Source organism: Streptomyces sp. CB00455, assembly GCF_001905445.1.
In the GTDB taxonomy this organism is placed as follows: Bacteria; Actinomycetota; Actinomycetes; order Streptomycetales; family Streptomycetaceae; genus Streptomyces.
The window spans coordinates 452,290-565,165 of sequence record NZ_LIVQ01000005.1 but is presented as its reverse complement, the minus strand read 5'-3'; the positions used below and the strand labels follow the sequence as shown (position 1 = coordinate 565,165).

The 112,876-nt window shown below is 74.0% G+C and carries 98 protein-coding genes and 2 pseudogenes (2 of these 100 running past the window's edge); 49 read left to right on the top strand and 51 right to left on the bottom strand.

Annotated elements, in window-relative coordinates; genetic code table 11:
* On the top strand, nt 1-676 hold part of the coding region annotated (locus AMK16_RS22795) for a RecQ family ATP-dependent DNA helicase (protein WP_242438844.1) (this coding region is incomplete at its 5' end). 881 nt of the annotated region lie to the left of the window's left edge; 676 of 1,557 annotated nt are visible.
* Between the two features lie 354 nt (nt 677-1,030).
* Nucleotides 1,031-1,213 carry a hypothetical protein gene (locus tag AMK16_RS22790; protein WP_073918546.1) on the top strand — a complete coding sequence of 61 codons (183 nt, stop codon included), beginning with the start codon at nt 1,031-1,033 and terminating at the stop codon, nt 1,211-1,213.
* A 58-nt stretch (nt 1,214-1,271) separates the two neighbouring features.
* Here the strand turns inward: AMK16_RS22790 and AMK16_RS22785 are convergent, their stop codons facing one another.
* Together AMK16_RS22785 and AMK16_RS22780 are read right to left on the bottom strand one after the other, a co-directional pair.
* Entirely contained in the window at nt 1,272-2,330 is a 1,059-nt protein-coding gene (locus tag AMK16_RS22785; protein ID WP_073918545.1) for a polyprenyl synthetase family protein, read from the bottom strand.
* 133 nt (nt 2,331-2,463) lie between these two features.
* Nucleotides 2,464-3,243, bottom strand: coding sequence for a hypothetical protein (locus tag AMK16_RS22780; protein ID WP_073918543.1), 780 nt, complete (start codon nt 3,241-3,243; stop codon nt 2,464-2,466).
* A 135-nt stretch (nt 3,244-3,378) separates the two neighbouring features.
* On the opposite strand from AMK16_RS22780, the gene AMK16_RS22775 reads away from it, so the two are divergent.
* Entirely contained in the window at nt 3,379-4,293 is a 915-nt protein-coding gene (locus AMK16_RS22775) for an oxygenase MpaB family protein (RefSeq protein ID WP_073918541.1), read from the top strand.
* Nucleotides 4,294-4,347: 54 nt separating this feature from the next.
* On the opposite strand, the gene AMK16_RS22770 is transcribed toward AMK16_RS22775, so the two are convergent.
* Complete coding sequence (locus AMK16_RS22770) at nt 4,348-4,947, bottom strand: class I SAM-dependent methyltransferase (RefSeq protein WP_073918540.1); 600 nt, start codon at nt 4,945-4,947, stop codon at nt 4,348-4,350.
* Nucleotides 4,948-5,212: 265 nt separating this feature from the next.
* Between AMK16_RS22770 and AMK16_RS22765 the strand changes: the two genes are divergently transcribed.
* Nucleotides 5,213-5,878 (top strand): GTP-binding protein, encoded by a 666-nt coding sequence (locus AMK16_RS22765; protein WP_073918538.1) that lies wholly within the window; start codon nt 5,213-5,215, stop codon nt 5,876-5,878.
* A 69-nt stretch (nt 5,879-5,947) separates the two neighbouring features.
* Here AMK16_RS22765 and AMK16_RS22760 read toward each other — a convergent pair whose 3' ends face one another.
* The gene (locus tag AMK16_RS22760; protein WP_073918537.1) at nt 5,948-6,376 is read right to left on the bottom strand and encodes a PPOX class F420-dependent oxidoreductase; all 429 of its coding nucleotides are present in this window, start codon (nt 6,374-6,376) and stop codon (nt 5,948-5,950) included.
* Between the two features lie 105 nt (nt 6,377-6,481).
* Here AMK16_RS22760 and AMK16_RS22755 point away from each other — a divergent pair, with 105 nt between their 5' ends.
* Both AMK16_RS22755 and AMK16_RS22750 read left to right on the top strand, forming a co-directional pair.
* A complete protein-coding gene (locus AMK16_RS22755) occupies nt 6,482-6,880 on the top strand; it encodes a roadblock/LC7 domain-containing protein (protein ID WP_073918921.1) in 399 nt (132 codons plus the stop codon).
* An 81-nt stretch (nt 6,881-6,961) separates the two neighbouring features.
* Nucleotides 6,962-7,882 carry a DUF6397 family protein gene (locus AMK16_RS22750; protein ID WP_143196853.1) on the top strand — a complete coding sequence of 307 codons (921 nt, stop codon included), beginning with the start codon at nt 6,962-6,964 and terminating at the stop codon, nt 7,880-7,882.
* On the opposite strand, the gene AMK16_RS22745 is transcribed toward AMK16_RS22750, so the two are convergent.
* The 3 genes from AMK16_RS22745 to AMK16_RS22735 all read right to left on the bottom strand — a co-directional run bounded on the left by AMK16_RS22745 (nt 7,846) and on the right by AMK16_RS22735 (nt 11,820).
* On the bottom strand, nt 7,846-8,247 hold the full coding sequence (locus AMK16_RS22745; protein ID WP_073918534.1) for a YchJ family protein: 402 nt from the start codon (nt 8,245-8,247) through the stop codon (nt 7,846-7,848). The genes AMK16_RS22750 and AMK16_RS22745 overlap by 37 nt on opposite strands.
* A gap of 71 nt (nt 8,248-8,318) precedes the next feature.
* Complete coding sequence (locus tag AMK16_RS22740; RefSeq protein ID WP_073918533.1) at nt 8,319-9,218, bottom strand: acyl-CoA thioesterase; 900 nt, start codon at nt 9,216-9,218, stop codon at nt 8,319-8,321.
* 79 nt (nt 9,219-9,297) lie between these two features.
* Complete coding sequence (locus AMK16_RS22735; protein WP_073918919.1) at nt 9,298-11,820, bottom strand: DEAD/DEAH box helicase; 2,523 nt, start codon at nt 11,818-11,820, stop codon at nt 9,298-9,300.
* A gap of 158 nt (nt 11,821-11,978) precedes the next feature.
* Here AMK16_RS22735 and AMK16_RS22730 point away from each other — a divergent pair, with 158 nt between their 5' ends.
* Nucleotides 11,979-12,770 (top strand): metal-dependent hydrolase, encoded by a 792-nt coding sequence (locus AMK16_RS22730; protein ID WP_073918532.1) that lies wholly within the window; start codon nt 11,979-11,981, stop codon nt 12,768-12,770.
* A 221-nt stretch (nt 12,771-12,991) separates the two neighbouring features.
* Here the strand turns inward: AMK16_RS22730 and AMK16_RS22725 are convergent, their stop codons facing one another.
* From AMK16_RS22725 to AMK16_RS22715, 3 genes are all read right to left on the bottom strand, one after another.
* On the bottom strand, nt 12,992-14,773 hold the full coding sequence (locus AMK16_RS22725; protein ID WP_073918531.1) for an ABC transporter ATP-binding protein: 1,782 nt from the start codon (nt 14,771-14,773) through the stop codon (nt 12,992-12,994).
* Complete coding sequence (locus AMK16_RS22720) at nt 14,770-16,599, bottom strand: ABC transporter transmembrane domain-containing protein (protein ID WP_073918530.1); 1,830 nt, start codon at nt 16,597-16,599, stop codon at nt 14,770-14,772. Before AMK16_RS22720 ends, AMK16_RS22725 begins: the two co-directional genes overlap by 4 nt.
* Nucleotides 16,600-16,935: 336 nt before the next feature.
* Nucleotides 16,936-17,397 carry a MarR family winged helix-turn-helix transcriptional regulator gene (locus tag AMK16_RS22715; protein WP_073918529.1) on the bottom strand — a complete coding sequence of 154 codons (462 nt, stop codon included), beginning with the start codon at nt 17,395-17,397 and terminating at the stop codon, nt 16,936-16,938.
* Nucleotides 17,398-17,482: 85 nt separating this feature from the next.
* On the opposite strand from AMK16_RS22715, the gene AMK16_RS22710 reads away from it, so the two are divergent.
* The gene (locus tag AMK16_RS22710; protein ID WP_073918528.1) at nt 17,483-19,357 is read left to right on the top strand and encodes an ABC transporter ATP-binding protein; all 1,875 of its coding nucleotides are present in this window, start codon (nt 17,483-17,485) and stop codon (nt 19,355-19,357) included.
* An 89-nt stretch (nt 19,358-19,446) separates the two neighbouring features.
* On the opposite strand, the gene AMK16_RS22705 is transcribed toward AMK16_RS22710, so the two are convergent.
* The 3 genes and pseudogenes from AMK16_RS22705 to AMK16_RS22695 form a co-directional block, all read right to left on the bottom strand.
* Nucleotides 19,447-20,499 carry an FAD-dependent oxidoreductase gene (locus AMK16_RS22705; protein ID WP_073918527.1) on the bottom strand — a complete coding sequence of 351 codons (1,053 nt, stop codon included), beginning with the start codon at nt 20,497-20,499 and terminating at the stop codon, nt 19,447-19,449.
* Between the two features lie 151 nt (nt 20,500-20,650).
* Nucleotides 20,651-21,115 (bottom strand): annotated as a pseudogene (locus tag AMK16_RS22700) (LLM class flavin-dependent oxidoreductase); the annotation flags it as partial.
* Nucleotides 21,116-21,181: 66 nt separating this feature from the next.
* Complete coding sequence (locus AMK16_RS22695) at nt 21,182-21,661, bottom strand: Lrp/AsnC family transcriptional regulator (RefSeq protein WP_073918526.1); 480 nt, start codon at nt 21,659-21,661, stop codon at nt 21,182-21,184.
* A gap of 434 nt (nt 21,662-22,095) precedes the next feature.
* On the opposite strand from AMK16_RS22695, the gene AMK16_RS22690 reads away from it, so the two are divergent.
* From AMK16_RS22690 to AMK16_RS22680, 3 genes are all read left to right on the top strand, one after another.
* Nucleotides 22,096-23,640, top strand: a complete 1,545-nt coding sequence (locus tag AMK16_RS22690) for an SDR family oxidoreductase (RefSeq protein WP_073918525.1) — start codon at nt 22,096-22,098, stop codon at nt 23,638-23,640.
* 15 nt (nt 23,641-23,655) lie between these two features.
* Nucleotides 23,656-25,029: a cryptochrome/photolyase family protein gene (locus AMK16_RS22685; RefSeq protein ID WP_073918524.1), complete on the top strand. Its 1,374-nt coding sequence runs from the start codon at nt 23,656-23,658 to the stop codon at nt 25,027-25,029.
* Between the two features lie 133 nt (nt 25,030-25,162).
* Complete coding sequence (locus tag AMK16_RS22680) at nt 25,163-26,203, top strand: MerR family transcriptional regulator (RefSeq protein WP_079191661.1); 1,041 nt, start codon at nt 25,163-25,165, stop codon at nt 26,201-26,203.
* Here AMK16_RS22680 and AMK16_RS22675 read toward each other — a convergent pair.
* Nucleotides 26,158-26,835 (bottom strand): YoaK family protein, encoded by a 678-nt coding sequence (locus tag AMK16_RS22675; protein WP_073918917.1) that lies wholly within the window; start codon nt 26,833-26,835, stop codon nt 26,158-26,160. The two genes, AMK16_RS22680 and AMK16_RS22675, sit on opposite strands and share 46 nt — an antisense overlap.
* Before the next feature lie 133 nt (nt 26,836-26,968).
* Here AMK16_RS22675 and AMK16_RS22670 point away from each other — a divergent pair, with 133 nt between their 5' ends.
* The 4 genes from AMK16_RS22670 to AMK16_RS22655 all read left to right on the top strand — a co-directional run bounded on the left by AMK16_RS22670 (nt 26,969) and on the right by AMK16_RS22655 (nt 31,651).
* Nucleotides 26,969-27,562: a histidine phosphatase family protein gene (locus AMK16_RS22670; RefSeq protein ID WP_073918523.1), complete on the top strand. Its 594-nt coding sequence runs from the start codon at nt 26,969-26,971 to the stop codon at nt 27,560-27,562.
* Nucleotides 27,563-27,715: 153 nt separating this feature from the next.
* Complete coding sequence (locus tag AMK16_RS22665; protein ID WP_242438843.1) at nt 27,716-29,407, top strand: APC family permease; 1,692 nt, start codon at nt 27,716-27,718, stop codon at nt 29,405-29,407.
* A gap of 12 nt (nt 29,408-29,419) precedes the next feature.
* On the top strand, nt 29,420-29,848 hold the full coding sequence (locus AMK16_RS22660) for a universal stress protein (RefSeq protein WP_073918522.1): 429 nt from the start codon (nt 29,420-29,422) through the stop codon (nt 29,846-29,848).
* Between the two features lie 312 nt (nt 29,849-30,160).
* On the top strand, nt 30,161-31,651 hold the full coding sequence (locus tag AMK16_RS22655; RefSeq protein ID WP_073918913.1) for an FUSC family protein: 1,491 nt from the start codon (nt 30,161-30,163) through the stop codon (nt 31,649-31,651).
* Here AMK16_RS22655 and AMK16_RS22650 read toward each other — a convergent pair.
* Nucleotides 31,641-33,941 carry a HelD family protein gene (locus AMK16_RS22650; RefSeq protein ID WP_073918521.1) on the bottom strand — a complete coding sequence of 767 codons (2,301 nt, stop codon included), beginning with the start codon at nt 33,939-33,941 and terminating at the stop codon, nt 31,641-31,643. The genes AMK16_RS22655 and AMK16_RS22650 overlap by 11 nt on opposite strands.
* A gap of 354 nt (nt 33,942-34,295) precedes the next feature.
* Here AMK16_RS22650 and AMK16_RS22645 point away from each other — a divergent pair, with 354 nt between their 5' ends.
* Entirely contained in the window at nt 34,296-35,432 is a 1,137-nt protein-coding gene (locus tag AMK16_RS22645) for a nitric oxide synthase oxygenase (RefSeq protein WP_073918520.1), read from the top strand.
* Between the two features lie 55 nt (nt 35,433-35,487).
* Nucleotides 35,488-36,567 carry a lactonase family protein gene (locus AMK16_RS22640; protein ID WP_073918519.1) on the top strand — a complete coding sequence of 360 codons (1,080 nt, stop codon included), beginning with the start codon at nt 35,488-35,490 and terminating at the stop codon, nt 36,565-36,567.
* Between the two features lie 75 nt (nt 36,568-36,642).
* On the opposite strand, the gene AMK16_RS22635 is transcribed toward AMK16_RS22640, so the two are convergent.
* The 3 genes from AMK16_RS22635 to AMK16_RS22625 all read right to left on the bottom strand — a co-directional run bounded on the left by AMK16_RS22635 (nt 36,643) and on the right by AMK16_RS22625 (nt 39,443).
* Nucleotides 36,643-37,557 (bottom strand): sirohydrochlorin chelatase, encoded by a 915-nt coding sequence (locus AMK16_RS22635; RefSeq protein WP_073918518.1) that lies wholly within the window; start codon nt 37,555-37,557, stop codon nt 36,643-36,645.
* A 96-nt stretch (nt 37,558-37,653) separates the two neighbouring features.
* Nucleotides 37,654-38,340: a uracil-DNA glycosylase gene (locus AMK16_RS22630; RefSeq protein ID WP_073918517.1), complete on the bottom strand. Its 687-nt coding sequence runs from the start codon at nt 38,338-38,340 to the stop codon at nt 37,654-37,656.
* 11 nt (nt 38,341-38,351) lie between these two features.
* Entirely contained in the window at nt 38,352-39,443 is a 1,092-nt protein-coding gene (locus AMK16_RS22625) for a WD40/YVTN/BNR-like repeat-containing protein (protein WP_073918516.1), read from the bottom strand.
* Between the two features lie 225 nt (nt 39,444-39,668).
* Between AMK16_RS22625 and AMK16_RS22620 the strand changes: the two genes are divergently transcribed.
* The 3 genes from AMK16_RS22620 to AMK16_RS22610 all read left to right on the top strand — a co-directional run bounded on the left by AMK16_RS22620 (nt 39,669) and on the right by AMK16_RS22610 (nt 42,667).
* Nucleotides 39,669-41,006, top strand: a complete 1,338-nt coding sequence (locus AMK16_RS22620; RefSeq protein ID WP_073918515.1) for a wax ester/triacylglycerol synthase family O-acyltransferase — start codon at nt 39,669-39,671, stop codon at nt 41,004-41,006.
* An 80-nt stretch (nt 41,007-41,086) separates the two neighbouring features.
* Nucleotides 41,087-42,187, top strand: a complete 1,101-nt coding sequence (locus tag AMK16_RS22615; RefSeq protein ID WP_073918514.1) for an NADH:flavin oxidoreductase/NADH oxidase — start codon at nt 41,087-41,089, stop codon at nt 42,185-42,187.
* Between the two features lie 117 nt (nt 42,188-42,304).
* On the top strand, nt 42,305-42,667 hold the full coding sequence (locus AMK16_RS22610; protein WP_073918513.1) for an ArsR/SmtB family transcription factor: 363 nt from the start codon (nt 42,305-42,307) through the stop codon (nt 42,665-42,667).
* A gap of 45 nt (nt 42,668-42,712) precedes the next feature.
* On the opposite strand, the gene AMK16_RS22605 is transcribed toward AMK16_RS22610, so the two are convergent.
* Entirely contained in the window at nt 42,713-44,077 is a 1,365-nt protein-coding gene (locus AMK16_RS22605; protein WP_073918512.1) for an FAD-dependent oxidoreductase, read from the bottom strand.
* A 52-nt stretch (nt 44,078-44,129) separates the two neighbouring features.
* Nucleotides 44,130-44,795, bottom strand: a complete 666-nt coding sequence (locus AMK16_RS22600) for a DUF305 domain-containing protein (RefSeq protein ID WP_073918511.1) — start codon at nt 44,793-44,795, stop codon at nt 44,130-44,132.
* Nucleotides 44,796-44,883: 88 nt separating this feature from the next.
* Here AMK16_RS22600 and AMK16_RS22595 point away from each other — a divergent pair, with 88 nt between their 5' ends.
* Nucleotides 44,884-46,368 (top strand): LVIVD repeat-containing protein, encoded by a 1,485-nt coding sequence (locus AMK16_RS22595; RefSeq protein WP_242438842.1) that lies wholly within the window; start codon nt 44,884-44,886, stop codon nt 46,366-46,368.
* On the opposite strand, the gene AMK16_RS22590 is transcribed toward AMK16_RS22595, so the two are convergent.
* The 4 genes from AMK16_RS22590 to AMK16_RS22575 form a co-directional block, all read right to left on the bottom strand.
* Nucleotides 46,365-47,003, bottom strand: coding sequence for a TetR/AcrR family transcriptional regulator (locus tag AMK16_RS22590; protein WP_073918509.1), 639 nt, complete (start codon nt 47,001-47,003; stop codon nt 46,365-46,367). The genes AMK16_RS22595 and AMK16_RS22590 overlap by 4 nt on opposite strands.
* Before the next feature lie 153 nt (nt 47,004-47,156).
* A complete protein-coding gene (locus tag AMK16_RS22585) occupies nt 47,157-47,810 on the bottom strand; it encodes a phosphatase PAP2 family protein (protein ID WP_073918508.1) in 654 nt (217 codons plus the stop codon).
* A gap of 194 nt (nt 47,811-48,004) precedes the next feature.
* Nucleotides 48,005-48,943, bottom strand: a complete 939-nt coding sequence (locus AMK16_RS22580; protein WP_073918506.1) for a M56 family metallopeptidase — start codon at nt 48,941-48,943, stop codon at nt 48,005-48,007.
* An 81-nt stretch (nt 48,944-49,024) separates the two neighbouring features.
* Entirely contained in the window at nt 49,025-49,576 is a 552-nt protein-coding gene (locus AMK16_RS22575) for a DUF5134 domain-containing protein (RefSeq protein ID WP_242438841.1), read from the bottom strand.
* Between the two features lie 127 nt (nt 49,577-49,703).
* On the opposite strand from AMK16_RS22575, the gene AMK16_RS22570 reads away from it, so the two are divergent.
* Nucleotides 49,704-50,243 (top strand): GNAT family N-acetyltransferase, encoded by a 540-nt coding sequence (locus tag AMK16_RS22570; protein ID WP_073918505.1) that lies wholly within the window; start codon nt 49,704-49,706, stop codon nt 50,241-50,243.
* Between the two features lie 28 nt (nt 50,244-50,271).
* On the opposite strand, the gene AMK16_RS22565 is transcribed toward AMK16_RS22570, so the two are convergent.
* Nucleotides 50,272-50,964 (bottom strand): glycerophosphodiester phosphodiesterase, encoded by a 693-nt coding sequence (locus tag AMK16_RS22565; RefSeq protein WP_073918503.1) that lies wholly within the window; start codon nt 50,962-50,964, stop codon nt 50,272-50,274.
* A gap of 503 nt (nt 50,965-51,467) precedes the next feature.
* Here AMK16_RS22565 and AMK16_RS22560 point away from each other — a divergent pair.
* The 4 genes from AMK16_RS22560 to AMK16_RS22545 are packed head-to-tail and all read left to right on the top strand — an operon-like array spanning nt 51,468 to nt 55,402.
* Nucleotides 51,468-52,883: a DUF6421 family protein gene (locus AMK16_RS22560; protein ID WP_073918502.1), complete on the top strand. Its 1,416-nt coding sequence runs from the start codon at nt 51,468-51,470 to the stop codon at nt 52,881-52,883.
* A gap of 26 nt (nt 52,884-52,909) precedes the next feature.
* A complete protein-coding gene (locus AMK16_RS22555; RefSeq protein WP_073918500.1) occupies nt 52,910-53,671 on the top strand; it encodes an SDR family NAD(P)-dependent oxidoreductase in 762 nt (253 codons plus the stop codon).
* Nucleotides 53,650-54,744 carry a threonine aldolase family protein gene (locus AMK16_RS22550; protein ID WP_443333595.1) on the top strand — a complete coding sequence of 365 codons (1,095 nt, stop codon included), beginning with the start codon at nt 53,650-53,652 and terminating at the stop codon, nt 54,742-54,744. Before AMK16_RS22555 ends, AMK16_RS22550 begins: the two co-directional genes overlap by 22 nt.
* A gap of 55 nt (nt 54,745-54,799) precedes the next feature.
* On the top strand, nt 54,800-55,402 hold the full coding sequence (locus tag AMK16_RS22545; protein ID WP_073918497.1) for a transglutaminase-like domain-containing protein: 603 nt from the start codon (nt 54,800-54,802) through the stop codon (nt 55,400-55,402).
* On the opposite strand, the gene AMK16_RS22540 is transcribed toward AMK16_RS22545, so the two are convergent.
* A complete protein-coding gene (locus AMK16_RS22540; protein WP_073918496.1) occupies nt 55,338-56,576 on the bottom strand; it encodes a hypothetical protein in 1,239 nt (412 codons plus the stop codon). The genes AMK16_RS22545 and AMK16_RS22540 overlap by 65 nt on opposite strands.
* Before the next feature lie 237 nt (nt 56,577-56,813).
* Nucleotides 56,814-57,536 (bottom strand): lysophospholipid acyltransferase family protein, encoded by a 723-nt coding sequence (locus AMK16_RS22535; RefSeq protein WP_073918494.1) that lies wholly within the window; start codon nt 57,534-57,536, stop codon nt 56,814-56,816.
* A gap of 239 nt (nt 57,537-57,775) precedes the next feature.
* Here AMK16_RS22535 and AMK16_RS22530 point away from each other — a divergent pair, with 239 nt between their 5' ends.
* The 5 genes from AMK16_RS22530 to AMK16_RS22510 all read left to right on the top strand — a co-directional run bounded on the left by AMK16_RS22530 (nt 57,776) and on the right by AMK16_RS22510 (nt 62,396).
* Nucleotides 57,776-58,129 (top strand): TlpA family protein disulfide reductase, encoded by a 354-nt coding sequence (locus AMK16_RS22530; RefSeq protein WP_242438840.1) that lies wholly within the window; start codon nt 57,776-57,778, stop codon nt 58,127-58,129.
* A gap of 252 nt (nt 58,130-58,381) precedes the next feature.
* The gene (locus AMK16_RS22525) at nt 58,382-58,924 is read left to right on the top strand and encodes a flavin reductase family protein (protein ID WP_079191658.1); all 543 of its coding nucleotides are present in this window, start codon (nt 58,382-58,384) and stop codon (nt 58,922-58,924) included.
* A 201-nt stretch (nt 58,925-59,125) separates the two neighbouring features.
* The gene (locus tag AMK16_RS22520; protein WP_073918493.1) at nt 59,126-59,911 is read left to right on the top strand and encodes an electron transfer flavoprotein subunit beta/FixA family protein; all 786 of its coding nucleotides are present in this window, start codon (nt 59,126-59,128) and stop codon (nt 59,909-59,911) included.
* A gap of 60 nt (nt 59,912-59,971) precedes the next feature.
* On the top strand, nt 59,972-60,934 hold the full coding sequence (locus AMK16_RS22515; RefSeq protein ID WP_073918491.1) for an electron transfer flavoprotein subunit alpha/FixB family protein: 963 nt from the start codon (nt 59,972-59,974) through the stop codon (nt 60,932-60,934).
* A 163-nt stretch (nt 60,935-61,097) separates the two neighbouring features.
* Nucleotides 61,098-62,396: a DUF6986 family protein gene (locus AMK16_RS22510; RefSeq protein WP_073918489.1), complete on the top strand. Its 1,299-nt coding sequence runs from the start codon at nt 61,098-61,100 to the stop codon at nt 62,394-62,396.
* Nucleotides 62,397-62,579: 183 nt separating this feature from the next.
* Here the strand turns inward: AMK16_RS22510 and AMK16_RS22505 are convergent, their stop codons facing one another.
* Nucleotides 62,580-62,942 carry a WD40 repeat domain-containing protein gene (locus tag AMK16_RS22505; RefSeq protein WP_073918488.1) on the bottom strand — a complete coding sequence of 121 codons (363 nt, stop codon included), beginning with the start codon at nt 62,940-62,942 and terminating at the stop codon, nt 62,580-62,582.
* A 19-nt stretch (nt 62,943-62,961) separates the two neighbouring features.
* Nucleotides 62,962-63,948, bottom strand: a complete 987-nt coding sequence (locus tag AMK16_RS22500; protein ID WP_107417222.1) for a LacI family DNA-binding transcriptional regulator — start codon at nt 63,946-63,948, stop codon at nt 62,962-62,964.
* 189 nt (nt 63,949-64,137) lie between these two features.
* Between AMK16_RS22500 and AMK16_RS22495 the strand changes: the two genes are divergently transcribed.
* Nucleotides 64,138-65,175 carry an NUDIX hydrolase gene (locus tag AMK16_RS22495; protein WP_242438839.1) on the top strand — a complete coding sequence of 346 codons (1,038 nt, stop codon included), beginning with the start codon at nt 64,138-64,140 and terminating at the stop codon, nt 65,173-65,175.
* Nucleotides 65,176-65,268: 93 nt separating this feature from the next.
* Here the strand turns inward: AMK16_RS22495 and AMK16_RS22490 are convergent, their stop codons facing one another.
* The gene (locus AMK16_RS22490; RefSeq protein WP_073918485.1) at nt 65,269-65,964 is read right to left on the bottom strand and encodes an MBL fold metallo-hydrolase; all 696 of its coding nucleotides are present in this window, start codon (nt 65,962-65,964) and stop codon (nt 65,269-65,271) included.
* Nucleotides 65,965-66,164: 200 nt separating this feature from the next.
* Complete coding sequence (locus AMK16_RS22485) at nt 66,165-67,529, bottom strand: dipeptidase (protein WP_073918483.1); 1,365 nt, start codon at nt 67,527-67,529, stop codon at nt 66,165-66,167.
* Nucleotides 67,530-67,881: 352 nt separating this feature from the next.
* Between AMK16_RS22485 and AMK16_RS22480 the strand changes: the two genes are divergently transcribed.
* On the top strand, nt 67,882-69,132 hold the full coding sequence (locus AMK16_RS22480) for a geranylgeranyl reductase family protein (RefSeq protein ID WP_073918903.1): 1,251 nt from the start codon (nt 67,882-67,884) through the stop codon (nt 69,130-69,132).
* Between the two features lie 1,097 nt (nt 69,133-70,229).
* On the opposite strand, the gene AMK16_RS22475 is transcribed toward AMK16_RS22480, so the two are convergent.
* Entirely contained in the window at nt 70,230-70,688 is a 459-nt protein-coding gene (locus AMK16_RS22475) for a nitroreductase/quinone reductase family protein (protein ID WP_073918482.1), read from the bottom strand.
* A 144-nt stretch (nt 70,689-70,832) separates the two neighbouring features.
* Between AMK16_RS22475 and AMK16_RS22470 the strand changes: the two genes are divergently transcribed.
* Nucleotides 70,833-71,567 (top strand): TetR/AcrR family transcriptional regulator, encoded by a 735-nt coding sequence (locus AMK16_RS22470; RefSeq protein ID WP_073918901.1) that lies wholly within the window; start codon nt 70,833-70,835, stop codon nt 71,565-71,567.
* A gap of 229 nt (nt 71,568-71,796) precedes the next feature.
* A complete protein-coding gene (locus tag AMK16_RS22465) occupies nt 71,797-72,792 on the top strand; it encodes a spherulation-specific family 4 protein (protein ID WP_242438838.1) in 996 nt (331 codons plus the stop codon).
* 908 nt (nt 72,793-73,700) lie between these two features.
* Here the strand turns inward: AMK16_RS22465 and AMK16_RS22460 are convergent.
* The 3 genes and pseudogenes from AMK16_RS22460 to AMK16_RS22450 all read right to left on the bottom strand — a co-directional run bounded on the left by AMK16_RS22460 (nt 73,701) and on the right by AMK16_RS22450 (nt 76,655).
* Complete coding sequence (locus AMK16_RS22460; RefSeq protein ID WP_242438837.1) at nt 73,701-75,410, bottom strand: LPXTG cell wall anchor domain-containing protein; 1,710 nt, start codon at nt 75,408-75,410, stop codon at nt 73,701-73,703.
* A 514-nt stretch (nt 75,411-75,924) separates the two neighbouring features.
* Nucleotides 75,925-76,107 (bottom strand): annotated as a pseudogene (locus tag AMK16_RS22455) (DUF4158 domain-containing protein); the annotation flags it as partial.
* A 158-nt stretch (nt 76,108-76,265) separates the two neighbouring features.
* Complete coding sequence (locus tag AMK16_RS22450; RefSeq protein ID WP_073918478.1) at nt 76,266-76,655, bottom strand: hypothetical protein; 390 nt, start codon at nt 76,653-76,655, stop codon at nt 76,266-76,268.
* A 101-nt stretch (nt 76,656-76,756) separates the two neighbouring features.
* On the opposite strand from AMK16_RS22450, the gene AMK16_RS36705 reads away from it, so the two are divergent.
* Complete coding sequence (locus AMK16_RS36705) at nt 76,757-77,035, top strand: Tn3 family transposase (RefSeq protein ID WP_199885523.1); 279 nt, start codon at nt 76,757-76,759, stop codon at nt 77,033-77,035.
* On the top strand, nt 77,032-77,748 hold the full coding sequence (locus AMK16_RS34330; protein WP_199885520.1) for an NAD(P)H-dependent oxidoreductase: 717 nt from the start codon (nt 77,032-77,034) through the stop codon (nt 77,746-77,748). The genes AMK16_RS36705 and AMK16_RS34330 overlap by 4 nt, the downstream gene beginning before the upstream one ends.
* A gap of 625 nt (nt 77,749-78,373) precedes the next feature.
* On the opposite strand, the gene AMK16_RS22435 is transcribed toward AMK16_RS34330, so the two are convergent.
* Nucleotides 78,374-79,117 (bottom strand): maleylpyruvate isomerase family mycothiol-dependent enzyme, encoded by a 744-nt coding sequence (locus AMK16_RS22435; protein ID WP_073918477.1) that lies wholly within the window; start codon nt 79,115-79,117, stop codon nt 78,374-78,376.
* Nucleotides 79,118-79,155: 38 nt separating this feature from the next.
* On the opposite strand from AMK16_RS22435, the gene AMK16_RS22430 reads away from it, so the two are divergent.
* Nucleotides 79,156-79,836 (top strand): alpha-ketoglutarate-dependent dioxygenase AlkB family protein, encoded by a 681-nt coding sequence (locus tag AMK16_RS22430; RefSeq protein WP_073918475.1) that lies wholly within the window; start codon nt 79,156-79,158, stop codon nt 79,834-79,836.
* A 43-nt stretch (nt 79,837-79,879) separates the two neighbouring features.
* Nucleotides 79,880-81,124 (top strand): ROK family protein, encoded by a 1,245-nt coding sequence (locus AMK16_RS22425; protein ID WP_073918473.1) that lies wholly within the window; start codon nt 79,880-79,882, stop codon nt 81,122-81,124.
* A 657-nt stretch (nt 81,125-81,781) separates the two neighbouring features.
* Here AMK16_RS22425 and AMK16_RS22420 read toward each other — a convergent pair.
* Nucleotides 81,782-82,336, bottom strand: a complete 555-nt coding sequence (locus AMK16_RS22420; protein WP_073918472.1) for an ATP-binding protein — start codon at nt 82,334-82,336, stop codon at nt 81,782-81,784.
* A gap of 198 nt (nt 82,337-82,534) precedes the next feature.
* Between AMK16_RS22420 and AMK16_RS22415 the strand changes: the two genes are divergently transcribed.
* Nucleotides 82,535-83,674: a PLP-dependent cysteine synthase family protein gene (locus AMK16_RS22415; RefSeq protein WP_073918470.1), complete on the top strand. Its 1,140-nt coding sequence runs from the start codon at nt 82,535-82,537 to the stop codon at nt 83,672-83,674.
* Between the two features lie 43 nt (nt 83,675-83,717).
* Here the strand turns inward: AMK16_RS22415 and AMK16_RS22410 are convergent, their stop codons facing one another.
* Nucleotides 83,718-84,212 carry an SRPBCC family protein gene (locus tag AMK16_RS22410; RefSeq protein WP_073918469.1) on the bottom strand — a complete coding sequence of 165 codons (495 nt, stop codon included), beginning with the start codon at nt 84,210-84,212 and terminating at the stop codon, nt 83,718-83,720.
* 193 nt (nt 84,213-84,405) lie between these two features.
* Between AMK16_RS22410 and AMK16_RS22405 the strand changes: the two genes are divergently transcribed.
* Nucleotides 84,406-86,835, top strand: a complete 2,430-nt coding sequence (locus tag AMK16_RS22405; protein ID WP_073918467.1) for a hypothetical protein — start codon at nt 84,406-84,408, stop codon at nt 86,833-86,835.
* Here AMK16_RS22405 and AMK16_RS22400 read toward each other — a convergent pair.
* From AMK16_RS22400 to AMK16_RS22380, 5 genes are all read right to left on the bottom strand, one after another.
* Nucleotides 86,786-89,233, bottom strand: a complete 2,448-nt coding sequence (locus AMK16_RS22400) for a right-handed parallel beta-helix repeat-containing protein (protein WP_073918465.1) — start codon at nt 89,231-89,233, stop codon at nt 86,786-86,788. The two genes, AMK16_RS22405 and AMK16_RS22400, sit on opposite strands and share 50 nt — an antisense overlap.
* A gap of 85 nt (nt 89,234-89,318) precedes the next feature.
* Nucleotides 89,319-89,930, bottom strand: a complete 612-nt coding sequence (locus AMK16_RS22395; RefSeq protein ID WP_199885519.1) for an Rv1733c family protein — start codon at nt 89,928-89,930, stop codon at nt 89,319-89,321.
* Nucleotides 89,931-90,136: 206 nt separating this feature from the next.
* Nucleotides 90,137-90,961, bottom strand: a complete 825-nt coding sequence (locus AMK16_RS22390) for an MOSC domain-containing protein (RefSeq protein WP_073918462.1) — start codon at nt 90,959-90,961, stop codon at nt 90,137-90,139.
* A gap of 56 nt (nt 90,962-91,017) precedes the next feature.
* On the bottom strand, nt 91,018-91,524 hold the full coding sequence (locus AMK16_RS22385; protein WP_073918460.1) for a DUF6643 family protein: 507 nt from the start codon (nt 91,522-91,524) through the stop codon (nt 91,018-91,020).
* Nucleotides 91,525-91,769: 245 nt separating this feature from the next.
* Complete coding sequence (locus tag AMK16_RS22380; protein ID WP_073918897.1) at nt 91,770-92,948, bottom strand: glycosyltransferase; 1,179 nt, start codon at nt 92,946-92,948, stop codon at nt 91,770-91,772.
* A gap of 178 nt (nt 92,949-93,126) precedes the next feature.
* Between AMK16_RS22380 and AMK16_RS22375 the strand changes: the two genes are divergently transcribed.
* Nucleotides 93,127-93,918 carry a glutamate racemase gene (locus AMK16_RS22375; protein WP_073918459.1) on the top strand — a complete coding sequence of 264 codons (792 nt, stop codon included), beginning with the start codon at nt 93,127-93,129 and terminating at the stop codon, nt 93,916-93,918.
* A 297-nt stretch (nt 93,919-94,215) separates the two neighbouring features.
* Here AMK16_RS22375 and AMK16_RS22370 read toward each other — a convergent pair whose 3' ends face one another.
* Complete coding sequence (locus tag AMK16_RS22370; RefSeq protein ID WP_073918457.1) at nt 94,216-94,683, bottom strand: VOC family protein; 468 nt, start codon at nt 94,681-94,683, stop codon at nt 94,216-94,218.
* A 121-nt stretch (nt 94,684-94,804) separates the two neighbouring features.
* On the opposite strand from AMK16_RS22370, the gene AMK16_RS22365 reads away from it, so the two are divergent.
* The 3 genes from AMK16_RS22365 (at nt 94,805) to AMK16_RS22355 (ending at nt 97,706) form a co-directional block, all read left to right on the top strand.
* Entirely contained in the window at nt 94,805-95,320 is a 516-nt protein-coding gene (locus AMK16_RS22365; protein WP_073918456.1) for a hypothetical protein, read from the top strand.
* A 217-nt stretch (nt 95,321-95,537) separates the two neighbouring features.
* Nucleotides 95,538-97,178 (top strand): apolipoprotein N-acyltransferase, encoded by a 1,641-nt coding sequence (gene lnt / locus AMK16_RS22360; RefSeq protein WP_073918454.1) that lies wholly within the window; start codon nt 95,538-95,540, stop codon nt 97,176-97,178.
* A 9-nt stretch (nt 97,179-97,187) separates the two neighbouring features.
* Entirely contained in the window at nt 97,188-97,706 is a 519-nt protein-coding gene (locus AMK16_RS22355) for an NUDIX hydrolase (RefSeq protein ID WP_073918453.1), read from the top strand.
* Between the two features lie 12 nt (nt 97,707-97,718).
* On the opposite strand, the gene AMK16_RS22350 is transcribed toward AMK16_RS22355, so the two are convergent.
* The 5 genes from AMK16_RS22350 to AMK16_RS22330 all read right to left on the bottom strand — a co-directional run bounded on the left by AMK16_RS22350 (nt 97,719) and on the right by AMK16_RS22330 (nt 103,291).
* Nucleotides 97,719-98,507, bottom strand: coding sequence for a trypsin-like serine peptidase (locus AMK16_RS22350; protein WP_073918451.1), 789 nt, complete (start codon nt 98,505-98,507; stop codon nt 97,719-97,721).
* 298 nt (nt 98,508-98,805) lie between these two features.
* Complete coding sequence (locus AMK16_RS22345) at nt 98,806-100,266, bottom strand: glycosyltransferase family 39 protein (RefSeq protein WP_073918450.1); 1,461 nt, start codon at nt 100,264-100,266, stop codon at nt 98,806-98,808.
* Between the two features lie 187 nt (nt 100,267-100,453).
* Nucleotides 100,454-101,710: a Tm-1-like ATP-binding domain-containing protein gene (locus AMK16_RS22340; RefSeq protein ID WP_073918448.1), complete on the bottom strand. Its 1,257-nt coding sequence runs from the start codon at nt 101,708-101,710 to the stop codon at nt 100,454-100,456.
* Nucleotides 101,711-101,758: 48 nt separating this feature from the next.
* Entirely contained in the window at nt 101,759-102,238 is a 480-nt protein-coding gene (locus AMK16_RS22335; protein ID WP_073918447.1) for an NUDIX domain-containing protein, read from the bottom strand.
* Between the two features lie 36 nt (nt 102,239-102,274).
* Entirely contained in the window at nt 102,275-103,291 is a 1,017-nt protein-coding gene (locus AMK16_RS22330; RefSeq protein WP_073918446.1) for a cation diffusion facilitator family transporter, read from the bottom strand.
* A 178-nt stretch (nt 103,292-103,469) separates the two neighbouring features.
* On the opposite strand from AMK16_RS22330, the gene AMK16_RS22325 reads away from it, so the two are divergent.
* Entirely contained in the window at nt 103,470-105,905 is a 2,436-nt protein-coding gene (locus tag AMK16_RS22325; RefSeq protein ID WP_073918895.1) for an ABC transporter ATP-binding protein/permease, read from the top strand.
* 10 nt (nt 105,906-105,915) lie between these two features.
* Nucleotides 105,916-106,584: a hypothetical protein gene (locus AMK16_RS22320; RefSeq protein WP_073918444.1), complete on the top strand. Its 669-nt coding sequence runs from the start codon at nt 105,916-105,918 to the stop codon at nt 106,582-106,584.
* A gap of 154 nt (nt 106,585-106,738) precedes the next feature.
* Here the strand turns inward: AMK16_RS22320 and AMK16_RS22315 are convergent, their stop codons facing one another.
* Nucleotides 106,739-108,040 (bottom strand): streptophobe family protein, encoded by a 1,302-nt coding sequence (locus AMK16_RS22315; protein WP_073918443.1) that lies wholly within the window; start codon nt 108,038-108,040, stop codon nt 106,739-106,741.
* 92 nt (nt 108,041-108,132) lie between these two features.
* On the opposite strand from AMK16_RS22315, the gene AMK16_RS22310 reads away from it, so the two are divergent.
* Together AMK16_RS22310 and AMK16_RS22305 are read left to right on the top strand one after the other, a co-directional pair.
* Entirely contained in the window at nt 108,133-109,611 is a 1,479-nt protein-coding gene (locus AMK16_RS22310) for a DUF6777 domain-containing protein (RefSeq protein WP_073918441.1), read from the top strand.
* 55 nt (nt 109,612-109,666) lie between these two features.
* A complete protein-coding gene (locus tag AMK16_RS22305; protein ID WP_073918440.1) occupies nt 109,667-111,739 on the top strand; it encodes a SpoIIE family protein phosphatase in 2,073 nt (690 codons plus the stop codon).
* 264 nt (nt 111,740-112,003) lie between these two features.
* Here the strand turns inward: AMK16_RS22305 and AMK16_RS22300 are convergent, their stop codons facing one another.
* On the bottom strand, nt 112,004-112,876 hold the final stretch of the coding sequence (locus AMK16_RS22300; protein WP_073918438.1) for an ABC transporter permease. It continues 1,113 nt past the right edge of the window; only the last 873 of its 1,986 coding nucleotides appear in the window; its start codon lies off the right edge, out of view; it ends in the stop codon at nt 112,004-112,006.

Sequence of the window (112,876 nt, the reverse complement as noted above, 5' to 3'; positions counted from 1 at the left end):
CGCCGGGCAGGTCATCGACATCCTGCAGGGCAAGAAGACCGCCAAGGTCATCCAGTTCGACCACGACGCCCTCTCCGTCTTCGGCGTCGGGTCGGACCTGGGCACCGCGGAGTGGCGGGGAGTCGTGCGCCAGCTGCTGGCGCAGGGGCTGCTGGCGGTGGAGGGCGACTACGGGACCCTCGTGCTGACGCAGGAGAGCGGCGAGGTCCTGGGAGGCCGCCGCAGCGTCTCGATGCGCAAGGAGAAGGTGCCCGTCGGCCCGCCCCGCAAGGAGTCCGGTTCGCGCTCCGGCAAGGGCGCCCGCGTCCCGGTCGACCTGCCGGCCGCGGCCGAACCCCTCTTCCTGGCCCTGCGGGCCTGGCGCGCCGAGACCGCGCGCGAGCAGGGGGTCCCGGCGTATGTCGTCTTCCACGACGCGACGCTGCGGGAGATCGCGACGCGGCTCCCGGGCACGGTCGAGGAGCTGGCGGCCATCGGCGGGGTCGGCGAGGCCAAGCTCACCAAGTACGCCGAGGGCGTCCTCGCCACCCTGGCGCAGCACGGCGCTCCCGAGGCCGCCCCGGCGGCCGCCCCGGACCCCGCCCCTGCGACGACGCCGGGGCCGGCGGCGCCGCACTCCGACGGGGAGCCCTTCGGCCTGGATGAGACGGAACCGCCCTGGGACGACTGGGAGTAGCCGCGCCCGACGGCGGGAGCGCGGCCGGGGACGCCCGGTCCGCCCGGCACGGGCTGACGCGGTGCGAACGGACCAGCCGCCGGCCGGACGCGGACGCGAGCGGTGGCCGGCGGACATCTTCGGCACGCAGGACCGGCTGTGCGACACCCGTCCCCGACGGGTCACTGGCGTTCCGCATCGGCATCGCCGCGCCCCCCCGCACGGGCCGGCGCCCCGGCCGCGTCGACCGGCGTCGTCGACCGGCGTCCTGGTGGAGGACCACGGGACCGGTGCGGGCCGCGGGCAGCCGGGAACGCGCGGTCGCGGTGCCGCGTTGAGAGGGTAGTGGTCGACGACAGGAGGAGGTGTCCGCAGATGTCCACGAGCGGAAAAGTCGCGGTTGCCGGAGTCGTGGCAGCCATCGTGTTGTTCTGGACGGTCGGGTTCTGGGCCGGGCTTCTGGTCCTCATCGGCGTGCCCGCTGCCGCCTACCTCCTGCTGGACTCCTCCCAGCGGCGCCGCCTGCGGGGACTGTCCAGGAAGCAGATCGGCCGCTGACGGCCGCCGGGGCGTGCGGGCTCCGGCTCGAGCGTGCAGCCCGCACGGACCCGCGCCCTCAGACGACGCCGGCCGCTCCGGAGCGCGCGGCGGCCCCGCGGGACCGGGCCCCTGCCGGAGTCGTGATCAGGCCCGCGCCGATGTCCGCGGTGAGCAGCATCCCCGCCGAGTGGTCCACGAGCTGTCGCAGCGCTGGCAAGTAGTCCCCGCGGGCGCCGAGGTCGTCCAGGATGCGGTGCGCCTCGTCACGGCGGGCGCCGAGGTCCGCGCGGTACCGCTCCAGCAGGACGGGCTCCCGCAGGGCGTGCGCGAGTTCCGCCCGCGCGTGACGCGAGGCGCGCGCGGCGGCGCACAGGTCCAGCAGGCGCGCGCGGGCGCCCGGCGCCGCGTCCTCCAGCGCGCCGGCCAGGAGGTAGGTCACCGTGCCGTTGCGCAGGTCTTCGTCACGGCCCGAGAGGATGTCCTCCTGGTCGTTGAACAGCTGCCACAGGATCCCGAAGACATGGCCGAACTCCCGCCACAGCCGGACCTTCCCGCCCGGCGCCCCCGCGAAGACGGCCGCCATGGCCGTGATCATCCCGAAGGGCGCACCCGACTTCCCGCGGTAGGTCTCGATGACCGAGCCCCGCGTGGCGCTGCCGGCGTCACCGCGCATGTCGCCGATCTGGCCTTCGATGCCGAGGACCCAGCCGTTCACGAGCTCGGTCAGCAGCGCGCCGCGTGCCTGCTCGGGGAGCGGTTGGGCCTGGATGATCTGGAGGGGCAGCGCGGTCCCGGTGAGGACGGAGGCCAGCAGTGCCTCGTCCCCGGTGAGCCCCGCGGGCCCGGACGCGCCCTTCCCGTCGGCGAGGTCGTCGAGGTAGCACGCCGAAGTCCACCACAGCAGGTGCACGGCCGAGATCGGAACGGCCGGAGCCGCTTCGCCGGTCTCCGTACCGTGCACGAGCAGCGGCAGTACCGACAGCGGATGTCTGAACGTGCGGTGTTCCAGGAGCGCCGCGACCGCTCTTCTGACGGCGCTCGACGCAGGCCCGAGGCGGACGAGCGCGGCCGTGAGCTCCGCGTCGATGTCCTCGGACAGCGTCCGGTGCAGGTCCAGGTACGCCGGTGCATTCACGAGCGGCCTCCGTCGTCGGAACGAATCGAAAGGGGCGAAGACACGCCCCTTGTGTCGGGTTACGTCACTGATTCGATCATTCTGTACGCGGGGTAACCAGAGCGATTTCCAGCCTCCGACGGCCCCCGTGCCCTCAGGCGGGGCGAACCGCGACCCCGTCCAGCGCCGTCAGCAGCCGCGACAGATCCGGATCTCCCTCCCGGGGGACCGACAGCACCTCGCCCGGCTCCTCGTCCAGCAGCACGAAGGCGGCGTCACCGGTCCGGGCCACCAGCGACCATCCGGGACCGTCCGCCCGCAGCGTCCGCGCCCCCTCGCCCGCGAAGGAGGAGCGCACCCGCCCGGGCGGCGGCGGGCTGAGCGTGTAGGCACGGGCCTGCTCCAGCGCCCGGGCCAGCCCGGGGTGCGCGGCGGCCGCGGCCCCTCCGTCCGTGGCCACGCGCTCGCGCCAGTCGGCCCACTCCCGCGCGATCTGGTCGGCGCCCATCCGCCGCTGCACCGGACCCCACGCCTCGGCCGAGGGAGGCGCCAGCGGTACCCGTCCCGTGCCGTCCGCTCCCTGCTGCGGGTCGTGCGGCTCGGGGATCCCGCTCGCGGCCACCGACAGCTCCAGGGGCCAGCCCGCCAGCGAGACCACGATCGACCGCTCGTCGGGGGACAGGTCGTACTCCATCCCGCAGTCCCACGAGGCGATGGCCGTGGCCACGAGCGAGACGTCGTCCACGACGACGGTCCAGCGCGCCCCCTCCTCGTCCTGGCCCAGCACCAGCCCGTACCCCTCCCCGCCCGGCTCCACGCCCAGCTGGGAGCAGGCCTCGGGGAAGTCGTCGCCGAGGACGCCGGGAAACTGCGCGGGGGTCAGCAGCACGGCGGTCAGCACGTACAGCGAGCCGCCATCCTCGTCGTCGGACACCTGGCCTCCCGGAAGCTCTCTCGTCGGCGCACCTTAACCAGCGGGTAACCCGCCCGTCGAGAGCTGGCGGGCGACGATTTCCAAGGTCGCTGCCTGCACGTAGAGTTGGCGACCCGCCACAGAAAGGGACACCCGGTGCAGCGTTACGACCGGCTGAGGGAGATCCTCCGTCTGGACCCCGACAAGGATTTCCTCGCCATCTACCGGCTCACCGCCACCTACGAGTTTCCCTGGGACTTCACCCGCGCCCTGGAGCTCGCCCTGTTCCGCACGTACGCCGTGCCCTCCATCGGCAGCCTGCTCGCCGAGACCGCAGAATTCACGGACCGCACCCAAAAACGCTACGACGACACGGCGCTGCTCCTCGACGCCGTGGTGGAGCACGGCTTCGACAGCGACACCGCGCGCACCGCGATCCGCCGCGTCAACCAGATGCACCGCAGCTACGACATCTCGAACGACGATATGCGCTACGTCCTGTGCACGTTCGTGGTGATCCCGGCCCGCTGGCTGGACGCCTACGGCTGGCGTCCGCTCACCCACCACGAGCGCCGGGCCTGCGCGAACTACTACGCCACCCTCGGCCGGCACATGGGCATCACGGACATCCCTGGCTCCTACGAGGAGTTCGAGACCACCCTGGACGCCTACGAGGAGGCCCACTTCGGCTGGGACGAGGGAGGCCGCGAGGTCGCGGACTCCACCCTCGGCCTGATGGCCTCCTGGTACCCGGCGCCGCTCGCCCCCGCCCTGCGCGGCGCGAGCCTCGCCCTCCTCGACGAACCGCTGCTGAACGCCTTCCGGTACCACTCGCCGCGCCCCGGGGTCCGGCGGCTGGTCCGGGGCGCCCTGCGGCTGCGCGGGCGCGCGGTGCGGCTGCTGCCCCCGCGCACGGCCCCGCACTACGCCCGCCAGAACCCGGAGATCAAGAGCTACCCCGGTGGCTACGACGTGGGCGAGCTCGGCACGTTCCCCGTGCCCGGATCGGGCGGCTGCCCCGTGCCGCATCCCCGCCGGCCGGCCGGAGCCGAGGCCCAGCCTCCGGCGTGACCCGGGGCCCCTGCGCGCATCCCGGGCAAGGGGCCGGCGTACGGAAAGGGTCCCTCACGGATGACGCACGGACAGGGCCAGGAAGCGACGGTCCTCATCGGTGTAGGAGGTCATCCGCCAGCCCGAACGGGCCAGCAGCGGGCGGAGGTTGTGTTCGGCGCGCACGTCCTCGGAAGTGAGCTGCCGGCCGTGGCGGGCGGCGAGGGCCGCCCGCCCGATCGGGTGAAACAGTGCGAGCAGGCCGCCCGGGCGGACCACCCGGGCCAGCTCGCACAGGTTGGCGCCCGGATCGGGCAGATGGGCGATGAGCCCGGCGGCGAAGACCGCGTCCAGGACCGCGTCGCGCAGCGGCAGCCGGGCCACGTCCGCGAGCAGCAGCGCGCCCGGCCCGCCCCGCCCGGCCAGGCGTGCGGCCGACAGCATCTGCGGGCTGAGGTCGGCGCCGAGCACGGTGCCGTCCGGCCCCACGGCGGTGCGCAGCGGGACCAGGGCGCGCCCGGTGCCGCAGCCCGCGTCGAGGACACGGTCCCCGGCGCGCAGTCCGCAGGCGGCCACGGCGTCGGCGAAGGCGGGCCCGTCCTCGGGGAACTTGCGGTCCCAGTCGGCGGCGCGCGTTCCGAAGAACTCCTGGACGTGGCGGTGGTCTTCGCTCATGCGCCCATGATCCCCCACAGTGACCCCGCGGTGGAGGTGCGGTACGCGGGTGATGTGCGGTGGCCAGGCGGCGCGTGAGCGCAACGTGTGCAAGCCGGCACGTCGTGTGATCGTAGGCGACCTCTTCTCTGTCATATTCCAGCAGTTCCAGATGCTTTCGAAATGCTCCCCTTGTTCGCGCCATCACCCGGACTAGCGTCCGGTGGCGATGGGACACCTGGACCGTGCCGCCTACAGCTGGCTGACAGGGATTGAGAGCGCTGTGATGGGACGACACGACGACGAAGGCTTCGGCCCCGGCCGGGGCGCGGGCCCGGACGGGGAGCGGGGGGACGGCGGCGACCCGACCGCGCTCGCCCTCAAGATCCTCGTGGCGGGTGGCTTCGGCGTCGGCAAGACCACGCTGGTGGGCGCGTTGAGCGAGATCCGACCGCTGCGCACGGAGGAGTTGCTGAGCGAGGCGGGCGAACTGGTCGACGACACGGGCGGGGTGGAGCAGAAGACGACCACCACCGTCGCCATGGACTTCGGGCGAATCACCATCCGGTCCGGGCTGTCGCTCTATCTGTTCGGCACACCGGGCCAGGACCGGTTCTGGTTCCTGTGGGACGAGCTGTCGCGGGGTGCGCTCGGGGCGGTGGTGCTCGCGGACACGCGGCGGCTGGAGGACTGCTTCCCGGCGGTGGACTACTTCGAACACCGGCGCATCCCCTTCGTCGTGGCCGTCAACTGCTTCACGGGCGCCCGGCGGCACGGGGCGCACGACGTGTCGCGGGCGCTGGAACTGGAGCAGGGGACGCCGGTGGTGCTGTGCGACGCGCGGGACAAGGACTCGGGGAAGGAAGTACTGGTCAGGCTGGTCGAGTACGCGGGGCGCTTCCACACGGCGCGGCTGCTGGAATCGGTCGGGTCGCAGGACGGTCCGGCGTGATCCGGTCCGGCCGCGCGGGCGCGGAGCGGACCACGCCGGACCCTGGGACGGCCCGTTCGCCGGCCGGTGTCAATCCGCCACCGACGCGACGGCGATCACTTTGTCGATCGGGACCCTGACGAGCAGTTCGCCGGGCACGGCGTTGCGGCGGCCGAAGGCTTCCGCCCGTTCCTCACCCATGTAGCGGCCGCCGATCCTGGACGCCCAGGTGCGCATCTCCTCCATGTCCTCGCTGATCTCGGCGCGGCCCTGGAGGACGACGTAGGAGAACGGCGGCCGCTCGTCGTCCACGCACAGCGCGACCCGGCCGTCCCGGGCGAGGTTGCGCCCCTTGACCGTGTCCTTGCCCGTGTTGAACACGAAGGAATCGCCGTCGAGGACGAACCAGATCGGCGCGACGTGGGGGCTGCCGTCCTCGCGGACGGTGGAGAGCTTGCCGGTGCGTGTGGAGTGCGAGACGAAAGCCCGCCATTCCTCTTGAGTCATCTTCTTCGCCATGGGGACATCCTCCTTGCCGGAAAGGCACTGGTGGGGAAGGCTTGCGGGACGACCATGCGGGGCGGGGCGCGGCCGGCCGGCCGCGTCGACGGGGAGGGGCTCGAAATGGCACTGGACAAGCAGCTCGACTGGCTGCTGGACGATCTGACGCGCAGGGTCCAGCAGGTGCGCCATGCGGTGGTGCTGTCCAACGACGGCCTGGTCACGGGTGCGAGCGCGGGGCTGGCGCGGGAGGACGCGGAACACCTGGCGGCCGTGGCCGCAGGGCTGCAGAGCCTGGCGAAGGGGTCCGGGCGCCACTTCAGGGCCGGGGAGGTCCGGCAGACGATGGTGGAGTACGACGAGGGGGTCCTCTTCGTCATGGCGGCGGGGGCGGGCAGCTGCCTGTGCGTGCTGAGTGCTTCGGAGTCGGACATCGGACAGGTCGCCTACGAGATGACGCTGCTGGTCAACAGGGTGGGTGAACACCTCGGCGTCGCAGAGCGGCGCATCACCGGCGGCTGAGTTTTCCACAGGGCGCGCGGGGTGTCGTCGCACCGAGTTACGGTCTTCACGCTGAGTAATCGAAGCGTGGGGGAGGCCGTGATGAGGAAGCAGACGGGAAGCGTGCTCGGAGAGCCCATGACCGTGGACGTCTTCGGGGAAGTCGGGGCGCAGGCACAGCCTGATGTGCGCGCGCAGGCGCGTGCGCGGACCGAGTCGCGCCCGGAGGATGCGGGCCCGGGGGCCGGCGCGTTGGTGAGTGGGGTGCAGGCCGCGGGGGAACTGGGCCTGAGCCGGACCGAGTTCGCCAGGGCGCTGCAGCTGGGGATCGTGCGCCCCGGACCGCCGGCGCCCGGCGGGGCCGCGCGCTACGCACGGGCCGAGCTGGAGCGCGTCAGGGCGGCCGAGGCCCTGGCGGGCGGCGGCTGGCAGGAGGCGCTGCGCGAGCGCGTGGCGACCGTGGCCGGCGCGGAAGCCGCCGCCGTGGTGCTGGGCGTGGGACCGAGCCGGTTCACCCGGCTGGCGCGCTGCGGCCACCTCGTCCCGGTGGGCTACCGGATCAACCGCTACCGGGCGGTGGTCTGGCTCTACCTCACCGCGGAACTGCGGGAGTTCGCCGCGCGGGAGCCCGCGATGCTGCGCGGGACCGCGCCACCGGCCGACCGGGCGCTGATGGCGGCCAAGGCGGATCTGCGCCCGCGCATGTGGCGCGGGCGGCATGTCGGGCTGTTGCTGAGACGAGCCGCCGATCCCTGGGAGCGGGCCGCCGTGCTGGCGTCCGTGCTCCCGGAGGAGGAGGTGCGGCAGGCCGTGCCCGATCCCGGGGAGCGAATCGTGCTGGCCGCGCTCGCACCGCCCCCGCCGTACGGGCACCCACAGGTGCCGGCGGCCGCAGCCGTGGCGCTGCCGCTGCTCAAGGCGGGCCCGCCGGAGGAGGTCCACTGGTACCGCACCAGCCTGGACTTCGCCCTGAGCGGGGCGCGCGGTCAGTCGAAGTCGACGGGGGAGAGGGGGCCGATATAGACCCAGGCCCCGCCCTCACGGGAGAAGGCGCTGTGCTCGTGCAGGGAACCGGTGTGCCCGCCCTCGCGGTAGTGCGCCCGGAACTCCACCAACCCCTGCGTCTCGAACACCCCGCCGCGCTCGGTGGAGAGGATCTCCAGCCGCTCCCAGCGCTGCTCCGGATCCAGGTCGAGCCGGCCCGGGCGGGTGGAGGGGTGCCAGGAGCGCAGCAGGTAGGCCGTGTCGCCGACGGCGAAGGCGCTGAAGCGGGAGCGCATCAGCCGCTCGGCGGTGGGTGCCTGTCCGGCGCCGGAGTGGAAGCGGCCGCAGCACTGCGGGTAGGCGGCGGGCAGCCCGCAGGGGCAGGGGAGGGCCGGGGTGGGCATCGGGATGCTCTGTTCCTCGTCGAGGGGATGGCGGACGGTTGCCGGGGCGGTCCCGGGCGGCGTTCTGCCGGTCAGGCCGACGTGGCGGACCGGTGCGGCTCGGCCGGGTAGGGGCGGAAGAGGCCCTCCTGGACCACCGACACCAGCAGCCTGCCCTCCAGGTCGTAGATGCGGCCCCGCGCCAGACCCCGGCCGCCGTGCGCGATGGGGGACTCCTGGTCGTACAGGAACCACTCGTCGGCCCGGAAGGGCCGGTGGAACCACATGGCGTGGTCCAGGCTCGCCATGTCGAAACCGCGCATCCCCCACAGGGGTTCCACGGGGATGCGCACGGCATCGAGGAGGGTCATGTCACTGGCGTAGGTGAGGGCGCAGGTGTGCACGAGCGGGTCGTCGCCCAGCGGGCCGACCGCCCGCATCCACACGGCGCTGCGGGGATCCGCGTCCTTGAGGTCCTCGGGAGTCCAGCGGAGCCGGTCCACGTACCGGATGTCGAAGGGCTGGCGGCGGGCCATCCGCTCCAACGCGTCGGGCAGGGCGCCCAGGTGTTCGCGGATCTCGTCCACGACCTTCGGGAGCGTGTCCGGGTGGGGGAAGTCGAGTCGGGGAGGCAGCTGGTGCTCGATGCCGCCCTCCTCCGGATGATGGAAGGAGGCGGTGAGATTGAAGATCGTCTTGCCTTGCTGGACGGCGGTGACCCGGCGCGTCGTGAAGGACCGCCCGTCGCGCACGCGCTCCACCTGGTACACGATCGGCACCCCGGGGATGCCGGGGCGCAGGAAGTACGCGTGCAGCGAGTGGACGGGGCGGTCGCTCTCGGTGGTGCGTCCGGCGGCCACCAGCGCCTGCCCGGCGACCTGGCCGCCGAAGACGCGCTGGAGGGACTCCTGGGGGCTGGCGCCGCGGAAGATGTTGACCTCGATCTGCTCCAGATCGAGCAGGTCGACGAGTCTCTCGGCGGGGTTCGTCATCAGAGTTTCTCCACTGTCGGGTCCGGGCGGGGCCGGCGGGAAGCGGGAGCCGGCGAGGCCGGTGGCCTGCCGGGGGCGGTCAGAGCGCGCCGAGTTCACCGACCGAGGTGACCCGGATGACGGCTCGGCCCTCCTCGTCGGAGGCCGCGAGGTCGACCTCGGCGCTGATGCCCCAGCCATGGTCCCCGTTGGGGTCGGCGAAGGTCTGGCGGACGCGCCACAGACCGTGCGCCGCGTCCTCTTCGATCTGCAGCAGTTTGGGGCCGCGTGCGTCGGGGCCCGTGCCAAGGTCGTCGTACTCGTCCCAGTAGCCGTCCATCGCCTCGCCCCAGGCGTCGGCGTCCCAGCCGGACTCCGCGTCCAGCTCCCCGAGGACGTTGACGTGGTCGAGGGCCGCCAGCTCCACCCGGCGGAACATCGCGTTGCGGACCAGGACGCGGAAGGCGCGCGCGTTCGCGGTGACCGGCTTGACCTGGTCGGCCTTCTCCTGGGCCTGCTCCGCCGTCTCCACCTCCGGGTTCGCCAGCTGCTCCCACTCGTCCAGCAGGCTGGAGTCCACCTGGCGGACCAGTTCCCCGAGCCATTCGATCAGGTCCTGGAGGTCCTCGGACTTGAGGTCGTCGGGGATGGTGTGGTCCAGCGCCTTGAAGGCGCTCGCCAGGTACCGCAGCACGATGCCCTCGGTGCGGGCCAGCTCGTAGAAGGAGGTGAACTCGGTGAAGGTCATCGCGCGTTCGTACATGTCGCGGATGATCGACTTGGGGGAGACGGGGTGGTCGCGCACCCAGGGGTGGCTCTTGGAGTACACGTCATAGGCGTGCAGCAGCAGCTCTTCGAGGGGCTTGGGATAGGTGATGTCCTGGAGCCGTTCCATCCGCTCCTCGTACTCGATCCCGTCGGCCTTCATCGCGCCGACCGCGATGCCCCGCTCCTTGTTCTGCTGGGCGGCCAGGATCTGGCGCGGGTCGTCCAGCGTGGACTCCACGACGGAGACCATGTCCAGCGCGTAGGAGGGGGACTCCGGGTCGAGGAGGTCGAAGGAGGCGAGAGCGAAGGTGGACAGCGGCTGGTTGAGCGCGAAGTCCTGCTGGAGGTCGACGGTGAGCCGGATGGTGCGGCCCTCCGCGTCCGGGGTGTCGAGCTTCTCGACCACACCCCCGTCCAGCAGCGAGCGGTAGATGGCGATGGCCCGGCGGATGTGCCGCAGCTGCGCCTTGCGCGGCTCGTGGTTGTCCTCCAGGAGGTGGCGCATCGCCCGGAAGGCGTCGCCCGGGCGGGCGATGACCGACAGCAGCATGATGTTGGTGACCTTGAAGCGCGAGGTGAGCGCCTCCGGATCGGCGGCGATGAGCTTTTCGAAGGTGGTGTCCGACCAGGCCACGAAGCCCTCGGGGGCCTTCTTGCGGACCACCTTGCGGCGCTTCTTGGGATCGTCGCCGGCCTTCGCCAGGGCCTTCTCGTTCTCGATGACGTGCTCGGGGGCCTGGGCGACCACGTAGCCCGCCGTGTCGAAGCCCGCGCGGCCCGCCCGGCCGGCGATCTGGTGGAACTCGCGGGCGCGCAGCGTGCGGACCCGGTTGCCGTCGTACTTGGTCAGCGCCGTGAACAGCACCGTGCGGATCGGGACGTTGACGCCGACCCCCAGGGTGTCGGTGCCGCAGATGACCTTCAGCAGACCGGCCTGGGCGAGCTTCTCCACCAGGCGGCGGTACTTGGGCAGCATGCCCGCGTGGTGCACGCCGATGCCGTGGCGGACGTAGCGGGAGAGGTTCTGGCCGAACTTGGTGGTGAAGCGGAAGTTCCCGATCAGCTCGGCGATCTTGTCCTTCTCCTCGCGGGTGCACATGTTGATGCTCATCAGCGACTGCGCCCGCTCCACCGCCTGCGCCTGGGTGAAGTGCACGATGTACACCGGGGCCTGCCGGGTCTCCAGCAGCTCGGTGATCGTGTCGGTGATCGGGGTGGTGACGTACTCATACGACAGCGGGACGGGCCGGGTCGCGGAGCGGACCATCGTCGTGGGCCGGCCCGTGCGCCGGGTCAGGTCCTCCTCGAACCGCTTCATGTCGCCGAGGGTCGCCGACATCAGGATGAACTGCGCGTGCGGCAGCTCCAGCAGCGGGATCTGCCAGGCCCAGCCGCGGTCCGGCTCGGCATAGAAATGGAACTCGTCCATCACGACCTGGCCGATGTCGGCGTGCTTGCCGTCACGCAGGGCGATGGAGGCCAGCACCTCGGCGGTGCAGCAGATCACCGGCGCGTCCGCGTTCACCGAGGCGTCGCCGGTCAGCATGCCGACGTTCTCGGTGCCGAAGAGCTTGCACAAGTCGAAGAACTTCTCCGACACCAGTGCCTTGATCGGGGCGGTGTAGAAGGTGACCTTGTCCTGGGCGAGGGCGGTGAAGTGCGCGCCCGCGGCGACCAGGCTCTTGCCGGAGCCGGTCGGGGTGGAAAGGATCACGTTCGCCCCGGAGACGACCTCGATCAGCGCCTCCTCCTGAGCCGGGTACAGGGTGATGCCCTGGTCCTCGGCCCACGAGGAGAAAGCCTCGAAGAGGGCGTCGGGGTCGGCGTTCGGCGGGAGCTGATCAATGAGGGTCACGCCCCCCATCTTGCCTGGCTTCCCCCCGGATGAGGGAACCGGCGGAAGCAGGAAAGATCATCGACGGTACCCTGTGCCGTCGGCACCCCCCTGCACGCGAACGTCAACAGGGCCCGACGGCACACCACATCACCACACCACGGGGGCGGGGAACGACCATGATGGGTCCGGCGCATTCACTCTCGGGGGCAGCGGCCTGGCTGGGGGTGGGCGCGGCGACCGCGGCCACCGGGCACCCCATGCCGTGGCCCGTCCTCGTCGTCGGCGCGCTGATCTGCGCCGGAGCCGCCCTGGCCCCCGACCTCGACCACAAGTCGGCGACGATCTCGCGCGCCTTCGGCCCGCTCTCCCGCGGTGTGTGCGAGGTCGTCGACAAGATCTCCTACGCCGTCTACAAGGCCACCCGCACGCGGAAGGACGCCCGCCGCACCGGGGGACACCGCACCCTGACGCACACCTGGCCGTGGGCCGTCGCGATCGGCGGCGGCGCCTCCGCACTCGCGGTCACCACCGACCGCTGGGGCGTGCTCGCACTCCTCTTCGTCCACCTGGTGCTGGCCGTCGAGGGCCTGCTGTGGCGGGCCGCCCGGATGTCCAGCGACATCCTCGTCTGGCTGCTCGGCGCGACCAGTGCGTGGATCCTGGCGGGCGTCCTCGACCAGCCCGGCAACGGCGCGGGCTGGCTGTTCCCCGAGCCCGGGCAGGAATACCTCTGGCTGGGCCTGCCGATCCTGCTCGGCGCCCTGGTGCACGACATCGGCGACGCCCTGACCGTCTCCGGCTGCCCGGTCCTGTGGCCGATCCCGATCGCCGGCAAGCGCTGGTACCCGCTCGGGCCGCCGAAGATGATGCGCTTCCGGGCCGGCAGCTGGGTCGAGCTCAAAGTCCTCATGCCGGTGTTCATGCTCCTGGGCGGCTTCGGCGGTGCGTCCGCCCTCGGATACCTCTAGTGCTGTGGCCGGAAAGGTTCACCGGGTCGCGGCGCCCGGCACGGCACCTCGCGGTGTTGTCGGACCACGCAAGTACGTCCAGTACGAGACGTGGCCCTCCGCCTTGCGATGCACCGCACCGGACACCGCGACCCGGCAAACTCTTCCGGTCACAGCACTAGCGGTCGTCCCCGGCCTGCCGTGCGTGCGCGGCCGGGGTCGGCCCAGGCCGCGCCCCCGGCTCAGCCGTGCCAGGACCGCCACAGCGCCGCGTAGGCGCCGTCGGCGGCGACCAGCTCGTCGTGCGAGCCGAGTTCGCTGATCCGCCCGCCCTCCACCACCGCGATCACATCCGCGTCGTGCGCGGTGTGCAGCCGGTGGGCGATGGCGATGACCGTACGCCCGTCCAACACCCGGGCCAGCGAACGCTCCAGGTGCCGTGCGGCCCGCGGATCCAGCAGCGAGGTCGCCTCGTCCAGCACCAGCGTGTGCGGGTCGGCCAGCACCAGCCGGGCCAGCGCGATCTGCTGCGCCTGCGCGGGAGTCAGCGCCGAGCCCCCCGAACCGACCTCCGTGTCCAGGCCGGACTCCAGGGCACGCGCCCAGCCGTCCGCGTCCACCGCGCCCAGCGCCGACCACAGCTCCGCGTCGTCCGCGCCCGTCCTGGCGAGCCGCAGGTTGTCCCGCAGCGAGCCCACGAAGACGTGGTGTTCCTGGTTGACCAGCGCCACGTGCTCGCGCACCCGCTCCGCCGGCATCTGCGACAGCCGCGCCCCACCGAGCGTGACCTCGCCCGTCCGCGGCGCGTAGATGCCCGCGAGCAGCCGCCCCAGCGTGGACTTCCCCGCGCCCGAGGGGCCGACGAGCGCCATGCGGGTGCCCGGAGGCACCGACAGCGACACCTGGTGCAGGACGTCCACGCCCTCCCGGTAGCCGAAGCGCACCTCCCGCGCCCGGACGTCCCGCCCCTCGGGCCCGACCTCCGCGTCCCCCGCGTCCGGTTCGATCTCCCGTACGCCCACCAGCCGGGCCAGCGAGACCTGGGCGACCTGCAGCTCGTCGTACCAGCGCAGGATCAGACCGATCGGATCGACCATCATCTGCGCCAGCAGCGCACCCGTGGTCAGCTGCCCCACCGACATCCAGTCCCGCATCACGCAGTAGCCGCCGATCATCAGCACCGAGCCGAGGATCGTCACGTAGGTGACGTTGACGACGGGGAACAGGACCGTCCGCAGGAAGAGCGTGTACCGCTCCCACGCCGTCCACTGCCTGATCCGGACGTCCGACAGCGCGATCCGGTCCTGCCCGAGGCGGTGCGCCTCGACGGTGCGGCCCGCGTCCACCGTCTCGGTGAGCGCGGAAGCGACGGCCGCGTAGCCGGCCGACTCCGAGCGGTACGCCGACGGTGCACGCCGGAAGTACCAGCGGCAGCCGATCACCAGCACCGGCAGCGCCACCAGCGAGGCCAGGGCCAGCGGCGGCGCGGTCACGGCGAGCGCCCCGAACAGCAGCCCCGCCCACACCACGCCGATGGCCAGCTGCGGCACGGCCTCGCGCATGGCGTTGGCCAGCCGGTCGATGTCGGTGGTGATGCGCGACAGCAGGTCACCGGTACCGGCGCGCTCCAGCACACCCGGCGGCAGTCCTACGGACCGCACCAGGAAGTCCTCGCGCAGGTCGGCCAGCATCTCCTCGCCGAGCGTCGCCCCGCGCAGCCGGACCAGCCGGACGAAGAGGGCCTGGACGACGAGCGCCAGCGCGAACAGCAGCGCCATCCGCTCCAGGCCCGGATCGCGGTCTCCCGCCGCGAGATCGTCCACGATCCGGCCCAGCAGGTACGGGCCGGCCATGGAGGCGATCACCGCCACGGAGTTGACGGTCACCAGGAGCGCGAACGCCCGCCGGTGGCGCCGGAACAGGCCGCCCACATAGCCCCGTACGGTCGCCGACGTCCCCACGGGCAGGGTTGCGGCCGACTGGGGGGCCGCCGGGTCGTACTCCGGCGGCGCCACGCCGATCATGCGGATTCCTCGATCTCTGTGAGTGCCTCGTCCAGCTCCGTCAGTTCCAGCGCCCCGAGCCGCTCCTCCTCATGCGTCTCACGGGTGACCACCGCCCGGTAGAGCGGCTCGCCGCCCAACAGCTCGCGGTGCGTGCCGACCGCCGCCACCGCGCCCCCGTGGACGAGGACGACCCGGTCGGCGCGGTCCAGCAGCAGCGGCGAGGAGGCCAGGACCACCGTGGTGCGCCCGGCCCGCAGGGCCGCGATCCCCTCCGCAATGCGCGCCTCGGTGTGCGAATCGACCGCCGAGGTCGGCTCGTCCAGTACCAGCACCTCCGGGTCGGTGACCAGGGACCGCGCCAGCGCGAGCCGCTGGCGCTGACCGCCGGACAGCGACCGGCCGCGTTCGGTGATCCGCCCGTCCATCGGGTCGCCGACGCCGTCCGGCGCCGACTGCAGCAGGGCGTCCAGGACGTCGGCGCACTGGGCCGCCGCCAGCGCCGCGCCGGCGGCGACCGCGCCCGAGGACGGCACGGCCAGCAGCTCGCGCAGGGTCCCGGACAGCAGCACCGGGTCCTTGTCCTGTACGAGGACCAGCGTGCGCGCGGTGTCCAGGTCGAGCTCGTCCAGCGCGACCGCGCCCAGGAGCACTGAAGGACCGCCGGCGGCCTCGTCGGTGGGATGGCCGCCCAGGCGCTCGGCGAGCCGGCCCGCCAGGTCCGGGTCCCCGCACACCACGGCGGTGAGCCGGCCGGCGGGAGCCAGCAGCCCGGTCTCCGGGTCGTACAGGTCCCCGCCCGCGGCCGGAGACTGCGCGGCGGCTGCCCCCGCGGGCCGCTCGGGGGCGCCGGTCCGCGTCAGCGACAGCACCCGGGCGGCCCGCTTGGCGGAGGGCCGGGAGAAGGAGTACGCCATGGCGATCTCCTCGAAGTGCCGCAGGGGGTAGAGCAGGGTGGCCACCGCGCTGAAGGCCGCGACGAGTTCACCCACCGCGATCCGCCCGTCCACGACGAGCGAGGCGCCGTACCAGACCACCGTGATCAGCAGCGCACCCGGCAGGAGCACCTGGATCGCCGCGATCAGCGCCCACATCCGGGCACTGCGCACGGCCGCCCTGCGAACCTCCTGCGAAGCCTCCCGGTAGCGGCCGAGGAACAGCTCCTCGCCGCCGATCCCGCGCAGCACCCGCAGGCCCGCGACGGTGTCGGAGGCCAGCTCGGTGGCTTTTCCGGCCTTCTCCCGCTGGAAGTCGGCGCGCCGGGTGGCGCGGGGCAGCAGCGGCAGCGCGGCCAGCGCGACCAGCGGCACGCCGACCGCCACGACGGCGCCCAGCTCGGGGGCGTAGAAGAGCAGCCCGACGCAGACGAGGACGACGGCGAAGGCCGCCGCGAGGAAGCGGGACACCGCCTCGACGAACCAGCCGATCTTCTCCACGTCACCGGTCGACACGGCGACCACCTCACCCGCGGCGACCCGGCGGGTCAGAGCGGAGCCCAGCTCGGCCGTCTTGCGTGCCAGCAGCTGCTGCACGCGCGCCGCGGCGGTGATCCAGTTGGTGACGGCGGTCCGGTGAAGCATGGCGTCGCCCAGCGAGACGGCGACGCCCAGCAGCGCCAGCATCCCGCCGGCGAGCAGCAGGCGGGTGGAGTCGTGGTCGACGACCGCCTCCACGCCCGTCCCCACCGCGTACGGCAGCCCCGCGATGCCGGAGAAGTGCAGCAACCCCCAGGCCAGGCTCTTGAGCTGGCCGCCGAGCTGTCCACGGCCCAGCCACAGCAGGAACCGGGGTCCGGAACGGGCGTCTGGTACCCCGGGGTCCGGATACGGAAGATCGCTGATCTGCATGACGCCCCATGACTGGTCGAGTGGTCCAAACCGTGCAAGGTTCGCCTTCCGGTCGAGGCCCGGGCAATCGGTTTTCCGCCCCCCGGGGCCCGCCACGGCACGGTTTGCGGCCCCCCGCGATGGCTTGGCGCCAGGTCAGAACGACGCGTCGGGGGCGGGGGCGTGCTCCAGTTCGAGCAGGACCGAGCAGGAGGACCGCCCGGTCGCGCGGTCCATGCCCGCCTCATGCCCGCCTCGCACGTGCGGTTCGCCGACAGAGGCGCATGGACGGTCCGGGCCCTCACCTCCGGTGCGCGCGGTACGTGCCCGCGGTGCATCGCGGGCCCGCGCGGGGCCTCAGCAGTGGCGCTCCGCCGGCGCGTCCGAGAGGGTGTTGAGCAGTCCGCCGAGCACCTCGCGCTGTCCGGCGGTCAGCGGAGCCAGGATCTCCTCCGCGGCGTCGGTCCGCGCGTTGCGCAGACGGCGCAGCGTGGCGCGGCCGGTTTCGGTGAGTTCGATCCTTATGGCGCGCCGGTTCGCGGGGTCGGGGACGCGGCGCACGCAGTCGGCCGCCTCCAGGCCGTCCACCAGGGTGGTCACGGCACGCGGCACGACCTCCAGCCGGGCGGCCAGATCCGCCATCCGGGGCGGTAGGCCGGCTTCGTCATGCGCGACCAGCCGCAGCAGCCGGGACTGCGCCGGGGTGATTCCGAGGGGCTCCAGATGGCGCTTCTGGATGCGGTGGAGCCGACGGGTCAGTCGCAGCAGCTGCTCGGCGAGCACGCCGTCTGTGGTGTCGGTCTCGGAAGGGGTCCTCATACTGGGAACAATATCAGGACCAGATTCATTGTGAGCATAGGTAACAATGAGCTATGCTCATTCGAGTCTCGTCAGAAGGAGGCCCATGCGCCCCGAAGAACCGAAGTGGACCCCATCGAAAGAAGCCCTCGACCCCAGCCGTCCCGCCCCGGCAGAGCAGCCGCGCGAGCTGCGCCGCATCGTCGGCTTGTTCCGGCCCTACCGGGGTCGGCTCGCGGTCGTCGGCCTGCTGGTCGGAGCCTCCTCGCTGGTCGGTGTCGCCTCGCCGTTCCTGCTCAAGGAGATACTGGACGTCGCGATCCCGCAGGGGCGTACGGGGCTGCTCAGCCTGCTCGCCCTCGGCATGATCCTGACCGCCGTGGTCACCAGCGTGTTCGGCGTGCTCCAGACCCTGATCTCCACCACGGTGGGCCAGCGCGTCATGCACGACCTGCGGACCGCGGTCTACGCACAGCTCCAGCGGATGCCGCTGGCCTTCTTCACCCGGACCCGCACCGGAGAGGTGCAGTCCCGCATAGCCAATGACATCGGCGGCATGCAGGCCACGGTCACTTCGACCGCGACCTCCCTCGTGTCCAACCTGACGGCCGTCATCGCCTCCGTCGTCGCCATGCTCGCGCTCGACTGGCGTCTGACACTCGTCTCCCTGTTCCTGCTGCCGGTCTTCGTGTGGATCAGCCGGCGGGTCGGCCGCGAGCGCAAGAAGATCACCACCCAGCGGCAGAAGCAGATGGCCGCCATGGCCGCGACCGTCACCGAGTCGCTGTCGGTCAGCGGCATCCTGCTGGGCCGCACCATGGGCCGCTCCGAGTCCCTCACGGCCGCCTTCTCCGAGGAGTCCGAGAAGCTCGTCGGGCTCGAAGTGCGCTCCAGCATGGCCGGGCGCTGGCGGATGTCCACGATCGGCATCGTCATGGCCGCCATGCCCGCGCTCATCTACTGGGCCGCGGGAATGGCCCTGCAGACGGGCTCCCCCTCGCTCTCCGTCGGCACCCTCGTCGCCTTCGTCACGCTCCAGCAGGGCCTCTTCCGGCCCGCCGTGAGCCTGCTGTCGACCGGTGTGCAGATCCAGACCTCGCTCGCGCTCTTCGCCCGCATCTTCGAGTACCTCGACCTGCCGGTGGACATCACCGAACGCGAGGACCCGGTGCGCCTGGACCGCGCCAAGGGGGAGGTGCAGCTGGAGGGCGTCGACTTCGCCTACGACGCGAAGAGCGGCCCGACCCTCACCGGCATCGACCTCACCGTCCCGGCCGGCGGCTCCCTCGCCGTGGTCGGCGCGACCGGCTCCGGCAAGAGCACCCTCAGCTACCTCGTGCCCCGGCTCTACGACGTCACCGGCGGGCGGGTCGCCCTGGACGGGGTGGACGTGCGCGATCTCGACTTCGACTCCCTGGCCCGTTCGATAGGCGTGGTCTCCCAGGAGACCTACCTCTTCCACGCCTCCGTCGCGGACAACCTGCGCTTCGCCAAACCCGACGCGACGGACGAGGAGATCACCGAAGCGGCCCGCGCCGCCCAGATCCACGACCACATCGAATCCCTGCCCGACGGGTACGACACCCTGGTCGGCGAGCGCGGCTACCGCTTCTCCGGCGGCGAGAAGCAGCGGCTGGCGATAGCCCGCACCATCCTGCGCGACCCGCCGGTGCTGATCCTCGACGAAGCCACCAGTGCCCTGGACACGCGCACCGAGCACGCCGTCCAGCAGGCCATCGACAACCTCTCCCAGGGCCGCACCACCATCACCATCGCTCACCGCCTGTCCACCGTCCGCGACGCCGACCAGATCGTGGTCCTGGACGCCGGCCGCATAGCCGAGCGCGGTACGCACGAGGAACTCCTGCGAGCGGACGGCCGGTACGCGGCCCTGGTCCGCCGGGACCGGGATGCTGCGTCGGCGCCGGAGCCGGCGGCGAAGCCGGCCCCGGAGGCGGAGCTCGCTCCGGCGCACATGTGACCGGAGCACAAGACGGGCGCATGTGGCGGCCACACGGGCCGGACGCCGGAAGGGGGCGGCAGAGCAGCCGGAGACGGCGCGGCAGCCGGTCAGGCCGCCGGCCCACCCACCCGCTCGCGGGCGAGCAGCCGCCGGATCTCACGGACCGCGGCGCCGCCCGCCCGGTTGGCCCCGATGGTCGAAGCCGACGGACCGTAACCGACCAGGTGGACCCGCTCGTCGCGGACGGCCCTGGTCCCCTCGACCCGGATGCCGCCGCCCGGCTCGCGCAGATGGAGCGGGGACAGGTGGTCGACGGCCGCGCGAAAGCCGGTGGCCCACAGGATGACGTCGGCGTCCACCCGGCTCCCGTCCGCCCAGACGGCCCCCGTGGGCGTGATGCGGGCGAACACGGGGCGGCGCTCCAGTACTCCCGACTCCAGTCCGGCCCGGACGGCCTCGTTCAGGGGCAGCCCCGTCACGCTGACCACGCTCTGCGGCGCCAGCCCCCGGCGCACCCGCTCGTCCACCAGAGCCACCGCGGCCCGGCCCTCGGCCTCGCCGAAGCCGTCGCGAAAGACCGGCGGGCGCCGCGTCACCCAGGTGGTCTCGGCCGCTACCCGGGAGATCTCCAGCAGGTGTTGTACCGCGGAGGTGCCGCCGCCCACCACGATCACCCGGGCCCCGGCGAACTCCTGCGGCCCCGGGTAGTCCGCGGTGTGCAGCTGGCGGCCGCGGAAGGTCTCCTGGCCGGCGTAACGCGGCCAGAAGGGCCGGTCCCAGGTGCCGGTGGCGTTGATGAGGGCCCGCGCCGACCAGGTCCCGGCGGAGGACTCGGCCAGCAGCCTTCCGTCCGCTCCCTCGCGGACGGCCGACACGTCCACCGGCCGTCGCACGCGCAGGCCGAAGCGTCCCTCGTAGGCGCCGAAGTACTCGCCGATCACCTCGGAGGAGGGCCGCAGCGGGTCCGCACCGGCCAGCTCCATGCCGGGCAGCGAGTGCATGCCGTGGACCTTGCCGTAGGTGAGCGAGGGCCAGCGGAACTGCCAGGCCCCGCCGGGGCGCGGCGCATGGTCGAGGACCACGTGGCCGATCCCCGCCCGGGCGAGGTGGTAGGCGCTGGACAGGCCCGCCTGCCCGGCGCCGATGACCACCACGTCCACGTCCGTGCCCGCCGCCGCGCCCGGGCCCGTGTCGACGCCGGCCGCTGTACCTGCACCTGTACTTGTATCTGTGCCCGTGCCCGTGTTCCACGCCATCTCGTTCACGGCTCTACCAACCGGCGGGGACGGTGGGATCTTCCCCGCCGTCCGGTCACGGCGCGAGCAGGCCGCGCGCCGCCGGCTCCGGCGTCACCCCCTCGCCGAACCAGTACGCCCCAGCCAGGTGCGGGTAGCCCGACAGGACGAAATTGTCGATCCCGAGCGCGTGGTACCCCTCGATCCGGTCCGCCACGTCACCGTGGCTGCCGACCAGCGCGGTCCCCGCTCCACCACGCACCAGGCCCGCCCCCGCCCATAGGTTCGGCGAGATCTCCAGCCCGTCCCGCGATCCGCCGTGCAGGGCCGGCATCCGCTGCTGCCCCACCGACTCGCTCGCGCCCAGCAGCGCCTGCGCCCGGGCGATGTCCGCGTCGCCCAGATCGGCCAGCAGCCGGTCCGCCGCGCCCCACGCCGCCTTGGCCGAATCCCGGGAGATCGTGTGCAGCCGGATGCCGAACGGCAGCGCCACGCGGGCCATGCCCGCCGCCCGCGCGCCCGGCAACCGCGTCCTCGACCACCACGCAGTCCACGGGGGCCCGTGCCCAGCCGGCGGGCCCGTCCTGCTCCCGTCCACGCCCTCGCGTCAGGCTTTGCGGGCGGCCCGTCCGACCGATTCCACCAGGGGCAGCAGCCGGTGCGCCACCCGCTCCCTCAACGCCACCTCGGTGCGGGTGCGGACCACTCCCGGCAGCTGGATCAGCCGCTGGATCACGTCCTCCAGGTGCGCGTTGTCCCGGGCGGCGACCCGGGTCAGCAGGTCGCCGCCGCCGGTGATGGAGAAGGCCTCGATGATCTCCGGTACGGCCGCGAGGGCGTCCCCCACGTCGTCCAGGTGCCCCTGCGTGACCTCGATGTGCACGAACGCCAGCACCGGATGCCCCAGCGCCGCCGGCGAGAGCACGGGCCCCGTCCCGGTGATCACCCCGGTGCGCTCCAGCCGGTCCAGTCGGGCCTGGAGCGTGCCGCGGGCGACGCCGAGCAGCCGGGCGTACTCGCGGACACTGGTGCGCGGCTGCTCGATCAGCAGGCGCAGGATTCTGGTGTCGAGCTCGTCCACCGCCATGCCGTGACTGTACCAATGGCCCAGTTCATCCGGATCCCGCCCGATCGCGCGGCGGCAGTGTTCCCGGCGCGCGGCTGCTGCCGCTGGGCTTCAGCCGTCCCGCTCCTTCTGCCCGCCGGGCTTTCCGGCGGCGCAGGGACCCAGGAGTGCGCCCGCGGCCGGGCGGCCTCGGGCAGGAGGACGGATCACCGGGAGGGTGGCTCGCGGGGGCGGCTGCGTGGCACTCCCGGGTGCGAGGTGTGACTGTGTTCTGGCGGGGTCCGACGTGTTCCGGCCGGCTTCGTCCGGAAGACGTCGTCCGGCCGGCTTCGTCCGGAAGACGTCGTCCGGACGCGCCGGACCGGCCGACGGCGCGCATCCGATCCGAGCGGCCGCGCGGAAGTCCGTAGGGGACGGCGCGCGACCCCTACGGCCCACAAGGAGCGGAGACAGCCATGACAGGCCTGAACTGCCTGGTCACAGGTGCCACCGGCTACATCGGCGGGCGCCTGGTGCCCGAACTGCTCGACGCCGGTCACCACGTCCGCTGCCTGGCCCGCTCACCGGAGAAACTGCGCGACCACCCGTGGGCCGGGCAGGCCGAGACCGTGCGCGGCGACGCCACCGACCCGCGGTCCGTGGCCGCGGCCATGCAGGGCATCGACGTCGCCTACTACCTCGTGCACGCCCTCGGCGGGGGCTCCGGATTCGAGCAGCGCGACCGCGACGCCGCACGGATCTTCGCCGAGCAGGCCCACGCGGCCGGAGTCCGCCGCATCGTCTACCTCGGCGGACTCACCCCCGTCGGCATCCCCGTCCACGAACTCTCCCCGCACCTGCGCTCCCGCGCCGAGGTCGGCGACATCCTCCTCGCCGGTCCCGTCCCGGCCACCGTCCTGCGCGCCGCCGTCATCATCGGCTCCGGCTCGGCCTCCTTCGAGATGCTGCGCTACCTCACCGAACGCCTGCCCGTCATGGTGACCCCGAGCTGGGTCGGCACCCGCTGCCAGCCCATCGCCGTCCGCGACGTCCTGCGCTACCTCGTCGGAAGCGCCACCATGCCGCCCGAGGTCGACCGCGCCTTCGACATCGGCGGCCCGGACATCCTCACCTACGAGGAGATGATGCGCCGCTACGCGGTCGTCGCCCAACTGCGCAAACGGCTCATCCTGCGCGTCCCGATGCTCACCCCCCGGCTGTCCAGCCACTGGATCGGCCTGGTCACCCCCGTCCCGCGCGCACTGGCCCGCCCGCTCGCGGAGTCCCTGCGCCACGAAGTGGTCTGCGCCGAGCACGACATCGCGCGCCACGTCCCCGATCCGCCCGGCGCACCGATCCGCTTCGACGAGGCCCTGACCCTGGCCCTGCGGCGGGTACGTGAGGCCGAGGTGACCACACGGTGGTCCAACGCCTCCGTGCCGGGCGCCCCCAGCGACCCGCTGCCCACCGACCCCGACTGGGCCGGCGGCAGCCTCTACCAGGACCGGCGGGCCCGCGACGTCGGAGCCTCGCCCGCCGCGCTGTGGCGCGTGGTGGAGGGCATCGGCGGCGAGAACGGCTGGTACTCCTTCCCCCTGGCCTGGTCGGTGCGCGGCTGGCTCGACCGGCTCGTCGGCGGAGTCGGCATCCGCCGCGGCCGCCGGGACGCGGCCCGCCTGTGGGTGGGCGACTCCCTCGACTTCTGGCGGGTGGAGGAGATCGAACCGGGCCGCCTGCTGCGCCTGCGAGCCGAAATGCGGCTGCCGGGCCTGGCGTGGCTGGAGATGTACGCGGACCCCGGCCCGGGCCCGGGGCGGGCGCGCTACCGCCAGCGGGCGCTCTTCCACCCGCGCGGACTGCTCGGCCACCTCTACTGGTGGAGCGTGTCCCCCTTCCACGCCGTGGTCTTCGGCGGGATGGCCCGCAACATCGCCCGGGCCGCCGAACGCCTGGAGCACCCCGCATCCGCATCCGCCCCCGCCGCCGAAGTACCCCACGAGAGCCGCCCTGCCCAGCCCTGACGGGGAGCGAAAGACATGAACGTCGCGGTCGTCCTGTACACCTCCGACCTGCGCCTGCACGACCACCCGCCGCTGGGCGCGGCCCTCGCCTCCCGCGAGCGGGTGGTCCCGCTCTTCGTCCGCGACCGCGCCGTCGCGGCCGCCGGTTTCGCCCCGCCCAACCGGCAGGCCTTCCTCGCCGACTGCCTCGCCGACCTCGACGAGGGGCTGCGCGCACGCGGCGGCCGCCTCGTGGTGCGCTCCGGTGACGTCGTCGCCGAGGTGTGCGCCCTCGCCCGGGAGGCCGACGCGGACGAGGTCCACATGGCCGCCGACGTCAGCGCCTACGCCCACTCCCGCGAGGAACGGCTGCGCGCCGCCCTGGAGGCCGAGGGCCGGCGGCTGCACGTCCACGACACGGTCGTCACCGTCGTCGCCCCCGGGGCCCTCCTGCCCGCCGGCTCCGACCACTTCGCCGTCTTCACCCCCTTCTTCCGCCGCTGGGCCGACCTGCACCCGCGGGACGTGGCGCCCGCCCCCCGCGCCGTCCCGGTCCCCGACGGCATCGGCTCCGAACCCCTGCCCGGGCGCGGCTCCCTCAGCGGCGTCTCCCCGGCCCTCGCCCGGGGCGGCGAGCGCGAGGCCCGCGCCCTCCTGGCGAACTGGCTGCGCTCCGGCATCACCCGCTACGAGGACACCCACGACGACCTGGCCGGCGACGCCACCTCCCGGCTCTCCCCGCACCTGCACTTCGGCACCCTCTCGCCCACCGAGGCCGTCCTGCGCGCCCGCGCCGCCGGTGGCCCCGGCGCCGAGGCCTTCGTCCGCCAGCTGTGCTGGCGCGACTTCCACCGCCAGGTGCTCGCCGCCCGCCCCCAGGCGGCCGCCCGCGACTACCGCGACCGCCAGGACCACTGGCGCACCGGCGCCGACGCCGAAGAGGAGACGCAGGCATGGAAGGAGGGCCGCACCGGCTACCCCGTCGTCGACGCCGCCATGCGCCAGCTGCGCCACGAGGGATGGATGCACAACCGGGGCCGGCTGCTGGCTGCCAGTTTCCTGACCAAGACCCTCTACGTCGACTGGCGCACCGGGGCCCGCCACTTCCTGGACCTCCTCGTCGACGGCGACGTCGCCAACAACCAGCTCAACTGGCAGTGGGTCGCGGGTACCGGCACCGACACCCGCCCCAACCGCGTGCTCAACCCCGTCCGGCAGGGCCTGCGCTACGACCCCGAAGGCCGCTACGTCCACCGCTGGGTCCCGGAACTCGCCGGGCTGGCCGCCCCGCGCGTGCACGAGCCGTGGCGGCTGCCGGCGGCGGAGCGCGCACGGTACGACTACCCGGACCCGGTGGTGGAACTGTCGGAGGGACTCGACCGCTTCCGGCGGGGACGGGGGAGCGCCTGACCGCCCCCGACGGGGGAGCGGCTCGGCTGCGGGCGCCGCCGGCCCGGCGACCGCAGGGGCGACCCCCGTCGGGCTGCCCGGGCCCCCGACCGGGCCGCCGCTCCCCGCGGGCGGCCCGTCGTATCGTGAGCACGTGCAGCCCCAGCCGCGACCCGAACCGCCCCCGGACCTCCCCGCCGCCGCGCTGAGCACCGGCTCCGTCGCCCGGCGCCTCGGGGTCTCGCCGACCACGCTGCGCTCCTGGGAGCGCCGGTACGCGATCGGCCCCGCCCGCCGCGAGGACGGCCGGCACCGCCGCTGGACCCCCCAGGACATCGCCCTCCTGGAACTCATGTGCCGGCTGACCGGGCAGGGCGTACCCCCGGCCGACGCGGCGCGGGCCGCGCGGGACGCGGCTCCGGCCGCCCGCCCCGTCACCCCGGTGGGCGCCGGGGCCCCGGGCGGGCGCAACTCCCTTCCCCTCGGGGAGGCCCGCCCGGAGTGCCGGGGGCTGGCACGGGCCGCCGTACGACTGGACGCGCCGTCCGTGGAGGAACTGCTGGACGCAGCCCTCGCCGAACACGGCCTGGTGACCGCCTGGGAGGAGGTCATCGCGCCGACCCTGCACGCCGTGGGCCGCAAATGGGCCTCGTCGGGGGAGCGCTACGTCGAGGTGGAGCACCTGCTCTCCTGGCACGTCTCCTCGGCCCTGCGCCGCATCCGCCCCGCGCCCGGGCCGGGCGGCCCCACCGTCGCCCCGCTGCTCCTCGCGTGCGTGCCCGGCGAGCAGCACAGCCTGCCCGTCGAGGCGCTCGCCGCGGCCCTCGGCGAACGGGGCCTGGCGGTGAGGATGTTCGGCGCCGCCCTGCCCGCCGACGCCCTGCGCGACGCCGTACGGCGCACCGGCCCGCGGGCCGTCGTGCTGTGGGCGCAGTCCCGCACGACCGCGGACCCGGCCCTCGCCCGGTCGGTGGCCGGCATCGAGTGGGGCGTGCGCGGGGCCCGCGGGCACTCGGCGCTGCTGCTCGCGGGACCGGGCTGGGGCCCCGGTACCCCGGAGCCGCGCACACAACGGCTGTTCGGCCTGCGCTCGGGCCTGGAGCTCATCGAGGCGCTGGCGGCGAGCCCGGCCCGACCGGCGGACACCCCCTACGGGACTCCCTCCCGCGTGCCGGGCAGCGGCAGGCGCCGGTAGCCCAGGCCGACCGCGAGGACCAGCACGGCGGCGGGCAGCAACAGCTCGCCCACCGTCCACCCGGCCCGTACCAGCAGGGCGCCCGACAGACCGCCCGTGAACATCATCAGAACGGCCACGGCCCGGCGCGCCCACGCCGCCGTGCCGTAGCCGAAGGCGTGGTCCTGGCCGAGCACCGAACCGCCCATCAGAGCGGTCACGGACCGCGTGACCAGGGTGGTCGGCACCCCCGGCACGTTCACCCGCATGCTCGTGACGTTCCGGATGCCCATCGCCACCGCCAGCAGCGCGGCCACCACGAGGTGTCCGTCGGAGCGGCCGCCGTACCGCGGGGGCAGTCCCCACCCGGTGGCGGCGGCGGTGAGGATCAGCGCGGCCTCGGCGTACAGGCCGACCCCCACCCAGCGCAGGCCCCGGGCCTGCGCCGCGGATTCCGCCCGCGCTCCGCACACCGCACCGGCGGCGAAGGCGGCGAGGGAGACCGCGGACGGCAGGGTGGGCAGGCTCCCCTGGCGGGCGGCTCCGAAGGACAGGAACAGCACGTTTCCCGTCTGCATCGCCGTGAACACCGGCCCGAGCGCCAGCAGGCTCACCGCCTCGACGAGGCCGGTGACCGCGGTCAGGAGGAGCATGAGCCCGGTCGGCGACACCCGGGGCCGCCACGTACCCGTACCTGTACCCGTACCCCGCTTCATGAGGCCCGACAGTGACACGCCCGCCGGGCCCCTTCGACGCCGACATGCCGCAGGGCATAGGGTCCGTGGGATGAGCGACCTGCTGCTGGTGAGACACGGCGAGACGGCGTGGAGCGCCAACGGGCGGCACACCGGGCGCACCGACGTGCCGCTGACCCCGCGCGGCGTCGAGGAGGCGATCTCGCTGGCGCCGTTCTTCCGGGACCGCCGTCCGGCGCTGGTGCTGACCAGCCCGCTGCGCCGGGCCGTCGCGACGGCCGAACTCGCCGGGCTCACCGGCGGGGTCACCGACCCCGACCTGTACGAGTGGGACTACGGCGGCTACGAAGGCATCACCACCGCCGAGATCCGCCGCACGACCCCGGAGTGGTCCCTGTGGACCGACGGGGTACCGCCCGGCGACGCGGAGCACCCCGGGGAGAGCGCGGCCCAGGTGGGGGCCCGCGCGGACCGGGTCCTCGCCCGGCTCGCCCCCGTGCTGCGCGGGGACTCGGGCGACGCGGTGGTCGTCGCGCACGGCCACTTCCTGCGCGTGCTCACCGCCCGCTACCTGGGACTGGAGCCTTCCGACGGCCGGCTGTTCCTGCTGCTGACGGGCACGGTCAGCAGGCTCTCCACGGAGCACGGGCTCCCGGTCGTCGCGGGCTGGAACACCCGCCCCTAGAACCAGACCCCGGACCATCGGACGGGCCCGGCCGTCCCTTTCGGATCTTGCCGATCCGGCCGGCCCGCGCCCGCCCGGTCGTGCCCCGTCGGCGGGACACCCCTTGAGGTCTTCCGCCTCGCGCGGCGGCACGGGGCGGGTGACGATGCGTACATGGCGGACGAGCGTGAGGGCGGGACGGGCGGCGCGGACGCCGGCGACGGCCCGGTCGCCGGTACGAACGGTGCCGACGGCGCGAGCGGCGCGAGCGGTGTGAACGGCACGGACCGGGCGGGCAGCGGTGGACGCGGTGACCTGCTCGGCGGCGGCGGCACACGCGGCGGCGGAGCGCCGGCCGCGGGCCCGGCCGCGAACTCCGGCGCGGTCTGCGGCCCGCAGTCCGGCGTGGGCCTGCAAGCCGACGCGATCGGCTTCCTCGACGCGCTCGTCATCGGCCTGAACTCGACGTCCCCCGCCTACTCCCTGGCCGCTGTCCTCGGCCCGATCGTGGCCCTGGCCGGCGTCTACGCACCGGGCGTGATGCTGGCCTCCTTCGTACCGATGCTGCTGATCGCCGCCGCGTTCTACTACCTCAACAAGGTCGACCAGGACTGCGGCACGACCTTCTCCTGGGTCACGCGGGCCATGGGCCCCTGGGCGGGCTGGCTCGGCGGCTGGGCGATCACGATGACCGGCGTCCTCGTCATCGGCTCGCTGGCGGACGTCGCGGTCCACTTCGGCCTGCTCGCCGCCGGGCTCGACGGCTGGGCCACCAACGACGTCATCCGCCAGTCCCTCGCCGTCGCCGTCATCCTCGCCATGACCGCTGTCTGCGTCATCGGCACCGAGCTGTCGGCCCACCTCCAGGACATCCTCATCCTCGCCCAGGTCTTCTTCCTCCTGACCTTCGCGGTCGTCGCCCTCTACCGCGTCTACGCCGGTACCAGCACGCTCGACGCGATCGAGCCGTCCGTCGGCTGGCTCAACCCCTTCGGCGCCGGCGGGGCGGCCCTCACCGGCGGGCTGCTGCTCGGCGTGTTCATCTACTGGGGCTGGGAGTCCGCGGTCAACCTCACCGAGGAGGTCGAGAACTCCGCCACGGCGCCCGGCAAGGCCGGCATCTGGTCGACCGTGGTGCTGCTGGTGACCTACCTGTCCGTCGGTTTCGCCGTCGTCGCGTACGCGGGCACCGCCTTCCTCGCCGAGAACGCGAACCAGGAGGAGGCCGTCTTCGCCGTCCTCGCCCACGAGGTGATGGGCGGCTGGGACTGGGTGGTGCTGCTGGCGGTCTGCACCTCCGCCCTCGCCTCCACCCAGACCACGATCATCCCCGCCTCCCGCACGGCCCTGTCGATGGCCCGCCGCCACGCGCTGCCGCCCACCCTCGCGCACATCCACCCGCGGTTCCGGACCCCCGACGTGAGCACCTGGTGGGTGGCCGGCATTGCGATCGGCTGGTACCTCGTCGTCAACCAGATCAGCGAGAACGCGCTGCTCGACTCGCTGACCGCGCTCTCCCTGCTCATCGCCTTCTACTACGCGCTCACCGGACTGGCCTGCGCCGTCTACTACCGCCGCCACCTGCTGGAGAGCCTGCACAACTTCCTGCTCATCGGCCTCGGCCCGGTGCTCGGCGCCGGGCTGCTGACCTGGCTGCTGGTGGAGTCGGTCGGCGACATGGCGGATCCGGCGAACTCGGCCGGCGGCATCTCCTGGTTCGGACTGGGCCCGCCGCTGGTCATCGGCATCGCCATCGCCGTCGCCGGCGTCCTGGTCATGTCCTACTGGCGGCTGCGGGACGGCACGTTCTGGCAGGAGCGGCGCACAGTGGCCGACCCCGGCCTCGTCCACGGCGGGAAGAGCTGAGGAGGCTTGCGGATGTCAGTGGTCCTCGGCTACGACGAGTCGCCCGGCGCCGAACGGGCCCTGCGGGTGGCGCTGGAGGTCGCCGCCGCCTTCGGCGAACCCCTCGTCCTCGTCTACGGCGCGGCGGCCCCCGGCCCCGCCGGAGAGGAGTACCGGGCCCACCGCCAGGCCGTCCTCCAGGCGGGCCGCAGCGCCCTCGCCCGCGCCGTCGAGGCCGCCGACGAAGCCGGCGTGCCCTCGACCGTCGAGGTGGTCGACGAGAAACCCCCGCAGGCCCTGCTCGACGCCGCCCACCGCCACCGGGCACGCGTGATCATCGTCGGCACCTGGGGCGACAGCCCGATCCGCGGCGCCCTGCTCGGCTCCACCCCGCACAAGCTGCTGCATCTCTCGCGGATCCCGGTGCTGTGCGTCCCGACCGAGAGCGGCACGGCGTCGTAGCGGCGACCGGAGCGGCGCCCTGGGCGGCGACCGTGGCGGGGGTGGTCCGATGGCCTCCCGGTGGCCGAAGATCCGGATACATCACTGTGCCAATGGACCAGTACTCCGGACGCCAGTTGAGCCAGTGGGTCCCCGGATGCTTATCTGTGGCACATCCATGTACTTACGGCGCCGCGCAGCGCCGGCCGGCGACGGAGCCGGAACCGGACCCCGCGGCGCCTTCGCCGTGCCCGCCTGCCACCCACCACCCCCGGGCGGCCGCCGGGCCGGCGCGCACCACTGCAAGGGGGGCGGCACACCGCCGTGAAGAAGATGTTCGTAGCTCCGGACCCTGGGCGCATGAGACTGAGGAACTCGGCCCGTGCCGTCGTCGGCGTCGCCGCCGCCGTGGCCCTCGCCGAGCTGTGCGGGCTCTCCCGGACCGCATCGATCACCGGGGGACTGGCGGCCCTGCTCGCCCTGTTCACCGTGCTGGACGCGAGCCTGCCCGCCCAGCGCGTCACCACCGCCCTGCTGCCCGTCGCCGGCTTCCCGGTACTGGCCCTGGCCACCACCCTGCACGGGGTCCCGCTCGCGCGGGACGCCGCCTTCCTCGCCGTCGTGTTCGCCGGGGTCCACGCCCGCCGCTGGGGACCCCGCGGGCACGCCCTCGGGGTCTTCGGCTTCATGATGTTCTTCGTCACGCAGTTCCTGCACGCCGTGCCCGGACAACTGCCCGGGCTCTACGCCGCCGTCGCACTGGCGCTCCTCGCCGCCGGGGCCGTCCGGTTCGCCCTGTGGCCCATCGAGCGGCGCACCCCGCCCGCCGCCGCCCCGCCCGGGCTGCCCGGCACCGGCCTCGCCAGGCCCACCACCCGCCAGGCCTTCCAGGCCACCGCGGCCTGCGCCTTCGCCCTCGCCATCGGCCAGGCCCTGTCCGAGGACCGCTGGTACTGGGCCGTCGGCACCGCCTGGTGGATCTTCGTCAACACCACCTCCCGCGGCGAGACCCTCGTACGGGGCTTCCGCCGGGTCGTGGGCACCGTCACGGGCATCGCCGCCGGACTGCTGATCGCCGTACCGCTGCACGGCGCGCCCCTCCCCACCGCCGCACTCGTCGCCGTCTGCGTCTTCGGGATCTTCTACACCGCCGCCCCCTCGTACTCCTGGATGATGTTCTTCGTCACCGTCATGGCCGGACTGCTCTACGGGCTCCTCGGCGTCCTGCACCCCGGACTGCTGCTCCTGCGCTTCCAGGAGACCGCCATCGGCGCGCTCGGCGCCGCCCTCGCCGTCGTGACCGTCCTCCCGGTGACCACCCACGCCGCCAACGAAGCCTGGATCCAGCGCGCCCTGACGTGCGTCCGCGCCGCCACCGCGGCCTCCCGGGACCGCCTCGCCGGGGACCCCGACGCCGACCCCGCCCCGCACGCCGCCGAGCTCGAACTGCTGCTCGCCCGCGTACGGACGGCCCTGGCGCCCCTCGTGCACCCGCTGAGCCCGCTGCGCGCCCGCAAGGCCCGCGCCCGTCAGGTCCTCGCGCTCCTCGACGACTGCGCGCGGCAGGTGCGCGGTCTGGTCGCCGTCGCCGCCGACCCCCAGGCCTCCCACGACGCACGGCTCGCCGCCGCCTGCCGACGCGTCGAGGTGGCGGTGGAAGCCCTCACCACCCCCAGGAGCACGCCGCAGCCCTTCGTGCCGGCGCCGGCCCCCGCCCCCGCGGAACCGGCCCTGGCCCACCTGCACGACCTGGAACACGCGCTCGTCGCCCTCGCGGCCCCCCTGCACAGCGACCCGCGGGCGCCCCTCGTCATCACCGCCTGAGCAGCAGCCCGTCCGCCGCCCGCCCCAGCCCCGCCGGAAGCCGCCCGGCGCTGTGCACCACCCCGAGCCTCTGGGTGGCCCGCGTCAGCGCCACGTACAGGTCGCTGGGCTGGAGGCCGGCCGGCTCCGCCACGATCACCGTGTCGAACTCCAGCCCCTTGGCCTGGCGCGGATCGAGCAGGACGACCTCCCGGCCCAGGTCCGGCTCCGCACCGGCCCGCACGCCGGGCAGCACGGCCGCCAGCGCGGGGTGCAGCTCCCGCGGCGCGATGACCGCGAGCCGCCCCTCGGCCGGCACCTCCCGCGCGACGGCCTCCCCGACCGCCCGCGCCACGTCCCCGGCCGCCAGCACCCACGGCCGCACGCCCGTGCTCCGCACCGAGCTGGGCGGTTCGAAGCCGGGGTCGCGGGAGCGCAGCACGGCCGCCGCCACCTCCATGATCTCCGCGGGCGTACGGTAGTTGACCCCCAGCCGGACCAGCTCCCAGCGGCCGCCCACATACGGCTCCAGGATCCGCTCCCACGATCCGCAGCCCGCCTCGTCGGCGGTCTGGGCGGGATCGCCGACCAGGGTCATGGACCGGGTCGGGCAGCGGCGCATCAACAGGCGCCATGCCATCTCCGACAGCTCCTGCGCCTCGTCCACGATCACGTGGCCGAAGGCCCAGGTGCGGTCGGCCGCGGCCCGCTCGGCGGCGCTGCGGTGGTCGGCCTCCTCCTGGCGCTCGGCCATCCGCTCGGCGTCGATGAGGTCGTGCGCCGCCAGGAACTCGCTCTCCTCGTCCTCGAACTCGTAGGACTGCGAACCCTGTGACAGGTCCAGCACCCCCTGCGCGTACGCCACGCGCCGCCGGCGCTCCCGCTCCTCGACGGCGCGCCGCACGCTGTCGTCCTCGCCGAGCAGCTCCGCCGCCTCGTCCAGCAGCGGCACGTCGGCCGGGGTCCAGTCGGGGCGCGCCGAAGGCCCGCGCCGGATCAGCTCCGCCTCGTGCGGGGGCAGGTGCGAGGGCTCCGCCAGGAAGTCGGCGACGAGCCGCTCGGCGGTGAGCACGGGCCACAGCGAGTCGATCGCCTCGTGCACGGCCGGGCTCGTCGCGATCTCCTTGCCGAGCTGGGCGACGTCGTCCGGGCCGAGGAGGTTCGGCCCGCCGTACGGGTCGGCCCCCAGCCGGTCGGCGAGCTGCGCCGTCAGCCCGTCGATGATCCGGAAGGCGAAGGAGGGCCGTGCCTGGTTGTGCGGCAGTCCGGTGGCCCGGGCCCGGTCGCGCGCCTCGTACGCCAGCGTGCGGTCCAGCAGCAGCGTGCCGTAGTCGTCGTGGTCGATCTCCAGCGCGGCCTCGGGGAGCGTGTCGTACTCCTCGCCGGTGCCCGGCGGCACGGTCTGCGGCAGGCGCTGCCGGTCGGCGACGACCTTCGCCAGCACGTGCGCCATCGAGGCCCGGCCCTTGACCGCGGCCGCCCCGGGGCGGTCGGTCCCGGTCGCGTGGACACCGGGGAACAGCTCGCCCGGGGTGGCGAGCAGGACGCCCGTCTCGCCCAGCGCCGGGAGCACCTCGCCGATGTAGCCGAGGAAGGCCGGACCCGGCCCGACGATCAGTACGCCGCGCCGGGCGAGCTGCTCGCGGTGGGCGTAGAGCAGGTAGGCCGCGCGGTGCAGGGCGACCGCGGTCTTGCCGGTGCCGGGGCCGCCCTCGACGACGAGCACCCCCCGGTGCGGGGAGCGGATCACCCGGTCCTGTTCGGCCTGGATGGTGCGCACGATGTCGTGCATCCGGCCCGTCCGGGCAGCGTCCAGCGCGGCGAGCAGCACGGCGTCCGCGTCGGCCCCCTCGTGCCCGGTCCGCTCCGCGTCACTCAGGTCGAGGATCTCGTCGTGCAGCGCGGTGACCAGGCGGCCCCGGCTGCTGATGTGCCGACGGCGCCGCAATCCCATGGGAGTGTGGCCGGTCGCGAGGTAGAAGGGGCGGGCCACGTCCGCGCGCCAGTCCACGACCAGAGGGGTGCGCTCGGCGTCGGCCGCGCGGATGCCGATGCGGCCGATGTGGTGGTCGCGGCCGTCGGAGAACTCCAGGCGGCCGAAGCACAGGCCGTTCTCGCCCGTATTCAGCGCGGAGAGAAGATTGGACTGTTCGGCGACGACGACGTCGCGCTCCAGCCGTGCCTGAAAGCCGGTCCCGACCTCGCGCAGGGCTTCCTTCACTGCACGTTCGGCCTGGTCGCGCAGGTGGTCGAGGCGCACATAGAGGTCCGTGACGAATTGCTGCTCATTCCGGAATTCCTCGGTTGACAATTGCACTCCAGCCGCTGTACTATGTCGTCATAAGCTTCTTCACGAGTTCGGTTGAAAATGAAGTCGTGAACTGTTGAATATACGCTCTCCTCTCCCTCGGCAGCTAATTCCGCCGGGGGATTTTTGCGTCCCCGCGGAGCCCGCGACCACCACGCGCGCCTCCAGTCGGCCGCGGATGATACGCCTGTGCCGGGGCTGTTCGCGGCCATATCGGTGAAGACCACTCGGAAGGGTGTTCGGCAGTTGCCGGCCGCACGGTATGGGCCTGCGGCATGTACAACGGGTGATTGTCCCCTGTGCGTGCCGTCGGCACGTACAGGGTGCGTCTGCCCGGACAGGGGGTAATCGCCCGGAATGGAAATCCTTCGACAGCGCTCGACCTCCGCTCAAGTGTGGGAAGCGGCCGAGGAGTTCGTCCGGCTCTTCCACAGGGAGAACCAGGACGCGGGTGATCCCCGCCCCCGGCTCGCCGCCGTACGGGCCGAGCTGGCGGAGACCGGCACCTACCGGCACACTCCCGCCGAGCTGGTCCACGGAGCGCGCGTGGCCTGGCGCAACAGCAACCGCTGTATAGGCAGGCTCTACTGGAACTCCCTGCGCGTGCGCGACCGGCGCCAGCTCACCGAGGCCGACGCGATAGCCGCCGAGTGTTTCGACCACCTGCGCGAGGCGACGGGCGGCGGCCGGGTCCGGCCCACCATCACGGTGTTCGCGCCGGACGCCCCGGGCCGCCCCGGACCGCTGATCTGGAGCGAGCAGCTCGTCCGCTACGCCGGCTACGGGGACCACCACTCCGTCACGGTCGGCGACGCCCGCAACGCGCCCCTCACCGAGGCCCTGCTCCGGCTCGGCTGGCCCGGCGGTGCGGGCACCCCCTTCGACCTCCTGCCGCTCGTGGTCCAGGGTGTCGACGACAAACCCCGCTGGTTCGACACCCCCGCCGACGCCGTCATGGAAGTCCCGATCCGCCACCCCGACGACCCCGGCTGGGAGCAGTGGGGCCTGCGCTGGCACGCCGTGCCCGCCATCTCCAACATGTGCCTGGAGATCGGCGGCATCCACTACCCCGCCGCCCCCTTCAACGGCTGGTACATGGGCACCGAGATAGGTGCCCGCAACCTCGCCGACACCGACCGGTACAACCTGCTGCCCGCTGTCGCCCGCCGCCTCGGGCTGGACACCTCCAGCGACCGCTCGCTCTGGAAGGACCGGGCACTGGTCGAACTCAACCGGGCGGTCCTGCACTCCTTCGACCGCGCCGGCGTCACCATCGCCGACCACCACACCGAATCCCGGCGCTTCCTCTCGCACATGGACCGCGAGGAGCGCAAGGGCCGCGAGGTGGGCGCCGAGTGGTCCTGGATCGTGCCGCCGATCTCCGGCTCCGCCACCCCGGTCTTCCACCGCACCTACGAGGACCGGCCGAGCAGCACGACGTACGTCCACCACTGCGGGGCACAGGAGCGGGCCCAGGGGCGCGACTTGGTCTAGACCTTCTGTTACCGTCGGCTCCGAACGGATCCGGAACGGCGGAAAGGGCATCGGCGTGGGCGGCGCGCACAGTACGGACCACAGCGGCGGACGCCGGGCCTACATCGGCTCGTTCACCTCGGGGGGCGGCCGCGGTATCACCACCGCGGCCGTGGATCCGCTCACCGGCGCGCTGACCCCGCTGTCGGCCACCGGCGCCCTCCCGGACCCCTCGTACCTGGCCTTCGCCCGGGACACCGGCGTGCTCTACGCGGTGAGCGAGACGGAGCACGGCGCCGTGGCCGCCTTCACGCCCACCGCCGACGGTCTCGCTCCCCTCGGGGCCCCCGTCCCCGTCGCGGCTTCGGGGCCCACCCACCTCGGCCTCGCAGGAGGCCTGTTGCTCACCGCCAACTACACCTCCGGCAGCGTCAGCAGCCTTCCGCTCGCCGCCGACGGCAGCCCGGCCGGGCCCGTCCGCGTCCTCGCCCACCGGGGTTCGGGCCCCGACGCCGAACGGCAGGAGCGGCCCCACGCCCACCAGGTGCTGCCCGACCCCAGCGGCCGCTGGGTGCTGGTCGTGGACCTCGGCACCGACTCCGTACGGGTCTGCGCGGCCGATCCGGCCACCGGGGAACTGCACCCGCACTCGCAGACGCCCCTGCGGCCGGGGGCCGGACCGCGCCACCTCGCCTTCCACCCGGACGGCGAGGTCGTCTACGTCCTGCACGAGCTGGAGCCGCAGCTGACCGTCTGCCGCTGGAGCGCCTCGTCCGGGCGACTGCGGCCGGTCCGGGAGGTGCCGGTCACCTCCGAGGGAGCTCCAGGGGCCGCGCGGGCCTACCCCTCGGCGGTCGTCGTCTCGCCCGACGGGCGGTTCGTCTGGGCCGCGATCCGCGGCCGCGACACCATCGCCACCCTGTCGCTGGCCGCGGGAGCCGGACAACCGCAGCTCACCGGCGTCGCGGACTGCGGCGGCAGCTGGCCGCGCGATCTCGCGGCCGATCCGGAGGGGCGGCGGCTGTACGCGGCCAACGAGCGCTCGGGGGACGTGACCTGGTTCGACGTCGACCCACTGACCGGCCATCCCCGCCGGGCCGGTTCGATGGCCGTACCCGCGGCCACCTGCGTCGTCTTCGGGACCGCGCGCGACTGAGCCCCACGACCCACCCGTATGACGTGAGGGGCCCCCGCAGCGACGGCGGGGGCCCCTCACGTCATACGGCAACGGTCACTGCGCGGCGGCGCCCTGGCTGATCCCGAGGGCCGCCGAGTACTGCGCGACCGCGAGCTTGCCGAGCGCCGGGTAGGCACCCAGCACCTCGGCGCTGGCGCAGTCCGCTTCCTTGCAGGCGGTGTCCAGGAGCCCCTCGGCCGCCTCCGGGCCGATCACGTACGGGGCGAGCGCGAGCTGGGTGGAGCCCTCGCGGCGCAGCTGCTCGGCGACGGCGGCCACCGAGCCCTCCTGGTCGAGGGCGGCCGCCTTGACGGGCACCGCGAGCCGGGCGGCGAGCAGCATGCCGGTGATCCCGGCGGCCTGCACGGCCTCTTCGCCGCCGGTGGTGGCCAGGACGATGCCGTCGGCGGCCGTGGTCACGGTGAAGAGCCGGGCGCGGTCCGCGCGGGCCAGGCCCGCCTCGGACAGCCGCACGTGCAGGCCCTCGGCGAGCAGCGGGTGCGGGCCGAGCACGTCGGCCAGCTCGGCGGCGGCCGAGGAGTCCATCAGGGCCTGGCGGACCCGGCGCAGCAGGTCGCCGTCCGGACCGGCCAGCAGCGGGACGACCACGGCGTCCGGGCCGGTCGGCGCGGGCACCTCGTGGCCGGCGGCGCGGGCGAACTCCGCGCGCGCGGCACGGTCCGCCGCGACGGCGGTCAGTACTCCGGACAGCGACGGGAAGTCGGAGGCGTCGTCACCGTCGAGGAAGCCGATGCGGGCATCGAGGCCCGGCAGCTCGGAACGGCCGATGCTGATGATCTCTTCCGCGAGCCCTCGCGAGACGGCCGAGGGAGCACCGGGCACGGCGAGCACCAGCGCGGGCGCGCCCTCGGGCGCCGCCGCGGGCTCGGGCCGGCGGTGCCGTCCGGTCTGGCGGGGTCGCGGCATTCGTACGGGCAGGCCATTTGCGGGCCCAGTGGGGGAGCTCATGGCGCCGCATGCTACTGGCTTATCGGAACCGGGTGTTCGGGCAGGGCCATCTCCGGCGGCATCTGTCCGTATTTATCCGGTGAATGTCAGATACGATCAACTGACAGAGGGCAAGCGCCAGTCGACGGGCTGTGAACCCTGGCCCTTGAGCAGCTCGTTCGTCCGGCTGAACGGCCTGGAGCCGAAGAACCCGTAATCGGCCGACTTGGGGGAGGGGTGCGAGGACTCCACCACCGGCAGCTCGCCGAGCAGGGGCCGCAGATTGCGGGCCGCCCGGCCCCAGAGGATGGAGACCAGCGGCTTGCCGCGCGCGGCCAGCGCCCGGATGGCCTGGTCGGTGACGGCCTCCCAGCCCTTGCCCTGGTGGGCGTTGGACCGCCGGGGCGCGGTGGTCAGCGAGCGGTTGAGCAGCAGTACGCCCTGCCGGGTCCACGGTGTGAGGTCGCCGTTCGCGGGCCGGCCCGTACCGAGGTCCCGGTGCAGTTCCAGGAAGATGTTGTCGAGACTCGGCGGCACCGGCCGCACGTCGGGGGCCACCGAGAACGACAGGCCCACCGCGTGCCCCGGGGTGGGGTAGGGGTCCTGGCCGACGATCAGGACCTTCACCTCGTCGAAGGGCTGCTGGAAGGCGCGCAGCACATTGGCCCCGGCCGGGACGTAGGTCCTGCCCGCCGCGATCTCGGCGCGCAGGAAGTCGCCCATCGCGGCGATCTTGCCGGCCACGGGTTCAAGAGCCCGGGCCCAGCCCGGCTCGACGATCTCGTTCAACGGTCGTGCTGCCACGGTGGATCACTCTACTGGCCGATCGTCGCCGCCCGCACGCACAGGACGTCCGGCAGGTGCTCGGCCAGCAGTTGCCAGCTGTCGCCGTCGTCGTGGCTGGCGTACAGCTCGCCGTTGCGGTTGCCGAAGTAGATGCCCGCCGGGTCCGCGTCGTCCGTGCACAGCGCGTCGCGCAGCACCGTGCCGTAGTGGTCGTCGGCGGGCAGGCCCCGCGACAGCGGTTCCCAGTGGGCGCCCGCGTCCGTGGTGCGAAAGACGCGGCACCGGTGCTCGGCCGGCACCCGGTCGCAGTCCGCGTTCAGCGGGAAGACGTAGGCGGTACCCGGCCGGTGCGGATGGGCGGCGACCGCGAAGCCGAAGTCGGAGGGCAGGCCCTTGCCGATGTCGGTCCAGTGGGAGCCCGCATCGTCGCTGCGGTAGACGCCCCAGTGGTTCTGCAGGTACAGCCGCTCCGCGCTCCCCGCGTCCCGGGCGATCTTGTGCACGCACTGGCCGAACTCGGGGTGCGGGTCGGGCAGGAAGACCGCCGACACGCCGTCGTTGGCCGGTTCCCAGCAGGCCCCGCCGTCCTCGGTCCGGAACACCCCGGCGGTGGAGACGGCCACCGTCACGCGGTCCGCGTCGCGCGGATCGGTGATCACCGTGTGCAGTCCCTCGCCCCCGCCGCCCGGCACCCACTTGTCCCGGCTCGGGTGCTCCCACAGCGGGCGGACCAGCTCGAAGGACTCGCCGCGGTCCACCGACCGGAACAGCGCGGCCGGCTCGGTACCCGCGTACACCACGTCCGGGGCCTCGGGTCCGGCCGGCTGCAGCTGCCAGACCCGCTCCAGCGAGGCACCGGTGTCCTTGGGGAACCGCACGGCGGCCGCGGCGGGCTCCCGCCAGGTCGCGCCGAGGTCGTCGGAGCTGAAGACGGAGGGCCCCCAGTGCGAGCTGTCCCCGGCGACCAGCAGGCGGGGCGCCGGCCCCCGCCGGTCGACGGCGACCGCGTAGACGGCCTGGGCGTTGAAATGGGGGCCGTCCAGCTCCCATGGGCCTTCACCCCGGCGCCGGCCGATGAAGAGCCCCTTGCGGGTACCCACGAGCAGCAGTACATCGGCCATGGCCGGCACCTCCGGACTTCGTCGTCCCTGCGATCCGCTGTCCGGCAAGTGTGCACCCGACCGCCGACAGGGGCCCGGCAGCCGGGCGGGACGCTGAACAGCTGATTGATGCCGATCATTCACAGGCAGGAAATGGTTGTTGCTTGCGTGCGGGTGTCCGCAATGGTTTGACTTCAGACCTGGTTCGCTTTCCAGACCCCTGCCGTCGCACGCGTTAGGACATACGTGGCCACTGAGCGCCTGTCCCCGCTCGACCTCGCCTTCTGGCGGATCGAATCCGCCAGCCACCCCATGCACCTCGGTGCGCTCGCCGTCTTCCGGGCCGCCGGTCCCGGCGCGGCCGAGCACGCCGCCGAGCTGCTCACGGCCCGCTGCGCCGGCGTGCCGGGCCTGCGCCGCCGGATCCGGGACGTGCTGCTGCCCGTCGGCGCTGCCGCCTGGTCCCCGGACCCGCACTTCGACCCCGCCCGCCACGTGTCCCTCGCACGCACCGGGCCGCCGGGCGGCGGCCCCTGGGACCCCGCCGGCGCCGCGGGAGCGCTGATGGCAAGACCCCTGGACCGGAACCTGCCGCCCTGGGAGGCGCACGTACTGGCGGGCCCGGATGCGGAGTCCTTCGCGGTGCTGTTCAAGTTCCACCACGCCCTCGCCGACGGCCTGGGGGCGCTCGCCCTGGCCGCGGCGCTGTTCGACGAGGGGTCCGCCCCGAGACCGCCCGCGCCCCCGCTCCCCCCGCCCCGGCCCGGACCCCTCCTCGGCCGACTCCCCGGAGTCCTCGCGGCCCGGGTCCAGGACGTCGGCCAGGCCCTGGAGATCGGCGCCGCCGTGGCCCGCGCGGGGCTGCCGCTCGGAGTGCCGACCGCCCTCACCGCCCAGGGCCCCGGCCCCGCGGTCCGCACGGTCGCCGGCCTCGCCCTCGACCTGGACGAGGTCAACCTGGTCCGCAAGGCCGCCGGCGGCACCGTGAACGACGTGCTCATCTCCGTGGTCGCCGGTGCCCTGCGCCGCTGGATGCAGGGCCGCGGCGATCCCGCGCCCCGCGGACCGGGCCCGCGCGCCCTGATCCCGGTGTCCCGCCGGCGCCGGCCCGGCGCCGGCGGGGGCAACCGGCTCTCCGGCTACCTGCTCCGGCTTCCGCTCGCCGAGCGCGACCCCCTGCTGCGCCTGGACCGGGTGCGGGCCGCCATGGACCGCAACAAGGACGCCGGGCCCGCCCGCGGCGCCGGGGCCGTCGCCCTGCTCGCCGACCACGTCCACCCCCTCGGCCACCGGCTCGGCGGCCCGCTCGTGGCCCAGGCGGCCCGGCTGCTCTTCGACATCCTGGTCACCAGCGTCCCGCTGCCCGGTTTCACCTTCTCCCTCGGCGGGAGCCGGGTCGCCGAGGTCTATCCGCTCGCTCCGCTGGCCCGCGGCCAGTCCCTGGCCGTCGCGGTCTCCACGTACAAGGGGACGGTCCACTACGGGCTCGTCGCCGACGCCGACGCCGCCGCCGTCCCGGACCTGCCCGCGCTGGCCGCGGCCCTGCGGGCGGAACTCGACGCTCTTGTACGAGAGGTCTCGTAGTACGAGGGTTTTCGTAGTACGGTGACTCTCGTACTTGGTCGCCGGTCCCCGGCGCGCCCGGAGACATCTGGAGAGCCCTCATGAGTGCTGCCCCCGCGGGTTTCGCCGCCCTGTTCGCCCCCTACACGCTTCGCTCGGTCACCGTGCCGAACCGCGTGTGGATGGCCGCGATGTGCCAGTACAGCGCCGAGGCCGTCGGCCCGGACGCCGGCGTGGCGCAGGACTGGCACTTCGCGCACTACGCCGCCCGCGCCGTCGGCGGCGCCGGCCTGATCATCCAGGAGGCCACGGCCGTCTCCCCGGAGGGCCGGATCTCCCCCTACGACCTCGGCATCTGGAACGACACCCAGGTCGAGGCGCTGCGCAGGATCACCTCCTTCGTCAAGGCGCAGGGCGTCGTCCCCGGCATCCAGATCGCCCACGCCGGCCGCAAGGCCTCCACCGACCGGACCTGGACGGGCGGAGCCCCCCTCGGCCCCGGGGAACACGGCTGGCAGCCGGTCGCCCCGAGCGCCGTGCCCTTCGCCGAGGGGCACCCGCTGCCCCACGAGCTGACGGTCGACGAGATCCACGCGATCACCGCCCGGTTCGCGGCCGCCACCGAGCGCGCGCTCACCGCCGGCTACGAGGTCGTCGAGATCCACGGCGCCCACGGCTACCTCATCGGAGAATTCCTCTCCCCGCACAGCAACAAGCGCACCGACGAGTACGGCGGCTCCTTCGAGAACCGCACCCGCTTCGCCCTGGAGGTCGTGGACGCCGTACGCGCGGTGTGGCCCCGGGAACTCCCGCTGTTCTTCCGGATCTCCGCCACGGACTGGCTGGAGGAGGACGGCTGGACCGGTGACGAGACCGTCAGGCTGGCCCGGCTGCTCCAGGAGCACGGAGTGGACCTCCTCGACGTCTCGACCGGTGGCCTCGCGCCCGGGGTGAAGATCCCCGTCGGTCCCGGCTACCAGGTGCCCTTCGCGGCCAGGGTCAAGGCGGAGACCAGCCTGCCCGTGGCGGCCGTCGGCCTGATCACCGAGCCGGAGCAGGCCGAGAAGATCCTGGCCAACGGCGAGGCCGACGCGGTCCTGCTGGGCCGTGAGCTGCTGCGCGAGCCGTACTGGGCCCGCCGCGCGGCCGCCGAACTCGGCGCCGAGGTCCGCACCCCCGCTCCCTACCACCGGTCCTGGTGAGCCGGTGCGGCCCCGGCGTCCCCGCGCCGGGGCCCGGGCCGCACCGCGCGTCCACGGCTCCTACGACGACTCTCGTACGATGGGAGCCGCACCGATCCGAGTGAGTGGAGCAGGGACATGACGGAACGTGACGCGGCCCGCGCCCTCGCCCACCCCGGGGCCGACGGGATCCGGCTGGAGGGCGTGCTGCACGCGCTCTCCGATCCGGTCAGGCTCTCCATCGTCCGGGACCTGGCCGGCCAGGGCGCGGAGCTGGCCTGCTCGCACTTCGACCTGCCGGTCACCAAGTCCACGACCACGCACCACTTCCGGGTGCTGCGGGAGAGCGGCGTGGTGCGCCAGACCTATCGCGGCACCACCAAGCTCAACGCCCTGCGCCGCGAGGAACTGGAGCGGCTCTTCCCCGGACTGCTCGACGCCGTCCTGACGGCGGCCGCCGCCGAACAGTCCCGTCTGACGCCGCTCCCGACCCGGCACTGAGAGGCCCCGGCCGCGCCCCTGCCGCTCCCGCCCCCGGTCATAGCACTAGGCGCCGGAGTGGCCGGCCGCGGTCAGCAGGCCCTGCCAGTCGGGGATCTTCACCGAGCCGCGGCCCAGTGAGCGCCCCAGCGCGGCCTCCGCCGCCTCGATGGCCGTCCAGCCCGGCCACTCCACCGGCCGCAGGCCCGCCGCGCGCAGCGCCTCCAGCGGGTCGCCGGGCAGCTCGCGCCGGGTCAGCGCCCCCGCGTCCTGGAGCAGCGAGGACGCGGTCTCCTTGGCGCAGGGCCGGTTCGTGCCGATCACCCCGGTCGGGCCCCGTTTGATCCAGCCCGCCACGTACTCGCCGACCGAGGCCCTGCCCGCGCGCACCACGCGGCCGCCCGCGTGCGGGACCGTGCCGCGCACCGGGTCGAAGGGCAGGCCCGCCAGGGGCACGCCCAGGTACCCCACCGAGCGCAGCACCAGGCGCGCCCCGATGTCCTCGTACGCGCCCGTCCCCGTCACCCCGCCCCGGCCGTCGGGGGCGGTCCGCTCGAAGCGCACGGCCCTCACCCGGCCGTCGGGACCGCCCAGCACCTCCACCGGGCGCAGGTAGAACCGCAGGTCGATGCGGCGCGGTCCGTCGCCCGGCCCCCGCTGCGCCCAGCCGCGCAGCACTTCCAGGTTGCGCCGGGCCACGGCGGGCAGGGCGGCGGCCGCGGCCGGATCGGTGTAGGCCGGGTCCAGGGCCGCCTCGGCCCCGTCCACCACGGCGTCCACGCCCGGCAGCGTGCCCAGCTCCCGCAGCTCCTTGGTGGTGAACCTGGCCTGCGAGGGGCCGCGCCGGGCCACCATCGACACCCGGCGCACCCCGCTGTCCGCCAGCGCGCCGAGCGCCCGCTGGGGCATGTCCGTCGGCGCCAGTTCCGTCCGGCCCCGCGCCAGGATCCGTGTCACGTCCACCGCGACGTTGCCCGCGCCGATCACCACGGCCCGATCCGCCCCCGGCAGGGCGAAGACCTCGCCGACGGCATCCGGGTGCCCGCTGTACCACGAGACGAAGGCCGTGGCGGAGTGCACCCCGGCCAGTTCCTCGCCGGGGATCCCCAGCAACCGGTCCCGCGCCGCGCCCACGCAGTACACCACCGCGTGGTAGAGCTCCAGCAGCCGCCGGGTGGGCAGCAGTTCCCCGCCGACCTCGACATTGCCGAGGAAGCGGATCCGCTCGTCCTCCAGCACGCTGCGCAGACTGCCCTGCAGCGACTTGATCTTCTCGTGGTCGGGGGCGACGCCGTAGCGCACGAGTCCGTACGGAGCGGGCAGGCGGTCCAGTACGTCGACCCGCACGCCGGGCACCTCGCGCTGCTGGACCAGGGTCTGGGCGGTGTAGACCCCGCTGGGGCCCGATCCGACCACGGCGATTCGAAGCACGGCGCAGCTCCTCCCGCAGGTGCTCCCAGCATGACACCGGGCCCCCGGGCCGTCAGCCCATCGCGCGCATCCGGTGGATCTCGGCGCTCTGCGTGGCCACCACCTCGTTGGCCATCTCCTCGACCGCCGGATCGTTGCCCCCGGCCAGGGCCTCGGCGGCCATCTTCAGGGCGCCCTCGTGGTGGGCGGTCATCAGCTTCAGGAAGAGCCGGTCGAAGTCGGCCCCCCGGGCCGCGGTCAGTTCCGCCAGCTGCTGCTGCGTCGCCATGCCCGGCATCGCGCCGTGCTCGTGTGCGGGGCCGGGCGCGCCGGCGGCCGCCGAGGGGGCGGGATGGCGGGCCGACCACTTCTCCATCGCCGCGATCTCGGGCTTCTGGGCGGCCGTGATCCGCTCCGCCAGCCGTTTGACCCCGTCCGCCGCGGCCCGGTCGGGCGCCAGGGCGGCCATCGACAGCGCCTGCCGGTGGTGTTCGATCATGCGCAGCACGTAGGCGTGGTCGGCGGCGTTCGGGCTGTCGTCGGGCTTTTCCCTCGCGGCCTGTTCCGGTGTGAGGACGCGCGCCTTCTCGCCCGGTCTGCCCGGGGCGACCACCGAGGTCCCGCCGTCTTCGGCCCGGTTCGTCCCGTCGCTGTCCTGGCAGCCGCCGAGTGTCAAGAGGAGCCCGGCGGCCACGGCCGCTCCGGCGAATCGGCCGAGTAACCCTTTTGCCATGTCCATGGAAAGGAAGATACTGCCGGGGTCCTGGTTTCCGTTCCCACCCCGAGCGGAACCGATCGGACTCCCATGGGAGGGCACAGTGACCTCGATGCACACCACGAGAGTGCGGAACAGGGGAGTGGGAGCGGCCGTCGCGGCGGCCGGGCTCCTCGCCACACTCCTGGCAGCCGGACCCGCACACGCCACACCGGATCCCGGTGACTTATCGCCCGCCGCCGGCGGCAGCCGCAACGCGGGCCCCGTCCAGGGAAGGGAGCTCGCCGCCGGTGAGATCCCCGGCCAGGACGAGGTCGTGCACAGCGCCAACATCACGCCCCTGGCCAACGTCCCCAGCGCGGACCCCACCGTCATCAACTCCGACCTGGCCTTCCAGGGCAGGTACGCCTACGCGGGCAACTACAACGGCTTCACGATCTACGACATCGGCGACCCGAAGGCGCCCAAGACCGTCACCCGGGTGCTCTGCCCCGGCGGCCAGAACGACATCTCCGTCGACGGCGACCTGCTCTTCCTCTCCACGGACTCCTCCCGCAGCGACGACTCCTGCAACAGCGTCTCGCAGCCGGCGACCGAGAAGTCCTCGTGGGAGGGCATCAAGATCTTCGACATCAAGGACAAGAAGAACCCCAAGTACATCAAGTCCGTCGAGACCAACTGCGGCTCCCACACCCACACCCTGGTCCCGGGCGCCCGCGACATCTACCTCTACGTCGCCTCCTACTCCCCGAACGAGGCCTTCCCCGACTGCAAGCCGCCGCACGACGGCATTTCGGTGGTGAAGGTCCCGAGGAAGGCGCCCAAGCAGGCCGCGGTCGTCGCCTTCCCCGTCCTCTTCCCCGACGGCGGCAACCCGGGCGGGCCGGTCAACCCGGGTGTCTCCGCGACCACCGGCTGCCACGACATCACCGTGCTGCCGTCGAAGGACCTGGCCGCAGGCGCCTGCATGGGTGACGGCATCCTCTTCGACATCAGCAAGCCCGAGCAGCCGCGCGTCATCGACCGGGTGCAGGACAACGTCAACTTCGCGTTCTGGCACTCGGCCACCTTCAACGAGCAGGCCGACAAGGTGGTGTTCACCGACGAACTCGGCGGCGGTGGCAGCGCCACCTGCAACGAGGCCACCGGACCCAGCCGCGGCGCCGACGGCATCTACGACATCACCGGACGCGGCGACCAGCGCAAGCTCGTCTTCCGCAGCTACTTCAAGATCCCGCGCCACCAGGCCGACACCGAGAACTGCGTGGCCCACAACGGCTCCCTGATCCCGGTCGGCAGCGGCCGCGACATCATGGTGCAGGCCTGGTACCAGGGCGGTGTCTCCGTCTGGGAGTTCACCGACTCCTCCCGGCCCCGGGAGATCGGCTACTTCGAACGCGGCCCGCTCACCACGGACAAGCTCGGACTCGGCGGGTCGTGGTCGGCCTACTACTACAACGGGCACGTCTACTCGAACGACATCACCAAGGGACTCGACGTCCTGCGGATCGACGACTGGCGCACCGCCCCCGCGAAGTGGGTGTGGATGGACCGGCTCAACGTCCAGAGCCAGCCCGACTACCGCCGGCACTCCTAGGGGTGCGAGGGGGACGTTCCGCCGGGCGGCCCGCCGGCCGGCGGAACGCCGAGCTCCCAGTCCAGCCCGTAGCGCTGGAACAGCTCGGCCCGCAGCCGGGTCGCGGGCATGGGCGCCCCCGGCAGCAGGACCGCCACCACCGCGCCCATCAACAGCGCCCGCAGCAGCGGGTAGTCCACATCCACGTCGGACGAGCCGTACCGCGTGACGGTGTCCCGCAACAGCTCGGCGAGCCGCCGCTGTTCGGGGCACTGCACGAAGCCCTCCGCGGTGAGGATGCCCGCCATGTGCGTGCGCATCAGCAGCGGCTCGTCCCGGGCCAGTCCGAGGATCGCGTCGATGGCCCGGGCGAGCCGCTCCGCGCCCGCGCTCTCCCCGCAGGGCAGCGGCTCCCGCTCCAGCGCGGCCTGGAGGGTCAGGTGCATCAGCCGGTGCACCGCGGACTGGAGGAGGTGCCGTTTGCCCGGGAAGTAGTACGAGACCAGGCCGCGCGCGGCGCCCGCCCGGTCGGCGATGTCCCCGAGCGTCGTCGCCTCGTAGCCCCGTTCCGCGACGAGTTCGACGGCGGCCTGGAGCAGCCGCTCGCGGGAACGTCTGCGCAATTCTTCATTGACCGATGCGCTGCGCGGGGACATGCTTACTCCTGCGTTGACTGGCTCTGAGCCAATATTCTCAGCGCGGTCGCCTGCTCTGGGTGACACGGGGGATCGCCCAGAGCAGGCACACGCATGCGCCCGCTCGAACCGGCCATGCAGCGCCCGCCGGGGCACCGGCAGGGGAACGGACACTCAGCGCTCCGGGCCGGCCGCACCCGGACCGCGGCCCCGGTCCGCCGCGGACACGGACAGGGCGACGAGAGCGCCGCCCAGCAGCCACCCGCCGAGGACGTCCGAAGGCCAGTGCACGCCGAGGTAGGCCCGGGTGAAGCCGACCCCGAGCACCGAGAGCGCCGCCGCGGCCCAGGCGCCGCCGACGGCCCACCTGGGAGTGCCGGCGGGGAGCAGCCACAGCAACAGTCCGCACACCACCGTCGCCGTCATGGCATGACCCGAGGGATAGGCCGCGTAGTGCGCCGAGTCCACGGGATCCGCCCAGACCGGCCGCTCCCGTCCCACCAGCGACTTCAGCCCCTGCTGCAGCACCGAGGCGGTCAGGGTCACCGCCGCCACGACGAGCGCCCGCCGGCGCCGGCCGCGCCACCAGAGCAGGACGCAGGCCGCGGCGGCCAGGGCCCGCATGGTCCAGGGGTCCCACACCCAGTCGGACAGCACCCGCATCGTGTGGGTGACCCCGGGATGCGCGACGGCGTGGCCGTGCAGGTCCCGGGCCGCCCGGGCGTCGTAGGAGACGAGCGGCCGCCACCCCGTCGCCACCAGCGCCGTCAGGACCGCCACGAGGAGCGCACAGCCGATCCCCGCCCACCGCAAGCGATCAGTCCGCATGGCCGGATCCTCGCACCGGGGCGCACCCGGCCCGCGCCGGACGCGCCAGCCGGAGACGCTTCAGCCGCGGACGCGCCGGCCGCGGGCGCCCCGGCCGGAGACGCCCCGGCCGCGGACGCGGCTCGACCGGGCAGACCTCCCCGGCCCGTGTCCGGAGCAACGTCCTCAGGACGAGGGCGCCGGGAAGACGCGGCTCAGGCGAGGGCGCTCAGCCCCGGGACCACGGCCACCAGCACGGGTACCGCCGGGACCAGCGTGGCGAGCGCCGTCAGCCGGAGCCTGCGCGCCGCCGACAGCCGGGGTGCGGCGGACAGCAGCCGCCGTACCCGCTGCGGGACGTGCGCCTGCGGCGTCGCGCAGGGACCGAAGACCCCCCGGTCCTCGTTCAGTCCGACCAGGGCCAGTGCGATGGTCAGCCGCCCGTACCGGCGCGAGGCCACGTCGTCGGCGGCCAGCTCCACCAGCCGGTGCATTTCCGCCTCGAAGGCCGCGAAGACCGGCACCTGCGGGAAGCCCCGGGCCAGCGCCCGCGAGCAGTGCAGCAGCCAGTCGTGCCGGGCGGCCGCATGACCCTGTTCGTGGGCCATGACCGCATCGAGCTGGCTCCCCTTGAGCCGGCCCAGCGCCGCCGTCGTCACCACGAGCTGCGGGGCGGGCCCCGGCAGCCACCAGGCGTCCGGCCGCGGCCCCTCCAGCACGACGAGCCGGGGGCCCGCGGGGTCCTCACCGGGCAGCAGCGGGGACCGCACCAGCAGGTCGCTCCCCTGGGCGCGCCGCAGGGCCCGGGCCCGGCGCACCTCGCGGGCCAGCATCGCCGCGGTCCACAGCGCGCCGCCCGCCAGCACGAGCGCGGTGCCGGCGGCCCAGGGACCGCCGGCGGCGCCCAGTCCGTAGGCGTCGACGACGCCGCGCGGGGCGGCGGCGAAGAGCCGCCCGCGCACCGCCTGCCAGGCGGCCGCGGCGCTCAGCAGCATCGACAGTCCCAGGCACAGGAGCACCGCGCCGACCACGCACTGCCACACCCACAGGGCGACGACCGGTTCACGCTCGGGCCAGCGGGCCAGGGCCAGCAGGCGGGGAGCGAGCAGCGCGGTCAGGGCGCCGAGCAGCAGCAGTGCGGCGGGGACCATCATGGCCGCCAGCCTATGAGCGCGGGACTACCTGCGGGTACGGGCCCGGAGGATTGGTGACGCAGGACACGTCCGGGGGCGTGGTCACATCGCGATCAGCATGGCCAACATGCCGATCCCCATGGCCAGTCGGCAGGCCCGGGTCAGCTCGGCCGCCTTGGGGGAGCCGGGCGGGGGGCCGCCCGCCCCGACGCCGGCGGGGGCGGCCCGGCCCGCGCCCACCAGCCGGGCGCCGCCCAGCAGGACGTACCCGGCGAAGTACAGCAGCAGCGCCCCGGTGACCAGCGGCAGTCCCGCGCCGTGGCCGTGCCCGGAGGCCGTCGTCAGCGCCATGTAGGCCATGGCCAGCGAACCGACCAGGTGGTGCGCGTGGTGGTGTCCGCCGCGCAGCAGCCACAGTGCGTGCAGGGCCGCACCGCAGAAGAGCGCCCCCAGCACCGGCGCCCGCCAGCCCCCACCGGCCCCCAGGGGCACGGCCATCAGCGCCATGCCGAACCCCATCACCGCCTCCCCGGCGGCGCCGCCGCCGCCCGATCTGCGGACCTGTCCCAGGCAGTACGCCCCGCTCACCGCGCACAGCAGGACGAGCAGCCAGGAGGAGACGGAGGCGGAAGGGGACAGGGCGGAACCGTGCACGGCACACTCCCGGTTCGTCGGCGTCACGGAAGAGATGCCCGTCCCGGACGGCCCGCACGCCGCCCGGGTAGGCTCTGGCGAGCCGTACCGGGCACGTCGTGTGCCACCGCGCAGAACGGAGCCGCCGATGACGACCGCCAACCCCGCAGCCCTGAGTTACCGCGACGCCGGGGCCGCGGACGTGACGGAGCTGGTGGCCCTCGTCGAGTCGGCGTACCGCGGTGATGCCAGCCGCGCCGGCTGGACCACGGAGGCGGACTACCTCGGCGGGCAGCGCACGGACGCGGACGGGGTCCGCGCGATCGTCGAGAGCCCCGACAGCCTGCTGGTGGTCGTCGAGCGGGCGGGCGGGATCGTGGCCTGCTGCCAGCTCGAACACCGCGGGGACCACGCCTACTTCGGCATGTTCGCGGTCCGCCCCGGGCTGCAGGGCGGGGGCCTCGGCAAGGAGGTCCTCGCCGAGGCCGAGCGCCGCGCCCGCGAGACGTGGGGCGCCAAGGAGATGCGGATGACGGTGGTGAACGTGCGGGAGGAGCTCATCGCCTACTACGTGCGGCGGGGCTACCGGCGCACCGGCGAGCTGAGCCCCTTCCCCTACGGCGACGAGCGTTTCGGGGTCCCGCTCCGCGACGACCTGGCCTTCGAGCTGCTGGTCAAGGCGCTCTGAAGCCGTTCCGGGGGCGGGGCCGGCGCCGTCAGGCGGTGAAGCGGCCCGTGCTGCGGATCTCGGGGAGGCCGGTGGCGGCGCCGTCGAGCCCGAGCGCCCGCGCGAGCCGCAGCTGATCCAGGGTGTCGACCGTCCAGGCGGTCACCCGCAGCCCGGCCGCGTGCGCCGCCTCCACCGTTTCCAGGGTGAGCCGCCGGATGTCCAGGGCGATCGTCGCCGCGCCCGCGGCCAGGGCCCGGGCCACGACGTCCTCGGCCCGCTCGCCGGGAGACAGGGCGTGGAGCACGGTCCGTACGCCCGGCACCAGGCGCGCCGCCTCCACGAGCAGGGCGTCCCGCGGGGAGGCCACCTCGACCCGGGCGGTCAGGTCGCGGCGCAGGATCAGCTCCGCGAGCACGGCGGCGGTGTCCCGGTCGCGCACCGCGACCTGCAGGGGAGTGCGGACCGCTGCCAGGACGTCCTCGAAGAGCGGTACGCGCTCGCCCTGGCCGGCGTCCAGGGCGCGCAGCTCGGCCGTGGTCAGGTCGGCGACGGCTCCCGAGCCGTCGGTGGTCCGGTCCACTTCGGGATCGTGCAGGGCGACGAGTGCGCCGTCCTTGGTCAGCCGCAGGTCCAGAGCGATGACGTCCATGCCGGAACGCTCCGCGCGGACGAAGGACCGCAGGGTGTTCTCCGGTTCGGCACCCATGACCCCGCGGTGACCGATGGTGAGGAAAGTCAAGGTTCTCTCGCTTCCGTCGACGGCGGCTCCCCGCGCGGTCGCGGTGTCCCGACCGGCCGCGCGCGATGAGCTCGCATGCTAGTGCGCCGACGCTGCGAAGGGACCGCCCGTGCAGGGCCCCGGAAGGGGCCGGTGGCCGCTTCCCGCCAGGGCCGTGCCCGGTGGCGCGGCCGGTGGCGGCCCCGTCGCGTCACCCGGGCGTGGGCGCGTCCCCGCCGGCTTGACGCATCACGCTCCCGGTGGCCCGGCGGGGCCGCGCGAGCGCCCGGAACGGCCGGGCGGGTCTCGGGATCTCCACTCGGTCGGAGCAACCGCCGGACCGCCGCCGGGGGGCCGGGGGCCTTGCGGCGATTGGGCGGAACGCTCCCTTCCATGCTGAAGAACGGGAAGACTTTCGGTGAGGCGGGGGGTGATGCAGGATAATTTCCTGAGTTCCCTCTTGAGTGGGAGAGCCTCGCCGTTTACGCTGCCTTGACGTGAGGTTCTCCTGTGGAGGAAGTGACATGACGGAAACTCTTGTGCCGGGTGTCGGCGGAGCCGCGATAACCGCCGGGGCGCGGGTGGTCGACCACCCTGCGTGGCCCGAGCTCAAGGCCGCCGTGGAGGAGATCCGCCCCTGGCAGTCCAAGGACGGCTCGATCGACTTCGAGGCCGAGGGCGCGCCCGCCCGGGCCGCGGCCGAGGCCGCCGTCGAGCGCGTGGCCGGCGCCGTCGAGGCGCTGTCGCCGCTGCTCCCGCACGCCGCCGCCTACCACCGGGCGCTCGTCGCGGACCTGCGCAAGTGGGCCGCAGACGGCTTCCGCGTGCCGGACTTCCTCGACTCCCTGCTGGCCTTCCACCCGGCCGCCGGGCGCGCCGACGGGCTCCAGCACCTGGTCGTCTTCCCGATGTACACGCAGAACGGCAACCCGGACCGCAACCTGGAAGCCGTCGTGCTCAAGATGGTGTGGCCCGAGTGGCTCGCCGAGCTGGAGCGCACCCGGTACGACAACCCGCTCTTCCTCGGCATCACCTTCGAGGACTTCACCCCGGGCTACGACACCCACTCGGCCGTGCTCTTCCCGGAGACCATCGCCGTGCGCGAAGCCCCCGAGCGCTTCACCTGGGGCGGCATCTTCTGCGACCGCGAGGCCGCCCGCTACCGCAAGGTCACCGCGGCCGCCGTGGACATCCTGGGCATCGAGCTGCCCGAGGACATCGCCGTCATGGTCCAGGACCAGGAGCGCTGCGAGAAGGCCTTCGTCCTGTGGGACATGGTCCACGACCGCACCCACAGCCACGGCGACCTGCCGTTCGACCCCTTCATGATCAAGCAGCGCCAGCCGTTCTGGATGTACGGCCTGGAGGAGCTGCGCTGCGACCTCACCGCCTTCAAGGAGGCCGTGAAGCTGGAGTCCGAGGGCAACGAGCACGGCCGCGACGTGCAGTACGCCGTGCTCTTCGACCGGATGTTCCGCTTCCCGGTCTCCGGCGACCGCAACCGCAACTACGACGGCCTCGGCGGCCAGCTGCTCTTCGCCTACCTCCACAAGCACGACGTCGTGCGCTGGACGGACAACAAGCTGAAGATCGACTGGATGCGCGCCCCGCAGGTCACCAACCAGCTGTGCGCCGAGATCGAAGAGCTCTACCGGGCCGGCATCGACCGCCCCAAGCTCGTCCACTGGTTCAAGGCATACGAGCTCGTCTCCACCTACCTCGCCCCGCACCCGGGGTCCAAGTGGGCCAAGGGACCCGACGCCCTCGACCTGACGCAGCCGCCGCGCAAGCTCGTGGACGACGTGCTTCCGGACGAGTTTCCGCTCAGCATGTTCTATGAGGCCCTCGCCAAGAAGCTCAAGGGCGTGATCGCCTCCGCGAAGGGCATCACCGCCCGCAACGCCACGCCCGCCCAGGACGCAGCGCGGGTCGCCGCGTGAGCGACCGAGCACAGGAGGCTGCACCGATGAACGGCTCCGGGAACGGCAACGGAAAGCTGCACGGAGCGGTGGTGGCGGTGGCCGGGGCCGGTGGCCCCGCCGGCCGCGCCGCCCTGCTCCGCCTCGCCGAGGCGGGAGCCGTGGTCGTGGCGTCCGACGCCGATCCGGCCAGGCTCGCGGAGGCCGTGGACGCGGCGCGCTACGCCCACGGCGGCGCCAGCGTCACGGGTGACACCGTCGACCTGCTCGACCTCGACGCCACCAAGGCCTGGGCCGACCGCACCGAGAAGGAGTTCGGCCGCATCGACGGACTCGTCCACCTCGTCGGCGGCTGGCGCGGCAGCACCTCCTTCACCGACACCGACCTCGCGGACTGGGACTTCCTGGAAAAGCTCCTCATCCGCACCGTCCAGCACACCTCCCTGGCCTTCCACGACGGGCTGCTGCGCAGCGAGCGCGGGCGCTACGTCCTGGTCAGCCAGTCCGGCGCGCACAAGCCGGTCGCCAACAACGCCGCGTACAACGCGGGCAAGGCGGCCGCCGAGGCGTGGACCCTGGCCCTCGCGGACTCCTTCCGCAAGGCGGGGGGTGACGAGGGCCCCGGCGCGGCGGCTGCGATCCTGGTCATCAAGGCACTGGTGCACGACGCGATGCGCGCCGAGCGTCCCAGTGCGAAGTTCGCGGGCTTCACCGACGTCAAGGAGCTGGCCGAGGCCATCGCCGGCGTGTGGGAGCGGCCCGCCATCGATGTGAACGGACAGCGTCTGTGGCTCACTCCACAACCGTGAGGACCGATGCCGGCAAGACCGACGCCCGGCGCCACCACGACCCGTCGGTACGCGGTTTCGCGAGCGACAACTACGCGGGCGTGCACCCCGAGGTCTTGGCGGCCATCGCGCTGGCCAACGAGGGTCACCAGGTCGCGTACGGCGAGGACGAGTACACCGAACACCTGCAGAGGATCTTCCGCAGTCATTTCGGGCCGTACGCGCAGGCCTTCCCGGTCTTCAACGGCACGGGCGCCAACGTCGTCGCCCTGCAGGCCCTGACCGACCGGTGGGGCGCCGTGATCTGCGCCAAGAGCGCCCACATCAACGTGGACGAGGGCGGCGCTCCCGAGCGGATGGCCGGCCTCAAGCTGCTCGCCGTGCCCACCCCCGACGGCAAGCTCACCCCCGAGCTGATCGACCAGGAAGCCTGGGGCTTCGAGGACGAGCACCGGGCGATGCCGCAGGTGGTCTCGATCACGCAGAACACCGAGCTCGGCACGGTCTACACCCCGGACGAGATCAAGGCCATCTGCGACCACGCCCACGGCCTGGGCATGAAGGTGCACCTCGACGGCGCCCGGATAGCCAACGCCGCGGCGGCGCTCGACGTCCCCATGCGCACCTTCACCAACTCGGTCGGCGTGGACGTGCTGTCGTACGGCGGAACCAAGAACGGCATGATGTTCGGCGAGGCCGTGGTGGTGATCAACCCCGACGCGGTCCGGCAGATGAAGCACATCCGCAAGATGTCGATGCAGCTGGCGTCCAAGATGCGCTTCGTCTCGGTGCAGCTGGAGGCGCTGCTCGCCAAGGACCTGTGGCTGCGCAACGCCCGGCACGCCAACGCGATGGCGCAGCGGCTCGCCGCCGGCGTGCGCGAGACGGACGGCGTGGAGATCCTCTACCCGGTGCAGGCGAACGCGGTGTTCGCCAGGCTGCCCCACGAGGTGTCCCGGCGGCTGCAGCGGCGCTACCGCTTCTACTTCTGGGACGAGGCCGCGGGTGACGTCCGCTGGATGTGCGGCTTCGACACCCAGGAGGAAGACGTGGACGGCTTCCTCCAGGCGCTGAAGGAAGAGCTGTCGCGCTGACCTTCCCCCCTTGTCGATAGTCATGCGACATCATGCATAGGTATGCTCCTGGGTCATGGAACTGATCCAGGAGCATCCCGACCTCGGCGCCTACCTTGCGGCGGACGAGGCGGTCGACCACCACCATCCGCTCGTCCGCGAGCACGCCGACGCCCTCTGGGCCGCCGTGGACGGCGACGCATCCGCCTACGCCGCGGCGGCCTTCGCGTTCGTCCGCGACGCGATCCCGCATTCGGCGGACTCCGGCGACAGCCGTGTCTCCTGGCGCGCCTCCGACGTCCTGGCCACCCGCAACGGCATCTGCTACGCCAAGTCCCATGCCCTGGCCGCCCTGTTGCGCGCCCGGGGTATCCCGGCCGCCCTGTGCTACCAGCGCCTCGGCGACGACGCGGGCGCCCACCACTGCGTGCACGGGCTGATCGCGCTGCGCCTGCCGGGCGCCTCGACGTGGCACCGCCAGGACGCACGCGGCAACAAGCCCGGCGTCGACGCCCGCTTCAGCCTCGACGGGGAGCAACTGGCCTTCCCCGTACGCCCCGAGATGGGCGAGGTCGACTACCCCGAGCTCCACGCAGCCCCGCACCCCGCCACGCTCAAGGCCCTGCGGGACTCCGCCGACCGGACGGAGCTGTGGCGGAACCTCCCGACGGCCCTGTAGCGGCGGCCGCCGCTACAGGTGTGCGCGCCGACGCCAGCGCGAACAGCAGGGCCCCCGCGAGCTGAAGAGAGGCGATCCCGGTCAGCAGCGCCCACGCGGGAGCGCCGGCCGCCAGCCCCACCAGGGCCGCCCCGGCCGACGCCGCCGTCAGTTTGAGCCCCGCCCCCAGCGTGAAGACCTGGGTGCGCACCGCGTCCGGGGCGCACTCCGAGCGGATCCGCAGCGTGGCCGTCAGCAACGGCCCGTCGCACACCCCGGCCACCGCGAACAGCGCCGCGGTGGCGGCGAGCGACGGGGTGAACGCGGCGGCCGCCAGCGCCGCCCCCGTCCCGGCCAGGGCCCACCGGACCAGCCTCCCCGGAGCCAGGGCCGTCATCCGGCCCAGGGTCAGGGAGCCGGCCAGCGCGCCCACCGCGAAGGCCGTCATCAGCACGCCGCCGGCGCCCGGGCTGCCGAGCCCTGCGGCCAGCAGCACGGACGTGGTGGTGAGGGAGCCGATGCCCACGAACGCCAGGGTCGTCGCCGAGGTGACGGCGCGCAGCTCCCGCACCCGCCACAGGGCCGCCAGACCCGCCCCCAGCCCGGCCCGGAGGGAAGGGGCGGGCCGGCCCGCGCGGGGGTCCTCGTAGGGCAGCGTGGCCGCGAGCGCCGACGCCAGGGCGCCGGACAGCGCCAGGCACGCCATAGCGGGGGCCGCCGTGCCGAGCGCCGCGAAGAGGCTGACCGCCGCCGGCGCGGTGACCGCGGCGGCGTTGTAGGTGGAGGCGTCCCATCCGTAGGCCCGCTCCCGCCCGGCGCCGGCCGGGACCAGCCCCGTGACCAGACTGGACAGGCCGCCCGTCACCATCGGCCCGCAGCTGCCGCCCAGCACCGCCACCGCCAGGACCAGGGGCGCCGGGGCGCGGCCGAGGAGCACGGCCAGCGCGGCCATCGCGAGGGCGAAGCCGGCCAGTGCGCCCGCGTGGAAGAGCCGGGGCCGCCCGGTCCGGGCCGCGGCGGCGCCCGCGAGCGGAGCCGCCAGCACGTGCGGCGCCAGCCAGGCCGTCAGGACGAACGCCCCGTATGCCGCGCTCCCGGTGCGCTCCAGGGCCAGGAGCACCACGGCCATGCCCATGCCCTCCGAGGCGAACCGCGCAGCCAGCGCCGCGGCCAGGTACCGCCCGAACCCGCTCATCCCGGCCCCCCGCGCGGTGTGTCACGTCACGTGATGAACGGACAAGACGGTACGTCATGCCGCCCTCAGCCGCAGGAGTGCGCCCCGGCCCGCACCCCGCCCGCAGCCCCTGCCGCGCCCGCGCCGTTCACCCAGCCCCGGCGCCCTGAACGGCTGGGCCCGACCGGACGTCGTACGCACAGAGGTGCAAGCCGCACGGCATCGGTCACGACGGACGGACGGGCGGGCGCGGGCGGGTCAGCCGGCTTCCTTCACCTGCGCCGCCGTCGGAGCGGTGCCGCCCAGGTGGGCCGGCAGCCACCAGGAGTCGGCGGCGTTCTGCGGCTTGTCCGGGTAGGCGCGCTGCGCCGCGTCCAGCAGTTCCTGCACGCGCTCGCGCAGCCGCCGCGTGATGGCGCCCGCGTACTGGTTCGCCGGGGTCTCCAGCGGCTCGCCGACCCGCATGGTCACCGGGATGTGGCTGCGCTTGAGGTTCTTCGGGCGGCCCTTGGTCCACAGCCGCTGGGTGCCCCACAGCGCCACCGGGATCAGCGGGACCCCGGCCTCCTGCGCCATGCGCGCGGCACCCGACTTGAAGCTCTTGAGCGTGAAGGACTGCGAGATCGTCGCTTCCGGGAACACCCCGATGATCTCGCCGGAGCGCAGCGAGTCGAGTGCGTGCTGGTAGGCCGACTCACCCTGCGCGCGGTCCACCGGGATGTGCTTCATCCCGCGCATCAGGGGGCCGGACACCTTGTGGCGGAACACCGACTCCTTCGCCATGAAGCGCACCAGGCGCTTCTGGGGCCGGGCGGCCAGACCGGCGAAGATGAAGTCGAGGTAACCGACGTGGTTGGACACCAGGACCGCCCCGCCCTTGCGCGGGATGTTCTCGGTGCCCTTCATGTCGATGCGGATGTCGAGTGCCCGGAACAGCGTGTGCGCGGCGCCGATCACCGGAGGGTAGACGAGCTCAGCCATGGTGCGGAGACCCCGCTTTCTGCCTGGGGAAGTGCTCTCCCGGCCGGAAGTTACGGCAGCGTAGGTACGCGGCCATGGGGATCGTGCCCCAAACGCGCGCTGCTGACCAGTCCAGACGCCCGTGCCCGGAGAGATTCTCGTCACGCCGGGAATGCCGCAGGTCCGCGGCGTGCTTGTCCAGCGTACGGGTGCGCGCGCGTACGGCGATCATGTACGCGAGCGGGCGGTCATGTACGCGAGTGAGGGCTACGACGGGAGTGCGGGTGCGCGGGCAGGGCGAGGAGCGGGACCGGCTGGGCGCCGCGGAACTGGGCGGGGAGCCGGGGCGGCGGGCGAGCCTGGTGCAGTTCTCCAGCGCCTTCTGCCAGCCCTGCCGTGCGACGCGGCGGATCCTCGCCGAGGTCGCGGCGATGGTCGAGGGGGTCGCGCACATCGAGATCGACGCCGAGGACCGGCTCGACCTGGTGCGGTCGCTGGGGATCGACAAGACCCCGACCGTGCTCGTCCTGGACTCGCAGGGGCGGATCGTCCGGCGGGCCACCGGGATGCCGCGCAAGGCGGACGTGATCGCCGCGCTGGGGGCCGCCGTATGACGGACGCGCTGGTCCGCGCGCCGTCCCGCGCCCCGGCACGCGGCGTGACGCACCCGACATCTGACCGATCGCGCTTGACGGTGTACACGGCCGATGGCCAGGCTGACGCCATGCCGTACGAACTCCTCCTCCACGGACGGGTCCATGTCGACCTCGTCCGCCACGCGAGCGCGCGCTGTTGGGATCACTGAACGCCCCCGGCCCCTGATCCCCTACAGCGCCCGCGTCCCCCGCGGCAGAAGGAAGACCCAGATGACCGCCCCTGCGGCCCCTGCGACGGCTCCGTCCCCCCGAACCGGCACCGGCCCGGCCGGCCTGCCCGGCTCGCCCGACCTCCTGCGCTCCGTTTTCCGCCGGCACGCCGCCGGAGTCGCCGTGATCACCGCCGAGAGCGGCGGGCGCCCGGCCGGCTTCACCGCGACCTCGCTCAACTCCGTCTCGGCCGACCCCCCGCTGCTGTCCTTCACCATCGGCACCGGGGCCTCCAGCTGGCCCGCCGTCCGCGACAGCGAGTACCTCGGCGTCCACATACTCGGCGAGCACCAGCGGGAGCTGGCGGGGCTGTTCGCCACGAGCGGAGCCGACCGCTTCGGCCCGGCCACCGCCTGGAGATCCGGGCCGCACGGGGTCCCGGTGCTGGACGGTGTGCCGGCGTGGCTGGTCTGCCGCGTGGTGGCCCGCGTGCCCGCCGGCGAGCATCGTGTGATCATCGCGGAGGCGGTCGTGGGGGATCCGGCCGGGGAAGGCCGTCCCCTGCTGTACCACCAGGGTCGCTTCAACGCGCTGCGCGACTGAATCGTCCCTGTTGGGGCAAGTGGGGCGGCGTTGGACAGATCACAGTTCACCGGCCTTGCCACTTCGCGGCACCCACGGTGTACTGACGAGTAACATTCCCTTCGGAGCGCGGGCCGCCCCGACCGGGATCCGCCCGACAAGGCGCCTATGCTGCCTGCACAAGGCGGTACCAGAAAAAGACGATGCGGTAGGAGAGCCGGCGTGAGCCTGAGGATCGTTGTCTGTGTGAAGTACGTGCCCGACGCCACCGGCGACCGGCACTTCGCCGATGACCTGACCGTCGACCGCGACGACGTCGACGGCCTGCTGTCGGAGCTCGACGAGTACGCCGTCGAGCAGGCGCTGCAGATCGCCGACGAGGCCGACGACGCGGAGATCACCGTCCTGACGGTCGGTCCCGAGGACGCCAAGGACGCGCTGCGCAAGGCGCTGTCGATGGGCGCCGACAAGGCCATCCACGTCGAGGACGACGACCTGCACGGCACCGACGTCATGGGCACCTCGCTCGTGCTCGCCAAGGCGATCGAGAAGGCCGGCTACGACCTGGTCATCACCGGCATGGCCTCGACCGACGGCACCATGGGCGTGCTCCCGGCGATCCTGGCCGAGCGCCTGGGCGTCCCGCAGGTCACCCTGCTCTCCGAGGTCAAGGTCGAGGACGGCACCGTGACCGGCCGCCGCGACGGGGACACCGCGAGCGAGACGCTGGAGGCATCCCTGCCCGCGCTCGTCTCGGTGACCGACCAGTCGGGCGAGGCGCGCTACCCGTCCTTCAAGGGCATCATGGCCGCCAAGAAGAAGCCGGTGGAGTCCTGGGACCTGGAGGAGCTGGAGATCGAGGCCGGCGAAGTCGGTCTGGAAGGCTCCTGGACCAAGGTCGATTCCGCCGCGCAGCGTCCGGCCCGCACCGCCGGCACGATCGTCAAGGACGAGGGCGAGGGCGGCAAGCAGCTGGCCGAGTTCCTGGCCGGCCAGAAGTTCATCTAAGAGCTCAGGCCACCCCCTCCATAGCCCCCAGACACCTCGCAATCGCAGGAGAGCAGTCCCATGGCTGAAGTTCTCGTCTACGTCGACCACGTGGACGGCGCCGTCCGCAAGCCCACCCTCGAACTGCTGACGCTGGCCCGCCGCGTCGGCGAGCCCGTCGCCGTCGCCCTGGGCGCCGGCGCCGAGGCCACCGCGGCCGTGCTCGCCGAGCACGGTGCCGTCAAGGTCCTCACCGCCGACGCCCCCGAGTTCGCCGAGTACCTCGTCGTACCGAAGGTGGACGCGCTCCAGGCCGCCTACGAGGCCGTTTCCCCGGCCGCCGTGCTCGTCCCGTCCTCCGCCGAGGGCAAGGAGATCGCCGCCCGCCTGGCCGTCCGCATCGGTTCCGGCATCATCACCGACGCCGTCGACCTGGAGGCCGGTGACGAGGGTCCGGTCGCGACGCAGTCCGCCTTCGCCGCGTCCTTCACCACCAAGTCCCGTGTCTCCAAGGGCACTCCGGTCATCACCGTGAAGCCGAACTCGGCCGCGGTCGAGGCCGCCCCGGCCGCCGGCACCGTCGAGGCGCTCACCGTCTCCTTCGGTGCCCTGGCCACCGGCACCAAGATCACCGGCCGTACTCCGCGCGAGTCGACCGGCCGCCCCGAGCTGACCGAGGCCGCGATCGTGGTCTCCGGCGGCCGCGGCGTCAACGGCGCCGAGAACTTCCACGTCATCGAGGAGCTCGCGGACTCCCTCGGTGCCGCCGTCGGCGCCTCGCGCGCCGCCGTCGACGCCGGCTGGTACCCGCACTCCAACCAGGTCGGCCAGACCGGCAAGTCGGTCTCCCCGCAGCTGTACATCGCCTCCGGCATCTCGGGCGCGATCCAGCACCGGGCCGGCATGCAGACCTCGAAGACCATCGTGGCCATCAACAAGGACGCCGAGGCCCCGATCTTCGACCTCGTCGACTACGGCGTGGTCGGAGACCTCTTCGCGGTCGTCCCCCAGCTGACCGAGCAGATCAAGGTCCGCAAGGGCTGACCTGCGGGTAAGCGTCGTCCGGGGCCGTGTGGTGATTGTCACCGCACGGCCCCGAGTCGTTTGCCCAAGGCGGCGGCGGCACCATTGACGGAGCAGAACCCCCGTGACTAAATTCTGCTATGCGGATCTAAGCTTCCGTGAAGCGGAAAGAGGAGAGTGCACGATGGGTCAGCAGGAGAAGGTGGCGACGAGCCTCGCAGGAGCGGTCAGCGAGGGCATCAGCGCCTCCCTCGCGCCGGTGGACGCGGAACTCGCGCGGCACTATCCGGGCGACCCCGGCACCCGCCAGCCCGTCCACACCGTCTACGTACCCGGTGACGTCTTCGCCGCGGACACCATCCGCTCCTGGGGCGACCAGGCACTCGCCGCACTCGACGAGCACGCCCCCGACGCCGCCGCCTTCGCCCGGGTCCTCGGCATCGGCGACGAGCTGGCCGTCCCCGTCTACGACCGCGTCCGCGCCAAGCTGGCGAGCGAACCGGTCGAGGACCTGCGCATCGACTTCGAGGACGGCTTCGGCGTCCGGTCCGACGACGAGGAGGACCAGGCCGCGGCCCGCGCCGCCCGCCTCGTCTCGTCGGCCTTCTCCAACGGCACGAACGCCCCGTACATGGGCATCCGCATGAAGTGCATGGAGTCCAACGTCCGCGACCGCGGCATCCGCACCGCCGACATCTTCCTCTCCGGTCTGCTGGAGCACGGCGGCCTGCCCGAGGGCCTCGTCCTCACCCTGCCCAAGGTCACCTACGCCGAGCAGGTCAGCGCCTTCGTCAAGCTGCTGGAGGCCTTCGAGGCGGCCCGGGGCCTGCGGCAGGGCCGGATCGGCTTCGAGATCCAGATCGAGACCAGCCAGTCCATCGTCGCCTCCGACGGCACCGCGACCGTGGCCCGGATGATCGGGGCCGCCAAAGGCCGCGCCACCGGTCTGCACTACGGCACCTTCGACTACAGCGCCTGCGTCGGCGTCTCCGCCGCGTACCAGTCGAGCGACCACCCGGCCGCCGACCATGCCAAGGCGATCATGCAGGTCGCGGCCGCCGGCACGGGCGTACGCGTCTGCGACGGCTCCACGAACGTGCTGCCGATCGGCACCACCGAGCACGTCCACGAGGCCTGGAAGCTGCACTACGGCCTCACCCGCCGCGCCCTGGCCCGCGCCTACTACCAGGGCTGGGACATGCACCCGGGCCACCTGCCGACCCGCTACGCGGCCGTCTTCACCTTCTACCGCGAGGGCCTGGCCACTGCCGCCGCGCGCCTCAAGGCGTACGTCGCCAAGGTCGAGGGCGACGTGATGGACGAGCCCGCCACCGCGAAGGCGCTGGCCGGCTACCTGGTCCGCGGCCTCGACTGCGGCGCCGTGGGGGCCGAGGAGGTCACCGCGCTGACGGGCCTGAGCCGTGCGGAGCTCGACGCCTTCGCCATCCCGCGCCGCTCGGCGACCCTGACCGCGACCGCCTGAGGTCGCGTCCGGTGCGCGACGCCGGGGTCCGGCGCCCGGTGTCCGCCGCCTGATGGTGCAGGGTGTCGCCGCTGGTGGCCGATGTTCCGGTTCGGCGTGGGTGTCGGCGTGGGCGTCGGCGTGGGTGTCGGCGTCGGTGTCTGCGGGGCCCGGCCGGACCCTCTTGCGGCCGAGCCCCGGCGTTCAGATCCCGCCGACGATCCAGCGGCGCAGCACCCCGTCCAGGCCGCCGGAGGCGAGCAGGGAGCCGTCGGGGGAGAACGCCACCCCCTGGACGGCCGGCCCGTGCCCCGGCAGGGCACGCCCACGGCCGTGCCCGTCGCGCCCGTGGCCGCATCCCAGATCCGGGGCCGTACGGTCGTCCGAGCCGGTCGCGACCAGCCGCCCGTCGGCGGAGAAGGCCGCCGAGACGCCGCCGTCGTGCTGTTCGCCGCCGCCCTCATCGGGATCATCGCCGGCGGCCTGAGCCTCCTCGGTGGCACGCCCGCAGCCCTGGCCGTCCTCGCCGGCCTGGCCGCCGCCGGCGCGTCCGTGCCCGTGCTCCACCACCTGATCCGGTGAACGGTCAGTCCAGCGGCGGGAGTTCGCCCGAACCGCGGGCGATGAGCCGGGTCCCGAGCTCGATGCGGGCGGTCGGCAGGTGGGCTCCGCCGAGGCGCTGGAAGAGGCGGTCGGTGGCCACCCGGCCCAGCGCCGCCGCGTCCTGGGCGACCACCGTGACCCCGGGGCGCAGCAGGTCGGCCAGCTCGAAGTCGTCGAAGCCGACCAGGGCGACGGGGCGGTCCCGGTCGGCCAGGACCCGTACCAGAGTGACCGTCACCCGGTTGTTGCCCGCGAAGAGCGCCGACACCGCCTCCGGGCCGGAGAGCATCGAGGCGGCCGCCGCCGAGACCCGCTCGGGGGCGGTCGAGCCGAGGCGCACCCACGATCCGGCCACCGGCAGCCCGGCGTCCGCCATCGCCGCTCGGTAGCCGCGCAGCCGCTCCGTCGCCGTGTGGATGTGCGGGTGGTCACCGATGAAACCGATCCGCCGGTGGCCGCCGGCGATCAGGTGGGCCACCCCGTCCCGGGCGCCGCCGAAGCTGTCCGACAGCACCACGTCCGCCTCGATCCGCCCCGCCGGGCGGTCCACGAACACCGTGGCCACACCCGCGCGCATCTCCGGCTCCAGGTAGCGGTGGTCGTCCCCGGCCGGGATCACGATCAGGCCGTCCACCCGGCGCGCGCACAGCGCGAGCGCCAACTCCCGCTCCCGGTCGGGGTCCTCGGCGCTGGAGCCGTTGATCAGCAGCGCCCCGTGCGCCCGGGCGACCTCCTCCACGGCCCGGTTCAGCGGGCCGTAGAAGGGGTCGGCGAGGTCCTCCAGGACCAGGCCCACCGTGGCGGTACGCCCCTTGCGCAGGACGCGCGCGCTGTCGTTGCGGCGGAACCCGAGGGCCTCGATGGCCTCCTGGACCCGCCTTTCGGTGTCCGGGGTGACCCCGGCCTCCCCGTTGACCACCCGCGACACCGTCTTCAGACCCACTCCCGCGTGCGCCGCCACGTCCTTCATGGTCGGCCGGTTGCCGTAACGGAGGTCGGACGGGCGGGGGTTGTGGGGCACGGCGGGCAAACCTCCGGAGGTGACGGGCACGGCTGTGACCTTGAGGATAAGCACTCGGCCGATAGTGAGGTTTCCGTGGCAGGGTGGGGCGGGCAAGCCACTGGGGGCTCCGGACGAGCCATGGGAAGAGGGGTAGACGTGATTGTCTGGATCAACGGCACGTTCAGCGCCGGAAAGACCAGCACGGCCCGCGAACTGACCGGAATCCTCCCGGACAGCACCCTGTTCGACCCGGAGCTCATCGGTGACGCGCTGCGGGTGCTGCTGCCGCGCAAGCGGCTGGCGGAGGTGAGCGACTACCAGGACCTGCCGAGCTGGCGGCGCCTGGTGGTGGACATGGCGGCGGCGATGCTGGGTGAGCTGGGCGGGGTGCTCGTCGTACCGATGACGCTGCTCAGGCAGGAGTACCGGGACGAGATCTTCGGCGCTCTGGCGGCGCGGCGGATTCCCGTGCGCCATGTGCTGCTCGCCCCTGAGGAAACGATCCTGCGGCAGCGGATCGCGACCCGGGAGGAGCCCGGCGAGGCCCAGGACGTGGACCAGCGGGTCCGCCAGTGGGCCTACGACCACATCCCCGCCTACCGGCAGGCCCTCGGCTGGCTCACCGCGGACGCGCACGTCATCGACAACAGCGCCCTGACCCCGCGCGAGACGGCGGCCCGGATCGCCGAGGCCGTCCACAGCGAGACCGCCGCCGTCTGCGACATCGTGCAGACCCCGGAGCCCACGCGGGAGACGGTGGCATCCGGGGTGCTGCTCTTCGACGCGCAGGACCGGGTACTGCTGGTGGATCCGACGTACAAGGCGGGCTGGGAGTTCCCGGGCGGCGTCGTCGAAGCCGGCGAGGCCCCGGCGTGCGCGGGCGTACGGGAGGTCGCCGAGGAGCTCGGCCTCGTACTGGAGGGGACGCCCGGCCTGCTCGTGGTCGACTGGGAGGCCCCGCAGCCGCCGGGCTACGGAGGACTGCGCCTGATCTTCGACGGCGGACGCCTCCCGGACGGCGCGGCCGCCCGGCTCCGGCTGCCCGGCCCCGAACTGCGGTCCTGGCGCTTCGTCACGGAGTCCGAGGCCGCCGGCATGCTGCCCCGGCACCGCTACGAGCGCCTGCGCTGGGCCCTGCGCGCCCGGGAACGCGGCCGCCCCCTGTACCTGGAGGCGGGCGTCCCGGTCGGCTGACCGGGCACCACCGTGCGCGACCTCCGGCCCGGGCCCCGGCAGGCATCCCGGGCGGCCGCCGGGCGCTGCCGCAGGTGCGAACCGGGCGGTGGGTCAGGCCGGGGTTTCGGCCACGGCCTTGGCAAGGACCGCCGCGGTGTCCACGGTCAGCGGGTCCCCGTGGCCGAAGCACGCCGTCGCCGGCCTGAGCGCGGCCAGGCGCCGGAAGGAGGCGATCGCCCGGGCGCGGTCCACGTTGAAGACGCCGAGCATCACCGGGCCGACGGCCGCGACGCAGTCGCCGGTGAACAGGACCCCATGGCGCGGGAGATGGACGCCGATGCTGCCCTCGGTGTGGCCCGGGGCGTGGACCACGTACGCCCCGTCCCCGAAGCCGAGCGCGTCGCCGTCCTCCAACTCCCGGTCCACGGGCGTGGGTGGTGCCTCGGAGACGGTCAACCCGTGCGCGTACAGCGGGACCTCCCAGTCCAGCAGGACCGGTTCGGGCACGGGCCGCTCGCCCCGGATCACGGGCGCGTCCAGCCGGTGCGCGAGCACCCGTGCGCCCCGGCGGGCGGCGAGCTCGGCGGCCGCGCCGACGTGGTCGCGGTGGCAGTGGGTCAGGACGATCCGCTCCAGCCGCTCGGGCCGCAGCCCCAGTGACCGCACCGCGCCCTCGATCGCGTCGGCGGACTCTCGGTTCCCGGCGTCGATCAGGGTCAGGGCCCCGTCGTCCTGCCAGAGGTAGGCCTGGCCGATGGGGAAGCGGAGCATGTGGAGCCGGTTCGGGAGCACTTCGACGAGATCCATGCGCCGAACGTACGGATCCCGGCCCATGCCGCGCACGCGGGTTCGCCGGGAGCGGAGTGCGCCGAGAGCGCACACCGCCCGGCGCGGACCGGACGCGCCCCGGGACCGGACGCGCCCCGGGACCGGAACCGGGCAGAGACCCCGCGCGCAGGCACGCCCCGGGACCGGGCACGCCCGGCTGCAACCGGCCGGCCGCGCTGTCAGCCGCGCTTGGACTGCGCGTAGTTGACCAGGAAGAGGGCCTCCGCCACCGCCAGCCGCTCCAGCTCCTGCGGCGACACGCTCTCGTTGACCGCGTGGATCTGCGCCTCCGGTTCGCTCAGCCCGATCAGCAGCATCTCCGCCTCCGGGTACAGCTCCGTCAGCGTGTTGCACAGCGGGATCGAGCCACCCATGCCGGCGACCTGCATCTCCTCGCCCGGGTAGGCGACCGCCATGGCCGCAGCCATCGACGCGTACGCCGGGCTGGCGGTGTCCGCCTGGAACGGCTGGCCCTGGCCGACGACCTCCAGCTCCAGGCGCGCCTGCCACGGGGTGTGGGCGACCAGGTGGGCCTCCAGCAGCTTGATGGCCTCGGTGGTGTCCACGCCCGGCGGCACCCGCAGGCTGATCAGCGCACCCGCACTCGCGTGCACGGACGGCGTCGCCCCGACCACCGGCGGGCAGTCGATGCCGAGCACGGTGACGGCCGGGCGGGCCCAGAGCCGGTCGGCGATCGTGCCCTCGCCGATCAGACCGACCCCGTCCAGCACCCGCGCGTCGGCGCGGAAGTCCGCCTCCGGGTACTGCAGGCCCTCCCACACCCCGTCCGAGGCGAGGCCGTCCACGGTCGTCGAACCGTCCGCCGCGCGCAGCGAGTCGAGCAGCCGGATCAGCGCCGCCAGCGCGTCGGGGGCGGCACCGCCGAACATGCCGGAGTGCAGGTTGCCTCCCAGCGTGTCGATCTTGACCTTGATCAGGGTCATCCCGCGCAGCGTGGCCGTCACCGTCGGCAGACCGAGCCGGAAGTTGCCCGCGTCGCCGATGACGACCGTGTCCGCGGCCAGCAGCTCGGGGTGCGCCTCGGCGTACTGCTGGAGGCCGCCGGTGCCCTGCTCCTCGGAACCCTCGACGATCACCTTCACGCTCACCGGCACGCCGCCGTTGGCCTTGAGCGCGCGCAGTGCCAGCAGGTGCATGACGAACCCGCCCTTGCAGTCGGCGGCGCCGCGCCCGTACCAGCGGCCCTCGCGCTCCGTCAGCTCGAAGGCGGGGGACACCCACGCGGCGTCGTCGAGCGGCGGCTGCACGTCGTAGTGCGCGTACAGCAGAACGGTCGGCGCGCCCTCGGGGCCGGGCAGGAAGCCGTACACCGACTGGGTGCCGTCCGGGGTGTCGAGGAGCGCCACGTCCTGGAATCCCTCGACGCGCAGCGCCTGCGCCACCCAGTTCGCGGCGCCCTCGCTCTCGCTCTTGGGGAACTGCGCCCAGTCCGCCACCGACTGGAAGGCCACCAGCTCGGTGAGCTCCTGCTTCGCGCGGGGCATCAGCGAGGCGACGGTCTCGGCGATCGGATTCTGGGACATGGGCACGCTCCTCGTGGGTGCGACGTTGTTCTGTGTGTACGCCGCCCGCATCCGCGTGGTGCGCGTATGCCGGGTACGGCGGAAGACAGCCCCGATCCTCGCACAGCAGGACGAGGCGGAGTCGCGCCGTAGGATTTCCCCGGCATCGGAGCAACCGGGTGATCAGGAGCAGCAGCACATCGTGAGCAGCGACGACGACGTACGCGACGCAAGCGCAGGAAACGGCGCGCAGGGGGCGGACGACGAGGTGGCCGGGGAGACCGGCGAGGTGGTCGGGGAGACCGGCGAGGTGGTCGGGGAGACCGGCGAGGTGGTCGGGGAGACCGGCGAGGTGGCCGGGGAGACCGGCGAGGTGGCCGGGGAGACCGGCGAGGTGGTCGGGGAGACCGGCGAGACGGGCGAGGTCTGGGACGTGGTCGTGGTCGGGGCCGGCCCCGCCGGATCCTCGGCGGCGTATGCGGCGGCGACGGCGGGACGGCGCGTCCTGCTGCTGGAGAAGGCGGAGCTGCCCCGGTACAAGACCTGCGGCGGCGGCATCATCGGGCCGTCGCGCGACGCCCTGCCGCCGGGCTTCGTCCTGCCCCTCAAGGACCGCATCCATGCGGTGACGTTCTCGCTCGAAGGGAAGCTGACCCGGACGAGGCGCTCGAAGCAGATGCTGTTCGGGCTGGTCAACCGGCCGGAATTCGATGCCGGTCTGGTCGCCGCGGCGGAGAAGGCCGGCGCGGTCGTCCGTACGGGGACGGCCGTCTCCCGCGTGGAGCAGCACGGGGCGGCCGTCCCCGACCGGCGCACCGTCGCCGTGGTGCTCGCCGACGGGGAGACCGTGCTGGCCCGCGCGGTCGTCGGGGCGGACGGCAGCGCGAGCCGGATCGGCGCGCACGTCGGCGTCGAGATGGAGCAGGTGGACCTCGGCCTGGAGGCGGAGATCCCCGTGCCGGAGACGGTCGCGGAGGACTGGAAGGGGCGGGTCCTGATCGACTGGGGGCCGCTGCCCGGCAGTTACGGCTGGGTCTTCCCCAAGGGCGACACCCTCACCGTGGGCGTCATCTCGGCCAAGGGGGAGGGCGCCGCGACCAAGCGCTACCTGGACGACTTCATCGCCCGGCTCGGCCTCGCGGGCTTCGAACCGGCCGTGTCCTCCGGACACCTGACGCGCTGCCGTACGGCCGATTCGCCGCTCTCGCGCGGCCGGGTGCTGGTGGCGGGCGACGCCGCCGGACTGCTGGAGCCGTGGACCAGGGAAGGCATCTCCTTCGCGCTGCGTTCGGGACGGCTGGCGGGGGAGTGGGCGGTGAAGATCTCCGAGGCGCAGGACGCGGTGGACGCCCGGCGTCAGGCGCTGAACTACGCCTTCGCGGTGAAGGCCGGACTGGGTGTGGAGATGGGCATCGGGCGCAGGATGCTGACCGTCTTCGAGGCGCGGCCGGGCATGCTGCATGCGGCGATCACCGGGTTCCGGCCCGCGTGGCGGGCCTTCGCCCGGATCACGCGGGGCTCGACGACGCTGGCCGACCTGGTCCGTACCTACCCGCTGGCCCGCAGGGCGCTGCACGCCCTGGACGCCAGGCAGGCGTCCCGCAACGCCGCCGGCCAGGGCTGACCGCCGGGGCCCGCCCGGCGGCCCGGCGCTCGCCGGTTGGCGCTGGGGAGGGCGGCGCCGGGCCTGACGCCCCCCGGGCGGCCCCTGCCCGGCCCGCCGGGCCGGGGCCCGGGCGGGCGGCGGGCGGGTCGTTTCGGGCAGAGCCCCCTCGCGCAACCGCCCCGATTTGGCCGACGGCCGGGCGCCCTGGGCGGGCGGCTGCGGGCGGGGCCCCGCAAATCGGTCGGCATCACACCGACCTACGACCAGATCGGCATACTCGCCCCGCTCGTCCTGCTCCTGGCCCGGTGGCCCACGGCATGCAGGGTTGACCGGCGCCTGGGCCAGGTGGGCGGGCGGGCGGCCGGGGCGGGGCCTCGCAGGGCGGCTGTGCGGAGGTTGACCGGCGGCCGGAGCCTGCGGGCGGATCGTTTCGGGTGGCGCGCTGCGACGCAACCATCCTGAGTGGGCCGACGGCTGCGCGCGGTGGGCGGGCGGCTGCGGGCGGGGCCCCGCAAAGAGACCGTGCGGGGTTGACCGGCGCTCGGGTCAGGCGGGTTGGCGGCCGGGGGCCGGGTCCCGCAGGGAGGTCATGCGGGGTTGACGGCCCCCTGAGCCCGGGGGCGGGCTACTGGGCGGGGGGTTTGGCTGTCCGCCGGGTCGACGGTGAGTGTGCAGGGGCACCGCCGTGGCCGGGGGCGGGACTCTGCCCTGCACCGGGCGGGCCGACGGTCGGCTGTCTGACTGCGGCCGTCGCCCAGAGGCGGAGGCGGTCTCGGCCCGCGATGCTTGTCCCGCTGCCCGCTGCCCGCTGCCCGCTGCCCGCTGCCCGCTGCCCGCTGCCCGCTGCCCGCTGCCCGCTGCCCGCTGCCCGCTGCCCGCTGCCCGCTGCCCGCTGCCCGCTGCCCGCGAGAACGACCCGCGAGCAGGGCCCGAGCCCCGCTGTCCGACTGCTGCTTCCGCGGCCACTGCCGTGGTGTACCAGTCCCGGGACCGGCCCGGGCCGCGCCTGACGTGGAAGGTCCGCCGCCCCCGGACACGGTGTTCGCGACGCGGACCGGTTCTCGGCGGTGGGCCCGGGTGGCAGTCCGGGTGGGAGGGCCCGGCGGGACGGTCCGTCAGGGGGACACCGTGATGCGGAAGACCGGGTGGTCGGCGGCGGCCGACTGGAGTTCCGCGTCGGTGGACGTGGCGGTGACCCCCTGGAAGAAGCGGTTCACCTCCCAGCCCCACTTCTCCAGGTACGCGCGCAGGATGGCCGCCTTCTGCGCCGGATCCGTGATCTCGGTGGCGGTGAAGGGCCGCACCTTGCGCCCCACGCGCAGCTCGCCGCCTCCGGCGACCCGCATGTTGCGGACCCACTGGGAATGGCCCCGGGCGGAGACGAGGTACTGCGTGCCCTCGTAGGTGTGCGGGTTGACCGGGATCCGCTGCATCGCGCCTGACGTGCGGCCCCGGACCGACAGCTCCGCGGTACCCGCGAGGCTGACGCCGTGCCGGGCCAGCTTGCCGAGGAGTGAGTTGAAGCGCGTGCCGAGCGCACTGGCCTGGACGTAGTACGGGTCGGACGCGTTCATAAGGACCTCCGAGGTGGGAGAGCACTGCTCTCGCTTGAGAACAGTGTGCACGGTTCAGTGCTCCGAAACAAGAGCGGTGCTCTCTCGATGGAGCAGGGATCCGGACGCTGGGCAGTGCTCCAGCCGCGTGGCACACTGACGGCCATGAACACCGTCCGGGGAGCCAGGGAACGGGCCCGCATCGAGGTCACCGCCGCCATCAAGGACGAGGCCCGCCGCAGGCTCGCCTCGGAGGGCGCCGCCAAGCTCTCCCTGCGCGCGGTCGCCCGCGAGCTGGGCATGGTCTCCTCGGCCCTCTACCGCTACTTCCCCAGCCGCGACGAGCTGCTCACCGCGCTCATCGTCGACGCCTACGACAGCCTTGGCGCCGCCGCCGAGGAGACCGACGCCCGCGGCCTCGCCGCCGGCGCGCCGCCCCGCGCCCGCTGGCTCGCCGTCTGCGAGACCGTCCGCGCCTGGGCGCTGGAGCGCCCGCACGAGTACGCCCTCATCTACGGTTCCCCGGTTCCGGGCTACAGCGCCCCCGTCGACACCGTCGGCCCCGCCTCCCGCGTCGCCAACGTCCTCATAGCAGTCCTGCGCGCCGCCTACGAAGGCCGCGGCCTCGCGCTGCCGCCGCTGCCCGACGCCCTGCGCCCCGAAGCCGTCCGGATGACCGCAGACTTCGCCGAAGGGCTGCCCCCGGAGGTCACGGCCGCACTCGTCGCCGCCTGGGCGCAGCTCATGGGGCTGGTCTCCTCCGAGCTGTTCGGCCAGTTCAACCGGGTGGTGGAGGACCGGCCCGCCTTTTTCGCGCACGCCACCGCCCAACTGGCCCACGGCGTCGGGCTGACCTCCGTCCCAGGTGACGCCGACGGCCCCCGCCCGCGGTTCGCATGAGGGCGGTTGTCAGGCTGTCGGTTCGTAGGCTGTCGGTTTGCAGGCTGTCGGTTCGCTGGCCGGCGGTTCGCTGGCCGGCGGTTCACGTGATGAGGTGACAGATCGCTTGTCTGTTCTTCCCGCGAATGCGAGTGGTTCGGCTTTCACCCACACGCCGCACGTCTAGGGTTCCTCGGGAGATCCCGCCCCGCCCCCGGCTCCCGCCCTTGCCGTCGCTGGAGGAACGTTCATGCCCGGCTCCCGCGTCGCCAAGGCCCTGTATGCCGTCCTGCTCATCCCCTTAGTGGCCGCCCCGGCGCCGGCCGTGACCGCCTCGGCGCGGCCGACGGCCCACGGCCCGGCGGCATCCCCGGCGTCCCCGAAGACCCCGGCGCCGCGCGAGGCCGCCGCGACGGCGTCCCCGGCGATCCGGCCCCGGGCCCCAGGCGTGCGGAGCCTGGAGATCGCCGTCCCCGCGTACGTCCGGGCGAACGACGGGCCGCTGAAAGACCTCACCGCGACCGCCCCGGCCGCCTCCGTGGTGGTCCTCAACCCCAACAACGGCGACTCCCCCTTCGACGCCCCCTGGCGGGCCCGCGCCGACGCCCTGCGCCGCGCCACCGCCGCCACGGGGGAGAAGACCAAGGTCCTCGGCTACGTCCACACCGACCACGGCAACCGCGCCGCCGCCGCAGCCCGGGCCTCCGTCGACAACTACCTCAAGACCCCCGACGGCCGCCTGCACGTCGACGGCATCTTCTTCGACGTCGTCAGCCGCGACTGCGGTCCCGGCAACGCCACCCGCGACCACTACGCCGAGTTGCGCCGCTACGTCGAGGAGACCATGCAGGCCGTCGACCCGGCCGTCCCCGGCCTCGTCGTCGACAACCCGGGCACGGCGATCGCCGACTGCTACCTGGAACCGGGCCACCGGACGGCGGACGTCTTCGTCACCTTCGAGGACACCTACGCCGCCTACGCCGGCGGCGGCTGGCTCGGCGGGAACGTCTTCGACCCCGTCGGCGGCTATCGCGCCGGCGGCGAACTCGACCCGACCGGAACTGCGTTCTGGCACCTGGTGCACGACGTCCCGGACACCGGCGCGATGCAGGCCACCCTGCGGACGGCCTTCGACCGCGGCGCCGGCTACGCGTACGCGACCAGCGCGGTCATGCCCAACCCCTGGAACACGGGCCCCGCATGGAAGTTCCGCGCCCAGACCGCCTACGCCGCCACCCTCGGCTGACGTACGGCCCCACCGCCCCCGGCATACGGCCGACCAGCGCTCCACCACCGGGCAGGGGGGGCCGGTGCCGGTGCCGGCACCGTTCTCCAGGCGGCGGGCTGATCTCCCCGCACGTGCGCCGGACAGCGCCGAGGGAAGCCCAGAAGCCACCAGTACTTGATCTTGGCGCCCTGTGCGATAGCAGCCGTCACCCACCCGGCCGAAGGTCGTCGGTGCTGATACTGGCTGATCTCTGGGCCTGGGGCGCGACTTGCGACCTCGATCGAGCGGACCGCGTACGGAGGTTCAAGCGGCTGATCACCGGGCATGAGCTGCATCGCTTCCTCGAAGAGGCCGCCGTCACCGGCGCTGAGACATCGTGACCGACCACCACGCTCACCTGCCCACCGCCATCGTCCAGCTCGGCGGTGAGCTGGAGCTCCCAGCTACCCGTAACGGGCGCTTGAGGGGCGCGGTCATCCCAGAAGGCGGGCTTGGGGAACATCGGTACAGCGGTTCGCGCTGAGAATGATCATGGGTTTGGCCGGCAGCTTGGCGCCGGAGGGGAGGAGGACCCTCTCGGCCGATTCTGCTGGTCGCCCAGGCCCCTGGCCCAGAACTCGATCGGGCCATGGACGGCGACGTCGGTCGCCCTGGCGATGGCGCGGTCGATTTCGGCGTCATCGCCGCTGCCGATCGCAGCCCGGAGACGGCTGGAAGCCCGTGCCACTGCGGCGGTAGACGACGACCTCGGCTGGGGCGTCGTTGGGCAGAGGCCAGGCCGGGAGGGTGGCCAGGCCCAGGTCAACGACCCGGGCCTGGTTTGTTTCCTGACCGCCGACGCCGGCGCGGAGGCCGACGGCCCGGCGCGCACGCCACGGGTGGGTGGCGTTGCTGCCGGGCCGTGGCCGTCACTCACTCACGAGGTCTCACTTCCCGTGCAAAGCCCTGCGGCGACGTCCGCGAAGCACCAGCACGCCGCCGGCAGCGACCAGCAGGCCACCGAGGGCGCTGTACGTGACAGTGTTGCTCACCCCGGTGGAAGCCAGGTCGCCGGACGGGCTGCTCGGGGTCGGCCGGCCGACGGGTGCGCCGATCTCCCCCTGCGCACGGGTGCCGGTCGTGCCGGAGGCGGAGACAACCGGCGCGGGGGCGGTCGGCGTGGGGGCGGGCGTCGGCTTGTCAGCGTCGGCGGTCCCCGACGCGGGCTTCAGCTGAAGAGTCGTGATCGAGTACGGCGGCAGCGTCTGTGCGGCCGCCGTGCCCCGATCCGCCGTCGTCAGGGCGGTGCCTCCCGTGGCATACGAAACGATCGTGACCGCCCCTGCTGCCGGGGTGAATCCGGCGTACGAGAGCGACACCTGCGCCGCGTCCTGCGGGCTCTTGTTGGTCAGCATGACGTTCAGACCGCCGTTGCTGCTCCGCACCGCGTGCACAGTGACCGACGAGTTGCCCGAGGACGACTTGACCATGGTGTCGCCAGGCTGCGCCAGTGCGGTCAGCGAGCGGATGCCCCAGTAGGTGGGGAAGGGCGTGTCGCGCGCCGGTTCGCACTTCCCCCCGGCGCAGGTTCCGGCGGAGAGAATGCCCCCGTCCTGGTAGTCGGTCTCGCCGTTGACGCTGGTGGGTGCGTCGCCCGAGCCGTTGTGCAGGTTCCACCAGTCCACGTGGGTGGCGCCTTGCTCGAACCAGGTCATGTAGGTGTCCGGCGCAAACAGGGCTGCGGCCTGGCTGGTCAAGACGGGCGAGAAGACGGTGTCGGTCTCGGTGACCGCGATCTCCACCGAAGCGGCGCGCGAGCCCGCGTACTTGGCGATCAGCGAGCGCAGCGAGGACGTGACACCGGCGATCCGGGAGGGGGTGTTCATCAGGTCGGCCGTGGTTTTGCCGCCCGGATACCAGTGGACGATGACGAAGTCGATCGAGCTTCCCGCGATGGAGAGCACCGTGTTGTTCCAGTCGGCGCTGTCACCGGGAGCCTTTTCCGCGTCCGGCCAGAAGCCGGGGGTGGTGAGCACCGCTCCGATCTTCACCTTCGGGTCCACGGCCTTCATCGCCTTCGAGTAGGCGACCAGGTTCTTCCCGTACTCCTTCGGGCTCTTGTCGGCGTGCGTGTCGGTTTCCCAGCCCTTGCCGTTGCCGTAGTGCCCGTTGCCGTAGACCTCGTTGCCGATCTCCCAGTACTTCACGCCGTAACCTTTGTCGACGTTGGCGTACTTGACCCAGTCGGCCGCCTCCTGGGGGGTGCCGGAACCGTAGTTCGCGGTCAGGATCGGCTGGGCGTCGACCTTCTTCGCGGTGGCCATGAAGCTGTCGAAGTCGGTGTTGGGTACGATCCAGCCGCCGTTGCCCATCGTGTGGGTCTTCCAGTGGAAGTCGTCCGCGCCGGAGCCGCCGGGATAGCGAAGCTGCCGAACTCCCGCGGCCTTCATCAGCGATGTCACCTTGGCGTCCCCCATGCGGTCGTCGCCGACGCCCGTGTTGAGGCCGACACCACTGCTGGGCACCGTGCCCCAGGAGGTACCGGCATCCACACTGATGCCGACGGTCGCCGCGGCGCCCGCGCTGGGCGCCAAGGCGCCGACACCGGCCGAGGCGGCGAGCACCGCCACCGCCCCCGCGACACAGCGGAGGCGCATCCGGCTACGGCGGGGCGTGCGACCCCGAGGCATCGGCTGCTCGGCGGATCTCGGGTCTTCTGATGACACGTGGGGCTCCGATCGGGTGCTGACACAGAGGGCGCAGCTCCGCTGACCACGGCTCGCCCTCGTCGGTACACCCCTAAGTGGCCACTCAGAGCGGAAAGGTTGCCATCTAAATTATTTTCTCCGAGACGCGGTCGCACCGTCTCACCGGACCCGGTGAGACGGTGCGACGGTGACCCCGTGACCCCGTGACCCCGGGACCCGGTGACCCGGTGACACGCCCGGGCTCCCCTTCCACCTCGACGGCGCGAACCATCACATGCTTCCGGCCGCACACCGCCCCGCGGTGGCCGAGCGGCTGAAGCCGCACAGGAAGCACAGGAAAAGACAGACGGCGGCCGCCACCACCGCGACGGCCCTGTTCTCGTACAGCTACCGCCAGGTGGTGCGTAGCGCTGAGTAACTACTTGGGGCTGCGGTCGCGCTGCTGAAGGGCGGCGAAGTCGGCGTAGCGCACCGTGCACATCTGTAGCGCGAAGCCCAGTTGGTGGTACTGCGTACGCCGCAGCGCGATCAGATCGCGGTCCACGTCGTCCAGGAAGAAGAAGCGCTCCAACTCCGGGCGCGTCGGCTCCTCGACGAACTTCCCGCACACCTCGGCCGAGTCATCCGTCAGAAATTCCACCGGCATGCGGCGGAGCCAACCACCCGCCGCTACAGAACGTGGATCTTTGGCCGAAGGGCCCCAAGAAGCAGACCACTCGGCTAGAAGTTCACCGCTCACTGCTCATGATCGTTCTCAGCGCCAACCGCTGTACCGATGTTCCCCAAGCCCGGAAGGCTGCGCGGTCAGCGCCGGCCGCCGCCGATGCGGCGGTCGTCGGCCAGTGCGGTGAGCGGGCCGAACTCGCAGGCAAGCTGGTTCCACGTCAGAACCTCGCCACAGCGGGCCGGGAACTCCTTCGGGTTGAACTCGGGCATGGTCCAGGTGCCAGTGCCCCGGTCCCGCAGCCACAGGTCCCCGTCACCGTCGACCACAGTCGGCGGGACCGGTACGGGCTCGGCCTGATCGGTGGGCTCCCAGGTGATCCGGCCCGGGTGGGAAACGCGGCGCAGCTCAGTGGTGGCCAGCCGCGCGGCCAAGTCACGGGTGGACTCTTCGGCGTCCTTGACCGACGTGAGTCGGAATGCGTCGTCAAGTACGGGCAGGGCTGGATTCTTGCTGCGCTTTGAACTCATACGCTGACTACCTCCGGTGGGGGGCGTCACATCCCGTATGGCAGCCCGTAGAGGAACAGGGTAGCCGAGGCGGGAGCCGGGCCGGCTAGACCACTGTCCAGGTGGAGGCGCTGGCACACCGGACGGTGGGGCCGGGTGGTGAGCTGGTCCTGGACGTGGCGCAACCCGTGGTGGTAGCGCTCAGATGCGACCAGGGCGTCCTCGCCGACAACGACCCCGTCGAGCAGGAGAAGGCGATGAAATTCAACGCCCCGCTCACGAACGCGGTGATCTTCCACAACGCCCTGGACATCGCGGAGATCGTCCGGCAGCTCCTGGAGGAGGGCCGGGAGATCGACCCGGAGGCCTTGGCGCATATGCCGCACAAGGGCACGAGGTGAAGGTCAGCGACCTGTACGCGATGGGCTTCAAGGCGATCCCGGACGCCGACGACTTCCCCGCGGCCCGCAAGGACCCCGACCGGCTCCGGATCGACATCGAACAGGAGCACCAGCACGAGACCGGCACCTTCCCGCCCGACGTGGCCTCCGAACAGGCCAAGGTGGAGTGGTGCGACCTGATGATCTTCCAGTTCCCGATCTGGTGGTTCTCCATGCCCGCCGTCCTCAAGGGCTGGGTCGAGCGCGTCATGGCCCGCGGCTTCGCCTACGGCGGCGGACGCAAACACGCCAGAGGCGTCTTCCTCGGCCGCAAGGCCATGGTCTGCTGCACCACCGGAACCTCCGCCGACACCTACGCCCCCGACGGCATCGAAGGCGACATCCTGCATCTGCTCTGGCCGGTCAACAACGGGATCTTCCACTACATGGGCTTCACACCTCTGCCCCCTTTCACCGCCTTCGCGCCCCGCCTGGCCACCGAGCAGGAACGCAAAGAGTGTCTCGACGCCTACGCCGAGCGCCTGCGCACCATCGAGACCGCCGCCCCTCTCTTCATGCACCCCCGCGAGGACTACGGACCCGACCAGCGGCTCCTGCCCACCGTCGAAGCCCGCAGCGGCTTCCAGTGGAACCCCCGCGCCGGCCAGACCCACGCGGAAGCGGCCACCGGTCACTCCGGCCTCATGCACCGCACCCCCGCCCAGGACCGGTGACCTGCGCCGTCACTCCACGACGCCGTCATCGTCATCCCCGCCCGTGGCCGGGTCGCGCAGCGGTCACAGGCCACCGCCGCCCGGGGGGAGGACGGAGCGGAACCTGCGTCACCGCCCCTGCGGACCAAGTACTGGCGGCTTTTGGGCTTGCCTCGGCGCTACCCCTGCGTGACCCGGAGCGGCCCGAATCCCACCGCCACGGGCCGCCGCCTGCGCCGGCCGCACCGCTCCCTTCGGGCACCCGCCCTCCGCCCGCGCGCACTTCCGCCCCGCGCAACCTGCTCTGCCCACCCGCGCACGCTGATCGCTGCCCACCCGCCCGCGCGCTCGTCCGGGCACCCGCCCCGCGTAACCTGCCCGGGCTGCCCGCCCGGGCAACCTGTTTGCAGCCTGCCTGGGCATCCGCGCCGGCACTCGCCCGCTGCCCGCCTGCGCACCTGCTTGCTGCCTGCCCGTGCATCGGGCCGCCGCTGCCCGTCCGGGCACCCGCCGACGCATCTGCGCCGCGCACCCGCCCCGGGCCACCCCGCTCGCTGCCCGCGCAGGCAGCCGCCCCGGCAGCCGCCCCGGCAGCCATCCCGGCGCCCGCCCCGGCACGCTGCTCCGTGCCCGGGCGGGCCGCGCCTCAGATCCCGGCCTGCTCGCCCCACAGCCGCGCCAGCGCCGTGTCGCCGCTCACCCCGGGGCCCGTCAGCGGAAGCCTGTTCCACAGCGCCGCGTACAGCCAGGACGCCTCCCCGGCCAGCTCGCAGTCGACGGGCTCGCCGGTGGCCCCGCGCACCGTGCGGGGCGGGTCCGGCGACAGGTGCACCGTCCACACCGCGCCCGTGTCCGTGGCCCTGACCCGCAGGATCCGGGGCTCCGGTGTCCGTACCCGGCTCTTCGGCCGCGCGTGGAAGCCCGTCAGCAGTTCGTCCACCCCGTCCTGCGCGAACTCCGGCTCCACCGGTGAGTACGTCATCGCGAGCGCGGACTGCGCGTCCATCCGGTGCACGGCCGTCTCGTGCGCCTGGCGCCGCGCCCAGAACGCCACCGGGGACGGGGGCACGGTCGGCAGGAACGTCCAGCAGCGCACATCGGCCGGGGCCTCGTCCAGGGTCCGGACCAGGGCGGCGTGCCCCTCGCGGAACCAGGCGATCAGCTCGGCGCCGGCCAGCTCCGGCGCCGCCGGGAACGGCGCCGGCTCCAGCCGGCCCTCCCCGACGTACCCGGCCGCCCAGCGGTGGACCGAGCCGGTGTGCCGCAGCAGGTCGGCGACCCGCCATGGCGGGCAGGTGGGTACCAGGGCGTCCGTACCGGCTCGTTCGGCCAGTTCGGCGAGCAGTGTGCCCTCCCGTTCGAGGGTCTTCACGAATTCGGTGATCTCCATGCCGGGAGTCTGCCAGCCGGGCCCGCCACAATGGAGGGATGGATGGCGAATCCTTTCCGCTCTTCCCGCTCCCTCCGCTCCCGCCACGTGAACGGACCGTGATCGCCCCGGGTGCGGTGCACGTACCCGACTGGCTCGGGGCGGCCCGGCAGGAGGAGTTGCTGGCCGCCTGCCGCGAGTGGGCCCGGCCGCCCGCCGGCCTGCGCACCGTGCGCACCCCCGGCGGCGGCACGATGACCGCCCGGCAGGTGTGCCTGGGCCTCCACTGGTACCCGTACGGCTACGCCCGCACCGCCGTCGACGGCGACGGCGCCCCCGTGAAGCCGATGCCCCGCCGGCTCGCCGAGCTGGGCCGTGAGGCGGTGGCCGCGGCTTACGGGCAGAGACCGGGGCCCGAGGTCGCCTACGACATCGCGCTGATCAACTTCTATGACGGCGACTCCCGGATGGGGATGCACCGCGACGCCGAGGAGAGGTCCCCGGCGCCGGTGGTCTCGCTCAGCCTGGGCGACAGCTGCCTCTTCCGCTTCGGGAACACCGCCTCGCGCGGGCGGCCCTACCGGGACGTCGAGCTGCGCAGCGGGGACCTGTTCGTCTTCGGGGGTGCGAGCCGTCTGGCCTACCACGGGGTGCCGAAGGTGTTGCCGGGCACGGCGCCACGAGGGCTCGGACTCACCGGGCGGCTGAACGTCACGCTGCGGGTCGGCGGGCTCGGCTGAGCGGCGGCCCCCGCCACCCGCCGGTCATGCGAGGATCGAGCCCATGAACGGCAACGGGGCCCCGCCGCGCCTGGGGGAAGCGACCACGGTGTCCACGCGGACCAAACTGGAGCGGGGACGTGGCGCGCTGGGTCCGGCGCTCGAACTCGTCCACACAGGCCGTGCCCCGACCCGGGCCGTGCTGACGGCCGAACTGGGCGTCACCCGCGCCACCGCCGGCGCCGTGGCTGCGGAGCTGGAGGCGCTCGGGCTGATCCGGGTCGACTCCCGGCCCGGCGGCGCGGGCGGCGCCCAGGGCCGTCCCTCGCACCGCCTGTCCATCGACGAGAACGGCCCCGTGGCGCTGGCCGCCCAGGTGCACGCGGACGGCTTCCGGGCGGCCCTGGTCGGTCTCGGCGGCCGGATCGTGGCCACCGCCCCCGGGAAGATCACCGTTTCCGCCGATCCGGCGCAGGTGCTGGGCGCGGTGGTCGACGCCGGGGCCGCGCTGCTCGCGCAGACCGGACGCCGCTGCGTCGGCGCCGGGCTGGCGGTCCCCTCGGCGGTCGCCGAGCCGGAGGGTACGGCGCTGAACCCGCTGCACCTGGCCTGGCCCCCCGGCTCGCCCGTACGGGCCGTCTTCGCGGAACGGGTGAAGGCGGCCGGGATCGACGGGCCGGCCCTGACCGGCAACGACGTCAATCTCGCGGCCCTCGCCGAGCACCGGCACGGCGCCGGGCGCAGCGCGCAGCACCTGCTGTGCGTGGCGACCGGGCACCGCGGGGTCGGCGGGGCGCTGGTACTGGACGGCCGCCTGCACAGCGGCAGTTCGGGCCTGGCCCTGGAGGTCGGCCACCTCACCGTCAACCCCGAGGGCCGGCCGTGTCACTGCGGCAGCCGGGGCTGCCTCGACGTCGAGGCCGATCCGCTGGCCTTCCTCACAGCGGCGGGGCGCACCCCCGGCCCGGAGGTGTCGCTGCTCCAGCAGGCCCGCGACCTGCTGGGCGCGCAGTACGCGGAGCCGGCGGTACGGGCGGCCGCCGACGAGCTCATCGACCGGCTGGGGCTGGGCCTCGCGGGCCTGGTGAACATCCTGAACCCGGACCGGATCATCCTCGGCGGGCTGCACCGGGAGCTGCTGCACGCCGATCCGGAACGGCTGCGCGCGGTGGTCGCGGACCGCAGCCTGTGGGGCCGCAGCGGGGGCGTCCCGATCCTGCCGTGCACCCTGGACCACAACAGCCTGGTCGGCGCGGCGGAACTGGCGTGGCAGCCCGTCCTGGACGACCCCCTCGGAACCCTGACCTGAAGCGGCCGGCCTCCGGCCGCCCCGGCCGATTCTGGCCTGGCACCGGCCGACCACCGGCCGCACCGGCCGACCCTGGCCGATCGGCCGGCTTTGGCCGAGTACCGGCCGACCCCGGGGCGCACCGGCCGTCCTCGACCGACCCCAGCCGACCAGGCCGGCACTGGCCGCACGGGCCGAGTCCCGGCCGCGCACCGGCCGCACCGGCCGCACCGGCCGCCCTCGACCGACCCCAGCCGACCGGGCCGGCACTGGCCGCACCGGCCGAGCCCCGGCCGCGCACCGGCAGACCACCCGGCCGCACCGACCGCACCGGCCGCCCTCGACCGACCCCAGCCGACCGGACCGACCGACGGCCGCACCGGCCGCACCGACCGACGCCCGCACCGCCTGCGCACCGGTCCGGCCACCGCCTGCCACCGGCCGACCCCGGGGCGGCCACCGGTTTCGGCCTCCTCGCCCAACCGCCCCCGGCGGACGGTGCGCGCCGCCCGTCCGCCCACGGAGCGGGGCCCGAGCCGCCCGGCCGTAGGAAGCGTTGCGGCGCCTGCCGCCGCGCCGGCCCCGGGGCGGTCGCTCCCGCCCCGGGGTGGCGCCTCACCGCCCGGCCCGCCCCCCGGGAGGGGGCCGCTGCCGCCGGGGTGACGCCGTCGCGGAGGATCAGCCGGGCCTGGCGCCGACCGAGGCCGCCACCGGCAGGGCTGTCGGGACCGCGCCCGGTTCCACGGCGACGACCACCGGCCGGGCGGGTTCTCGTACCGGCTTGGCGGCGATCCGTACCGGACGTGGCGTGGCCGCCGTCGCCGGAGCCGCCGTGAGCGAGAACCACACCACCTTGCCCGGACCGTCGGCCTGCGGCCGCGCGCCCCAGGCCTCACTGACGGCCTCCACCAGCGCGAGCCCGCGGCCGCCCGTCGCCAGCGCCGCGCCCTGGGCCTGCGCGTCCCGGAGGACCGGAAGCCGCGGATCGCTGTCGATGACCGAGACCGTGAGGCGCCCGAGGCGCAGTTCGATCTCGACCGTGCAGGTCTTGTCCGGTTGCGCGTGACGGTGGACATTGCTGAGCAGTTCCGTCACGCCGAGCGCCGCCCGGTCGATGAGCGGATCGAGCTGCCAGTGGCGCAATTGCGCAGAAACGATTCTGCGGATCTGGCCTATCCGCGACGGCGAGGCCTGCAGTTCAACGACGCAGTGCCTGCGGGAATGACTGATCACGGCTGCGACTCCCCGACATGAGTGTTACGGGTGCTGCACCCTGCGTAATGCTCCACCAGGGTCACCCACAGTGCCCCACAGTGCAACCGAACGCGACCTAAAGCGATGCGCATGGAAACCCAAAGCGACTGTTTGTGCAGGTGGGGGAGGTACATTGCGAAAGCAGGGGGCGAATACACGCATGAAGGAGCACGGCGCATGAGCACCACCGGTACCAGTGGTACGACTGCCACGACCATCGACGTCGACCGCAGCGACGCGGACTACCGCGCGTGGCTGAAAGAAGCCGTCCGCAAGGTCCAGGCCGACGCCAACCGCTCCGCGGACACCCACCTGCTGCGCTTCCCCCTCCCCGAATCCTGGGGCATCGACCTCTACCTCAAGGACGAATCCACCCACCCCACCGGCTCCCTGAAGCACCGCCTCGCGCGCTCGCTCTTCCTGTACGCCCTCTGCAACGGCTGGGTGCGCCCCGGACGCCCGGTCATCGAGGCGTCCTCCGGCTCCACCGCCGTCTCCGAGGCGTACTTCGCCAAGCTGATCGGTGTCCGGTTCATCGCCGTCATGCCGCGTACGACCAGCCCGGAGAAGTGCCGGCTCATCGAGTTCCACGGCGGCGAATGCCACTTCGTGGACGACCCGATGAAGATGTACGAGGAGTCGGCGGAGCTGGCCGCCCGCACCGGCGGCCACTACATGGACCAGTTCACCTACGCGGAGCGGGCCACCGACTGGCGCGGCAACAACAACATCGCCGAGTCGATGTACCAGCAGCTTCGGCTGGAACGTTTCCCCGAGCCCGCCTGGATCGTCGCCACCGCCGGCACCGGCGGCACCTCCGCGACCATCGCGCGCTACGTGCACTACATGCAGCACGACACCCGCATCTGCGTCCCCGACCCGGAGAACTCCTGCTTCTTCGACGGCTGGACCAACGACGACGCGCATGCGAGGAGCGACTGCGGCTCGCGCATCGAGGGCATCGGACGGCCCCGCATGGAGCCCAGCTTCGTGCCGGGCGCCATCGACCGGATGATGAAGGTCCCGGACGCGGCGAGCGTCGCCGCCTGCCGCGCGCTGGAGCAGGCCATAGGCCGCAAGGCGGGCGGCTCGACCGGCACCGGCCTGTGGAGCGCCCTGAAGATCATCGCGGAGATGGTGGCCGAAGGCCGTACCGGCAGTGTGGTCACCCTGCTCTGCGACCCGGGCGACCGCTACCTCGACAAGTACTACTCCGACGCCTGGCTGGCGGCGCAGGGCCTCGACATCGCCCCCTACTCACGGACCCTCGAAACCCTGCTGGCCACGGGCACCTGGCGCGAACCGGCAGCCGTCTGACGGTGCGTGCGCCGGACGGGCGCGGGAAGCCGGGCCGCCCGCACTACCGGCCGGCCCCGTGCCCGCGCCCTACGGCGAGCTGTCCGTCGAGCGTGCGGACCGCTGTGCGCAAGGAGCGGCCCAGGCCCGGGCGGGCGGCGGTCAGGGCCAGCCGAAAGGGGGCCGGCCCGTCGGCGGCGAAGGTCCAGCGCACGCGGGTGCCCGAGCCGGCAGGGGTCAGCCGCCACTCCTCCAACAGGGCCCGGACACCGGGCGCGTTGGTCTCGTCGGCGCGGTACGCGTACCGCCGCCCGGGATCGGCGGCCATGACCGTCTCCCGGAAGCGGACCCCGCCCACCAGCCGGATCTCGCGTCCCGCACCATCACGTGTGGGCCGCGCCAGGGTGACCGCCCCGAACCAGCGCGGCCACGCCCCGACCTCCTCGGCCAGGGCCCGGTAGACGGCCTGCGGAGCGGCCGCGGCCTCGGCGTGGAAGACCAGCCGTACGGGCGCGTCCTCGATGAAGTCCAGCCCCACGGGGCGGAGTCGGCGAGCCATGGCGATACTCCTCGGGGTGCTGCGGGGACACGAGTGCGGGCCACCTTAACCGGCGGTACGTCACATCGGCCGCCCGCAGGCCCGATCCACCCGCTCGGGGACTGGGCAGCCCGTCCACCGCGCGGGATGCTTGACCGGCGACGATCACGCCCCGCGAGCGGAGGCAGCCGTGCCGCCCAGCCTAGAACCCCCGATGCCCCTCGCCCTCGAACTCCTGGTCCACGGAGTCGCCGGAGCCGGCCCCGACGAGCTGCTCGGCGACCCGCGCACCGTACGCGTCACCGGCGACTCCACCGCCGCCGTCTTCCGCCGGGCCGAGGACACCGATGCCGAAGCCCACCCCGAGCGGTACGCCGGACGACCGGTCCCCGAGGCGTACTGCTGGTCCCGGCTCACCTCCGGCAACGGCGCCCGCGCGCTGTGGCTGCTGCTCCTGCCCTTCATGGTGGCCAACCTCGCCCACTGGGCCCGGCCGGCCACGTCCGCCGCCGAGCCGGCGCCCCGCGCGGTCCGCACCTACGGGGTGCTCGTACGGATGCTCGCGCTCACCCTGACCGTGCTCCTGATCGCGGCCGCCTGCGAGGTCGCCCTGGACCTGTTCGCCTGGCAGTGCGCGGCCTCCGGCACCTGCTCGGCCTCCCGCTTCGGCTCCCGGTTCGGGTTCCTCGCGCCCGGAGGCGGCTGGTGGGCCCAGCCCGGGCGCCGCCTCGCCCTCGCCGCCCTGGTCCCCACCGGGCTGACGGGGCTGCTGTGGTACCTGTCGAACCGGACCTGGAGCGCCTACGAGTCCCAGCCGCCGCCCGCCGGCACCGCCGACCCGGACACGGCCCCGGACACCGCGCCCGCACTCGGCCGCCCCGGATTCTGGTACGGCCGGCGCCTCGTGGCCCGGCTGCGCGCCGCGCACACCACCGCCGGACTGCTCACCGTCGCCGCGGCCGTCGCCGCGCCCACCGCCGCCCACGACCGCCGCAGCGGCGCCCCCGTGCTCGAAACCCTGGGCTGCACGCTCCAGTCGCTCCTCGTCGCCGGGGGGCTCACCGTGGCCTGCGTCATCTGCCGGCGCGGACGCACCGAAGCGCGCGCCGACCACCGGCTCGAACGCGCCGCCGTCACCATGCTGCCCGGCGCCGGGCTCGCCCTGCTCGCCGCCGCCCTCCTGTACGCCTGCTGGTCGCGGCCCGGCTGGACCTCGGCCGGGCGGCTCCCCGGGGACTTCGCCTTCGGGGTGCTCATGCTGGGCCAGGGCGCCTGCGTGCTCGCCCTCGGGGTCATCGCCGCGTACCTGCACCGCCGGGTCCCCGACCCGGCCGCCGCCCTGCGCGGCCTGGGCGGACCCGCCGTCGCCATGCTCGGCTGCGCGCTCGGCGGCGTGATGACCGGCGGCGTCGCCCAGCGCGTCGCCGACTGGCTGGACGGCGCGGCCACTCCCGGAATGGCCGGCGCACCGCTGCCCGGGCCGCCCGTGCTGCTGTCCTGGCAGGCCGCCGTACTGCCCCCGCTGATGCTCGTACTGGCCCTGCTCGCCGCCTGGTTCGCGGGACGCACGGCCCGCGCCAGATGCCGGCTCGCCGGGACCGTGGCCGCCGAGTACCCGGGGGAGGAGCCGGACCAGGACCGCAGCCGCCGGATCGCCGGGGCCCGCGCCGCCGCCGCGCTCACCGACTCCGCGCCGTGGTTCGTCGGGGCCGTCTCCGGGATCACCCTGCTGCTGGGGGCGGGCGCACTCGCCGGAGCCTGGCTCACCGGGCGGGTCCCCGGCGAGGCCGCCCGGGGCAGCGGCCCGCTCCTGGAATCCGCCGCCCGCGCCGCGCAGGACACCGGCTCCTGGCTCGTCGGCCTGGGTTTCGTCCTCTTCGTCACCTGGGGCCGCCGCGCCTACCGCGATCCCGCCGCACGCCGCACCATAGGCATCCTGTGGGACGTCGGAACCTTCTGGCCGCGCGCCGCGCACCCCTTCGCGCCGCCCTGCTACGCCGAGCGGGCCGTCCCCGACCTCACCTGGCGGATGACCGCCTGGACCGGCCGCACCGGCGGCCGGCTGGTGATCTCGGGGCACTCCCAGGGCAGCGTACTCGCCGCCGCAGCCGTCTGGCAGCTGCCGCCGGAGGTCCGGCGCCGTGTCGCGCTGCTCACCTACGGATCCCCGCTCGGGCGCCTCTACGGCCGCTGGTTCCCCGCCCACTTCGGGCCCGGGCCGCTCACCGCGCTGCACCGGGACGTCGACTGCTGGCGCAACCTCTGGCGGGCCACCGACCCCATCGGCGGCCCGGTGCTGCCCGGGGCCCGGCAGGCCGTGGACCGCGGTCCCCTCGCGGACCCGGTCGCCTACGGACGCAGCACCCGACACCCGCTGCCCGCCCCGATACTGTGCCACGGCGACTACCAGGCCGACCCGGCCTTCGCCGCCGAGCGCGGAGCGCTGCTCGCCCGCCTCGCCGCGACCGGAGGCCCGGACCGGGGAACCGCGGACGGGGCCGGCCCGGCCCGGGCAACCGCGCACGGCCCGGACCGGGGAGCCCCGGACCCGCGAGACCAGGACCCGGCGGGTGCGGCGCTGCCGGCCCCCCGTTTCAGCAGGGAGCCGGCTGCACCGGCAGATCCGCCGGGAACAACAGGGTGAGCTCGTCGGTGCTCGGCTCCGACAGCTGCGCCACGCGCCCCGCGTGCCGCTCGACCATCGACTCGAAGGTCTGGCGCGCGGTGCGGCCGTTGCCGAAGCCCGGCCCCTTCGGCAGCTGCGTGAAGTACGCCAGCAGCGCCTCGGCCGCGCCCTCGCCGAGCCGGTACTCGTGCTCCTCCGCCTGCTGCTCCACGATCCGCAGCAGCTCCCCGGGCCCGTAGTCGCCGAAGGTGATGGTCCGGGAGAACCGCGAGGCCACTCCCGGGTTCACGGTCAGGAACCGCTCCATCTCCGCCGTGTATCCGGCGACGATCACGACCACCGCGTCCCGGTGGTCCTCCATCAGCTTCACCAGGGTGTCGATGGCCTCGCGCCCGAAGTCCCGGCCGGAGTCCTCGGGCGCCAGCGCGTACGCCTCGTCGATGAACAGCACTCCGCCGCGCGCCCGTTCGAAGGCCTCCTGCGTACGGATGGCGGTGGACCCGATGTGCTCGCCGACCAGGTCCACGCGGGAGACCTCGACCAGGTGCCCGCGCTCCAGCACCCCGAGGGAGGCCAGGATCTCCCCGTACAGGCGGGCGACCGTCGTCTTGCCCGTGCCGGGGGAGCCGGTGAAGACCAGGTGCCGGCGCACGGAGGCCGCCTTGAGCCCCGCCTGCTGCCGCCGGCGCCCCACCTCGATCATGTCGGTGAGCGCCCGCACCTCCCGCTTGACGCTGTCCAGGCCGACCAGCGCGTCGAGCTGGCCCAGCACCTCGACCGAATCCCGGGCCGTGGCCGCCGCCCCGGAGTCCGGACCGTCGGCGGGCCGCGCCGCCGGCACCCCGGCCGGCTGCGGTACGGCGCTGCGCACCACGGTGACGTCATGGACCGCCGCGTGCGCCCCGGCGAGGGCGCCGCCCGGGGCGGGCCGGGCCGCAGCCCGGGCGGCGGACTCGTCGCCCGTGCAGCCCTCGACGAGCGGTCCGTCCTCCGGGAACTCGTAGCCGCCGCGGGCACAGCGCTCGGTGTGGCAGCGCGCCAGGGTGGTGCGGCAGCCGTCCAGGACGTGGAAGCCGAAGCCGGAACTGCCCGTCACCCGGCAGGCCGTGAAGGTGCCGCGGCCGCCCGCCGACACGTAGAACCCCGCCTCGGCGGGCGAGGTGACGGTGCACCGCTCCAGGGCGGGGTCGGCCCCCTTGGTGACGATCACCCCGGTCTGCACGGCGTCGATGGTGCAGTTGGCCAGGGTGCCGCCGCTGCCGTGGTCGCGGAACCAGGCACCGGTCGCCGCCTCCCGGATCCGGCAGTCGTCGAGCTGCGCGGTGGCCCCGTCGCTCACGGACACCGCCGTGTTGCGCACCTGGGACAGATCGCTGTCGACCACCTCCACGCGCGAACCCCGGTCCAGTACGAACAGTGCGTCCGGCACGTCGTGGACCCGGCAGGAGTCGAGGGAGACGGCGGCTCCGTCACTGACCCAGACCGCCGGGTAGTCGCCCGTGCTGTCGTGGATCTCGCAGCCCTCGGCATCGACCCGGGTGCCCGGGTCCCACACCGACAGGCCGTTGCGGCCGAAGCGGCGCACCGTGGTGCGGCTGAGGGTCAGCACCGCGCGCGAGCGCAGGTCGACCGCGTTCTCCGGGATGTCGTGGATGTCGCAGCCGGCCAGCGAGAGCACCGCGTCGGTGTCGAGGGTGACGCCGTCCGCCGAGGTGCGGTGCACCGCGCAGTCCGTGAGCCGGGCGGTGGCACGCGCGGCGATCTGCACCCCGGCGCCCTTGATCTCGTAGACCTCGCAGCCCAGCGCCTCCAGCCCCGAGCCCTCGCCGGTGACCCCGATGCCCGCGCCCACCGCGTGGTGGATGCGGCAGCGCTCCAGCCGGGGGCGGCCGCCGCCGCGCACCGAGACGCCGGTCTGCCCGGCGGCCACGACCTCGCACTCCTCGAACACCCCGCCGCCGCCGTCCAGGACCGCGATGCCGACACCGGCCGGATTCTCCACCGTGCACCGCCGCACCAGCGGCCGGGCGCCGCTGCCGCGTACTTCGATGCCGGCCGCCGAACGGGTGCTCACCCGCAGATCGGTGAGCTCCGGGGCGCCGTCCTCCACGAGGAGGGCGGGAGCCGCTCCGTCCTGGCCCTCCAGGTGCAGGTCCTGCACCACGGCCGAGGCGCGCACGGTCAGCGCGACCCCGTCGGGAGGGGCGATCCGGACCGATCCCAGCCCGCCCTCGGGCCCGCGCAGGGTGACGGCGTGGTGCAGTACCAGGTTCTCCCGGTAGGTGCCGGGGGAGATCGAGAGCACGTCCCCGTCTCCCGCCACGGCCAGCGCCGCGGCCAGCGTCGAGTACTCACCGGAGCGGCGCCGCCATCGCGAGGCCCCGCCGTGCGTCACCTGGACCGTGCCCTGAGCCATGGTGCTGTCGTGCCCCCACCCTCGTACTCGCCCTGCTGATGCGACCGCCCCACCGTAGCGCGCGCGGCGCCGGTGAGCTGCCAGGTCAACTGCCCGCGCCCGCCCGGCCCCAGTCGCGCCAGGCCGCCGCCCAGGCGCGGTCCAGCCGGGCGTACCGCCGATGCATGAGGCGCCGTACGACGAGCCGGCGGACCGTCTCGGCCAGCGCGGCCGCTCCGACCGTGGCGGCCAGGCCCGCCACGCCGGCGTGGAAGGCGGCCGCGGTCGGTGCGAGCGGCTGCCCCACGAGCCGGCCGCTCGCGTCGGTCCACATCCGGAACGGCTCGCCCGGGCGCGGCGGTTCCGCCGCGGCCGGCACGGTGCCCTCGTGACGGGTGCCGTCGGGCGCGGTCCACGAGGCCACGACCTGCGTGCGCCGCGGGGCAGTCTGCTGCGCCGACGGCTCGGCGGAGGCGTCCGCGGCGGCTTTCGGCACCGGCTGGAGCACCACCGCCGCGACGAGGTGCCGCTCCTGCCGCTGCTCGTGCGCGGCCCGCTGCAGCGTGCCGTCCACCTGTACGCCCACGACCCATCCGACTGCCGGGGCCACCAGCAGCACGCAGAGCAGGGCGGCGAAAGCCACCCACGCCTCGACGAGGTCGGTCTTCCGGCGCAGCGGATTGCGCCGCCAGCGCCACACACCCATTGCTGTCCGCACGGTCCGGCTCCCCCTGTCCGCCAGTTTCCGCCTGCCTTTGCGTCCAAGCCTCCCGCATGCCCCGGGGACGCGCATGCCGGGGCACGGGGGACAAGTGCCACCCGGTCCGGTGTCGTCGCCGGCGCGGGTGCCCACGGGTCCCGACTGATCCAACGGCGTGGTCGCACCGGTTGGTTCCAGCTCGGGCGCACAGCCCCCCGAAGGTGTCATTCCAGCACGCGCACCTCGTCGCCGACGCGCACCGTCCCGAGCCGTACCGGCACGAGCTGGCGTCCGAACGCCAGCGACGTGCCGATCCGCCGGTGCCGGGCCAGCGTCTTCAGCGGCTCCTTGCCCCGCGCGGCCGTCGTCTGGTCGGTGGTGGTGACGACGCACCGCCCGCATTCCCGGACCCCGCGAAAGACGGCGTCGCCGATCGCGATGAGCCGCCAGTCGTCCTCGGCCCAGGGCCGCGCCCCCGCGACCACCACGTTGGGCCGGAAGCGGTTCATCGGCAGCGGGCCCTCCGCCGGGTGGTCCCCCCGGGCGATGAGGGAGTTGAGCGCGTCCAGCGACGCGAGGGTGGCGACCAGCAGCGGGTAGGCGTCGGCGAGGCTCACGGTCTCGCCGGGCAGCGCGTAGTGCGGGTCCACCGGACGCCGTACGGCCGGGTCGTCCATGTGCACCAGGCGCGCCGCCACCCCAAGGTAGGCGCTGAACCACTCGGTCGCGGCGCTCGCCGCCGCCACGGTCTCGATCTTCTTCCCGAACAGGACGACCGGCTCCAGCAGCGCCGGTCCGGGTACGTCCACGACCAGTTCGGCCATGCCGGGCGCCGACAGCGCGATCCGGCCGCCGTCCAGCGGGCGCGCCGAAGCCAGCGCGAGGCGTGGCTGCTGGCGCTGGGTGATGACCGTGCCCCCGGCGTCGACCAGCGCCCACCGCCGGTCCCCGGACAGGCCCCAGGGCTCCACCGCCGCCTCGTCGGGAGCGCTCCCCGCCAGCGACTTGACGGGATGGACGTGGAGCGCCTGGACATGCAAGTTCGACATGGGGGCATCCTGCCAGCAGCCCCCGCGACCGCCCCGGCGGGTATCCGCGCTCCCGGTCAGTAGCCGCGCCCCTGGTACGGACGGCCGTACGGGTCCTCGTAGGTGGCGGCCGGTACGGGCGCCGGAGCCGCCATCGGGCGGGGTGTGGCCGGACGCATCGCCTCGTACCCGCCGGCCGTGGCCACCGGGCGGGGCTGCTGCGGCTGGGGCTGGGGCGCGTACCCCGCGCGGGCGGCCATCGGCTGCTGCTGCGGGATGTAGGGGGCGGGCGCGTGCTGCAGCGGCATCGGCTGCGGCGCGGCCTGCTGCTGGTAGGGGTACCCGTAGGCCGGTGCTTGCTGCTGCTGCGGCGCCGGCGGAAGGGCGGGCATCGCCGACGCGAGGGCGGGCAGGTACCCGCCGCTGGAGTAGCCGTTGCCCGGGGTGTCGTAGGCGGCCGGGACGCGGATCGGGGCGATCTGCGGAGTGCCCCGTTCGGCGACGAGGGAGTCGTAGATGGGGGTCTCCGGGAAGGAGGGCGCGGAATAGTAACCGCCGCCATAAGTGGAGCGGGGGGAGGTCATGGGACCTAAGTTAAGCCCACGACTTCACCGGGTCCATAGTGAGGTGTCGCCAACACCGCCCTGACCTGCATATTCGCAGGTCAGGGTCACGGCTTTCGTCGGACGTTCACGTGCACGATTCGCCGCTTCCACCCCGGGTTGTCCCACTCGTACTCACCGGTTGGCCTGTGCACCTACTTGCCCCTGACGCTCAGTCACAAGTCGGTGACCTCGGATGACGCTGCTGCGGGGGGCAGTTCGCGGTTTCAGGCGTCGCTAGGACGGGCATAGGTCCGCCCCTTCCATGCCGCGCCGCGCCCCCGGTAGTGCTGGACGGCCGAGTCGACGGTCATCAGGAGGTACAGCAGCGCGGTGAACGGAAGCAGTGGCGCGAGCGCGGCGGGCTGCCGGTAGTACCGGATCATCGGCAGGTAGGTGCCCGTCATCAGCAGCCAGGCCGCACCGCCCGCCGACGCGATGGCCGGATGCCCCGTCGCGAGCCCTCCGAGGAGGGCGGCCGGGGGGACGAGGTAGACGAGCGCCAGCCCCGCGACCGTCCCGGCCAGCAGGAGTGGCTGGTGGCGCAGTTGCGCGTAGGCGCTGCGCGAGACCATCCGCCACAGGTCGCCGAGGACGGGGTACGGGCGCACGCTGTCGACCCGCTCCGCCAGTCCGAGCCAGATCCGGCCCCCCGAGCGCTGGACCGCGCGCGCGAGCGAGACGTCGTCGATGACGGCCTGCCGGATGGAGTCGGGGACCCCCGCGCGCAGGGCGGCCTCGGTGCGCAGCAGGACGCAGCCGCCGGCGGCCGCGGCCGTGCGGGCACCGGGGCGGTTGATCCGGCGGAAGGGGTACAGCTGGGCGAAGAAGTACACGAAGGCGGGTACGACGAGGCGCTCCCACGGGCCGGCGGTGCGCAGGCGGGCCATCTGGGAGACGAGGTCGAGGCCGGCGGAGGTGGCGGCGGAGACGAGTTCGCGCAGGCTGTCGGGCTCGTGCGCGATGTCGGCGTCGGTGAGGAGGAGGTAGTCGGGCTCGGCGGGGTGCGCGGTGCGGGCGAGCGCGATGCCGTGGCGCAGGGCCCAGAGCTTGCCGGTCCAGCCGGGGGCCGGGTCGCCGGGGGAGGTGACGGTGAGCGGGAGCCCGGGGTGCGCGCGGGCGAGGCGCAGGGCCAGGGCGCCGGTCCCGTCCGTGCTGCCGTCGTCGACCAGGATGATTTCGGCTTCGCCGGGATAGTCCTGGGCGATCAGGGAGGGCAGGCTGCGGGGCAGCACCTCGGCCTCGTCCCGGGCGGGGACGACGATGGCGACCGAGGGCCAGTGGGCGGGGGCCGTACGCGGGGGGAGGCGGACGTCGGTGCGCCAGAACATGCCCTGGGCGAGGGTGAGCCACAGCCAGGCGGCGAGGGAGGCGAAGGCCGCGCAGGCGGCGGTGAGGAGGCCCATGGCGGCAGTGTGCCGCTCCCGGACCGGCGTGTCCCGCACCCGCTCCACCGGGTGCGCCGCCACGGGCCGGGTGGGGGGCGGCGCCCCGCCCCCCCGGGGGCGCTCCTTCGGGTGCGGGTGCGCCGTCCCGGAGGCGGGTGGACGGGGGCGGGCGGGGGGTGTCGACTAAGGTGAGCGGGTGAAGATCGCGCTCATGGACTCCGGAATCGGCCTCCTCGCGGCGGCTGCGGCAGTGCGGCGGCTGCGGCCGGACGCGGAGTTGGTCCTGTCCTCCGACCCCGACGGAATGCCCTGGGGTCCGCGGACGCCCGCCGACCTCACCGGGCGGGCGCTCGACGTCGCCCGGGCCGCCGCCGCGCACGGTCCCGACGCGCTGATCGTGGCCTGCAACACCGCCTCGGTGCACAGCCTGCCCGCCCTGCGGGCCGAGCTCGAACCGGGGATCCCCGTCATCGGGACCGTCCCGGCCATCAAGCCCGCCGCGGCCGCCGGCGGACGCGTGGCGATCTGGGCCACCCCCGCGACCACCGGCAGCCCGTACCAGCGCGGCCTGATCCGGGAGTTCGCCGCCGGGGTCCGCGTCACCGAGGTGCCCTGCCCCGGGCTCGCCGACGCGGTCGAGGCCGGCGACGACGCCGCCGTGACGGCAGCCGTCGCCGCGGCCGCCGCCCTCACCCCGTCCGACGTCACCGACGTGGTGCTCGGCTGCACGCACTACGAGCTGGTCGAGACCTCCATCCGGCAGGCCCTGGCCGCGCGGACGCACGGGGCCGAGCTCGTCTTCCACGGCTCCGCCGAGCCCGTCGCCGTCCAGGCGCTGCGCCGGCTCGGCGCCCGGGCCGAGCCCGCCCTGCCCCGGACCGGCGGTCTGACCGTCCTTCGCAGCGGCCGTCCCGGGACCCTGCCCGCCGCCGCCCTCGCCTACGCGGAGGGCCGGCTGCTCGCCGGCGAAGGTGCGGTCGTCGGCTGACCTCCGGTGGGCCGCCGTCCACCCTGGTCGGGGTCGTCGCCGGCCGTGCCCCGTGAGCGGTGCGGTTCCGAGCGCCGTAGCCGGTCCCGCCACCGGCCCGCCTCCCCCTGGTCACGGACGCGACGCACCGTCTGAGGGTTTTCCCGGTCGCCGCCGGGCGGCCAGGTCCGGGTGCCGGGCGGGGCGCCGAGGGCGTCACCCGCCGCCGGGCCCGGTACGGCGCCCGCGGCCCGCTCGATCCGCGTGGTCACGGTGCATCCTGTGCGGTCACCGGGGCGGCGTCACCACCGCCGAGTCCTACGCCCCGGCCAGGCGTCCCTCCAGTTCCTCCCCCGACAGGTCCTCCCGGTGGGTCAGGAACACCCACACATGGCCCGAGGGGTCGCGCAGGATGGTGGTCCGGTCGCCGTGGAACTGGTCCGCCGGCTCCTGTAGCAGCTCCGCCCCGGCCGCCACCGCCCTCCGGGCGAGGGCGTCCACGTCGGGTACGAACACGTGCAGCGCCACCGAGGTGCCGCCCAGCTCCGTGGGGGCGGTGAACGGCCCGTCGGAGGTGTCGCCGAGCATCAGGACGGCCTCGCCGATCCGGATCTCGGCGTGCAGCACCCCGCCGCCCTCCGGGCGGTCGAGCCGGAACTCCTCGACCGCGCCGAACGCCTTCGCGTAGAAGGCGATCGCGGCGTCGGCGTCGGCCACCATGATGTGCGGCACCACGGCGGTGCGGTAGCGGACGGGAACGATCTGGACTGTGTCAGGTGTCGTCATGTCCACGACCGTAAAACCCGAAGTTTGGTTGAGGTCAAGGGCCCGCCGCGGGCGGACGCGCCGTGAGCCGGGTGGACGCGAGGCGGTGGCAGCCCTGCGGAACGTGAGTACGCTGCTACTCATGACCGGTCACCCCCCGGGCCCGCTGTGGACGGGCCGGGCCTCCAACCGCGTGCAGTGGCTGCTGGCGGCGGCCGGTGCGGCCTGTCTGGCGCTCGGCGTCGAACTCGCCGTCGACAGCACCTGGACCGCCGGCACGGCCCCGCTGCTGATGTCCGTGATCGGCTGCCTGGCCGCCGGACTGCTCATCCTCTACGGCACCCTGGCGTTCGTCCACGTCGCCGTGACGGTCGACGCCGAAGCCCTGGAGGTCCGCTGCGGCCACATGGGGCTGCCGCGGCGCAGGATCCACCTCGCGGAGGTGACCTCCGCCGAGTTCCTCCCCCGCATCACCCCGCAGCAGTGGGGCGGCTGGGGATACCGCTGGCGCCCCGAGAAGGGCACCGCGGTCATCGTCCGGCGCGGCGAGGGCCTGGCCCTGAAGCTCGGCGACGGCAAGGTCTTCACGGTCACCGTCGACGACGCCGAGAACGCCGTCCGGGTCATCCGCACCCACCTGCGGGCGCTGGCGCGTTAGCCCTGTCGTCACATCCCGCCCGGCCCGCGCTGCCCGGCGCCGCACCGCTCCGCGTCGTCGGGGCGTCCCGCTGCCTCCCGTACCCGGGTGACGACCCCTCCGCCCCGCGCTGCCCGGCGCCGGACGACGCGGGCCCGGCCGGCGCGATCCAGCACGGACGCCTGGACGGCCCAGGTCCTTACCGGCTCTCGGCGCCCGGGGACGTACACTCCGCCAGATGAGCAGCAGTGTCACCCGCGAGGCCGGGAACGAGCCCGCGCAGCCCGACGCAGGAGCCCCGACCGGGGCCGTGGCGTCCCCCGCCGTCACCGCCGGGCGGCGGCGCGGCCTGCCGGTGCGCGCCGCGCTGGCCGCCCTGGCCGGTGTGCTGCTCTACCTCAGCTTCCCGCCCCGGCCGCTGTGGTGGCTGGCCCCCCTCGCCCTCGCGCTGCTCGCGGGCTGCCTCCACGGCCGCCGGGCCCGGGCCGGTTTCGGCCTCGGTTTCCTCGCCGGGCTCGGCTACCTGCTGCCGCTCCTCGTGTGGACGGGGGAGGAGGTCGGGCCGGTGCCCTGGCTGGCGCTGGCCGCCGTCGAAGCCCTCTTCATCGCCCTCACCGGCCTCGGCATCGCCCTCGTCAGCCGGCTCCCGGCCTGGCCGCTGTTCGCCGCCGCGGTCTGGGTCGCGGGCGAGGGGCTGCGCGCGCGGGCCCCCTTCGGCGGCTTCCCCTGGGGCAAGCTCGCCTTCGGCCAGGCCGACGGCGTCTTCACCCCGCTCGCCGCCCTCGGCGGCACCCCGCTGCTGTCCTTCGCCGTCGCGCTCTGCGGGTTCGGCCTCTGCGCAGCCCTGCGCACCGCCGGCCGCCACCCGCGCCGCGCCGCCGCCGCGGTGGCCGCCCTCACCGTCGTCGCCCCCATCGGCGCCGGCCTCGCCGCCCGCCCGGTGGTCTCCGGCGCGGCCGAGGACGGCACCGTCGTGGCCGCCGTCATCCAGGGCAACGTGCCCCGCCTCGGCCTCGACTTCAACTCCCAGCGCCGACAGGTCCTCGACAACCACGTCAAGCGCACGGTCGAACTCGCCGAGGACGTCAAGGCCGGCCGGGTCCCCGAACCCGACTTCGTCGTCTGGCCGGAGAACTCCTCCGACCTCGACCCGTACTCCGAACCCGACGCCTACGCCGTCATCGACAAGGCCGTCAAGACCATCGGCGTGCCCGTCGCCATCGGCGCCGTCGTGGCTCCCGAGACCGGCCCGCTGCGCAACACGATGATCCTGTGGGACCCGGTGAAGGGTCCGACCGCGACGTACGACAAGCGCAAGATCCAGCCCTTCGGCGAGCGCATCCCGATGCGCTCCTTCGTCCGGCTCTTCAGCTCCGACGTGGACCGCGTGCGCCGCGACTTCGGCCCCGGCAAGGACCCCGGCGTCTTCGACATGGCCGGGAGCGGCGTGGGCATGGTCACCTGCTTCGAGGCCGCCTTCGACGACGCCGTCCGCTCCACCGTCCGCGACGGAGCCCAGGTCATCGCCGTACCGAGCAACAACGCCACCTTCGGCCGGACCCAGATGACCTACCAGCAGCTCGCCATGGACCGGGTCCGGGCCGTCGAGCACAGCAGGACCGTCCTGGTGCCCGTCACCAGCGGGGTGAGCGCGGTGATCCGCCCCGACGGAACGGTCGCGCAGCAGACGAAGATGTTCACCGCGGACGCCCTGGTCGCCGAGATCCCGCTGCGCTCCGGCCGCACCCCGGCCACGGTCCTGGGACCGCTGCCGGAGTACGCGCTGCTAGCCGTCGCCGCGGGCGGATTCGCCCTGGTCCTGGCGCGGCGGATGCGTGCCCGCCGGACCTGGTCGGGAGCCGGCGCCGCGACCTCATAGGGTCGGGGGATGACCACACCCGACTTCATCCGCGAGATCCGCGCCACCGCCGGGCACCGGCTGCTCCTGCTGCCCGCTGTCACGGCGATCGTCCTCGACGACCGGGGCCGGCTGCTGCTCGGCCGCCGCTCCGACACGGGGGAGTGGTCCGTGGTCGGCGGCATAGCCGAGCCGGGGGAGCAGCCCGCCGAGACCGCCGTGCGCGAGGTGTACGAGGAGACGGCGGTGCGGTGCGTTCCCGAGCGGGTGGTCCTCGTACAGATGCTGGAGCCGATCACCTACCCCAACGGGGACGTGTGCCAGTTCCAGGACATCACCTTCCGCTGCCGGGCCACGGGCGGCGAGGCGCGGGTGAACGACAGCGAGTCGCTGGAGGTGGCGTGGTTCGAGGCGGACGCCCTGCCGCCGCTGAACCGCTTCGCCCTGGAGCGCATCCACCGCGCCCTGCGTGACGAGCCGACCTGGTTCGAGCCGCCCGCCGGGCCGGCGGGTCCCGCCTCCGAAGGCTCCGCCGCCGGGCCGGCGTAGTCGTGGCCGGGGTCAGTCGCTGACGGATGCCTCGCGGTAGAGCTCCACCGCCTGGTCGCCCATCACCGCGCTGTAGGAGACCTCCGGCACGGCGCCGCCGCCCTCGTAGCCGCCGAGCACACCCGCCAGCGCGCCGTCCACCAGCCAGGGGCTGCCGCTCGTGCCGCCGCTGAGGTCCGGGCAGTCGATGCGGCGCTGGGTCGCCGAGAAGGGGGCGGTGGCGTTGGTGCAGCGCAGCGGTGCCTCCTCGCTGCGCGGGTAGCCGATGACCGTCACGGTGGCGTCGGAGGGCTGTTCGGCGGCGACCGGGAATCCGCCCACCAGGTCCTCGACACGGGCCGACTGCGCGCCGTCCGCCGCGACCACCGTCGCGAAGGCGATGTCGTCGTCCGGGTCCGCAGCGTCCGTCCATCCCGGTGCGAGGTGCACGCCGGTGACCTTCCACACGCCGTACGGAGCCTCGCCGTTGCGGTAACCCGGCGCGAAGACGGTGGTGCCCGGCTCCTCCAGGCAGTGCGCAGCCGTGGCGATCACGTCACGGTCGTCGCTGTGCACCACCGCGGCGGTGCAGAAGTGCCCCTCGCCCAGCCCTCCGGCGAAGAGCGCGCCGACCCGGTCCGCCGCCGTGCCGGGCGCCGCCCGTGTGGTGACGCCGAGCGGCGGCCCGGCCGCGGCGTCGGGCAGGTCCACGCTGACCAGCGCGGCCATGGCGGCCAGCGTCGGCAGGATCCTGGACGCCCGCCGGGCGCGGGCCCGGGGGCGGCCGGCTGCACGGGGCTGGGTGAGGATGCGGCGGATCATGTTTCGAGCCTGCCCGGCGAACCTGTGTCCGGACCTCGTAGTTCCGTATGAATCGGCTGTGAGTGCGGTGAACCCGGTGTGAAAGCCGGATCCGAGGCCCGACCCCGCGGTCCGAACCGCCCGCTCGGCCCGGTTCTGCCCGGTCCCAACCGGTCCGGGTCGGTTCTGCCTGTTCCTGGCCGGTCCTGCCCGGTCCCGGCCGGTCCGGCTCGGTTCTGCCCGGTCCCGCCCGGCCCGCCCGGTGCAGACGGGTACGGTCGGCCCCGTCCGGTCGGTCCCGGGGCGGGGGCCGGTCCCGCTACTGCGGGATGCGCCGCTCGTAGACCGTCACCCGGCGGCCCCGGACCTGCCGGTCCTCCACCACCGCGAACCGCTCCCGCAGCACCGCGGCCTTCGCCTTGTCCCGCGCTGCCGACGGCGCCTTCGCGACCGCCGCCGAGTCCGTCACCAGCAGTACCCGCCGCTGCCCCAGCAGCGCGTCCCTTATCCGTGCCGGCTCGGCCTCCTCGCCCTTCAGGGTCCCCGAGGCCACCGGGGTCCGCGCCAGTGCGAGGTCCGCCAGGCCGGCGAAGGCCCCGGGGGAGACCAGCGCGGTGTCCCGGCGCGCCGCCGGGACGAACAGCACGGCGTCCCCGTCCCGCTTCAGCCGCGCCACCTCACCGGCCACCGCCAGGACGTCGTCGACCCGGCTCGCCGGGGCCCGCTTGCCCAGCTCCACCGGCAGCAGCGCCACCGCCGCCACCCCCACCACACCCGGCACCAGCAGGCCCGCCGCCCTCGGGAGCGGCCCCGCGCAGGCCCGTACGGCCGCGCCCAGCGCGGCCCCTATCAGCAGGGCCAGACCGACCATCCCGAAGAGCACGTAGCGGTCCAGGAACAGCGGCTGGACCAGCGACAGCCCGGCCAGCCCCAGCGTCGGGACCGCCAGCAGCGGCAGCCCGACCGCCGCGGCCGACAGCCGCACCCGGTCCGGGCGGTCGGCCCACGCCCCGAGGGCGCCGATCGCCAGCAGGATCGCCGGCCCGATCAGCATGTGCCAGGTCAGCGGCGGTATCCAGGACACCTGGTCGGACTGGCCCCGGCTGAACAGGACCAGCGGCAGCGCCCCGGCCACCGCGCCCGCGCCGTACGCCGTCCAGCGCAGCCACACCCCGCGCGCGGTCCGCACCCACCACAGCGTCGCCGCATGGGCGGGCAGGACCAGCAGCGACAGCCAGTTGAGCAGGGCGCACACCAGCACGGTGACCCCGTAGGCCGTCCAGCGCGGCCACGCCCGCCGGCCGGACCCGCTCTCCAGGAGCGACACCAGCAGCAGGGTCGACAGCCCGGCCCCCGCGGCGACCAGCGCGTAGGGCCGGCCCTCCTGGAGGTAGAACTGCACGGCCGGCAGCAGCCCGAGGGCCAGCCCGCCGCCCAGCCCCGCCCAGAAGCCGGCGAGACGCCGCCCGATCAGCGCCACGCACGCGGCCGCGCCGGCGACCGCCAGCACCGAGGGGAGCCGCAAGGTGGTGGTGCTCGCCCCGAAGAGCTCGAAAAGGCCGTGCATCAGCAGGTAGTACAGGCCGTGCACGGCGTCGACGTTGCCCAGCATGGCCCATATCTCGCCCGCCGACCGTCCGGCCACCTGCCAGGTCGCCGCCTCGTCCCGCCACACGCTGTCCTGCCGGGAGAGCCCCCACAGGCCGAGGGCCAGGGTCCACAGGACGGGCAGGAGCCACAGCACGGGCCGCCGCGGGGAGGGGGATATGTGGGATGTCATGTAGGTGCGCGGGTCCTCGGTGCGGGGCGTGGGGCGGAAGCGGCCAGTCTATGGACGCCACGGACCGCTGCGGACGCCACGGACCGCTGCCGGGACGGGTCCGCCGTTCCTCGCGCAGCCTGATCGTCCGGCCCGTCGCGCCCACGGGGTGGGTGCGACCACGGGGGACCCGGCAGCCGCGGGCGTCTCAGGCCGCGGCCGCCGCCGCGCCGATCATGGCGTGCAGCCGGTCGGCGGCCGCCCGTCCGAAGGCGGGGTCGTTGATGTGGGTGTCGTAGTCGAAGAGGCGGGCGGCGCTGCCCCGCAGGCCGTCGCGCAGGGCCGAGAACAGGGCGCGGTCCGCGCCGGGGTCGTGGTAGGGGCCGCCGGGCGCCCCGAGCGTGGACAGTCCGCGCAGGGGTACGCAGACGGCCGTGGGGCCCGTCGCCGCGCGGAGTTTGGCGGCTATCCGGCGTCCGAGCTCCGTGCACTCGGCCTCGGTCGTGCGGATCACCGTGATGGACGGGTTGTGGACGCGCACCCGCCGGTAGCGGGCCCGTTCGGGCAGGGTTTCCAGCGGGCCGAACTTGACCAGGTCCAGCGCCCCCAGGCTCACCACCTGCGGGACACCGGCCCGTCCGGCCGCGCTGAGCCGGTCCGGGCCGGCGGTGAGGATGCCGCCGCACAGGTCGTCGGCGAGCTCGCTGAGGGTGAGGTCGAGGACGCCCGCGAAGATCCCCTGGCCCGCCAGGGTCTCCAGGGTGCGGCCGCCCGCGCCGCTGACGTGGAAGACCAGTACCTCGTAACCCAGCTCGGTGAGGCGTTCGCGGGCCGCGTCCACGCCGGTCGTGGTCACGCCCGCCATGCTCGCGGCGATCAGCGGGCGGCCGTCCGCTCCCGGGCGGGCCGGGCCGCCGGGGCCCGGGGACGACCGGGAAAACGCCTTCGCCATCCCCGCGACCGCCTCCGCCGCGTTGGCCAGGACCGGTGCGGAGACGCTGTTGATCCCCGCGATGTCCACGACGCTGTACATCATCGTGATGTCCGAGGAGCCCACGTAGGACGCGACGTCGCCGGACGCCATGGACGAGACCACCAGTTTCGGCACGCCCAGCGGCAGGGCACGCATCGCCCTGCCGGCGATGGAGGTCCCGCTACTGCCGCCGACGGCGAGCACGCCGTGCAGCCGGCCCTCGGCGTACAGCCGCAGCAGGGTCTCCTCCGCGCCCCGCGCCATCGTGGTCACGGCTGCCCCCCGGTCGGCGGCGGCGCGCAGGTGCGACAGCTCGGTCCCGGCGGCCCGGGCCACCTCCTCCCGCGGCACGTCGGCGGTCAGCCGTGGCTCGCCCATCACGCCCGTGTCGACCAGTACCACCTCGACGCCGGCCCGCAGCAGCCTCTCGCGCAACCAGCCGTACTCGACACCCTTGGTGTCCAGGGTTCCCACCAGCACGACGCTCGTCATATGTGCAATGTCCACGCAGATGCCGTTTGCTGGCAAGTAAAGGTCGAGTCAACCCTCCAGGAGCTTCAACAGCCTTTCCAGGAACGGAATCTGAGAGGGCATCAAGTGTTTTTCGGCCACACCCGGACTGAACCAGGCCACCCGGTCCAATTCGGGGAACTCCTGCACGGTCCCCGAGTGCGGCGGCCATTCCAGCGTGAAGGTCCCCGGCACCATCAGCGCGGGATCGAGGTCCGCCTCCACCGCCCAGATGGTCACCAGTTTGCCGCTGGTCAGGCGGACCTCGCCGAGCGGCAGGTACTCGCCCTCGGGCGGCGGCAGGCCGATCTCCTCGGTGAACTCCCGGCGGGCCGCGTCCCGCGGCGTCTCCTGCGGCCCGTACTCGCCCTTGGGGATCGCCCAGTCACCGGTGTCCCGCCCGGCCCAGATCGGGCCGCCCATGTGCCCGAGCAGGACCTCGATCCCGTGGTCCTGCTCCTGCCCGGTCCGGCGGAACAGCAGCAGTCCGGCGCTTCGTTTGTGCGTCATGCCCCATTCCTGCCCCGTCCGCGGTCAGGTCAATGATCAGTGCGCGTGCGGGCCCTCCCGGTGGACCGGACCGTGCGCGTCCGCGCAGTGCCGGTCCGGGCCCGCCGGGTCCTCTCCCGCGCGGCCGACCGTCAGCAGGGTGTCCTGCACGTGGTCCACCTGGAGGGTGGTGTGCGTGATCCCGTACTCCTCGTCCAGCAGCCGCTCCAGGTCCCGCCGCACCGCGTGGCAGTCGCCCGCCGGTTCCACGAGCACGTGGGCGGAGAGGGCCGCCTGCCCGGAGGTGATCGTCCAGATGTGCAGGTCGTGCACCTCGGTGACCGGCGGATGTCCGACGAGCCGGTCGCCCACCGCGTCCGGGTCCATGTGCGCGGGGGCCGCTTCCAGGAAGATCCGCCCGGACTCCCGGACCAGCCCGTAGCCCGCCCGGACCATCAGCACCACCACCACGAGGGTGGCGATCGAGTCGGCCTGCCGGAAGCCCGTGGTGAGCACGATCAGACCGGCGACGGCGGTCCCGATGAAGGCGAACAGGTCGTTCAGGATGTGCTGGTAGGCGCCCTCGACGGCCAGCGAGGACCGGTTCGCCTTCGAGATGCACCAGGCGGCGGCGACATTGACGACGATGCCCGCGAGGGCCGTGACCAGGACCAGCCCGCCCTCCACCGCCGGCGGGTCCACCAGCCGGCGCACCGCCTCGTACGCCAGCCACACGGCCAGCAGGAGCAGCGTCAGACCGTTGGCCTGGGCGGAGAGTATCTCCGCCCGCTTGAGGCCGTACGTGAATCCACCGCGCGCCGGCCGGGCCGCCAGCCGCATCGCGATCAGCGCGAGGAGGATCGAGACGGCGTCGGTCAGCATGTGGGCCGCGTCGGAGATCAGCGCCAGCGAGTGGGCCACCACACCGATGACCACCTCCACGGCCATGAAGGCGCCGATCAGACCCAGCGCGATCGCCAGCCACCGCCGGTCGGCGTCGGCCGCCACACCGTGGCCGTGGCCCGCGTGGCCCGCGTGGCCGGCGCCGTCGTGCGCGTGGTCGTGCCCGCCCATGGCGTCCCCCGTCTCCTCGTGGCACCTGTTCGACGGTGCCGTCGCGTGAAGTGAAGCGCACTGCGCCGAGATGGGCAAAGGCTGCAACGGGGACCGTTGTCATTACCCATAAGGAGGCTGTGACCTGCGGCGATGTCGGAGCGGTGCCGTGCCGCCCGGATCGTGGGAGCATGTGACCATGGTCCAGCGCCCCGGTGTGCCGACCGCGCCCGAGCTCGTCCTGGAAACCGACCGGGGCTCCACGCAGATGAGCCCGGGCCGGACCTACCGCGTCGGCCGGGACCCCCTCTGCGAGATCTGTCTCGACGATGCCCGCGTCTCCTGGCACCACGCCGTCCTGCGCCCCGAGGGCGACCACTGGACGGTCGAGGACGAGGACAGCACCAACGGCACCTGGGCCTACGGCCACCGCGTGCACGCGTGGACGATCGGCCCCGGCAGCGAGCTGCGCTTCGGCAGCGCCGAAGACGGCCCGCGCGCCGTCTTCGCCGGCCGCACCCCACCGCCGTCGCCCCCGCCGCCGGCCGCCGCCCCGCGCGCCCCAGCCGTCGGCGCACCGCCCGCCGCGCCGCCCACCGCCCCGCCGGCCGGTGTCTCGCAGCCGTCCCTGACGGGCACCTTCCGGCGGCCGACCACCATCCGTCCGCTGCCCGCCCGGTCCGCCCTGGGCATCGGCCGCGCTCCCGAGAACGGCCTCGTCCTCGGTGACCTCGTCGTCTCCCGCCGCCACGCCGAGCTGCGCGCGCTCGCCGACGGCACCTACGAGATCGCCGACCTCGCCAGCCACAACGGCACCTACCTCAACGGCGCCCGCATCCACGGCGCCGCCCCCCTCACCGAAGGGGACATCGTCGGCATCGGGCACTCCGCCTTCTGCCTCGTCGGGGACCGGCTCCAGGAGTACGTCGACACGGGCGAGGTGTCGCTCGACGTCCAGGGCCTCACCGTCTGCGTCGACCACGGCCGCAAAACGCTCCTGGCGGACGTCTCCTTCCCCGTCGGCGCAAAATGCCTGCTCGCCGTGGTCGGCCCCAGCGGTGCCGGCAAGTCCACCCTCCTCGGCGCACTCACCGGCCTGCGCCCCGCCACCCGCGGGAGCGTCCTGTACGACGGACGCGACCTCTACCGCGACTACGCCGAACTGCGCAGCCGCATCGGGCTCGTCCCGCAGGACGACATCCTGCACACCCAGCTCACCGTCCGGCGGGCCCTCGCCTACGCCGCCGAACTGCGCTTCCCGCAGGACACCGCCAGGGACGAGCGCACCGCCCGCGTCGACGAGGTGATCGCCGAACTGGGTCTCGGCCAGCGTGCCGACCAGCACATCCACAGCCTCTCCGGCGGCCAGCGCAAACGCGTCTCCGTCGCACTGGAGCTGCTCACCAAACCCTCTCTGCTCTTCCTGGACGAACCCACCTCCGGCCTCGACCCCGGCATGGACCGCTCGGTGATGCACATGCTGCGCGGCCTCGCCGACGACGGGCGCACCGTCATCGTGGTCACCCACAGCGTGCTCAGCCTCGACGTCTGCGACAGGCTGCTGGTCCTCGCCCCCGGCGGGCGCATCGCCTACTTCGGGCCGCCCGAGGAGACGCTCGGCTTCTTCGGCTTCACGCAGTGGCCCGAGGCGTTCGAGGCATTCGAGGACCAGCAGGGACGCGACTGGGCGCGGGAGTACGCCGCCTCGCCGCTCCACCGCAGGTACATCGAGGGCGCCGACCGCCGGTCCGGGCGGCCGGACGACCCCACCGCGCGGGACGCCCCGGCGCCGGGAGCCTTCGTCGCCGCGCCGCCCAAGGCCCAGAGCTGGGGGTCCCAGCTGTCCACCCTCGTGCGACGGTACGCGGCCGCGCTGAGCGCCGACCGGACCTTCCTCGCCATCATGATCGCGCTGCCCTTCGTCATGGGCGCCATGGCCCGGGCGCTGGCCGGCAAGGAGCTCACCCAGGAGACCGCCGTCAACGCCCTGCTCATCCTGTGTGTCGGCGGCGTGCTCACCGGGGCGGCCAACGCCGTGCGCGAACTGGTCAAGGAACGGGTCGTCTACCAGCGCGAGCGCGCCGTCGGCCTGTCGCGCTCCGCCTACCTGATGTCCAAGGTGGTGGTGCTGGGGGCCATCACCGTGGCGCAGGCGGTGGTCCTCACGCTCGTGGGCCTCTTCGGAGTGAAGACCAACGCCCCGGGCGGCAGGGGAGTCCTCATGCCGCCCCTGGTGGAGATCACCATCGCGGTGGCACTGCTGTCCGTCACCGCGATGATGCTCGGCCTGCTGATCTCCGCGCTGGTCACGAAGGAAGAGGTCACCATGCCCCTGCTGGTCCTGCTCGCGATCGTCCAGGTCGTGTTCTGCGGGGCGCTGCTCCATCTGGAAGGAGTACCCGTGGTCGAGCAGCTCGCGTGGCTCGTCCCGTCGCGCTGGGGACTCGCCGCCATGGCGGCCACCATCGACCTCGGCGCGATCGTGCCCGGGCCCCTCGCCGACGACCCGCTGTTCGCGCACAGCACCGGGGTGTGGCTGATCGACCTGGGGGCGCTGGCGGCGCTGTCGGTGTTCTTCGGGGTACTGGTCGCCCGGCTGCTGCGCCGGCACGAGCCCGCCATCATGCGGAAGTAGGGCCGGGCCGATGACACCACCGGAACCGGCGCCGGACTTCCGGCCCACCCATGTCGTGCCACAGGAGGGACTGGCCGCCTGGGAGGCGCCCGACGTCTCCCGGCCGACCGCGTCCCTGGACCCCCTCCTGCCCGTGCAGTTGCTGTCCCGTCGCGGTGAATGGGGCGAGATCATGTGCGCCAACGGGTGGTCCGCCTGGGTGGACGGGCGGCTCCTGGTGGCCGTGCCGCAGCCGCCGCCGACCGCCGGCGGAAGGGCGCCGGGGCACTCCGAAGACCCCCGGCCGCAACTGGAACGCAGCGCCGGGGCCCTGGAGCGCTACCGGCGGGCCGTCGCCGACCTCGCGGCGGGGCGCTGCGACACCGAGTCCTTCCACCACGCCGTACGGGGCCTGCGGGCCGGAGTCGTCCTCGACGGCGAGTCCGTGTGGCTCTTCGACGAGACGGCGGGCCGGTGGATGTACGGCGACGGGAGCCGTCTGGCGACCTACGCGGTCGTCGCGGGACCGGGGGCCCCGCCCGGGCCGCAGCCCCCGCCGGCGCAGGCCGCTCCGGAGGGCGGGGCCGGCGTACGGCCGGCTGCCGAAGCGCCCGGCGCGGCCGCGGAACGCGCCGAGGGGCAGCGCGGGCACGCCCCGACGCGCATCGTGGACACCCCCGGATCCGGGGGAAGCGACTGAGCGGGCGGGACCGGACCGGTGACCGGCCGGGCCGTGGCCGACCGCCCGGCCGGGCCGTGGCCGACCGGGTGTCCGGTCGTGCGCCGTGGCAGCGCCGTGGCGCTCCGGGGCACGGTGACGGGCGCCGCGCCGGATCTTCCTCGCACCGCCCGGGTCAGGGGTGCGGGCGCGCGACCGCGGCCGCCTCGTCGACGAGGCCGCGCCGGCGCAGGCGGCGGGCCGCCAGGGCGCCCAGGAAGCCGGCCACCGCACCCCACAGCAGGGCGAGGCCGACGGTGCGCCACAGGACGGGGGTCAGGTCGGTCCTGCCGCCCAGGCCGCCCACGTCGCCGAGGCCCAGGAGGGAGAGGCCGAGGCGGGCCTGGACCCGGCCCAGCAGGCACACCGTCAGGGTGGCCAGTGCCAGGGCCACGCCGAGGTGGAGCGCGTGCCGGCGCGGGCGGATGCGCGCCGGGGACCGTACGGCCGCCAGCACGCCCGCGCCGAGCAGCAGGACGGCGGCCGCCACCACCAGCCACCAGGCCCGGGGGTCCTGCTCCGCGAGCGAGCCGACATCGACCGTGGACGGGCCGGGGCCGCGCAGGACCGCGTCCAGCGGCTGTGGCACCGGCAGCCCGAAGGGGCCGTCCACCCTGCCCTCCCAGGCGCCGCCGAAGCCCAGGGTGAGGGCGAGCCAGGCGAGGTTGGGCAGGCCGAGCAGGAGCACGGCCAGCGTCCGGGCGGCATGCCCCTGGGTCACGGCCGCGACCAGACCGACGCCGGCGCCGAGGACGACGTACGCGAGCAGCAGTACGACGGTGGCGAAGGCGGCGGGCCGCACCGCCGCGTGGAAGCGCACCAGGGCGGCCGGGAGCGGAGCGCGGCGGGAGACCAGCAGGGCGATCAGCAACAGGCCCAGGATCCAGAGCAGTCCGAAGAACAGGGTGGCGGGCAGGGCCGCCCGGAAGCCCACGGTCGGCGCCGAGCCCAGGAGGTCGCCGAGGTCCCCCAGGGAGGAGTCCGCGGTGGAGAGGGCGAAGTTCTGGCGGGCGAACAGCGCCGTCCCGCCCAGCGCAAGGAGCCACAGGAGCGCCAAGGGCGCCGCACGCGCCGTCAGTTCGCCGGGGCGGGTCACGGCCCGGTTGTGCAGGGGGCGCAGGAACGCGTACCCGGTCGTGAGGGCGCCGGCCAGGCTCACCGAGAGGGGGAGGACGGACAGGCTCGCACCGGCATCGGCCAGGAGTCCGGCGTCACCCGCCACCTCGACGGAGCCGCCGGCCGCCATCACCACGACGGCGGCGACCACCCGCGGGAACGCGCCGCCCGGCAGGCTGCCGGCTCCGGCGCAGGCCAGTCCGGCCGCCGCGACCGCGATCATCACGGCGAAGCCGGCGAGGACCGCGGCGCAGGCGTCGCGCCACGCCCGGCCGGCCGGTCCTGAGCCCCCGGGCGATGGTCGTGTCGGCGTCTGGCTCACCCCGCCACCGTAGGCAGCCCCGGCTTGCGGGCACCACCGCAGCGACGCACACAATGGTCCGCAGGGAACTCCTCCGCCAGGAAGAAGAGCCCGTGAGCACGAACCCCGACCAGGATCCGTCCCAGCAGCCGACGACCTCCGCCGCGCGCCCCACGGGACCGCCCTCCGGCCCGCTCTCGGGCGGCCGGCAGGGACCTCCCGACTCGCCACCGCCGGCCGGTCCGCCCAGCGGACCGGGCGGCGCGAGCAGCGGGGCGGGCGGGGCGGGCGGGGACGGCGGTGGCGACGGGGCCGGCGGCCGGGCCGGCGGCCCGTGGTGGCGGTCCGTGCCCCGGCTGGCCACCGTGCTGGTCGCGGTGGCGGCGGTCGTGGCCCTGGCCGTGGTGCTGACCCGGCCCAGCGGGACCGCCGACAAGGCCGGCGGCGAGGTCTTCCTCCAGCCTGCCGCGGCCTCCGGCCCGGACCCCTTCACCGAATCCACGGCGACGCGACAGGACACGGCGCCGCCCCAGAGCCCGCCGCCGCCCGCCACCGGCACGACCGGTGCCACCCCGGGCGCCTCCGGGATCCGCAGTGTCAGCGGGGCCTCGCCGGGGCTGTACGGAGGCACCAAGGGCGTCGCCGGCTGCGACGTCGACAAGCAGGTCGAGTTGCTCTCCGCCCAGCCCGCGAAGAACAGTGCCTTCGCCTCGGCGCTCGGCCTGCAGCCGGCGGCCGTCCCGGGCTACCTGCGCTCGCTCACCCCGGTCCAGCTGCGCTCGGACATCCGGGTCACCAACCACGGCTACCGCGACGGCGGCGCTGTCGCCTACCAGGCCGTCCTCCAGGCGGGGACGGCCGTACTGGTGGACGACAGAGGGGTGCCGCGGGTGCGGTGTGCCTGCGGGAACCCGCTGGGACCGCCGGTCGCGCTGAAGGCCGACCCCAAGCGCTTCGGGCAGCCCTGGAGCTCGTACGAGCCCGCGAAAACCGTCGTGATCGCCCCGGCGGAGACCGTCGTGGACACGTTCGTGATCTACGACCAGCGTGAGGGGCGCTGGTACGGGCGTGAGCGGGGCCCCGACCCCGCGCGCGACGAACCCGTCCCGCCGCCGGTGGTCCGCACCCCCGCCCCCCTCACGCCGCCGCCGGCCCGCTCGTCGCCCGCGACCCCGCCGCACGCCAGCGGAACACCGGGCCGCACGCCGGGCCGCACCCCGGGAGACCGGCGGAGCCACGCGCCCTCGGACACCCCCGGAAACACACCGCGCGAGAGTCCCTCGGACACGCTGGGGGACAGCCCCTCGGACACCCCGGGGGAATCCCCTTCGGACACGCCGGGTGACAGCTCGCCGGACACGCCCGGCGCATCGCCTTCCGACACCTCCGGCGAGACTCCGCCGGACACCGGCACGCCCCCGCAGTCGCGCCCTGCCGGGCCGGCCGACCGGAGGGGGTCGCCGAGCGGCTCCGACCGGTCCGGCCCGCCCGCCGCCTCCGCCCGGGCGCACCTGCCCGCCGGCCCGGCGACGGCCACCTCGTCCGCCGCCACCGCCCCGACCGGTACCGAGCCGGCCCCGCACTCCCCGTAGGCGGACGGACGTCCGTCATGAGGAGAAAGGCGGGGGAGGGTGAGACCCTTGCTGCATGGCCCAGAGGGCGGAGGACTCCGCGGTCGCATGGCCCGCGAGGCCGGACACGAGCCTCGCGCTCAACCGCATGGGCACCTTCGACTGGGACCTCGTCAGCGGCCGGATGTTCCTGGACCCCACGGCGCTGGAGGTCCTCGACCTGCGCCCCGACGAGTTCGACGGAACCACCGGCGGACTGCTGCGCCGCATCCCGCCGGCCGAAGCCGACCGGATCGACGCCCGGGTGACCCAGGCGATCGAGGGCGGCCGCAGTCACTACGGGGTCTACGTCCGCAGCCGCCGCCGCGACGGCGCCCCTTCCTGGACGCACATCCAGGGGCACTTCGTGCGCGACCCGCACGGGAAGCCGTACCGCGTCATCGGCATCCTGCGCGACGCCGCCCACGACCCCGGCGAGCCGGGCGCCACCGGGGACCGCTCCGAGGGGCGGCGCCGGATGACGGGCGTCGTCGAGCGGACCACGGCCATCCTCGCCCACGCCCGCACCGTCACCGACGTCACCGACGTCCTCAAGGACCCCGAGGCCCTCGGGCACCTCGGCGCGGTCAGCGTGATGCTGGGCGTCGTCGACGGAGCCCGCATCCATCTCGTCGCGGAAGGACAGCTCGGCTCGTACGTCCCGGAGATCGAGTACACCCGGATCGACGCGCAATACCCGATGAGCGAGGCCGTACGCACCATGCAGCCCGTCTTCATCGCCTCGCGGCAGGCGTTCCAGGGCCGCTACCCGATGCTGTGGCCGTACATCGAACCCCTGTCCGTGCGCAGCGGGGTCTACCTGCCGCTCATCGCCCAGGGACGGCCCGTCGGGGCGCTGGGGCTGCTCTACACCCGCCAGGGCGACTTCACCGCCGAAGAGCGCAACCTGCTGATGGCGCTCGCCAGCGGCATCGCGCAGAGCCTCCAGCGCGCCATCCTCTTCGAACAGGAACACGACCTGGCGGAGGGCCTGCAGCGGGCCATGCTGCCCCGCCGGATCCCCGAGGTGCCGGGTGCGCGGATCGCCGTGCGGTACCGCTCCGCACGGATGGGGCAGGACATCGGCGGCGACTGGTACGACGTGATCCCGCTCGGCGGGGGCCGGGTCGGGGTGATGGTCGGCGACGTCGAGGGGCACGACACGGACGCGGCCGCGGTCATGGGCCAGCTGCGCATCGTCCTGCGCGCCTACATCACCGAGGGGCACACCCCCGGCACCGCGATGGCGCGGGCCTCGGCCTTCCTGCGGGAGCTGGAGACGGAGCGGTTCGCCACGTGCACCTACGCCGAGGTGGACCTCACCACCGGGATGGTCCGGATCGTGCGGGCCGGCCACCTCGACCCCGTGGTGCGGCGGGGGGACGGCAGCTGCCACCGGATCCGGGCGGCGGGCGGGCTGCCGCTGGGGCTGGAACCCCATGACCAGCCGGGGACCGGCTCGGGCTACCCCGTCACCGCCCACGAACTGCACCCCGGGGACACGCTGCTGCTGTGCACCGACGGTCTGATCGAACGACCCGGCGCCGATCCCGACACCGGCATGCGGGAACTCATGGACGCGGTGTGTGAGGGCCCCGTCGAGGTGGAGGGGCTCGCCGACGTCCTGTGCGAACTGGTCGGTGACTCCGGCGGCGGGGACGACATGGCCCTGCTCGTCCTGCGCCGGCGCGGCACCCCCACCGCCCCCGGCGGCGGCCCGCTGCACCAGCGGCTGGAACCGGGCGATCCGCGGGCCCCGGCGATGGCCCGCCACCTGATCCGCGCGGCGGTGGCCGCCTGGGGGGCGCGGGACCGCGCCGACGAGATCGAACTGGCGGCGGACGAGCTCATGACCAACGCCCTCGTCCACACGGAGGGCGGCGGCCAGGTCGGCATGCGCCTCACGGCCGACGGGCGGATCCGGATCGAGGTGGAGGACTCCAGCAGCGCCCTGCCGCGGCCGCGCGACGCGGGGGACTGGGCGGTGTCGGGGCGCGGACTGCTGCTGGTGGACCGTCTCGCGGACGAGTGGGGCGTGGAGCCCCGGGGCGGCGGCAAGTGCGTCTGGTGCGAATTCAGCGTCACCGCGCCGGTGGCGGCCGTCGGCTGAGTGCGGCCCCGGGGGTCCGCGGGCCCCAGGGGGTTTGCCGAGCGTGCCGTCACGGAGGCGGGCGCGCTGCCCGCAGGTGGCCGCGGAGCGCACCGGCCGGTGCGCAGGCGCCCGCCGCGCTCCCGCACCAGACCGGCCTCGGCCGCGAGCCGGCGCAGGCGCCCGAATCGGCGGAATCGCGGTCGTAGGCGGGTCCCGGCACCCGGGAGGCCGGGCGGCCCGGCGGCCGGGCGCCCGGGGCCCGGCGTGATCGGCTGGACCCCCCTACAGACGCACGAGCGTGATCTCGGTGGCCTTCACGCTGGTCCACACCGGGGAACCGTCGACGAGACCCAGTTCGGCCGCGGCCGTCGGGGTGATCTCCGCGACCAGGTCCGGGGCCCGGGCCGAGGCGATGAGGACGCGCAGCCGGCTGCCGGCCGAGGTGATCTCCCGTACGGTGCCCTGCCAGACGTTGCGGGGGCTGCCGCCGGGTCGCTCCCGGTGTACCGACACCGCTTCCGGGGCGATGATCGCCAGGGCCTGCGCCCCCTCGGGCAGGGTCTCGGCGACGATCAGGTGTCCTCCCGACGCGAGGGCGAGGCCGTCGCCCGAGGCGGTGCCCGGCCAGGCGTTGCGGCCCAGCATCCGGGCCACCCACGGGGAACGCGGGTGCCGGGTCACCTCCGCGGGCGGCGCGTCCTGGAGGGTCTGACCGTCGGCGAGCACGAGGACCCGGTCGGCCAGCGACACCGCCTCGACGGGGTCGTGCGTGACGATCAGGCAGACCCCGCCGAAGCCCGCCAGATGGGTGCGCAGGGTGTGCCGGACCTGGGCCCGCGTCGTCTGGTCGAGGGCGGCGAGGGGTTCGTCCAGTAGCAGGAGCCGGGGACGGGCGGCGAGGGCGCGCGCGAGCGCGACGCGCTGGGCTTGGCCGCCGGAGAGCTGGGCGGGCCTGCGCCCGGCGAGGTGACCGACGCCGAGCCGGTCCAGCCAGTCCTGTGCCTCGCGGCGGGCCTCGGCGCGCGGCACCCGGCGGGCGCGCAGCCCGTACGCCGTGTTGGCCAGGGCGCTCAGGTGCGGGAACAGCGCGCCGTCCTGCGGGACCCAGGCCACCTGGCGCCTGTGCGGCGCCAGCGCGGTGACGTCGGCGTCGCC

What these genes read in the sequence shown, in the direction of transcription:
- AMK16_RS22695 (WP_073918526.1), bottom strand. Translation starts at nt 21,661, where the DNA reads ATGGCGGTGGACGAGCTCGACACCAGAATCCTGCGCCTGCTGATCGAG.
- AMK16_RS22750 (WP_143196853.1), top strand. Translation starts at nt 6,962, where the DNA reads ATGAGGAAGCAGACGGGAAGCGTGCTCGGAGAGCCCATGACCGTGGAC.
- AMK16_RS22410 (WP_073918469.1), bottom strand. Translation starts at nt 84,212, where the DNA reads ATGGCTCGCCGACTCCGCCCCGTGGGGCTGGACTTCATCGAGGACGCG.
- lnt (WP_073918454.1), top strand. Translation starts at nt 95,538, where the DNA reads ATGAGCAGCAGTGTCACCCGCGAGGCCGGGAACGAGCCCGCGCAGCCC.
- AMK16_RS22665 (WP_242438843.1), top strand. Translation starts at nt 27,716, where the DNA reads ATGGCGGACGAGCGTGAGGGCGGGACGGGCGGCGCGGACGCCGGCGAC.
- AMK16_RS22345 (WP_073918450.1), bottom strand. Translation starts at nt 100,266, where the DNA reads ATGACATCCCACATATCCCCCTCCCCGCGGCGGCCCGTGCTGTGGCTC.
- AMK16_RS22790 (WP_073918546.1), top strand. Translation starts at nt 1,031, where the DNA reads ATGTCCACGAGCGGAAAAGTCGCGGTTGCCGGAGTCGTGGCAGCCATC.
- AMK16_RS22760 (WP_073918537.1), bottom strand. Translation starts at nt 6,376, where the DNA reads ATGGCGAAGAAGATGACTCAAGAGGAATGGCGGGCTTTCGTCTCGCAC.
- AMK16_RS22430 (WP_073918475.1), top strand. Translation starts at nt 79,156, where the DNA reads ATGGATGGCGAATCCTTTCCGCTCTTCCCGCTCCCTCCGCTCCCGCCA.
- AMK16_RS22660 (WP_073918522.1), top strand. Translation starts at nt 29,420, where the DNA reads ATGTCAGTGGTCCTCGGCTACGACGAGTCGCCCGGCGCCGAACGGGCC.
- AMK16_RS22690 (WP_073918525.1), top strand. Translation starts at nt 22,096, where the DNA reads ATGACAGGCCTGAACTGCCTGGTCACAGGTGCCACCGGCTACATCGGC.
- AMK16_RS22675 (WP_073918917.1), bottom strand. Translation starts at nt 26,835, where the DNA reads ATGCTCCTCCTGACCGCGGTCACCGGCCTCGTCGAGGCGGTGAGCCTG.
- AMK16_RS22560 (WP_073918502.1), top strand. Translation starts at nt 51,468, where the DNA reads ATGACGGAAACTCTTGTGCCGGGTGTCGGCGGAGCCGCGATAACCGCC.
- AMK16_RS22320 (WP_073918444.1), top strand. Translation starts at nt 105,916, where the DNA reads ATGACACCACCGGAACCGGCGCCGGACTTCCGGCCCACCCATGTCGTG.
- AMK16_RS22585 (WP_073918508.1), bottom strand. Translation starts at nt 47,810, where the DNA reads ATGCGGACTGATCGCTTGCGGTGGGCGGGGATCGGCTGTGCGCTCCTC.
- AMK16_RS22515 (WP_073918491.1), top strand. Translation starts at nt 59,972, where the DNA reads ATGGCTGAAGTTCTCGTCTACGTCGACCACGTGGACGGCGCCGTCCGC.
- AMK16_RS22460 (WP_242438837.1), bottom strand. Translation starts at nt 75,410, where the DNA reads ATGCGCCTCCGCTGTGTCGCGGGGGCGGTGGCGGTGCTCGCCGCCTCG.
- AMK16_RS22470 (WP_073918901.1), top strand. Translation starts at nt 70,833, where the DNA reads ATGAACACCGTCCGGGGAGCCAGGGAACGGGCCCGCATCGAGGTCACC.
- AMK16_RS22555 (WP_073918500.1), top strand. Translation starts at nt 52,910, where the DNA reads ATGAACGGCTCCGGGAACGGCAACGGAAAGCTGCACGGAGCGGTGGTG.
- AMK16_RS22500 (WP_107417222.1), bottom strand. Translation starts at nt 63,948, where the DNA reads ATGAAGGACGTGGCGGCGCACGCGGGAGTGGGTCTGAAGACGGTGTCG.
- AMK16_RS22330 (WP_073918446.1), bottom strand. Translation starts at nt 103,291, where the DNA reads ATGGGCGGGCACGACCACGCGCACGACGGCGCCGGCCACGCGGGCCAC.
- AMK16_RS22365 (WP_073918456.1), top strand. Translation starts at nt 94,805, where the DNA reads ATGACCGGTCACCCCCCGGGCCCGCTGTGGACGGGCCGGGCCTCCAAC.
- AMK16_RS22655 (WP_073918913.1), top strand. Translation starts at nt 30,161, where the DNA reads ATGTTCGTAGCTCCGGACCCTGGGCGCATGAGACTGAGGAACTCGGCC.
- AMK16_RS22590 (WP_073918509.1), bottom strand. Translation starts at nt 47,003, where the DNA reads ATGTCCCCGCGCAGCGCATCGGTCAATGAAGAATTGCGCAGACGTTCC.
- AMK16_RS22325 (WP_073918895.1), top strand. Translation starts at nt 103,470, where the DNA reads ATGGTCCAGCGCCCCGGTGTGCCGACCGCGCCCGAGCTCGTCCTGGAA.
- AMK16_RS22770 (WP_073918540.1), bottom strand. Translation starts at nt 4,947, where the DNA reads ATGAGCGAAGACCACCGCCACGTCCAGGAGTTCTTCGGAACGCGCGCC.
- AMK16_RS22600 (WP_073918511.1), bottom strand. Translation starts at nt 44,795, where the DNA reads ATGGACATGGCAAAAGGGTTACTCGGCCGATTCGCCGGAGCGGCCGTG.
- AMK16_RS22720 (WP_073918530.1), bottom strand. Translation starts at nt 16,599, where the DNA reads ATGCAGATCAGCGATCTTCCGTATCCGGACCCCGGGGTACCAGACGCC.
- AMK16_RS22465 (WP_242438838.1), top strand. Translation starts at nt 71,797, where the DNA reads ATGCCCGGCTCCCGCGTCGCCAAGGCCCTGTATGCCGTCCTGCTCATC.
- AMK16_RS22765 (WP_073918538.1), top strand. Translation starts at nt 5,213, where the DNA reads ATGGGACGACACGACGACGAAGGCTTCGGCCCCGGCCGGGGCGCGGGC.
- AMK16_RS22745 (WP_073918534.1), bottom strand. Translation starts at nt 8,247, where the DNA reads ATGCCCACCCCGGCCCTCCCCTGCCCCTGCGGGCTGCCCGCCGCCTAC.
- AMK16_RS22535 (WP_073918494.1), bottom strand. Translation starts at nt 57,536, where the DNA reads ATGGCTGAGCTCGTCTACCCTCCGGTGATCGGCGCCGCGCACACGCTG.
- AMK16_RS22335 (WP_073918447.1), bottom strand. Translation starts at nt 102,238, where the DNA reads ATGACGCACAAACGAAGCGCCGGACTGCTGCTGTTCCGCCGGACCGGG.
- AMK16_RS22545 (WP_073918497.1), top strand. Translation starts at nt 54,800, where the DNA reads ATGGAACTGATCCAGGAGCATCCCGACCTCGGCGCCTACCTTGCGGCG.
- AMK16_RS22390 (WP_073918462.1), bottom strand. Translation starts at nt 90,961, where the DNA reads ATGTCGAACTTGCATGTCCAGGCGCTCCACGTCCATCCCGTCAAGTCG.
- AMK16_RS22425 (WP_073918473.1), top strand. Translation starts at nt 79,880, where the DNA reads ATGAACGGCAACGGGGCCCCGCCGCGCCTGGGGGAAGCGACCACGGTG.
- AMK16_RS22740 (WP_073918533.1), bottom strand. Translation starts at nt 9,218, where the DNA reads ATGACGAACCCCGCCGAGAGACTCGTCGACCTGCTCGATCTGGAGCAG.
- AMK16_RS22755 (WP_073918921.1), top strand. Translation starts at nt 6,482, where the DNA reads ATGGCACTGGACAAGCAGCTCGACTGGCTGCTGGACGATCTGACGCGC.
- AMK16_RS22475 (WP_073918482.1), bottom strand. Translation starts at nt 70,688, where the DNA reads ATGAACGCGTCCGACCCGTACTACGTCCAGGCCAGTGCGCTCGGCACG.
- AMK16_RS22370 (WP_073918457.1), bottom strand. Translation starts at nt 94,683, where the DNA reads ATGACGACACCTGACACAGTCCAGATCGTTCCCGTCCGCTACCGCACC.
- AMK16_RS22615 (WP_073918514.1), top strand. Translation starts at nt 41,087, where the DNA reads ATGAGTGCTGCCCCCGCGGGTTTCGCCGCCCTGTTCGCCCCCTACACG.
- AMK16_RS22400 (WP_073918465.1), bottom strand. Translation starts at nt 89,233, where the DNA reads ATGGCTCAGGGCACGGTCCAGGTGACGCACGGCGGGGCCTCGCGATGG.
- AMK16_RS22580 (WP_073918506.1), bottom strand. Translation starts at nt 48,943, where the DNA reads ATGATGGTCCCCGCCGCACTGCTGCTGCTCGGCGCCCTGACCGCGCTG.
- AMK16_RS22540 (WP_073918496.1), bottom strand. Translation starts at nt 56,576, where the DNA reads ATGAGCGGGTTCGGGCGGTACCTGGCCGCGGCGCTGGCTGCGCGGTTC.
- AMK16_RS22635 (WP_073918518.1), bottom strand. Translation starts at nt 37,557, where the DNA reads ATGAGCTCCCCCACTGGGCCCGCAAATGGCCTGCCCGTACGAATGCCG.
- AMK16_RS22625 (WP_073918516.1), bottom strand. Translation starts at nt 39,443, where the DNA reads ATGGCCGATGTACTGCTGCTCGTGGGTACCCGCAAGGGGCTCTTCATC.
- AMK16_RS22450 (WP_073918478.1), bottom strand. Translation starts at nt 76,655, where the DNA reads ATGAGTTCAAAGCGCAGCAAGAATCCAGCCCTGCCCGTACTTGACGAC.
- AMK16_RS22685 (WP_073918524.1), top strand. Translation starts at nt 23,656, where the DNA reads ATGAACGTCGCGGTCGTCCTGTACACCTCCGACCTGCGCCTGCACGAC.
- AMK16_RS22350 (WP_073918451.1), bottom strand. Translation starts at nt 98,507, where the DNA reads ATGATCCGCCGCATCCTCACCCAGCCCCGTGCAGCCGGCCGCCCCCGG.
- AMK16_RS22485 (WP_073918483.1), bottom strand. Translation starts at nt 67,529, where the DNA reads ATGTCCCAGAATCCGATCGCCGAGACCGTCGCCTCGCTGATGCCCCGC.
- AMK16_RS22510 (WP_073918489.1), top strand. Translation starts at nt 61,098, where the DNA reads ATGGGTCAGCAGGAGAAGGTGGCGACGAGCCTCGCAGGAGCGGTCAGC.
- AMK16_RS22340 (WP_073918448.1), bottom strand. Translation starts at nt 101,710, where the DNA reads ATGACGAGCGTCGTGCTGGTGGGAACCCTGGACACCAAGGGTGTCGAG.
- AMK16_RS22570 (WP_073918505.1), top strand. Translation starts at nt 49,704, where the DNA reads ATGACGACCGCCAACCCCGCAGCCCTGAGTTACCGCGACGCCGGGGCC.
- AMK16_RS22610 (WP_073918513.1), top strand. Translation starts at nt 42,305, where the DNA reads ATGACGGAACGTGACGCGGCCCGCGCCCTCGCCCACCCCGGGGCCGAC.
- AMK16_RS22715 (WP_073918529.1), bottom strand. Translation starts at nt 17,397, where the DNA reads ATGAGGACCCCTTCCGAGACCGACACCACAGACGGCGTGCTCGCCGAG.
- AMK16_RS22595 (WP_242438842.1), top strand. Translation starts at nt 44,884, where the DNA reads ATGCACACCACGAGAGTGCGGAACAGGGGAGTGGGAGCGGCCGTCGCG.
- AMK16_RS22435 (WP_073918477.1), bottom strand. Translation starts at nt 79,117, where the DNA reads ATGGAGATCACCGAATTCGTGAAGACCCTCGAACGGGAGGGCACACTG.
- AMK16_RS22725 (WP_073918531.1), bottom strand. Translation starts at nt 14,773, where the DNA reads ATGATCGGCGTGGCGCCGCCGGAGTACGACCCGGCGGCCCCCCAGTCG.
- AMK16_RS22645 (WP_073918520.1), top strand. Translation starts at nt 34,296, where the DNA reads ATGGAAATCCTTCGACAGCGCTCGACCTCCGCTCAAGTGTGGGAAGCG.
- AMK16_RS22415 (WP_073918470.1), top strand. Translation starts at nt 82,535, where the DNA reads ATGAGCACCACCGGTACCAGTGGTACGACTGCCACGACCATCGACGTC.
- AMK16_RS22355 (WP_073918453.1), top strand. Translation starts at nt 97,188, where the DNA reads ATGACCACACCCGACTTCATCCGCGAGATCCGCGCCACCGCCGGGCAC.
- AMK16_RS22730 (WP_073918532.1), top strand. Translation starts at nt 11,979, where the DNA reads ATGATGGGTCCGGCGCATTCACTCTCGGGGGCAGCGGCCTGGCTGGGG.
- AMK16_RS22710 (WP_073918528.1), top strand. Translation starts at nt 17,483, where the DNA reads ATGCGCCCCGAAGAACCGAAGTGGACCCCATCGAAAGAAGCCCTCGAC.
- AMK16_RS22490 (WP_073918485.1), bottom strand. Translation starts at nt 65,964, where the DNA reads ATGGATCTCGTCGAAGTGCTCCCGAACCGGCTCCACATGCTCCGCTTC.
- AMK16_RS22670 (WP_073918523.1), top strand. Translation starts at nt 26,969, where the DNA reads ATGAGCGACCTGCTGCTGGTGAGACACGGCGAGACGGCGTGGAGCGCC.
- AMK16_RS22385 (WP_073918460.1), bottom strand. Translation starts at nt 91,524, where the DNA reads ATGACCTCCCCCCGCTCCACTTATGGCGGCGGTTACTATTCCGCGCCC.
- AMK16_RS22405 (WP_073918467.1), top strand. Translation starts at nt 84,406, where the DNA reads ATGCCCCTCGCCCTCGAACTCCTGGTCCACGGAGTCGCCGGAGCCGGC.
- AMK16_RS22525 (WP_079191658.1), top strand. Translation starts at nt 58,382, where the DNA reads ATGACCGCCCCTGCGGCCCCTGCGACGGCTCCGTCCCCCCGAACCGGC.
- AMK16_RS22305 (WP_073918440.1), top strand. Translation starts at nt 109,667, where the DNA reads ATGGCCCAGAGGGCGGAGGACTCCGCGGTCGCATGGCCCGCGAGGCCG.
- AMK16_RS22380 (WP_073918897.1), bottom strand. Translation starts at nt 92,948, where the DNA reads ATGGGCCTCCTCACCGCCGCCTGCGCGGCCTTCGCCTCCCTCGCCGCC.